Origin of the sequence: Mesorhizobium sp. CA7, assembly GCF_020165015.1 — a bacterium.
In the GTDB taxonomy this organism is placed as follows: domain Bacteria; phylum Pseudomonadota; class Alphaproteobacteria; order Rhizobiales; family Rhizobiaceae; genus Mesorhizobium.
In genome coordinates this window covers 226,805-339,420 of record NZ_JAIUHH010000001.1, presented here as the reverse complement: position 1 = coordinate 339,420, position 112,616 = coordinate 226,805, and the positions used below count along the sequence as shown (strand labels likewise).

Here is a 112,616-nt window from a genome sequence, read left to right as displayed (position 1 = left end):
CAGCCTGAACCAAGCCGTCAAAAGCAACATCGACACGTCCAGGGTGCAGTTCGAGCGTGGCTTTGCCGAGATCGACAAGGGCTCCGGCTATCTGAAACTGGCGAACGGCCTGCTGCGCGGCCCGCGCATCGGTACGACCTTCCAGGGCACGCTTTACGATCCAAACAACAACATGGACATGACCGGCACCTTCATGCCGGTCTACGGGCTCAACCGCATTTTCGGCGAACTGCCGCTGTTCGGGCCGCTGCTCGGCAACGGGCGCGACCGCGGACTGATCGGCGTCACCTACCGGCTGCGCGGCAACGCCAACAAGCCGACGCTCAACATCAATCCGCTATCGGTGGTGGCGCCGGGCATATTCCGCTCGATCTTCGAGTACAGGTGAGCGTTCAAGGCAAGCGAAGCAGCACGTGCTTTTTCCGTCCTACGGAAAGTTTGATTATTCCGTTGGACGTGAGATCGTTGAGCCCAACAATTCGCTTGTCATCCGTCACCAGCGTATCGTTTAGCTTAACTGCGCCCCCTTGAATGTGCCTTCGAGCATCTCCGTTCGAGCTAGCAAGGCCGGCGCTTACGAGTGAGACAAGGATACCCAAACCAGCCTCCAGATCCGCACGCCCAACGTATATTGTAGGAAGCTTTTCGGAGATCTCACCTTCCTCGAACGTCTTGCGGGCAGTCTCGGCTGCTTGCTCCGCCGCCGGACGACCGTGCAAAAGCATGCAGACCTCGGTCGCTAGCCGTTTTTTCGCTTCGTTGATTTCGGAGCCAGCAAGTCTTTCAAGACGCACGATCTCATCCAAAGGCAGAGTCGTATAGAGCCTCAGGAAGCGCCCGACATCGGCGTCCTCCGTGTTGCGCCAGTACTGCCAGAATTCGTAAGGCGAGAGCATGTCGCCATCGAGCCAGACCGCGCCCGAGGCGGACTTGCCCATCTTGGCGCCGGACGAGGTGGTGAGCAGCGGCGTGGTCATGGCGAAGAGCTGCACGCCCTCCATGCGGTGGCCGAGATCGATGCCGTTGACGATGTTGCCCCACTGGTCCGAACCGCCCATCTGCAGCCGGCAGCCGACGCGTTTGTAGAGCTCGACGAAGTCGTAGGCCTGCAGGATCATATAGTTGAATTCGAGGAAGGACAGCGACTGTTCGCGATCGAGTCTCAGCTTCACGCTATCGAAGGCAAGCATGCGGTTGACGGAGAAATGCCGGCCGACATCGCGCAGGAAATTGACGTAGTTGATCTGCATCAGCCAGTCGGCGTTGTTGACCATGACCGCGTCGCCCGGCCCGCTGCCGAATTTCAGGTAAGGCGCGAAATTGCGGCGGATGCCGACAAGATTGTCCTCGATGTCCTTAGGAGTGAGCAGCTTGCGCGCCTCGTCCTTGAAGGAAGGGTCGCCGATCATCGACGTGCCGCCGCCCATCAGCGCGATCGGCCGATGACCGGTCTGCTGCAACCAATGCAGCATCATGATCTGGATCAGCGATCCGGCATGCAGGCTCTTGGCGGTGGCGTCGAAACCGATATAGGCGCTGACCGTTTCCTTGGCGAAAAGCTGGTCGAGGGCGGATTCATCCGAAATCTGATGGATGAAGCCGCGCTCGCTCATGATGCGCAGGAAATCGGATTTGAAGGCGGACATTTTTTCTTCCTGGAGGTCGCCGGGCGCTTGGCCATGCTTGATATGAAGGCGCGCGTTTAGCATCCAAGCGCGATCAGTAAAAGTGGTTTCCGGTTTTGCGTCCGATCGCGCTTCAACCAACAGACACGCGATCAGCAAAAGTGGTTTCCGGTTTTGCTTGGAATCGCATACGGCGCGGCGCGTCCTTGCTTCGCCCTTTTTGCTGGCGTAATGAGGCGCCGCGCAAAGACACGGCGCCATGCACCGCGACGGGGCCATCCCGCAGTTTCAGATCGGAAAAGCTCCCGCGATGAACAGGAACACCCTCATCCTCTTTCTGTTCAGCATCGTCATGACCGTCAGCGGGCTGGCAAGCCTGCCGCCGGTCGACCGCGATGAATCCCGTTTCGTCCAGTCGACCAAGCAGATGGTCGAGACCGGCGACTATGTCGATATCCGCCTGCAGGATGTCACGCGCTACAAGAAGCCGATCGGCATCTACTGGCTGCAGTCGGCCGCCGTGGCGTTGAGCGGCGAGGGGGCTGCGGCGCCGATCTGGGTCTATCGCCTGGTCTCGATGCTGGGCCTCGCGCTCGCGGTCGTCGGCATCGGCTGGACCGGGACGAAACTCTTCGGCGCCAGTGCCGGGCTGGCCGCCGGCCTGATGATGGCGGCGATCTTCGCCACCGCCTTCGAGGGGCGCGACGCCAAGACCGATGCCATGCTTCTCGCCTGCTGCGTGATAGCGCAAGGCGCGCTGGCGCAGGTCTATTGGGCTTCGAAGCGCAACGAACCGGTTCCCGGGCATCTGCCGTGGATCTTCTGGATCGCGCAAGGCTTCGGCATCCTCATCAAGGGCCCGGTTTCACCGCTTTTGTCGCTGCTGACCGCCGCTGCCCTCTTTGCCTTCGACCGCGACTGGCGCTGGCTCCTCAAGATGAAGCTGGTGCGCGGCGTCCTGATCGTGCTGGCGATCGTGCTGCCGTGGCTGATCCTCATCACCTGGAAGAGCGGCGGGGCCTTCTTCCAGGAAGCGGTCGGCAAGGACATGCTGAACAAGGTGGCGCAGGGCGAGGAATCGCACGGCCTGCCGCCCGGCTTCTACATGCTGACTTATTCGCTGTTCATGTGGCCCTTCGGGCTGATCGCGGTCGGCGCCGGGCTCCAGGCTATCAACCGTCTTTGGGACGATCCGCGCCTGCGCTTCTGCCTGGCCTGGTACATCCCGTTCTGGCTGGTGTTCGAGGCGATCCCGACCAAGCTGCCGCATTATGTGATGCCGGCCTATCCGGGCATGGCGCTTCTGGTCGGCTGGCTGCTCACCTTGCCGGCGGACGAGGCCAACGCGCCACTGAAGCGCTGGCAGACATGGCTGTGGTGGGCGACGGCTTTCGGCCTTGCCGTGGTGGCGATCGGCCTTGCCGTGGTCTGCGTCGGCGCGCCGCTTTACCTCGCCAAGACCTTCTCCTGGTGGAGCATACCGGCGACGATCGCCGCTCTGGTCACCGGCTATCTTGCCTTCCCCAGGCAGTTGCAGGTGCCGCTGCCGCGGATCGCGGCCATCGCCGTCGGCGCCGGCATCACCTTCAGCTTGCTGTTCGGCGTGATCGCGCCGTCGCTGAAACCGATCTGGCTGAGCCCCGCCGTCAAGGCCGCTGTCGACGCCAACCGCCCTTGCGACACCACGGTGCTTGCCTCGGCGAAGTTCCAGGAGCCAAGCCTGGTCTTCCTGGTCGGCACCAAGACCGTGCTGACCGACATCGAGGGCGTGGGGCAACATCTGCTCGCCGATCCATCCTGCGCGCTTGGGCTGGCGCCGATCAAGGACGAGCAGAAGCTTACCGACGTGCTGACCGCTCAGGGCAAGTCGGCAACGCGACTGACCGAGATCGACGGCATCAACTATTCGTCGGGAGACAAGCTGTCGCTCGGGCTTTACCGGGTGGCGCCGTGATGAATAGCGTCGGGCATCGAATGTCCCTATAAGCGCCCAGCCATGTCCGACGCGCCGCCCCTTGCCCTCTACCGCCGCTCGCTCGGCAATTTCCGCGACACGATGTCGATCGTGAGGCGACGCTTTGCCGTGCGGCCGGCGCGCTATCCGAGAATTCTGTGGAGCGTCTGGCTCATAGCCTGGATATTGCTCACTGTTGCGACTTTCCTGCGCCTCGATATCAGCGCGGGCGAGATGCGCGGCCAATGGTCCTCCGGATTTGCGCGCTTCACCGATTTCTTCACGCAATTCGGCCTCGGCGGCTGGTATCTCATTCCAGCGGCGCTCTGCCTTGTTGCCGCCAATCTGACGGATTGGCGCGGCCTGTCCCGGCATGGCCGGATGATCGTCTACAACTGGACGTGTTTCGCGTTCCTGGTGCTATGTGCCGTCGGCCTGTCCGGTCTTGCGGTCAACGTGCTGAAATACGGAATCGGCCGCGCCCGGCCGCTTTATTTCGACAGCTTCGGCGTCCTGTCGCTGCATCCTTTCGCCATGGACGCGCGCTTTGCCGGTTTCCCGTCCGGCCATGCCACGACGATGGGCGCCGTCTTCGGCATCCTGCTGCTGTTGTTCCCGCGGCGCTGGTATATCGCGCTGGCGGTCACGGCCTGCATCGCTTCGACACGCATCTTCGTCGGCGCTCATTATCCCAGCGACACGGTCGCGGGCTTCGGGCTCGGGCTGGCGTTCGCGGTGCTATCGGGGCTGGTGTTTGCCCGGCTCGGCTTCATCTTCGGCCAGACCGGTTCGAAGCTGCCGGTGCGCAAGCGGACGTTCCGACTAGGACCGTTCCGCGCGCCGAGAGGCAGAATTTCGACGGCCGATCCGGTCGAGGCCGCCGTCGACCGAATTCAGACCCCTTAAGGCGCCTGGAGTGACGGCCCTCCGCGCTTAGCGCAGCCGCTTCGGTCTCGGATCGGCCAGCTCGCCCGCCAGGCGACGGTCGAGATAGTCGGCGCACTCCTGGATCAGCAGCTCGGAATCGTTGGCGAAGAAATGGTTGGCGCCTGGGATCGTCTTCTGCGTGATGGTGATGCCCTTTTGCGTGTGCAGCTTGTCGACCAGGCCCTGCACATCCTTCGGCGGCGCCACCTTATCGGCATCGCCATGGATGATGAGGCCGGACGACGGACAGGGCGCCAGGAACGAGAAGTCGTAGGTGTTGGGCTGCGGCGCGACCGAAATAAAACCCTCGATCTCGGGCCGGCGCATCAGGAGCTGCATGCCGATCCATGCGCCGAAGGAATAGCCGGCGACCCAGCAGCTCTTCGAATCCGGATGCAGCGACTGCACCCAGTCGAGCGCGGCGGCCGCGTCCGACAATTCGCCGGTGCCATGGTCGAATTCGCCCTGGCTGCGGCCGATGCCGCGGAAATTGAAACGCAGCGTGGTGAAATCGCGCTTCTGGAACATGTAGAAGAGGTCGTAGACGATTTTGTTGTTCATCGTGCCGCCGAATTGCGGGTGCGGATGCAGCACGATGGCGATCGGGGCGCTCTTTTCCTTCGAGGGCTGATAACGTCCCTCCAGGCGACCAGCCGGACCGGCGAAAATGACCTCAGGCATAAAATACTCCACATGGCATATGAATGCGCTCGCCCGGAACTTTCCTGATCCCGGCTCACTCGCGGCCCCACATCTTCTGTGGCCTTGACGCCGGGCGAGCGTGTTCCTAGAAGCTAGTTTAGAATTGTTCAAAACTGGGAGGCCGAAACCCGATGGTCCGGCCGCCCGCGCCGCAAGCCGGGTAAATAGGACGGCTTGCCTTGCAATTTCAAGGAAATAACGCGCTATCCTCGCGGGATAGTCGGCGGAAGGACGAACTGAGCGAAAATGGCCGCAATCCGCGCCTATCTCGACTACAACGCCAGCGCGCCGCTCATTGCGGAAGCGCGGGCAGCGATGGTCGCCGCGCTCGATGCCGCCAACCCGTCATCGGTCCACACGGAAGGGCGCGCCTCGCGCCGGCTGGTCGAGGACGCGCGCCGAGACGTGGCGCGGCTGGCCAACGCCAAGCCCGAGCATATCGTCTTCACGTCCGGCGCCACCGAAGCCGCCTCGACGCTGCTTACGCCCGACTGGCAGATGGGACGCGGATCGATCCGCATGAGCCATCTCTTCGTCTCCGAAGCCGACCATCCCTGCATACTGAATGGTGGACGCTTCGCGCCGGCGCAGGTGACGAAGATCGGCGTCGATCCGAACGGCATTGCCGATCTCGAGGCGTTGGCCGCCGCGCTCGGCGCGCATGACAAGGCCGCTGGCCTGCCGCTGGTGGCGATCCACGCCGCCAACAACGAGACCGGCGTTATCCAGCCGATCGGGCGCATCGGCGAGATCGTCAAGGCTGCCGGCGGGGTGCTGGTCGTCGACGCCGTGCAGGCTGCCGGGCGGATTCCGCTCGATATGTCAATTCCTTATGCCGATTATCTGATCCTGTCCTCGCACAAGATCGGCGGCCCGAAGGGCGTCGGCGCGATCGTGGCCGCATCCGACCTGATGATGCCGCGCCCGCTGATCAATGGCGGCGGCCAGGAGAAGAGCCACCGCGCCGGCACGGAAAACGTCGCCGGGATCACCGGTTTCGGCGCTGCGGCGCGTGCCGCGCTGGCCGGTCTCGCCGACATGGACGCCATCGCGAGCCGGCGCGACGAGGTCGAGGCGATCGTGCGCGACCTCGCGCCGGACGCGGAAATCTTCGGAAATGGCGCTCTCAGGCTTGCCAACACGACATTCTTCTCTATTCCCGGCGTCAAGGCCGAAACGGCGCAGATCGCTTTCGATCTCGCCGGCGTCGCGCTGTCTGCGGGTTCAGCCTGCTCGTCGGGAAAGGTCGGGCCAAGCCATGTGCTCAAGGCGATGTGCCATGGCGACAGCCTGGGCGCGCTGCGGGTCTCGATCGGTCGGGCCACCGGCACCGAGGATATCGCGGCGTTTCGGGCGGCACTGGCCGGCATCGTCGCCCGCCGCGCGGGCAAGGAAGAAGCCGCCTGACGCGGCTAAGCATCGGAGCGGGAACCAGCTTGCGGTTCCCTGATTTCCGCTGCTCGAAAACGAATTCAGGCTTTAGGGCCTGGTAGAGCCGTGCGTTTTGTCCTGGCCGGGTGAATTTCCGGCGGACACGCACTATATGAAACTTACTCCGCCGCGAGTCCCTCCCTGGGACGCGATTTCGGCGGTGCCATAGTTTGAAAACTGCCGGGCCTTGACCCCGGCGTGGATGGAGAACGCTTATGCCTGCTGTGCAGGAGACGATCGATCGGGTTCGAAAGATCGACGTCGACCAGTATAAATATGGATTCCAGACAGAGATCGAGATGGACAAGGCCCCCAAGGGCCTTAGCGAAGACATCATTCGCTTCATCTCGGCAAAGAAGGATGAGCCGGACTGGATGCTGGAATGGCGTCTGGGGGCGTATCGCCGCTGGCTGACGCTGGAAGAGCCGACCTGGGCGCGCGTCCACTATCCGAAGATCGACTTCCAGGACATCCACTACTACGCCGCGCCGAAGAGCACGCCGGGGCCGAAGTCGCTGAGCGACGTCGACCCCGAACTGCTCAAGGTCTATGAGAAGCTCGGCATTCCGCTCAAGGAGCAGGAAATCCTGGCCGGCGTGCAGAAGACCGATGCCTCGGAGCTCGAGGAAGCCAGCGACAACGTCTACAAATCGGGCCGCGTCGCGGTCGATGCCGTGTTCGATTCCGTTTCGGTGGTCACCACCTTCAAGAAGGAACTGGCGCAGGCGGGCGTCATCTTCTGCTCGATATCGGAAGCGATCCGCGAGCATCCGGAGCTGGTGAAGAAATATCTCGGCTCGGTCGTGCCGACCTCCGATAATTTCTACGCGACGCTGAATTCGGCAGTGTTCACCGACGGCTCGTTCGTCTTCGTGCCCAAGGGCGTTCGCTGCCCGATGGAGCTGTCGACCTATTTCCGCATCAACGAGAAGAACACCGGCCAGTTCGAGCGCACGCTGATCATCGCCGAGGAGGGGGCTTACGTCTCGTATCTCGAGGGCTGCACGGCGCCGCAGCGCGACGAGAACCAGCTGCACGCCGCGGTGGTCGAGCTGATCGCGCTCGACGATGCCGAGATCAAATATTCGACGGTGCAGAACTGGTACCCCGGCGACGCCGAGGGCAAGGGCGGCATCTACAATTTCGTCACCAAGCGCGGCGATTGCCGCGGCGATCGCTCGAAGATCTCGTGGACGCAGGTCGAGACCGGTTCGGCGATCACCTGGAAATATCCGAGCTGCATCCTGCGCGGCGACGATTCCAGCGGCGAATTCTATTCGATCGCAGTGTCGAACGGTTACCAGCAGGTCGATAGCGGCACCAAGATGATCCATCTCGGCAAGAACACGTCGAGCCGCATCATATCCAAGGGCATCGCCGCCGGCTTCTCGCAGAATACCTATCGCGGCCAGGTCTCGGCGCATCGCAAGGCGACCAACGCGCGCAACTTCACCAATTGCGATTCGCTGCTGATCGGCGACCAGTGCGGCGCGCACACCGTGCCTTACATGGAAGCCAAGAATTCGACGGCACAGTTCGAGCACGAGGCGACGACCTCGAAGATCTCCGAGGACCAGAAGTTCTACGTCATGCAGCGCGGCATCCCCGAGGAAGAGGCGATCGCGCTGATCGTCAACGGCTTCGTCAAGGACGTCATCCAGCAGCTGCCGATGGAGTTCGCCGTCGAGGCGCAGAAGCTGATCGGAATCAGCCTAGAGGGTTCGGTCGGCTGACCGCAAAAGACATTCAGGAAGAAATCATGCTTGAGATCAAGAATTTGCACGCCCGCATCGTCGATGACGGCACCGAGATCATCCGCGGGCTGAATCTCTCGGTGAAAGCCGGCGAGGTCGCCGCCATCATGGGGCCGAACGGCTCGGGCAAGTCGACGCTGTCCTATATTCTCGCCGGCCGCGAGGACTACGAGGTCACAGAAGGCGACATCCTCTACAACGGCCAGTCGATCCTCGAAATGGATCCGGCCGAGCGCGCTACCGCCGGCATCTTCCTCGCCTTCCAGTATCCGATGGAGATACCGGGCGTGGCGACCATGGAATTCCTGAAAGTGGCGATGAACGAGCAGCGCAAGGCGCGCGGCGAGGAGCCGTTGAAGATCCCGGAATTCCTGAAGCGCGTGAAGGACGCCGCCGCCTCGCTCAGCATGGATATGAACATGTTGAAGCGGCCGCTCAATGTCGGCTTCTCGGGCGGCGAGAAGAAGCGCGCCGAGATCCTGCAGATGAAGCTGCTCGAGCCAAAACTCTGCGTGCTCGACGAGACCGATTCCGGCCTCGACATCGACGCGCTGAAGATCGTCTCGGACGGCGTCAACGCGCTGCGTTCGCCGGACCGGGCCATCGTCGTCATCACCCACTACCAGCGCCTGCTCGAGCACATCGTGCCTGATACGGTGCACGTGCTCTACAGGGGCCAGGTCATCAAGTCGGGCGACAAGTCGCTGGCGCTCGATCTCGAGGCCAATGGCTATGCCGGCGTGATCGGGCAAGCCGCGTGACATGGGAGCGGTCGAGGCAAAAGTCATGAACATGCATGCACAGCCCCAGCGGACCTTGGCCGAGACGGCGCTGATCGACGCCTTCGGCGAACGGCTGTCGCTGCTGCCCGGCGACGGCGCGGTGATGGTCAAGCGCGACGATGCGATCGAGGCGATCAAGCACGGCCTGCCGACGCGCCGCGTCGAATCCTGGCATTATACGGACCTGCGCCGGCTACTGACGTCGGTGCCGGCTTTCGAGGCCGGCGCCGTCGTCAAGGCGCTTGCGCCGGTTCTTGAAGGCTCGGCCGTGCTGCCGGTGCTGAACGGCGTCTCGCAGACGAAACTGCCGGAGATCGACGGCCTCACGGTGCAGCGCCTGTCGGAAAAGCTCACCGACGGCAGCGTGGCTCCAGGACTGGATCCCTATGGCAGCGACGACGCGATCGGCGCGCTGAACACGGCTTTTGTCGCCGACGGCTATTTCGTCGAGATCGCCGACGGCGCCGAGCTAGAAAAGCCGATCGAATTGCAGAACCTGCAGGCCGGCGGCCAGTCGCATGTGCGGCTCTTGGCGCGTGTCGGCGCCGGCGCTAAGGCGATTGTCGTCGAGCGCCAGGCAGGCGAGGGCGACGAGGCGCTCGTCTCTTCGGTCAGCCAGCTCGTGGTCGGCGACGGTGCGGAAGTGACCTGGCTGATCGTGCAGGAACAGCCGGACACGGCCACGCATCTCGCCCAGTTCAAGGCGCATATTGGCAAGGACGCCAAGCTGACGCTGTTCGTGATGAACGCCGGCGGCAAGCTTATTCGCCAGGAGGTCGTCGTCAGGACGACAGGCGAGGGCGCCGACTTCAAATTGCGCGGCATCAATCTTCTCGCCGGCGACACCCACACCGACGTGACCATGGTGCTCGACCATGCCGTGCCGCACACCACGTCGACCGAAGTGATCCGCAACGTGGTGACCGGCAAGGCGCGCGGCGTCTTCCAGGGCCGCATCAATGTGCATCAATACGCCCAGAAGACCAACGCCAAGATGGCCTGCAACACGCTGCTTCTGTCGGATGACGGCGAGTTCTCGACCAAGCCGGAGCTGGAGATCTTCGCCGATGACGTCGTCTGCGGCCATGGCGCCACCGTCACCGAGATTGACCACGACCATCTGTTTTACCTGATGGCGCGCGGCATCGACGAGAAGTCGGCGCGGGGTCTTTTGGTGAAGGCATTCGTCGCCGAAGTGATCGAGGAACTGGACGACGAGGCGCTGGTCGAAGCGCTGGAAGCGCGGCTCGACGGCTGGTTTTCGACGCACGGCTAGCGCCTAACCTTCTCCCCTTGTGGGAGAAGGTGGATTGGCGCGAAGCGCCAAGACGGATGAGGGGTGTTGGAAGGATCGCGGCTTCGGCCGACAAGGACTTCGAGATGGACCAGAAGATCGAAACCACACCATACGACGTCGAGGCGATCCGCCGCGACTTCCCGATCCTGTCGCGCCAGATCTATGGCAAGCCGCTGGTCTATCTCGACAACGGCGCCTCGGCGCAGAAGCCGCAGGTGGTGCTCGACACCATCCAGCACGCCTATTCCCAGGAATACGCCAACGTGCATCGCGGCCTGCATTTCCTGTCGAACGCCGCGACGGATGCCTATGAGAATGCGCGCAAGTCGGTGCGGCGGTTTCTCAATGCGCCGAGCACCGATAACATCGTCTTCACCTCCAACACCACATCGGCGATCAACACCGTCGCCTATGGCTGGGGCATGCCGCGGATCGGCGAGGGCGACGAGATCGTGCTTTCGATCATGGAGCACCACTCCAACATCGTGCCCTGGCATTTCATCCGCGAGCGGCAGGGCGCGAAGCTGGTCTGGGTACCGGTCGACGATCTCGGCGCCTTCCACATCGAGGAATTCGAAAAGCGCCTGAGCGACCGCACCAAGCTGGTCGCCATCACCCATATGTCCAATGCGCTGGGCACGGTGACGCCGATCAAGGAGATCGTGCGCATCGCGCAGGCGCGCGGAATTCCTGTCCTCGTCGACGGCAGCCAGAGCGCCGTGCACATGCCGATCGACGTGCAGGATCTCGACTGCGATTTCTTCGTCTTTACTGGACACAAGGTCTATGGCCCGTCGGGCATCGGCGTGCTCTACGGCAAGAAGGACAGGCTGGAAGAGATGCGGCCTTTCATGGGCGGCGGCGAAATGATCGAGGAAGTGACGGAAGACATCGTCACCTACAACGAGCCGCCGCACCGCTTCGAGGCCGGCACGCCGCCGATCGTCCAGGCGATCGGCCTGGGCGCCGCGCTCGACTATATGGAGAAGGTCGGCCGTGAGCGGATCGCCGCGCACGAGGCGGACCTCAAGGCTTACGCGCATGAGCGGCTGCGGGCGATCAACTCGCTGCGCATCTTCGGCGACGCGCCCGGCAAGGGCGCCATCATCTCGTTCGAATTGCAGGGTATCCACGCGCATGATGTGTCGATGGTGATCGATCGGCAAGGTGTCGCGGTCCGGGCCGGAACGCATTGCGCCCAGCCGCTGTTGAAACGCTTCGGCGTCACCTCCACATGCAGGGCATCGTTCGGCATGTATAATACCAGGGCCGAAGTCGATGCTTTGGCCGAGGCCCTGGAAAAGGCGCGAAAGTTCTTCGGGTGATGATGATGGACGACGTGAGCACCACCGCGGAAAAAGCGCCGGAAACGGCCGCGAACGGCATCGTTTCGGCCTCGGCGATCCCCGCCGACGAGCTGGCGCGGCTGACCGACGACATCGTTTCGGCGCTGAAGACCGTCTACGACCCGGAAATTCCGGCCGACATCTATGAGCTCGGCCTCGTCTACAAGATCGACATCGAGGACGACCGTTCAGTCAAGATCGATATGACACTGACTGCGCCGGGCTGCCCGGTGGCCGGCGAGATGCCTGGCTGGGTCGAGAACGCCGTCGGCGCTGTCGAAGGCGTGTCCGGTGTCGAGGTCGCCATGGTGTTCGATCCGCCATGGACGCCCGACCGCATGTCGGAAGAAGCGCAGGTCGCGGTCGGGTGGTATTGAGGCCTATACCCTTGCGCCAGTTGTAAAACTTCACCATTTTAGGTGAAAATCATTCGGCAGGCCTTGAACCTGCATGGAATGGAGTAGGAAAAATATGGGACGCTTCGCCGTCATCACGATGACCGAAAAGGCCGCCGACCGCGTGCGCGAGATCGTGGCTGCGCGTGATAGCGCGCATGGTATCCGGCTCGGCATCAAGAAGGGCGGTTGCGCCGGCATGGAGTATACGGTCGATCTTGTGACCGAGCCGAATCCCAAGGACGACCATATTGAGCGCGACGGCGCGCATGTCTATGTCGCGCCGGAGGCGGCACTTTTCCTGTTCGGAACCGAGATGGATTTCGAGCAGACGACGCTGCGCACCGGCTTCACCTTCAAGAATCCGAACCAGAGCTCGGCCTGCGGCTGCGGCGAATCCGTCGAGCTGAAGCCGGCCGATCTCAAGGCGCTTGCCGAGGCACGCGCCTCGGCCTGACCAGGCCCGCCAGCGCTTCCGCTCAGTCCGGCAGCGCGGCGATGACCACAAGCTCGACGACGAGGTCAGGCTGCGCCAGGGCGGCGACACCGATCACCTCCGATGGCGGCGGGTTGTTGTAGCTGCAGTGCTTCGGGCAATGTTCGGCAAAGAATTCGTCCAGCACGTCCAGGCGGAAGTTTGGTGAGCTGAGGACGCCGCCGGACGGAAAAGGTCCTTTGACGTAGAACGTCACCTTGACCAAATGGTCAAGCGAGCTGCCAAGTTCCTCCAGATCCGACTTTATGTTGGCCAGGATTTCGCGCCACTGCGTTGCCGCGTCGCCGACAGCGCCGCCCTGGTGTTTCGAGGGATCGTAGTCGTCGACGGTGGCGGTGTTGCCGGACAGAAAAACATATCCCTTGGCGTCCGAGACGACCGTGCTCTTGCCCCAAGGCATCAAACGATCGCCTTTGAACTTCTTGTGCGTCGTGAGGTTCATTTCGGCCTCCTGTCGCTAATCCACCCACATCCCTGTCCGCTTGTGCCAGTCGGCGATCGATTCCTCCGGATAGACGTCGAATACCTTGTCGTTCTTGCCGACGACCGGCTCGACCCAGTTCGCCTTGTATTTCAGCATCAGATGCACCTTTTCCGGCGGTGCCGGCAGGTCGCTGTCGATCGCCGAGGCGAAGGGATGCACGAGCTCCGGCCAGGTCGGGTCGTAGAGCCAGAGTGCTGCGCCGCATTTCCTGCAGAAATTGCGCTCGCCGGTCGAGACCTCGCAATGCGGATGCTCGTCATCCTCGATTTCGGCGCGATAGACGCCGAGGCTGCGCTTGCCCCTGATATCAAGCGTCTCGTAGTCGGCGCCGAGATTGATGGCGAACCCGCCGCCGCCCTGCTGCTTGCGGCAGATCGAGCAGTAGCAGAGCATGAAGGGCACCGGGGTGTGGCTCTCCACCTCGAAGCGGACGGCGCCGCAGCGGCAGGAGCCTTTGAGCAGGACGGGCATGGCGGGAACTCCGTTTTCAGATTTCAACCTGTCAGCATGCTTTTGGTTGCGGCGATGACAAGGCCGGTGACGGATGAGATGATCGCAGCATGGACAATGCGCGTCTTGAAGAACTGTTCGAAAGCCTTGGACCGATCGCCATCCGAAAACTGTTCGGCGGCAAGGGCATCTATTGCGACGGCGTCATTGTCGCGGTCGTCGTGCGTGGCGAGCTGATGCTCAAGGCGGACGAGGAAACAATTCCCGACTTCGAAGCCGCCGGCTGCAAGCAATGGACCTATACCGGCTCGCGCCACGGCAAGGAGGTGGCGATGCCTTATTGGAGCATTCCCGACGAGGCCTTCGACGATCCGGACGAAATGGCAGTGTGGGCGCGGCGGGCTTATGAAGCGGACGAAGGGCGGGGAAGTGAAAGTTAGAAATGCTGGCGGGACAGCACCCCCTCTGTCCGGCAGGACAGAGAGGGGTGTGAACGAACTCGGCCATTGCGGTTGGCCGGGCTGCCGCAACTTGAACGTTCTATAGCGCCTTGGCGATCTCCGCCGCCAGCCGCGCATTGTTCTCGACCAGCGCGATGTTGGTCTTGAGGCTGCGACCGCCGGTCAGCTCCAGGATCTTCGACAGCAGGAACGGTGTCACCGCCTTGCCGGTGACGTTGAGCGCGTCGGCAGCCTTTTGCGCGGCCTGGATGTAGCCGTCCATCTCGGCGGCCGGGATTTCGTCATTCTGCGGCACCGGGTTGGCGACGAGGATGCCGCCGCCCAGGCCCAGCGCTTGGCGCGTTCTGTAGAAATGCGCGATGTCTTCCGGCGCATTGAGCGTTAACGGCGCGCGGAAGGGCGACTGCCTCGACCAGAAGGCGGGCATCGTCTCGCAGCCATGGCCGATAACCGGTACGCCGCGCGTTTCCAGCACTTCCAGCGTTTTCTCGATGTCGAGGATCGCCTTGGCGCCGGCCGAGACGACGATGACCGGCGTGCGCGCCAGCTCGTCGAGATCGGCCGAGATATCGAAGCTTTTCTCAGCGCCCTTGTGGACGCCGCCAATGCCGCCGGTGGCGAACACTTTTATGCCGGCCATATGCGCGGCGATCATGGTGGCGGCGACAGTGGTGCCGCCGGTGCGCGTTTGAGCGACCGCGAAACCGAGATCGGCGCGCGACAGCTTCATGGCGTCACCGGTCATGGCAAGCGATTCGCGCTCGCCGTCGGAGAGGCCGATCTTGATACGGCCCTCGACCACGGCGATCGTCGCGGGTACCGCGCCGCCATCGATGATGATCTGCTCGACCTTGGCGGCCATGGCGCCATTGTCGGGGTAGGGCATGCCGTGGGTGATGATGGTGCTTTCCAGCGCCACCACGGGCCGGCCGGCGGCAAGCGCCTCCGCCACCGGCGGATGGATATCGACGAAGGGGCGGGCGGTATCAGGCGTCATGGCTGTCTCCGATCCGAACGGATTGCTTCGGCAGTGGTGGCCCTATGCCACTTCCCGCGGCTCCGGCACAAGGGCAAGCGCCTGCGTGAAGTTGGCGATCGTGAAGGACGGCACGGCCTGCGGGCTCTCTATGGCGAGCATCGCCGCGGCAAGGCCTTCGCGTAGTGCTGCGCGCAGCGGCAGGCCGCGCAGCAAGGCGGCGACGGTTGCGCCGGTCAAGGCATCGCCGGCGCCGGTCACGTCGGCCACCTTGCGCGGCGCGGGCGGATCGATCTCGAAGATTCCGGTGTCGTCGAAGCCCAGCACCGGAGCGCTGCCGGACGTGACCACGCCGGCATTCAGGCCAACCCGCCTGAGCGCGTCGACAAGGGTCTTGCCGGATGGCTCGGCGCCGACCAGCGCGGCGGCTTCGCGACGGTTCATGAAGAGCAGCGACAGATCGTCGAGCAGCGGCGCCAGGCGGACGACCTTGGCCGGCGAGACGGCGATGGCAAAGACCGGCCGGCCGCCGGCAAACGCCAACAGACGCTCCAGCGCCACCGTCGGCAAGTTGGCGTCGCACAGGATAGCGTCGGCAGCGGCGATCGCCTCGCGCACCTTGGCGCGTCTTATTTGCTTGGGAAAGGCAAGATCGTAGAGCGCCATGTCGGCAAGCCCGACGATCAACTCGCCTTGGGCATCGATCAGCGCCGTGTAGCTCGGCGTCGTGCGGTCGAGGAACACCACCGAAAGGTCGGTTATCCCGGCGTTGTCGATCGCCGAGGCGACTGTGTCCGCCGCAGCGTCACCGCCACGCACCGAGATCAGCGAGGCCGACACGCCGCGCTTCACCACGCTGCGCAGCGCGTTGAAAACCACGCCGCCGACGTCCTCGCGCATGATGCCGGGATTCGAAGCCGCGGGCACATAGACGCCCGAGACCTGGCCGCGCCGGTCGATATGGGCGCCGCCAAGCGCCAGGATTGTTGGGGATGTCGGCATTTCGGGTCGGTGACTTTCGTTGATCGTGCGGCCGCGCACACTAGGTTTCTGCGCGTCGCCCCGCAATCGGGGTCGCGATTCGGACGGCCGGATATCGAAATCTCTTCTGGATCCGTGGTTGCACTCCGCACCAGCCCTGGTGAGACAAAAATAGAACAAATCCAGATATTGATTATTTTTCAGATATTTGTTGCCCCTTGCCAAATGAGAACAAAAAAGGTACAAAACAAGCAGGGATCACGGATTGTCCGGCCTTCATTGACGACCAAGGGGTGATGTATCATGGCTCAGAATTCTTTGCGGCTTGTAGAGGATAAGGCAGTGGACAAATCAAAGGCTCTGGACGCGGCGCTGTCGCAAATCGAGCGCGCGTTCGGCAAGGGCTCGATCATGCGGCTCGGCGCCAACGAGCAGGTGGTCGAGATCGAAACCGTGCCGACCGGCTCGCTCGGCCTCGACATCGCGCTCGGCGTCGGCGGCCTGCCGCGCGGCCGCATCATCGAGATCTACGGGCCGGAAAGCTCGGGCAAGACGACGCTGGCGCTGCACACGGTGGCGGAAGCCCAGAAGAAGGGCGGTATCTGCGCCTTCGTCGATGCCGAGCACGCGCTCGATCCGGTCTATGCCCGCAAGCTTGGCGTCGACCTCGAAAACCTTTTGATCTCGCAGCCCGACACCGGTGAGCAGGCGCTGGAGATCTGCGACACGCTGGTGCGTTCGGGCGCCATCGACGTGCTGGTCGTCGACTCGGTGGCGGCACTGACGCCGCGCGCTGAAATCGAAGGCGAGATGGGCGATTCGCTGCCCGGTCTTCAGGCTCGCCTGATGAGCCAGGCGCTGCGCAAGCTGACCGCCTCGATCTCGCGTTCCAACACCATGGTCATCTTCATCAATCAGATCCGCATGAAGATCGGCGTCATGTTCGGCTCGCCCGAGACGACCACCGGCGGCAACGCGCTGAAATTCTACGCCTCGGTGCGCCTCGACATCCGTCGCATCGGCTCGGTCAAGGACCGCGACGAGGTCGTCGGCAACCAGACCCGCGTCAAGGTGGTGAAGAACAAGCTGGCCCCGCCCTTCAAGGTGGTCGAGTTCGACATCATGTATGGCGAGGGCGTGTCGAAGACAGGCGAGCTGATCGATCTCGGCGTCAAGGCCGGCGTCATCGAGAAGTCGGGCGCCTGGTTCTCCTACAATTCCCAGCGCCTCGGCCAAGGTCGCGAGAACGCAAAGCTGTTCCTGCGCGACAATCCCGATACGGCGCGTGAGGTCGAGCTTGCGTTGCGCCAGAATGCCGGACTGATCGCCGAGAAATTCCTCGAGAATGGCGGCTCCGAAGGCGGCGACGACGGTTTCGAGGATGAAGCCGGCGCCCTGTAAAGTGCGTTTACCCTGGGATTTTGCGCTCCGGGGCGATCCAAAGGCGCCCGAGGATAGTTGGTTGGCTTAGCCGGAGTTCGGCCGCAATCCTGGTTTATCGCCTTATGCTTATGTAAGCGAGTTCTTGTATTGCGTAACCGAACCGCCGGCCTTCGTGCCGGCGGTTTTGCGTTTCGCAGGCAGCGCTGAGCCGCCGCTCGTCCGCCGATCGGCCCAAAGCGCGTCGCGCTGCAATGAATTCAGGCAATGCGCTTTGGTCCATGCTTGTGCCTGTCATTTTCCCAAAACCGCTTGCGCAGTTTTGAGCGACACGCCTGTTTTGCGTGTTTCTGGACAGGCACAAGAGCTATCGCTAAAAGGCCAATCTATCTTCTGAAACACCAAAGCCCATTTGCCGCCGGCCGGGCCGGCGGTTCTTGCGAAAAAGGCAGTATGCAATGAGTGGCGTGAACGACATCCGGTCGACATTCCTCGACTACTTCCGCAAGGAGGGCCACGAGATCGTCGCCTCCAGCCCGCTGGTGCCGCGCAACGATCCGACGCTGATGTTCACCAACGCCGGCATGGTGCAGTTCAAGAACGTCTTCACCGGCCTGGAGAAGCGTCCCTATACGCGGGCCTCTACGGCGCAAAAAAGCGTGCGCGCCGGCGGCAAGCATAACGACCTCGACAATGTCGGCTACACCGCGCGCCATCTGACCTTCTTCGAGATGCTCGGCAATTTCTCGTTCGGCGACTATTTCAAGGAGCGCGCGATCGAGCTTGCGTGGAACCTGATCACCAAGGGTTTCGGCCTCAAGAAGGACAAGCTGCTCGTCACCGTCTATCACACCGACGACGAGGCGGCGGCTTACTGGAAGAAGATCGCCGGCTTCTCGGACGATCGCATCATCCGCATCCCGACTTCGGACAATTTCTGGGCAATGGGCGATACCGGCCCCTGCGGCCCGTGCTCGGAAATCTTCATCGATCGCGGCGAGCACATTTGGGGCGGACCGCCCGGCAGCCCGGAAGAGGATGGCGACCGGTTCCTGGAATTCTGGAACCTGGTGTTCATGCAATACGAGCAGGTGACCAAGGAAGAGCGCATCGACCTGCCGCGTCCCTCGATCGACACCGGCATGGGCCTGGAGCGCATGGCCTCTATCCTGCAGGGCGTCGAAAGCGTCTTCGAGACCGACCTGTTCAAGCATCTGATCGACGCCGCGTCCTCCGCGCTCGGGCAGGGGCCAAGCCAGGAGAACGTAGCGTCGTACCGCGTCATCGCGGATCATCTGCGCTCAACCTCGTTCCTGGTGGCCGACGGGGTTCTGCCGTCCAATGAGGGGCGCGGCTATGTGCTGCGCCGCATCATGCGCCGCGCCATGCGCCATGCGCAGCTGCTGGGCGCCAAGGAGCCGCTGATGTGGCAGCTGGTGCCGGCCCTGGTGCGCGAGATGGGCCAGGCCTATCCCGAGCTCGTGCGCGGCGAGGCGCTGATCACCGAAACCTTGAAGCTTGAGGAAACACGCTTCCGCAAGACACTAGTGCGCGGCCTCGGCCTGCTTTCGGACGCGACCGAGACGCTGCACGCCGGCGACATGCTGGACGGCGAGACGGCCTTCAAGCTCTACGATACCTATGGCTTCCCGCTCGATCTGACGCAGGATGCGCTGCGCCAGCGCAGCATCTCGGTCGATATCGCCGGCTTCACCGACGCGATGGAGCGGCAGAAGGCCGAGGCGCGCGCGCATTGGGCTGGCTCGGGCGAAGCCGCGACCGAGACGGTGTGGTTTTCCGTGCGCGAAAAGACCGGCGCGACCGAATTCCTCGGCTATGAGACCGAGCAGGCGGAAGGCGTTGTCCAGGCCCTGGTCAAGGACGGCAAGACCATCGACAGCGCGAGCCAGGGCGATGCGGTCGCCGTGGTCGTCAACCAGACGCCGTTCTACGGCGAATCCGGCGGCCAGATGGGCGACACCGGCGTGATTTCCGGCGATGGTTTTTCAATCGAGGTGTCGGACACGCAGAAGAAGGCCGATGGTTTGTTCGTGCATCTCGGCAAGGTGGCTAAAGGCACGATCAAGACGGGTGATGCCGTCGAGCTGAAGGTCGATCATGCCCGCCGCTCGAGGCTGCGCGCCAACCACTCCGCGACGCATCTCATTCACGAGGCGCTGCGCGAGGTGCTGGGCACCCATGTCGCGCAGAAGGGCTCGCTGGTTGCGCCCGAAAGGCTGCGCTTCGATATCTCGCACAACAAGCCGATCTCGGCCGATGAGCTCGAGGAGGTCGAGCGCATGGCCAACGAGATCGTCGTGCAGAACAGCCCGGTGACGACGCGCCTGATGTCGGTCGACGACGCGATCGCCGAGGGCGCCATGGCACTGTTCGGCGAGAAATATGGCGACGAGGTGCGTGTCGTGTCGATGGGCACCGGCCTGCATGGCGCCAAGGCAAACCGGCCTTATTCCGTCGAGCTTTGCGGCGGCACGCATGTGAAATCGACCGGCGATATCGGCCTGGTGCGCATCCTGTCGGATAGCGCGGTGGCGGCCGGCGTGCGCCGCATCGAGGCCCTGACCGGCGAGGCGGCACGCAGGCATCTGGACGAGCAGGACAGGCGGCTGAAAGCCGCGGCGGCGACCTTGAAGATCGCGCCGGCCGATGTGCCGGCTCGCGTCGAAACATTGCTTGAGGAACGCAAGAAGCTCGAAAAGGAACTCAGCGAGGCGCGCAAGAAGCTGGCGCTTGGCGCCGGCCCGGCCGTATCCGATGCTCCGCCTACCAACGAGACCGTCGCCGGCGTCGGCTTCCTCGGCAAGGCGGTCAGCGGCGTGGCGCCGAAGGACCTGAAGCCGCTGGCGGATGCCGGCAAGAAGACGCTCGGCTCCGGCGTGGTCGTCTTTGTCGGCGCCGGCGAGGACAACAAGGCGAGCGTGGTCGTCGGCGTCACCGACGATTTGACCGGCCGCTTCAGCGCCGTCGATCTTGTGCGCGTCGCGTCCGCCGCGCTTGGCGGTCAAGGCGGCGGCGGTCGGCCCGACATGGCGCAGGCCGGCGGCCCCGACGCCTCCAGGGCCAACGACGCGATCGCAGCGGTGAAGGCCGCGCTGGAAGCGGCTTAAGGGAGCGAGACCGGCCCAGTTCGAGCCGGCTCCAGTCTGCCAAAGGCGGCGCTGCCCCTCATCTGCCTGCCGGCATCTTCTCCCCGTTGAACGGGGAGAAGGGCGCTGTCACATAGGCTTTCGCCAATCACCAACGGGCAGGAAAAGCGCCGGCGTCGCGACCAGCTTCTTTCTCCCCGTTTACGGGGAGAAATGCCCGGCAGGGCAATGAGGGGCGGCGCCAGCGCCAATAATTATCATCTACGAGGCCATCGCACGCCGAGATGACGAACGCCAGTCAACCGACCTTCTCAGTCCGCGCAAAGCTCGGACGAGCGGCGATGCGCTGATACCAATCGCGCATATCCGCAAACCGCGCCAACAAATCGCGTCCTTCCGCGACCTTTACGAAATAAGCGATGATCGGTGCCGCGTGCAGGTCGGCCAGTGTCAGCTGGTCGCCTAGCAGCCAAGGCCCTTTTGCCTTCAGCGATGTCAAAACCTTGACCACCGTCTCAGCTTGGCGGAACCCGCTGGCAATCAGCGCCTCATCCGGTGCCGCTTTCTCCAGCCGCTCCACCGCAACATCCCAGACCATGGCGTGATAGCCATAGGCGTCGAGCATGCCGGTGATCTGGCCCATCCTGGCGCGGCCACGCGCATCCGCCGGCTGTAGCGCTGGACTGTCGAAGGCTTCATCGACATAGCGCGTGATCGCACCGGTCTCGAACAGTCGAAACCGTCGTGCTCGAAGGCCGGGATGCGGCCGAAAGGGTGGTGTTCCAGATACCAGGCCGGGATGCCTTCGGCGGCGAAGATGTCGAGGGGCACCAGCTCGTAGTTGACGCCTTTCTCCTCCAGCGCCATGCGTGCGATGCGCACATAAACGCTGTAGTCAGCGCCGTAGAGAGTTGGCTTGGCCATCGATCAGCGCTCCCCTCCGCTCGTCGGAGTACCAAAAAAGAAGGCTCCTTCCGGAGCCTTCGGTATGCCGAATGTGGGTTTACCCCATCGCTTTCTGCAAATTCTCGTCGATCTTGTCGAGGAAGCCGGTGGTCGAGAGCCAGGGCTGGTCGGGACCGATCAGCAGCGACAGGTCCTTTGTCATGAAACCGCTCTCGACGGTCTGGATACAGACCTTTTCCAGCGTCTCGGCGAAGCGCTTCAGCTCGGCATTGTCGTCGAGCTTGGCGCGGTGGGCGAGGCCGCGCGTCCAGGCGAAGATCGAGGCGATCGAATTGGTCGAGGTTTCCTCGCCCTTCTGATGCTGCCGGTAGTGGCGCGTCACGGTGCCGTGCGCGGCTTCCGCCTCCACCGTCTTGCCGTCCGGCGTCATCAGCACCGAGGTCATCAGGCCGAGCGAGCCGAAGCCTTGCGCCACGGTATCGGACTGCACGTCGCCATCATAGTTCTTGCAGGCCCAGACATAGCCGCCCGACCATTTCAGGCTGGAAGCGACCATGTCGTCGATCAGGCGGTGCTCGTACCAGAGTTTCCTTGCCTTGAACTCGGCCTCGAACTCCTTCTCGTAGACCTCCTGGAAGATGTCCTTGAAGCGGCCGTCATAGGCTTTGAGGATGGTGTTCTTGGTCGACAGATAGACCGGGAAATTGCGCAGCAAGCCGTAGTTCAGCGAGGCGCGGGCAAACTCGCGGATCGACTCGTCGAGATTGTACATGGCCATGGCCACGCCCCCGCCCGGCGCGTCATAGACGTCATGCTCGATCACCTGGCCGTCCTCGCCGACGAACTTGATCGTCAGCTTGCCTTTGCCGGGGAAGCGGAAGTCGGTGGCGCGGTACTGGTCGCCGAAGGCATGACGTCCCACGACGATCGGCTTGGTCCAGCCCGGCACCAGGCGCGGCACGTTCTTCATGATGATCGGCTCGCGGAAGATGGTGCCGCCGAGAATGTTGCGGATGGTGCCGTTGGGCGACTTCCACATCTTCTTCAGCTTGAATTCCTCGACGCGCGCCTCGTCGGGGGTGATCGTCGCGCATTTCACGCCGACGCCCCATTTCTTGATGGCATTGGCGGAATCGATCGTCACCTGATCGTTGGTGGCGTCGCGGTGCTCGATGCCGAGATCGTAATATTCCAGCTTCAGGTCGAGATAGGGGTGGATCAGCTTGTCCTTGATGAACTGCCAGATGATGCGGGTCATCTCGTCGCCGTCGAGCTCGACGACCGGGTTCGCCACCTTGATCTTCGCCATGAAAAGAATGCCTCGTTGCTGGGGGATCTGAACGGCCTTGCCCACATGGCTTCGGCCGGGGATGCGGAGCGTATATCAAAGGCTTTTTCAGCGCGCAAACCGCGATCCGCGCCGGGCAGACGGGTGCCGCTGTTGTGAATGCTTCATTTTCCGGTCCGGATGTGGCAGGGGACGCCGAAACGCCGCAAACCCCGGTTACCCATAGCCATGCCAGCCACAGAAGACACAACCAAGACCGCTTCCGCCGGACCGGCGATCATCCTGGTCGAGCCGCAGCTCGGCGAGAATATCGGCATGGTCGCGCGGGCGATGGCGAATTTCGGCTTGTCCGAGCTCAGGCTGGTCAACCCGCGCGACGGCTGGCCGAGCGAGAAGGCGCGCGCGGCCGCCAGTCGCGCCGACCATGTCATCGACGCTACCAGGGTGTTCGACGATCTGCCCTCGGCGGTCGCCGACCTGAACTTCGTCTTCGCCACGACAGCGCGCGAGCGCGACGGCTTCAAGCCGGTGCGCGGTCCTGTGGAAGCAGGCAGGGCGCTAAGGGCGCGCAGCGAGGCCGGGCTGTGCACCGGTATCCTGTTCGGCCGCGAGCGTTTCGGCCTCTATAATGACGAGGTCGGCCTCGCCGACGAGATCGTCACCTTCCCGGTCGACCCCGGCTTCTCCTCGCTCAACATCGCCCAGGCGGTGCTCTTGATGTCCTATGAATGGATGAAGTCCGGCCTCGCCGACGAGACGCAGACCAACTTCTCCGGGCCGGAGCTGGCGCCGGCGCCCAAGGAGCAGCTGCACAGCCTGTTCGCCTACCTCGAGAACGCGCTGGAAGCGCGCGGCTATTTTCGCCCCGAAGAAAAGAAGCCGAAGATGGTCGACAATCTGCGCGCAGTGCTGACGCGCCCGGGCTTCGCCGAGCCCGAGCTCAAGGTGCTGCGCGGAATCATTTCCTCGCTCGACAGGTTTTCGCCGGCCATGCCGCGCGGCGACGGCTCGCCCGGGGACGATCCGAGACGATTGCCGGCCGGCGCGCGCAGTCGCGCCAAAGACGAAGAAAGTTAAGATCGGTAAGCTGTGAGCATTTGAAGTAACCGAATTTTATTCGGTTACGCATCATCCTTGCTGCAATAGTGGGGGTGGCACATGTTTACGTCCAATATTGGTCGACTGCGCTTTTTCCTTTACTCTCTCGGTCTCGCCGTAGCCGAAACCGTGGTGATCGTCATCTGCATTGTCAGCACGATCGGCTTCGAAGGGCTGCTCAATTCAGGACCCGGCCCGGCGCGCCAGAGCATGGCAGGCGCGGTCCTCATCGCCTCTCTCATCTTCGTCGCGCTTCGCGGCAACATCGCCTCGCGCCGCACCCGCGACGCCAACGGACGCCGCTGGATCCTGTGGGCCTACATCGCCCTTTCGGCTGTCTATGCCCTTCTGCAGGCAGGCGTGCTGCTGGTCGTCAAATTCGGCGACCCCGAGAGCATTCCTGGCGGGCTGAACCTGCTTGGGTTTTCGGTATTCGGCCTCTGGTGCACGATTTGGTGGGCGAAGCCCGTCGCGGGCAGCAACATCGATGAGTTGACCGATGTCTTCGACTTCGATGGCCCGCTGCCGGCATCGACGCGCGCTGCACGCGCCGCTGTGCCGGCCGCTCCACGCGCCGCGGTTGGCGCTTCAGCCGCACTCATCCCGCCCGCGCCGCAGCCTTTCGGCAGACCGCGCCCGGCCGGTTTCGGCAAGCGCGGCATATGAGTGATTTTAGAGATAGGGCATGATGTCGTCCGAAAGCCGCTTCACACTTTTCGGCATCATGTTCTAGCGACTGCGCAAAAGCTGCTCGCATTCGCCTCTTCAAGACCACGATCATTCGCGATAGAAGCGCGTCGGTCCAATTCCGGGCCTGTCGTTTCTCATAACCGGATGACAATGAGCGATCGATCAAGCCAGCGCCCGATCCTGATGTTCGATTCCGGCGTCGGCGGGCTGACCGTGCTGCGCGAGGCGCGCGTGCTGATGCCCGACCGCCGCTTCGTCTATGTCGCCGACGACGCGGCTTTTCCCTATGGCGCTTGGGAGGAACCGGCGCTCAAGGAACACATCCTTGCACTGTTCGGCAAATTGCTCGACCGGCTCCAGCCGGCGATTTCGGTCATTGCCTGCAATACAGCCTCGACGCTGGTGATCGATGCGCTGCGCGATAAATTCCCCGGCCATCCCTTTGTCGGCACCGTTCCGGCAATCAAGCCGGCGGCCGAACGCACCCGCTCCGGCCTGGTATCGGTGCTGGCGACGCCGGGCACGGTGAAGCGCCAGTACACGCGCGACCTGATCAGCAAATGGGCGCAGAAATGCCATGTGCGCCTGGTCGGCAGCGACCGGCTGGCGGGGCTCGCCGAGATCTATATGCGCCAGGGTTTCGTCGACGAAGAAGCCGTGCGCGCCGAAATTGCGCCCTGCTTCATCGAGCGCGACGGCAACCGCACCGACATCGTCGTGCTTGCCTGCACGCACTACCCGTTTCTCGCCAACCGCATGCGCAAGACCGCGCCTTGGCCGGTCGACTGGATCGATCCGGCCGAAGCGATCGCGCGGCGCGCCATGTCGCTGCTTGAACCCGTTGGGGACACATCCGGCGTAAGTGAGCCCGATCTTGCCGTCTTCACCTCGGGCAAGGTGGATTTCGCCACGAGGCGGCTCATCCAGGGCTTTGGACTGACCGCACCTTAGTGCTCAAGGCGGGGTGGCGGGCTCGAAGACGATGCTGCGTTGATCCGGATCGGCCGAAACCAGCCTTAGCGTCAGGCCGTCGCCTTGCCTGAGCCCGGAGGCTTTCACGCTGGCAACCACCGGCATGTCGGCAAGCTGCACGCGCACGCCACGGTCGACGAAGTCGGTGACGACGGCCTCGAACGTCTCGCCCTCATGTCCCTTGAGCATCACCGCCTCGGCAAGGTCGATTGCCGCGTGGCTGATCTGCGAGGCGCGGGCATCCGCGCGCCCCATCACCTTCGGCAATCTGGCGAAGGCGTCAGTGACGGCCTGCGGCACGGGCTGGCCATTGGCGATCGCCAGCGCGCAGCGCAGGACGTAGCGGTCGGCCAGCCGCCTGAGCGGCGCGGTGGCGTGGGCATAGGTCGCGGCCATCGCCTCATGCCAGGGGACGATGCCCTCCTGATAGGGTTGGTAGGACGCGCCGTTGCCTGCGCGGCGGATTTCCAGCATTAGCGCCGCCTGTTTCGGGTCGGCCGGATCGAGCGTGCGTTGATAGTCGCGCAAGCTGGTGGAGGCCGACCAGGACAGGCCGAGCGCCTGTGCCGCGTTGCGCAGCCGTTGCACCTTGGAGGCGTCCGGCCCCGACATCACCCGGAACAAGCCGGTCTTGTGGGCCAGCATGGCATCGGCAATCGCCATATTGGCGGCCAGCGAAAGTGCTGCATTGTCCTGCTCGGATTGCAGCAGCGGCCTGAACGAAAGCCGGAACGTGCCGTCGGCGAGCCTTTCCACCTCCTGCTCGGGCGGATCGACGCGCGAAGCGCCGCGGCGTTGTTCGTTTGCCGCCATACGCCGCGCCAGTTCCGCGAAGCCGGCCGGAACGTCGTCGGCCCGCACGCTGTCATAGGCGAGCTTGGCGCGGCTTTGGGTGATGGCGCGCTCCGCGCTGTCCAGCTTCACCGCACCGTCTCCGGCAACCCGGATCGTGAAGACGATCGCAGGACGCGGTCCATCGGGCAACAGGCTCGCCGCCGCCTCGGCGAGCACCGGCGGGTAGAGCCCGGCCTTGCCGTCCGGCAAGTAAAGCGTCTCGCCTCGGTTCCAGGCTTCGGTATCAATCGTATCGCCGTCCTCGACGAACCAGGCCACGTCGGCAATGGCATAGTGCAAGAGAAGATCGCCGCCGCTGGCTTCGATCGAGAAGGCCTGGTCGAGATCGGTGGAACTCGCCGGATCGAGCGTGACGAAGGGCATTGCCGTCCGGTCGGCATGCTGGTCGGGCACACGCTTTGCCGCCGCCTCAGCCGCGGCCATAACCGCAGGCGGAAATCCATCCGGCACGTGGAATTCTGCGCGGATTTTCGCAAGACCGGTGGAGAGCGCCTGTGAGGGATCGTTCAGGGATTTCATGCTGCCGTCCTACACTGACGTTCCGGACGCGGGAAGGCTTGCCAGGATACCGCCAAGGTCGGCCGCCCAATGGCCGGCTCAAGCAGACCGGCGAGCCGAGCCGCTACTGCTGGAACTGCCGCTTCAGCCCGGCGTTTCTCCCGCAGAAAAGGAGAAATCGCCATGCCCGCCAAATCGCAAGCCCAGCAAAAGGCCGCCGGCGCAGCGCTGTCCGCCAAGCGCGGGGAGACGAAGAAGAGCGAGCTCAAGGGCGCTTCGCGCGAAATGTATGAATCGATGAGCGAAAAGCAGCTCGAGGAGTTCGCCGAGACCAAGCGCAAAAGTCTTCCCAGCAAGAAGTCGTAGATCGAGTGAAAGGCCTGCGGCGTCGGCCGCAGGCCTCTGTCAACCCCTTTTGGCGCAAGATGAGCTAGCGGCGCCACCAGCAGCGTTTGGTCTTGTAACGGATGACGTGGCGATGGCCGTGGCGCCAGACCACTCTTTTCGTCACCACGACGCGGCATATCTGCCTGTGGCCGCTCCAATGCCTGGCCATGGCAGGTTCCGGGGTCATAACTGCCATAGATCCCGCCAATACAGCGGCCCCGGTCAGGGTAAGGAAGAACTTCTTCATGGGAATTCGGACTCCTCTGCTCCAGTCCCTTCATTAAGATGGCAGAGCAGGGCAACTCCTTGGAAGCACAAGCCGCTCTGCTGCCGACGGCCTTCGCCACAACCGGCACCGCACGCCACGCGGGAAATTATCGGGTTGCGACCCGCGCTGCCAGCCGTAAGCTTGACACCGGTTAAATCTCTGTTTAACAGGCCCACCAACACCGGGTGGCGACGCCCGGTGGTTTCTTTTGACGTGTCCCGTGGGTTTTCCGTCGCTTTGCGTGGAAAACCCTGTCAGGTCTCGAAAACGGAGGCCAGAGGAGGGCGCGTTTCCTTCGCCCGGAGCCATGGGGTTCCGGGTATATTGTTTTGAAAGGGAATGCGATGAGCAAGCGCGAATCCGCGAAATACAAGATCGACCGCCGTCTCGGCGAAAATATCTGGGGCCGCCCGAAGTCCCCGGTCAACAAGCGTGAATACGGCCCCGGCCAGCACGGCCAGCGCCGCAAGGGCAAGCTTTCCGACTTCGGCCTGCAGCTGCGCGCCAAGCAGAAGCTGAAGGGTCACTATGGCGACGTTTCGGAAAAGCAGTTCCGCAAGGTCTATGAAGAGGCCAACCGCCGCAAGGGCGACACCTCCGAGAACCTGATCGGCCTGCTCGAGTCGCGTCTCGACGCGGTGGTCTACCGCGCCAAGTTCGTGCCGACCATCTTCGCCGCCCGTCAGTTCGTCAACCACGGCCATGTCAACGTCAACGGCAAGCGCACGAACATCGGCTCGTATCGCTGCAAGCCGGGCGACGTCATCGAGGTGCGCGAGAAGTCGAAGCAACTCGTGATTGTGCTGGAATCGGTCGCTCTCGCCGAGCGCGACGTGCCGGACTACATCGAAGCCGACCACAACAAGATGACCGCGACCTTCGCTCGCGTTCCCGGCCTTTCGGACGTTCCGTTCGCCGTGCAGATGGAACCGAACCTGGTCGTCGAATTCTACTCGCGCTGATCGACATCAATCAGCCGGTGCATCCAAGGCCGCCTTTCGAGGCGGCCTTTTCTTTGGCGGTCAGGTCCGCTAAGCCGGGCGCCAAAAGAACCATGGGGCCGGCGCCATGAATATGCTGCCAGATGTCAAATCCCTCGAGGCGATCGACGATGAGACCGACGGCGGTTTCCACCCGCTGTTCCGCGACGTGCCGTCCTCGGTCGAGTTCAACAAGCTGCGCAAGCGGCTGTTGAGGCTCACCCGCCAGGCGATCGAGGATTTCGCCATGGTGAAGCCGGGCGAACGCTGGCTGGTGGCGCTGTCGGGCGGCAAGGATTCCTACGGCCTGCTGGCGCTTTTGCTCGACCTCAAATGGCGCGGCCTCCTGCCGGTCGAACTGCTTGCCTGCAATCTCGACCAGGGCCAGCCGAATTTCCCGAAGCACATCCTGCCCGACTATCTCAACGCCAACGGCATTGCCCACCGCATCGAATACCAGGACACCTATTCGGTGGTGACCGACAAGCTGCCACAGGGCAGCACCTATTGCTCGCTTTGCTCCCGGCTGCGGCGCGGCCATCTCTATCGCATCGCGCGCGAGGAAGGGTGCTCGGCGCTGGTGCTTGGCCATCACCGCGAGGATATTCTCGAGACCTTCTTCATGAACCTGTTCCATGGCGGGCGTCTCGCCGCCATGCCGCCCAAGCTCCTCAATGACGAAGGCGACGTCATGGTGCTGCGGCCGCTCGCCTATAGCGCCGAGGCCGACCTCGAAAAATTCGCCAACGCGATGAAATTCCCGATCATCCCGTGCGACCTCTGCGGCAGCCAGGAAGGGCTGCAGCGCAACGCCATGAAGGCGATGCTCGACGACATCGAGAAGCGCATGCCGGGCCGCAAGGACACGATGATCCGCGCCATGGCCAATGTAAGGCCCTCGCATCTCCTGGACAGGAAGCTGTTCGACTTCGCGGGCCTCGATGCAAACCCAGGACAAGACATTTCCGATGCGATTTGACGATAATGCGATCGACTGGCTGGCCGAGCTTCTCGCCGGTGCCGCAAACGCCGAAATCATGCCGCGCTTCCGCCGGCTGGGCGAGGGCGACGTGCGCCAGAAGACATCCGCCGCCGACCTCGTCACCGAGGCGGACGTCAACGCCGAGAGGCTGATCACCGCTAGGCTGCGCGAGCGCTTTCCCGACGCCATGGTGGTCGGCGAGGAAGCTTGCTCCGATAACCCGGCGCTGCTGTCTGGCCTTGGCGATGCTGCGCTTGCCTTCGTCATCGATCCGGTCGACGGCACTTTCAATTTCGCTTCCGGCGTGCCGCTGTTCGGTGTCATGGCCGGCGTCGTCGTCAATGGCGAGACCGTCGCCGGCATCATCCATGACCCGGTCGGCAAGGACTGGCTGATCGGGACCAAGGGCGCCGGCAGCCATATCCGCCATGCGCATGGCGCGCTGGAGAAGGTTCGCGTCGCGGCGCCGGTGCCGATGTCGCAGATGACCGGTTCCGTTTCCTGGCAGTTTCTTCACGAGCCCGAACGCTCGCGGCTCGCCCGCAACCAGACCAAGACGCTGTCGCAATTCGCCTATCGCTGCGCGGCGCATGAATACCGGCTTCTGGCCAGCGGCCACGCCCATTTCGTGCTCTACAACAAGCTGATGCCCTGGGATCATCTCGCCGGGGCGCTGATCCACCAGGAAGCCGGCGGCCATGTTGCGCGCGTCGACGGCAGCGCCTACCTTCCCTCGCATGTCGATGGCGGCCTGCTTGTGGCGCCGGACAAGCAAAGCTGGGACGAGTTGCGACGCGAGCTCTGGGCGGAATAGGGGCCGTGCCGGCTCTGGCCGGCAAAGCTGCCGGCCATACAGCTTTAATGCAGATCGGTGATGTGCCCCGAAACAGGGGGATTGTGAGGCTGGAACATCCTGCCCCGCTCGGCGATCAGGATCATCAGCAGAGCCGCGACCGAGACGGTGCAGAAGCCGGCGGCCAGAGGCGTCACCGTGCCGTTATAGGCCTGGCCGATCAGCGCGCCGATGATGGCGCCGAGGAAGGTCTGCATGAAGCCCAGGATGGACGCGGCGGTGCCGGCGAGCTCGCCGAGCGGCTCCATGGCCAAAGCGTTGAAATTCGCGCCAAGTCCGCCGAACGGCAGCATCGCGCCGGCAAAAAACGCGATGAAGAGCCAGAGCGGCATTTTCATTTCGAGCGAGACGACGAGCCAGGCAAGGCTGATGCACAGGAAGACAAGCAGCGCGCCTTGCGACAGGCGGCGCATGCCGATCTGTCCGACCAGCCGCGAATTCAGATAGTTCGAGAAAGCCAGCACGCCGGCGACGCCGGCAAAAATCAGCGGGAACAATTCGCCGACATGGAAGATGTCGATATAGATCTGCTGGGCCGAGCTGATGAAGCCGAACATGGCCGCGAAGATGAAGGTGCTGGCAAAGGCGTAGCAAAGCGTGAGCCGGTTAGTGAGCACGATGCGGAAGCCGCCGGCGACGGAGCTTACCGTCAGCGGCCGGCGATATTCCGGATGCAGCGTCTCGGGCAGGCGCAACAGCGCCCACGCCGACACGACCAGCGCACCGATGGCCATGGTGACGAAAATCCAATGCCAACTGGCAAACAGCATGACAAACTGGCCGATGCCGGGCGCGACCACCGGAATTGCCATGAACACCATGAAGATCAGGGACATCACCTCGGCCATGCGCCGCCCTTCGAACGTGTCGCGCACGATCGAGACGGCGATGACGCGGGTCGCCGCCGCGCCGAAGCCTTGTATCAGGCGGCAGGTCAGCAACAGGGCGAAACTCGGCGCGACGGCGGCGGCAGCCGCGGCGGCGACGTAGACGACCAGGCCGAAGACCAATGGCGCACGGCGCCCGAAGCGATCCGAAATGGGTCCGAAGAAAAGCTGTCCGCCGCCGAAGCCAAGCATATAGGCGGTGATGACATATTGGCGATGGTTCTCACTCTCGACGCCGAGCGAGGCGCCGATCTGCTGAAGCGCCGGCAGCATGATGTCGATGGCCAGGGAGTTGAGCGCCATGAGCGCCGCGCAGAGCGCGATGAATTCCCAGCGCGGAATGGGCAAGCTTGTTGCCGATTGCTGCGCTGCTGCCTGCTTGTCCACCGCGAAATCCGATTCTTCAAACGAACATGCGCCGGATTACCGGCGCATCCATTCGTCTCGTTCTCGAATCCGAGAACTACAATGCCGAGGTGGGGGCAGCCCCGGAAGCTAGTGTCCGCCGGCCGGTCGCCGACGCAATCCGATCAGGCGGCGCCTTTGACGCTGACGCCCTTTTCGACCAGAAAGTCCTGCAATTCACCGGCTTGGAACATCTCGCGCACGATGTCGCAACCGCCGACGAATTCGCCCTTCACATAGAGCTGCGGGATGGTCGGCCAGTTGGAATAATCCTTGATGCCCTGGCGCAATTCGGCCGAGTCGAGCACGTTGACGCCTTTGTAGTCGGCCCCGATATAATCGAGGATCTGCACCACCTGTCCGGAGAACCCGCATTGCGGGAAGCCGGGTGTGCCCTTCATGAAGAGCACGACGTCGTTGCTCTTCACTTCATTATCGATGTAGTCGTTGATGCCGGTCATGAACAATCCTTTCATGCCTGTGGGAGTCAGGCTCGAAGCATGTCCTTCAAATAAACCCATAGGTTGGCTGAAACAAGACGTTAGCCGTGACGCTGGCCCAATGGCGCAAAAGTCGGCGCGGTTTGGGCCAAACCGAGTGACGGTGGATTCGTAGTGATGAATCTGAGCTTGGTGCCCGATGCGGAAGACGTCTCCCGGCCCAGATCTGCCCCCTCGGAGCTATGACCCGTTGCGCATATCTTCACCAAGCGCGATGATCTCCACTGCGCCAAGCCGGCGTTCTGGGCATTTGGAGGCGAATGCGGCATGTCCGGTTTCGATATCGGCTTCGTGATCTTCCCTGGAATCACGCAACTCGACTTTACTGGCCCGTTTGACGTCTTGAGCCGGCTTGGAACGCCTGCCTCGATCTCTGCCGCCAGCAAGTTCCGTCAATCGAGAACCCACGTTGTCGCGAAGACCATGCTACCGGTTTCGAGCGACCGCGGTCTCGGCATCATGCCCACCTGCACGTTTCAGAGCTGTCCCCCGCTAGACCTGATTTGCCTGCCCGGTGGCGCAGGCGTTGTGGAAGCTCTCGCCGATTTCGAGACGGTCGACTTCATTCGCCGCCAGGGCGAGCAGGCAGAATATGTAACCTCCGTTTGCATGGGCGCCTTTCTTCTTGGTGCAGCCGGGTTGTTGAAGGGACGTAGGGCTGCGACACATTGGGCCTACGTCGATCTGCTCCCCTTGGTCGGCGCCAGTCACGAAAAGGGGCGGGTAGTGCGCGACGGCAATGTCTTCACCTCGGGCGGCGTCACTTCGGGGATTGACTTCGCATTCCGCATCGTCGCCGAACTTGCTGGACCGGAGGTCGCGCAAGCCATCCAACTCGGGATCGAGTACGACCCGTCTCCTCCCTTTGATTCAGGTCACCCTGACAAGGCATCTGAGGCGGCCATCGCGCTCATGGTTCAACGCAACGAAAAGGCCTACACGGGGATTCGCGAAGGACTCAAAAAATTGGTCATCCCCGGCAAATTTCCGCGCTAAGGGACCTACAACTCCAGTACCAGCCGTCAGATTTCAACCACTAGTCCGGAACGCTGGTCTGCAGCGCCAGAGCATGCAGGACACCGCCCATCTTGCCCTTCAGCGCGTCATAGACCATCTGGTGCTGCTGGACGCGGCTTTTGCCCCGGAAACTCTCGGCCACCACTTCGGCCGCATAATGATCGCCGTCGCCGGCCAGATCGCGGATGGTCACCTTGGCGTCGGGAATGCCTTCCTTGATCAGTTTTTCGATGTCGTGGGCATCCATTGCCATGGCAAAATCCTGTTTCAAGCGGGCAGGCTGTGTGGTGTGACTCGGGGTGAGCCTAAAACCTTTCCAGCCCGGATTGAAGCCGTTCCGTCGCAGGAGGAAGCCTAGGAATTATCCGGGCTCGGATGAACCACACCGTCCTCGCTGATGTCATCGCGCGTCGAATAGGCGCGGCCGAGGCTGAAGACCAGCACGTAGAGCGGGACGTTGATCAGCAGGCCGACGATGGGAAGATAGCTCGTCATCCGCCATGCAGTTGAGAAGAAGGCCTGACCGTAGCCGTCGCAGATCAAGGACGAGCCATAGTCCCAAACCGCCCCGACCGCGGCGGCAACGGCAAAGAGCTTGATGCAGGTCGCGATGTGCTTTGCCCGCGCCGGCTCCGGAGAGAGCCTGTTCCACAGCACGAGGCAGGCGATTGGAACCGCGTAGATCAGGCTCTGCACGATGAGCATCGGCAGCGTGCCGTTTGCCGCCGCCAGGAACTCGGCGCGGGGTTTCTAGCCGGAGGCAGACCTCGCTCGAGGTCGTCGACAGCAGGAACAGGGCGAACGGTCCGAGAAACCAGAAGAAGAACAGAGACGGCCAGAAGACGACTGCAATCAGCGCCCTGGCGGTTAAATCATGTCGCGTAAAAAAGGATTTATGCGACATGAATTAGGTCTTTTACCTTAAGCATGTCTTTTTCCCGAAACCGCTGCACACTTTCGGGAGACATGCTTCTGGTCAACTGGCCTGGTCCATGAAGCGCGGGAACCAGCCCTCATGGGCGGCGGTCAATTCACTGACCGGGATCGGCCGTGCGTCACCCAGCTTCAATTCACGTCCGCCGGTGGTGCCGATCCATGGCGCGAAGATGCCGAGCTTGCTCTGCTCCTCGCGGATCCTGTCCCATTCGCCGCTTTGCGGGTCGATCGATAGCGTCAATAGATAGCGGCCTTGGTCCTCGCCGAACCAGACCGGAATCGGGTCGGTGCCGGTGAGGCCGGGGATGGTGGCGCCGATGCCGGAGGCCATAGCCATTTCGGCCAGCGCTACCGCCAGGCCGCCGTCGGAGACATCGTGGGCCGATGTCACGATGCCGGAAGCGATCAGCGAGCGCACATGGTCGCCGACGCGCTTCTCATGCGCGAGGTCGACGGGCGGCGGCGGACCGTCGGCGCGGCTATGGATGTCACGCATATAGGCGGACTGGCCGAGATGGCTGCCCCATGTCGGTGGCGCGCCGACCAGCACGATCATCTGGCCCTCGGCGGCAAAGCCGATGCGCGCCATCTTCGACCAGTCGGCGATGAGGCCGACGCCGCCGATCGTCGGGGTCGGCAGGATGCCGCGGCCATTGGTTTCGTTGTAGAGCGAGACATTGCCCGACACGATCGGGAAGCCGAGCGCGCGGCAGGCATCGCCGATGCCTTTGATGGCGCCGACGAGTTGACCCATGATCTCCGGCCGCTCCGGATTGCCGAAATTGAGGTTGTCGGTGGCAGCAAGCGGCAGGGCGCCCGTTGCCGTCAGGTTGCGCCAGCATTCGGCCACGGCCTGCTTGCCGCCTTCGTAAGGATCGGCCTCGCAATAGCGCGGCGTGACGTCGGAGGAGAAGGCCAGCGCCTTGGTCGGGTGACCTTCGACGCGCACGACGCCGGCATCGCCGCCTGGAAGCTGTAGCGAATTGCCCTGGATCAGCGTGTCATACTGCTCCCACACCCAGCGGCGCGAGGAGAGATCCGGTCCCCCCAGCATCTTGAGCAGCGCGTCGGCGACGTCGGCCTTCGGCGCGTCGTTCGCGGCAAGCGGCGTGGGTTTCTTCGCCTCGATCCAGGGGCGGTCATATTCCGGCGCCTGGTCGCCGAGGTCCTTGATCGGCAGATTGGCGACCTCGTCACCCTGGTGGATGACGCGGAAGCGCAGGTCGTCGGTGGTCTTGCCGACGATGGCGAAGTCGAGACCCCATTTGCGGAAGATCGCCTCGGCTTCCTCTTCCTTCTCGGGGCGCAGCACCATGAGCATGCGCTCCTGGCTTTCCGACAGCATCATCTCATAGGCGCTCATGCGCTCCTCGCGCACCGGCACCTTGTCGAGGTCGAGCTCGATGCCGAGGTCGCCCTTGGCGCCCATCTCGACCGCCGAGCAGGTGAGGCCCGCGGCACCCATGTCCTGGATGGCGATGACGGCGCCCGACGCCATCAGCTCGAGACAGGCCTCCAGCAGGCATTTTTCGGTGAAGGGATCTCCGACCTGCACGGTCGGCCGCTTCTCCTCGATCTTGTCGTCGAATTCGGCCGAGGCCATGGTGGCGCCGCCGACGCCGTCGCGCCCGGTCTTGGCGCCGAGATAGACGACCGGTAGGCCGACGCCCTTGGCCTGCGACAGGAAGATGGCGTTGGTCTTGGCGAGACCCGCCGCGAAGGCGTTGACCAGGATATTGCCGTTGTAGCGAGCATCGAAATTGACTTCGCCGCCGACGGTCGGCACGCCGAAGGAATTGCCGTAGCCGCCGACGCCCGAAACCACGCCCGCGACAAGGTGCCGGGTCTTGGGATGATCCGGCGCGCCGAAGCGAAGCGCGTTCATTGCCGCCACCGGCCTGGCGCCCATTGTGAAGACGTCGCGCAGGATGCCGCCGACGCCGGTCGCGGCACCCTGATAAGGTTCGATGTAAGAGGGGTGGTTGTGGCTCTCCATCTTGAAGACGACGCAGTCACCGTCGCCGATGTCGACCACGCCGGCATTCTCGCCTGGACCCTGGATGACCTGCGGACCGCTGGTCGGCAGCGTGCGCAGCCATTTCTTGGAGGACTTGTAGGAGCAGTGCTCGTTCCACATCGCCGAGAAGATGCCGAGCTCGGTGAAGCTTGGCTCGCGGCCGACCAGATCGAGGATGCGCTGGTATTCGTCCGGCTTCAGCCCATGCGCGGCGACGAGCTCGGGAGTGATGGGCACGGAATTGGAAATGGTCATGAGCGGCGATTTTTGTCCGTGGAAGAGGGGAGTTCTTTGAGTCTCCTCTTATCGCAAGCTTTCGCGCGATACACCCCCACCGGATGACGAAAAAAGCCGGAAAACGGCCCCTGCCGGCGGAGGCCAGGGCCTAGAGCTCGCCAGCTTGATCAGGAAAAACTGTCGTAGCCGGCGCGGCCTTCGTCGAGCAGGCGGCGGATGACGGCGACGCCGCCGGCGACATCCTTGCTTTGCCGCGGCTGCGACACGCCAAAGCGCACGCCGTGAAAGACCTGCTCGGAGCGGCCGGCCTTGAACTCGTCCTCGTCGTCGATGAGCACGCCTTGCGCCAGGCAGGCGTTCTTGAAAGTGCCGGACAGCCACGGGTCCGGCAAGGTCAGCCAGACGAAGGGCACGTTGTCCCGCGCCTTGAAATCAAAACCCGCCAGCACTTCGCGCACGATGGCGAGGCGCGCCTGGATTTCGCCAATGCAGCGCTTGCGGATCTCGCCCGCCTGGCCCGACATCACCAGCCGCGTGCCGACCTCGGCCAGCAGGAAGGGCAGGCCGCCGGTCATCATCTTGTGGGCGACGCGGATGCGGTGGCGATAGGCCGGCGGGCAGGAAAGCCAGCCGCCGCGCACGCCTGCCGCGACCGACTTCGACAGGCCGCCGGCGACGATCGTGCGCTCGGGCGCATATTCGGCCAGCAGCGGTGTCGGGTCGTCGGTGAGCTCGCCGTAAAGATCGTCCTCGATCAGCGCAACATTGTACTCACGCGCGATCTTGGCGATCGCCTGCCGTCGCTCCGCCGACAACGTCACCAGCGTCGGGTTCTTCGCGGTCGGCATCAGGAACATCAGCTTTGGATGTTTCTGCGCGCAGACGCGCTCGAAATCATCCGGGTCGATACCGCCCTCATCAGTCAAAACCAGCGCCGTGCGGCGGCCGATCAGCCCTGCGCTCCGCGCGATCTGCGAATAGGTGAGGTGCTCGAAGACCACGTAGTCGCCGGGCATGGTCAGCGCCGCGATCGCCGCCATGACCGCAGCATGGGTGCCCAGCGTCGGCACGATCGAATCGAGCGAGGGGCGGAAGGCATTGCGTGCCAGCCAGCGGCTTCCGGCTTCGTACCAGCGTTCGGGAAAGTCCCGCGTGTAGCTCGAAATGTCGTGCGGATGCTCCTGCGCCGTGCGTGCCAGCATGTCGGCAATCACCGCGCCCTGGCCGACATCGGGCGCGGCGGTGCTGTCGAAGCGCAGCTTGCCGCTCGGCGCATCGATGGGACGCGTGCCCTGGATGGCAGGTTCCAAATCCGGCTTCGGGTCTGCGGCGCGCTGGCCTAGCACATAGGTGCCACGGCCGACCTCGCCGCTCACCAGGCCGCGCTCGCGCAGCAGCTGATAGGCCCTGCCGATGGTGCCGACGGTCGTGCCGATGTCATAGGCGAGGTCGCGCTGCGGCGGCAGTTTTGCACCGGCGTCGATGACGCCCTTGTCGATATCTGACTCAATGCTGTCAGCAAGACGCTGGTAGAGCGGACCGGAGCCAGAGGAAAGATCGGGGAGCCAATTTGTCATGGTGACAATTTTCTATATTGCACCGCGCGATGAGTCAATTCATATCGATCTCGCGATTGGGAAGGTACAATCGGAACAAGGCAGAATGACAATGGATACAATCGAGACAATTCGCTATGCTCGCCCGGTTTCTGGCGCGCAGGTCGATCCCTTGGCCCATCGTGGCTTCGTCGGCCGCACGGCGGTTGTGCTCCGTTCCCTCGTAAGGCAGATCGACCGGATGCTGGAGCGCAGGCGCGGCCGCCTCGCGCTCATGGAGATGACGGACGAGCAGCTCAAGGATATCGGCGTCTCGCGCTGCGACGCCCATCGCGAAGGCATCAGGCCATTTTGGGAATGATGGTCTATCTTCGGGTTGCGGGCTTTCTTCGCAACCGGCCGATACCGTGATCGACAAGCACGGCGAGCACGCTCAATGCGATGAACAGGGCCGTGACGCCAAGCGCCGAAACGGCAACGTTGGCGGCGCCGTTCTTGGCGACGTCGAGGAATGGGTAGGGTACTTCGCCGGCGAAGGGCGCGCGTACCAGCGCGTAGGCGAGATAGGCGACCGGATAGATCATCCACCAGGCGATGTCGCTCCACTGCCGCCTGCCATCGGCGCCCGCCACCAGCCACCACAGCACGAACAGCGCCGGCGTCACATAGTGCAAGAGGACGTCGCAGAGCAGGAACAAACCCCGCGGCTGCCAGAGCTTCGCCAGGACTGTGGTGTAGACGATGAAAACCAAAGTTATGGCCACGGCGACGCCAGTCCGCGTCCGCGGTCCGGCAAAGGCCGGGAACCAGGCATAGCCGGCGGGTGACAGCAGCGAGGCGTGCACCATCACAGCGGCGATGTTGGTCAGGACGGTGAAGAAGCTGAAATAGAAGACGACCGAGCTGAGCAGGCCGCGGCCTGCGGCCATCGATGCCGGGATAGTGATGGCGAATTGCAGAACAAGCGCAATCAGCCCGACAGCCAGTCCCGCGGGCTGCAGGAACCGGGCCATGACAACCTCAGGCGGCAGCCGCGCAGGACGGATTGCCGGCCTGCCACCGGGCGATGTCGGAACCGATGCGCGCGCCGAGCGGCTCGTTCATCAGCGGCCCGAACACGTCGACCCGGCGGGAATTTCCCTGCGCCTGCACGACCAGCAGCGGCTTGCCGCCATAATGCTTGGCGGGCACCAGCAGGAAGCGCGGCGTGCCGCTGTAGGAATTGAGCTCATTGGCCATCTGGTAGGGCTTGAAGGCCGGGTCCTTGCTGGCGATCCAGCATTTGTGCGCAGCGATGGCAACCTGTTCCATGGCGAGCAGCGAGGCGCTCTTGCCTGAGGGAACCGGCGTGGTCTTGGGGCTGGACTGGCAAGAAGCCAAGGCAAGCCCGGTGGCGGCCAGGAGAGCAAGGCGAGCAATCGTCAGTCTCATGGTCAGTCCGCCCCCGCGTTCCGATAGGATGTTAAAGGATCAGGCAGCGATGCCGAGCGCGCTTTGGAAAAGCGCCCGTCCGTCCTCGCCGCCATGCGCCGCCTCGATCAGGTTTTCCGGATGCGGCATCAGGCCGAGCACATTGCCCTTGTCGTTGACGATGCCGGCAATGTCGTTGATCGAGCCGTTGGGGTTGGTGTTTTCCGCATAGCGGAACACCACCTGGCCTTCGCCTTCGAGCCGGGCAAGCGTCTCGGCATCGGCGAAATAGTTGCCGTCATGATGCGCCACCGGCGAGCGGATCACCTGTCCGGGCTGGTAGCCGCGGGTGAACATGGTGTTGGCGTTGGCGATCTTGAGCTTCACCTGCCGGCAGACGAATTTCAGCGAGGCGTTGCGCATCAGGGCGCCGGGCAGCAATCCCGCCTCGACGAGAATCTGGAAGCCGTTGCAGACGCCGATAACGGTCACGCCCTTGGCCGCCTTTTCGGCGACCGCGCGCATCACCGGCATGCGCGCCGCGATGGCGCCGCAGCGCAGATAGTCGCCGAAGGAGAAGCCGCCCGGGATAGCGATCAGGTCGACATCGGGGATTTCAGTGTCGGTCTGCCAGACGGTCGCCGGCGCATGGCCGGAAATCTTGGTCAGCGCCGCGATCATGTCGCGGTCGCGGTTGAGGCCAGGCAGGAGGACGACGGCTGATTTCATTGTCAGGCGATCTCCACCGCGTAGTTCTCGATCACCGTGTTCGCCAGAAGCTTGTCGCACATGGCCTTGAGGTCGGCTTCGGCCTTGGCCTTGTCGGTTCCGGCGAGTTCGATGTCGAACACCTTGCCCTGCCGCACCTGGCCGACGCCGTCGAAGCCCAACCCGGAGAGCGCGTGCTCGATCGCCTTGCCCTGCGGGTCGAGGACGCCGTTCTTGAGGGTCACGGTGATACGGGCTTTCATCGATGCTCCTGGGCAGATCGTCAGTTAGGGAGGCCTGCCATTGTCCGGCAGGCCCGTCAATATTCAGTGCTTCAGGCCCTTAGGCGCCTCGGAAGAGGCGACGAGCACGGGGCCCGTGGGGCGCGGCGGTTCGTTCTCGTTGATGATGCCGAGACGGCGGGCAACTTCCTGATAGGCTTCGACCAGGCCGCCCATGTCGCGGCGGAAACGGTCCTTGTCGAGCTTGTCCTGGGTGGCGACGTCCCACAGTCTGCAGGAGTCCGGCGAGATCTCGTCGGCGACGACGATGCGCATCATGTCGCCCTCGAACAGGCGGCCGCATTCGATCTTGAAGTCGACCAGCTGGATGCCGACGCCGAGGAACAGGCCGGACAGGAAGTCGTTGACGCGGATGGCCAGGGCCATGATGTCGTCGATTTCCTGGGGGCTTGCCCAGCCGAAGGCGGTGATATGCTCTTCCGACACCATCGGGTCGTCGAGCGCGTCGGCCTTGTAGTAGAATTCGATGATCGAGCGCGGCAGCACGGTGCCTTCCTCGATGCCGAGGCGCTTGGATAGCGAGCCGGCAGCGACATTGCGAACCACCACCTCGAGCGGGATGATCTCGACTTCCTTGATCAACTGCTCGCGCATATTGAGCCGGCGGATGAAGTGGGTGGGGATGCCCATGCGGTTCAAGTGGTTGAAGATGTGCTCGGAAATGCGGTTGTTGAGCACGCCCTTGCCATCGACCACTTCATGCTTCTTCTTGTTGAAAGCGGTGGCATCGTCCTTGAAAAACTGGATCAGCGTCCCCGGCTCAGGGCCCTCATAGAGGATCTTGGCCTTGCCTTCGTAAATGCGGCGGCGATTTTTCATTTGATTTTTTCTCTGGATCTGCGGGCAAGCGGCGAGTGACCGGTTCCTGCCCGTCTGCCTAAATTAGTATGGCGAAGGCGGCGTTCAATGCCGGTGTTATCGCAATCGTCTTGTTTGCTCAATCCGCAAATCCCGCGAATCAACCGCTTTCGGGACTGAAATGCCGCAGCGCAGCATGCGACGAAGCATATTGACCGGCCCGCGGCCTTTTGGTTTGTGCTTGCCCACCACACATATTCACCGCCAAGCGAATCGGATTGATCGGAGGGACGTTATGAGCAGCATGAAAGACCGCGAAGAGGGTTTTGAGCGCAAATTCGCCTTCGACGAGGAGCTTCGCTTCAAGGCCGCGGCGCGCCGCAACAAGGCGCTTGGCCTGTGGGCCGCCGAGAAACTGGGCAAATCCGGCGCCGATGCCGAAGCCTATGCCAAGGAAGTGGTGGTCTCCGATATCGAGGAAGCGGGCGACCACGATGTTTTCCGCAAGATACGCACGGATTTTGACGCGGCCGGCGTCGCCCAGTCCGACCATCAGATCCGCCGCACCATGGACGAGCTGATGGCGCAGGCGATCGAGGAGATCAAGAACAGCTGAGGCTGTGCGGACATGATGTCGTCCGAGAACCGCTTTGCGCGTTTCGGCATCATCCCCTATCTCTTTGTTTTTACGCAATTCCGGACGGAAAACCGTTACACACTTTTCCTGGAATTGCCCTGACTGGACCAATCGACCGCCCGGCCAAGCCGGGCGGTTTTTCTTTGCCTTCGCGTCGTTTCCGGCCAAAACTGCGGATTGTTCACAAGGAAACTTTCGATGTCGCTCAAGTCCCGCCTGGCCGCCGACGAAACGCTGTTCACTGCCTGGTCGGGCGTGCCGGACGCGCTGACGGTCGAAATCATCGCCAAGCAGGGCTTTGACGCCGTCACCCTCGACATGCAGCATGGCGGCCATCATGAGGACAGCGTGCTGCGCGGCCTGGTGCCGGTGCTCGCCGCCAACAAGCCGGCGCTGGTGCGCATTCCGGTCGGACGCTTCGACATGGCAAGCCGCGCGCTCGATTTCGGCGCCGAGGCGGTGATCGCGCCGATGGTGAACTCCGTGGCCGATGCAAGGCAATTCGCCGCCGCGATGAAATATCCGCCGCTGGGCGAACGCTCCTGGGGCCCGACCTATGCTTTCCCGCGCCATGGCAAGGGCGACCATGCCGAATGGCTGCGCGACACGAACCAGCGCATCATGGCTTTCGCCATGGTCGAGACGCGGGCTGCCCTCGAGGCGCTGGACGGTATCTTGGATACGCCCGGCATCGACGGCATCTTCGTCGGTCCGTCGGATTTCTCGATCGCCTGGTCGAACGGCACCACCATCAACTCGACGCTGGAAAGCATGATGGAGACGGTCGCGTCGATCGCCGAGCGGACCCGCAAGGCCGGCAAGCATGCCGCGATCTATGTCATCGAACCGGCGATTGCCGGGCGCGTCGTGTCGATGGGTTTTCGGCTGCTCGCCATGGGCTCGGACCACACGCTGATCTCGCTCGGCGCGAAAACGCTGCTGAAGAGCATGCGGGATTCGATCGGCTCCTGAAGCCGGCGTTACGGCTCCTTCAACTCCGTCAGGAATTTGGCGAAAGTCATCGAACCCTCCGGCCACGGGCCGAAGCCGGCGTCGTGGTTGAGATGGCCGGCCTCGCCGGCATCGATGAAGAGCGATCCCCAGGCGGCGGCAATGTCCTCGGCGACTGCGAAGGCGCAGAATGGATCGTTGCGGCTGGCGATCACGATGGACGGAAAAGGCAGGGGATCGCGCGAATAGGGGCCGAAGGTCATCAGATGCCTTGGCCTGATTTCCGGATTGGAGACGTCGGGCGGCGCGACGAAGAAGGCGCCGGCGACCGGCTTCTTGAATTGCGGGATGGCCTGCACCGCCGCCGTCACGCCCAGCGAGTGCGCAACAAGCACCACCGGTCGCTCGGCCTCGTTGACGGCGTTCGCCACGCTCGCCGTCCAGTCCTCACGCACGGGTTTGGTCCATTCCGCCTGCTCGACCCGGCGCGCCGTCGACAGTTTCGACTGCCAGCGGGTCTGCCAATGCTCGGGGCCGGAATTGGTGTAGCCCGGCACGATCAGGATATCTGCGTCTTTGACTTTCATGGCGCGGATGTAGCGAGCGGCCTTCTTGGCTGCAACCCTGTCGGAAAATTCGGAGCAATCACAATTGTGAACAACTTGTTCGATTCTTGCTCTCTTGTGTGAACGATCGCAATCGACGATTTGGAGGGGAACAAGGAACAATGGCTGGCGGCCACGACAATCCCATGCTGGGATAAGCGCCGCCCGAACGGAGAGTTTGATGAGCGAACTGCCTTTTGCCGCGACCACCCCGGTCAGCGTGTCGCGTGTCGGGCTAAAGGCGCGCGATGCCGAAAGTCTGGCGGCCTATTATCGCGCCGTCGTCGGCCTGCAGGAACTGAGCCGCGCCGACGGCGCGATCACGCTCGGCGCAGCCAATCGGCCGTTGCTGGTGCTGGAGCAGGATTCTGCGGCCAAGCCGGACGATCCGCGCAGCGCCGGCCTTTTTCACACCGCTTTCCTTTTGCCGTCGCGCGCGGACCTTGGCCGTTGGATCAGCCACGCCGCCGCCAACCGTATCGGCATCGAGGGTGCGTCGGACCATCTGGTCAGCGAGGCGCTCTATCTCACCGACCCGGAGGGCAATGGCATCGAGATCTATGCCGATCGCCGCCCGCAGGACTGGAAATGGAATGGCGACCGTATCGCCATGGCGACCGAGCGGCTGAACCTGCCGGCGGTGGTGGGCAGCGTGCCGGCGGGCGATGCCGGCTGGCAGGGCGCGCCGGCCATGTGCATCTGCGCGTCGGTCGGCCGGAGGACGCGGAGGCCTGGTGGCATGACCAGTTCGGCTTCGACACCGTCGCCAAATATGGCGGCCAGGCGGTGTTCCTGTCGTCCGGCCATTACCACCACCATATCGGCGCCAATGCCTGGCAGAGCGCCGGCGCCGGCCGCCGCGATCCGTCGCGCTCGGGCCTCGCCTGGGTCGAGATGCGCTCGGACAATGTCAAGGATGAGACGAGCCGCGAGGACCCTTGGGGAACGGTGATCAGGACCGTGCCTGGGAAGGCTTGAGCCACGCCTGCGTCAAGCTGGAGCACCCCTCATCCGTCTCGGCGCTAGCGCGCCGATCCACCTTCTCCCACAAGGGGGAGAAGGGAAGACCGAGCCGGCGCCACTGCCAATCGCGGCATCGGTGATTAGCTGAGGCGCGGGCGCCAAATTCCCCCTTCTCCCCTTGTGGGAGAAGGTGGCTTGTCGCGGAGCGACAAGACGGATGAGGGGTGTTCCAGCCTGGCGCCAGCGCGCGCCTTTGTTCGGCCTCAAGCCTCTCCAAACACCCGCTTGAAGATCGTGTCGACATGCTTGGTATGATAGCCGAGGTCGAATTTCTCGCGGATATCGGCTTCGGGCAGCGCCGCCGTGACATCCTTGTCGGCAAGCAGTTCCTCGAGGAAATCGGCGCCGTGCTCCCACACTTTCATGGCGTTGCGCTGCACCAGGCGGTAGGCGTCCTCGCGTGACAGGCCGGCCTGGGTGAGCGCCAGAAGCACGCGCTGCGAATGCACCAGGCCGCGGAACTTGTTGAGGTTCTTTTCCATGTTCTCGGGGTAGACGAGCAGCTTGTCGACGACGCCGGTCAGACGCGACAGCGCGAAATCCAGCGTCACCGTCGCATCCGGTCCGATCATGCGCTCAACCGAGGAGTGCGAAATGTCGCGCTCATGCCAGAGCGCCACATCCTCCATCGCCGGCATGGCGTAGGCGCGCACCATGCGGGCGAGGCCGGTGAGATTTTCGGTCAGCACCGGGTTGCGCTTGTGCGGCATAGCCGACGAGCCCTTCTGGCCCGGCGAGAAATACTCTTCCGCCTCCAGCACCTCGGTGCGCTGCAGATGGCGGATTTCTATGGCGAGGCGTTCGACCGACGAGGCGATGACGCCAAGCGTGGCAAAAAACATGGCATGCCGGTCGCGCGGGATGACCTGGGTCGACACCGGCTCCGGCTGCAATCCAAGTTTTGCCGCAACGTGCTCTTCGACATAAGGCTCGATGTTGGCGAAAGTGCCGACCGCGCCGGAAATGGCGCAGGTGGCGATGTCTTCGCGCGCGTGCACCAGCCGTTCGCGGCAGCGCGAGAACTCGGCATAGGCCTGCGCCAGCTTGACGCCGAATGTGGTCGGCTCGGCATGGATGCCATGGCTGCGGCCGATGGTGACGGTGTCCTTGTGCTCGAAGGCGCGGCGCTTCAGCGCCGCAAGCAAGGCGTCGATATCGGCAAGCAGGATGTCGCTGGCCCGCGTCAATTGCACGGCAAGGCAGGTGTCGAGCACGTCCGACGAGGTCATGCCCTGGTGGATGAAGCGGGCATCCGGCCCGACGAATTCGGCGAGATGGGTCAGGAAAGCGATGACGTCATGCTTGGTCACGCGCTCGATCTCGTCGATCTTGGCGACGTCGAATTTGGCCGCGCCGCCCTTTTCCCAGATGGTCCTCGCCGCTTCCTTCGGAATGACGCCCAGCTCCGCCAGCGCGTCGCAGGCATGCGCCTCGATCTCGAACCAGATACGGAAGCGGGTTTCGGGCGACCAGATGGCGACCATTTCCGGCCGGGAATAGCGAGGGATCATCCGTTTTCTAAGTCCTGCCTGGGAGAAGCGTCGGCCGCGTCCTAACAGAGCCAGGCCCAATGCTCAACGCCGCTGCCGCGCAAACCAGGTACTGACCGCGACGAGCGCTGCAAAACGGTTTGTCATCTATCTCATCAGCGTCATGCTTACCACGCCATGGAACGAGACGCGCCGTGCGATGCATCCAATCCGGCGTTCATTTGTTATTGTCGGCCGTCTCGCATCCGAAAGGGCAAATCGCCATCCAGCGGAGAACCAGCATGAGCACCGACATCAGCAAGATACGCGGACACATGGAAGTGATCGGCGCCGACGGCGTCCATATCGGCACCGTCGACAAGGTCGAGGGTGACCGGATCAAGCTGACCAAGGCCGACAGCGGCATGGGCTCGCACAAGAACCATCACCACTGGTCGCGGAGATCGACGGCCAGAAGGTATGGCTTTCGGCCAATTCGGATGTCGCGGTCACCTTCGAGGAAGAAAAATCCGATCCGACCTGATTGGCCGTCAACGCGACGACCAAACCGGAAACAAATCGCCGTCGGCCGGCGTCGCGGCATGGACGCCGCGGCTGATCGCGCGTGCCATGGTGGCGCCGGCCGCCGCGAATAGGTCGATCGCGGCATCCGCGCCGAGCTCGATGCCGCTCCTGCCGGTCGCCAGGGCAAACACGAGATCGCCGTCCGCCGGCGTGTGCGTCGGCCAGATGGCACGTGCGAAGCCGTCATGCGCCGAAATCGCCAGTCGCTTGGCCGCGGCCTTGGTCAGGACGGCGTCCGTGGCGATGACGGCGATGGTGGTGCTGCCGCCTTCGGCCTCGCCGCCCATTTGCCTGTCGCGGTATTTCAGCAGGATCCTTCTGGCGTCTTCAGGCAGCGGGGCTGGGTAGCCGAGGCCGCCGAACTCGTCGCCGATCTCGAAGGGCGCCGCCCAGAAATGGCGGCTGCGGCCGACCGTCACCGAGCCGGTCGGATTGACGGCGGCGAGCGCGCCGACGGTGACGCCGCTGTCGAGCACGGTCGAGGCGGAGCCTAGCCCGCCTTTGAGGCCGGAGGTCAGGGCGCCGGTGCCGGCGCCAGCCGTGCCGATGGCGAAATCCAAGGTTGCCGCCTGAACAGACTCATAGCCGAGCTCGCGATAGGGCGGATAGCGGCCCCAATCCTTGTCGCCGCCGTTGCGCAGGTCGAACAGGATCGCGGCCGGCACGATCGGCACGCGGAAGCCGCCGACCTCGACACCGATGTTCTTTTCGCGCAATGCCGCCTGCACGCCCGAGGCGGCGTCGAGGCCGAAGGCGGAGCCGCCCGACAGAACGACGGCATGGATCGTCGCGATCGAGTTCTGCGGCTCGAGCAGGTCGGTCTCGCGCGTGCCCGGTGCGCCGCCCAGCACCTGGACGCCGGCCACGGCGGGCTCGTCGCACAGCACCACCGTGACGCCGGATTTGAGCCTGGCGTCGGCGGCATTGCCGACCCGAAGGCCGGCAACGTCGGTGATCAGATTGCGCGGACCGGTGCAGAACATCACTTGTCCTCCAGCGGCACGAAATGCATGCCGTCGAAGCGGAAGAGGCGGAACGGGTTCTGGCTGAGATCGCCCTTGTCGTCGAAGCGGACGGTGCCGATCGCGGTCGCAAAATCACGGCCGGTCAACGCTTCGCCGAGCGGCTGCCCTGTGCTTTCCGCACCGGCCAGCGCGGCATTGGCGACCTCGACCGCGGCATAGGCCGGAAGCGTGTAGCCGTCCGGCACGATGTTCTTCGCTGCGAAAGCCTGCACCACCTTGGGATCGGCGATCTCCGACCATTCCGGCGGGGCGATCATCAGCGTGCCGACGGCATAGGGCACATCGCCCGGCGGCGTGCGCAGGTTCTCGCCGCCGGCGAAGGCGATGCCGGCATCGAGCTGGGCGGCGTCGCGGCCCATGATGGCGATGTCGTCGCCGTCGCCGCCGGCGAACACCTTGGTCGCGCCGGCCTTTTTCAGCCGGCCGATCAGCCCGATCTGGTTGTCGAGCTGCGGCCGGAACGTGTCGACGAAGACCGGTTTCAGCGCCGCCTGCTCGGCTGCGGCGCGAAAGGTCTCGGCCATCTCGCGGCCATAGATGGTGCCGTCATCGACGATGGCGAACAGGTCGTCGCGCCAGAGCTGGATTAGCTTGGCGGCGACCGCATTGCGCTCATCGTCGCCGCGCGGGCCGAGCCGGTAGACCGGCCATCCGGTCTTGGCGCGCCGGTCGGTCAGGCTTTCGGTGCGCACGCCGACCGTGATGACCGGAATGTTGGCATCCTTCAGGATCGGCAGCGCCGCCTCGATAGCGTCGGTGCAGAGAAACCCCACCACGACATTGACCTTGGCGTCGACGAAATCGTTCGCCGCCGCGGCGCCGCCATCGGCAGTGCAGGCATCGTCCACGGCCTTGATCGCGATGCCGTTCGCCTCCGCCGCCAGGCCGGCGCCGGCCTCGATCTGCTTGCCGAGGATCGCCGATGGGCCGGAAAGCGGCGCAGCAATGCCGACCAGCGCTTGGGCGTCGGCGCTTGCGGCCAGCGACAACCAGAGCAGCACGGCTGATGTCGTCGTGAGAAGACGCATTCGGGCTAAGAGATCCTCCATGCCGGGAATACAGTCCCGACACTATTCCAGGAAATGCCTAAAGGCTGGCTAAGCGCCGCGCAACACGCGAATTTGCGGATTGCGGTCAAGCACTTCGCCCGTGCTATGCAACTTGTGGCGTGCAATATGCCGCCATATATAACGAACTGGTTTCGACAGGTGGACATCGGGTGCTGAAGATCAATGATATCGGGCCGCAGCATTATCGCGATGCGATGGCGCATTTTGCCGGCCATGTGCATGTGGTGACGACCGACGGGCCCGGCGGCAAAAGGGGCGCGACGGTGATCGCCGCCTGTTCGGTCTCGGACACCCCGCCGACGGTGCTGGTCTGCCTCAATCGCGAGAACGCCAAGAACGAGGCTTTCGTCAAGAACGGCAAGTTCGCGCTCAACACCCTCGCATCGGACCAGGAAGCCGTATCGGTCGCCTTTTCCGGCGTCACCGGCCTGCCGGTGGAGGAGCGCTTCGCGCTTGCCGAATGGGATGTGATCTCGACTGGCGCCCCGACGCTGAAAGGGGCGCTGGCCGTGTTCGACTGCGAGATCATCGATAGCAAAGACCTTGCCACCCACCGTGTGCTTTTTGGCAAGGTGACAGGCCTGCGCATCGGCGATAATTTGCGGCCGCTGATCTACCACAACCGCGGCTATCATTTTCTTTGAACGTGCAAGCGGGATCCACGGAGACAAGATGACCGCGCCGCGCCCCGCGCCGAAAACGATCGACGAAACGCTCGATCTTTTGACAGGCGCGGATTATGTCGCGGACCGTTCGCTGGCGACGGTGCTGTTTCTTTCACTGCGCATGAAGCGGCCCTTGTTCCTCGAAGGCGAGGCGGGCGTCGGCAAGACCGAGATCGCCAAGGTGCTGGCCGGTGCGCTCGGCCGCCGGCTGATCCGCCTGCAATGCTATGAAGGGCTCGACGTCTCCTCGGCCGTCTATGAGTGGAACTATGCCGCGCAGATGATCGAGATCCGCATGGAGGAAGCGGCGGGCAAGGTCGTCCGCTCCGATATGGAGCGTAACGTCTTTTCCGAGAAATACCTGATCCGCCGTCCGGTGCTCGACGCGCTGACCGGCAAGGCGGGTGCCGCGCCGGTGTTCCTGATCGACGAGCTCGATCGCACCGACGAAGCTTTCGAGGCGTTCCTGCTCGAGATTCTGTCGGACTTCCAGGTCACGGTTCCTGAACTTGGCACGATCAAGGCGGAAGAACCGCCGATCGTCATCATCACCACCAACCGGACGCGCGAGATCCACGACGCGCTGAAGCGTCGCTGTCTCTATCATTGGGTGGATTATCCGAATGCCGAGCGCGAGCTGGAGATCGTGCGGCGCAAGGTGCCGCAGGCGAATCGCCGGCTCTCGGCGGAGGTCGTGTCCTTCATCCAGAAGCTGCGCCAGGTCGAGCTGTTCAAGGCGCCCGGCGTTGCCGAGACTATCGATTGGGCCGGCGCCTTGACCGAGCTCGACAAGGTGGCGCTCGATCCGGAGACCGTGTCGGACACGATCGGCGTGCTTTTGAAATACCAAGACGATATCGCCCGTATCGGCGAGGGCGAGGGCCGGCGCATCCTCAATGAGGTGAAGGCCGAGCTGTCGGCGGCGGAGTAGGCGCGATGCCTGTGCCGCGTCCGGAACCCAAAGAGGCGCTCGCCGACGGGCGCATCGCCGACAACATCGTCTATTTCGCGCGGGCGCTGCGTAAGGCAGGCATGCGCGTCGGCCCGGCGTCGGTGAAGGACGCCATCGAGGCTGTGCTTGCCGCCGGCATCGGCTCGCGCGACGATTTCTACTGGACGCTGCATGCGGTGCTCGTCTCGCGGCACGAGGATCATCCGGTCTTCGACGAGGCCTTCCGCCTGTTCTGGAAATCGCGCGAGCTGATCGAGAAACTATTGGCGATGTTCTCGCCGGTCGCTCCGGACAACGCTGAGAAGCAGAAGCCGCGGGCTGCCGAAAACCGCGTCAGCCAGGCGATGTTCGAGGGCCATCAGAAAAACCAACCGATCCGGGAAGTGCCGGAAATCGAGGTCGATGCGCGCCTCACCTTTTCCGGCAATGAGGTGCTGCGGGGCAAGGATTTTGCCCAGATGGATGCGGCGGAGATGGCCGAAGCCAAAAAGGCGATTGCGGCCTTGCGGCTGCCCTTTGATCTGATCCGCACGCGGCGCTTCAGGGCGGACGCGCAAGGGGGCCGCATCGATCCGCGCGCCATGATGCGCTCGGCCGCGCGCGCCGGCGGCGAGCTTATCCTGCCAAAATTCCGGTCCCAGCGCGAAGCGCATCCGCCGCTGATCGTGCTGGCCGACATTTCCGGCTCGATGAGCCAGTATACGCGCATCTTCCTGCATTTCCTGCATGCCCTGACCGAGAAGCGCCGGCGCGTGCATGCCTTCGTCTTCGGCACGCGGCTGACCAACCTGACCCGCCAGATGCGCCATCGCGATCCCGACGAGGCGCTCGCCGAATGCTCGGCGGCGGTGAAGGACTGGTCGGGCGGCACCCGCATCGGCGACACGCTCGCCGAGTTCAACCGGCTGTGGTCGCGCCGCGTGCTGGGGCAGGGCGCGGTGGTGCTTCTCATCACCGACGGGCTGGAGCGCGACGACATCGCCGGCCTTTCGCAGGAGATGGAGCGGTTGCATAAATCCTGCCGGCGGCTGATCTGGCTCAATCCGCTGTTGCGCTTCGACGGTTTTGAGGCCCGCGCCCGTGGCGTGAAGGCGATGCTGCCCTATGTCGACGAGTTCCGGGCAGTGCACAATCTCGACGCGCTGGCCGATCTTTGCGCCTCGCTCGACCAGCGGCCGGCGGCGTCGGTCGACCCGCGCCGCTGGCGGCAAGCTGGCGGGAGGCAGGCCGCATAGCCATATGTTTCCTTGGCGGGAAACCAACGTTTACCGTAGGGACGACCAAGGTTTCCCTTGAAAACAGACTTTGCGAGAAGCGACGATGGATGAGAGCATTTATCTCGACGAGGCCCGCGATCCCCTGATCATCGCGGAAGGCTGGATGAAGGACGGCAAGGATGTCGCCATCGCGACCGTGGTCGAGACCTGGGGTTCGGCGCCTCGCCCGGTCGGCAGCCATCTGGTCATAGATGCCGAGGGGAATTTCCATGGCTCGGTCTCCGGCGGCTGTGTTGAGGGCGCCGTGGTGACCGAGGCGATGGACGTCATCGACAGTGGCAAGGCCAGGATGCTGGAATTCGGCGTCGCCGACAAGACCGCCTGGCAGGTAGGCCTTTCCTGCGGCGGCCGCATCAAGGTCTATGTCGAAAGGCTGGGCTGATCACAAATGGATCCCTACGTCCTGAAGACACTGAACGAAGAACGCCGCGCCCGCCGCGCCGCGGTGCTTGTCACCGACCTGGGCGACGGCCGCGACCGCATCGTGCGCGAGGGCGACCATGTTGCGGGCGATCTCGGCGCGGCGATCGCCAATGCGTTCCGCACCGGCAATTCACAATCGGTGGAGGCGGAAGGGCGGACCTTCTTTCTCAACGCGCATCTGCCGCGTCCGCGTCTGGTGGTGATCGGCGCCGTGCATATCAGCCAGGCGCTGGCGCCGATGGCCAGGATCGCCGGCTATCCGGTCGAGATCATCGACCCGCGCACCGCCTTCGCTACCCCGGACCGCTTTCCCGACGTCGCGCTGCATGCCGAATGGCCGCAGGATGTGCTGAAGCGTGCGCCGCTCGACAGCTATACCGCGCTTGCCGCCGTCACCCACGATCCGAAGATCGACGATTTCGCGCTGAAGGCGGCGCTCGACGCCCGGTGCTTCTATGTCGGGGCGCTGGGCAGCCGCAAAACCCACGCCAAGCGTGTCGAACGCTTGCTGGCGCTCGGCGCCGGTGCCGACCAGATCGCCCGCATCCACGCGCCGATCGGCCTCGATATCGGTGCCGCCAGTCCGGCCGAGATCGCCGTCGCGGTGCTTGCGCAGACGATCCACGCCTTCCGCTCGCGCGGTCTCGAAGCAAAAGGCGCCGTGGCGTGAAATTCGGACCGGTTCCGATCGGCGAGGCGGAAGGGGCGGTGCTGGCGCATGCGACCACCGCCGGCGAAAAACGCTTCCGCAAGGCGCACCGGCTGAGCCGCGAAGATATCGCGACGCTCAAGGCGGCGGGCGTCGGCGAAGTCGTCGCGGCGGTTCTTGCCGCGGACGATTTGGGCGAAGATGCCGCAGCCGCGAAGATCGCCGCCGCCATGCGTCACCGCAACATCGAGGTCAAGCCGGCCGCGACCGGGCGGGTGAACTTGCATGCGGAAGCCTCAGGCGTCTTTACCGTCGACGCCGCAATGATCGACGCCATCAACGCCGTCGATCCGGCCATCACCATCGCGACGCTGGCGCAGCACGCGCCGGTCGAGAAGGGCCAGATGGTGGCGACGGTGAAGATCATTCCCTTTGCCGTCGCCGCAAGCCTGGTAGACAGCGTGGTGAGGATCTGCGCCGGCCGCGAGATCTTTGCCGTCAATGCCTATCGCCCCATAACTGTCGGCGTCATCCAGACGATGCTTCCCGGCGTCAAGCCGAGCGTGCTCGACAAGACGCTGCGCGTCACCGAGGCCCGGCTGGCGCGTTTCGGCGGCCGACTGACCGCCGAACGGCGCACGCCGCACGACGTGGCGCCGGTCGCCGCGGCCGCAACCCAGCTGGCGCGCGACAATGACATGGTGGTGATCTTCGGCGCCTCGGCGATGAGCGACTTCGCCGATGTCGTGCCGGCCGCGATCGAGCGGGCAGGCGGTACCGTCGTCCGGGCGGGCATGCCGGTCGATCCTGGCAATCTGCTGGTGCTGGGGACGCTCGACGGCAAGCGCATCGTCGGCGCGCCCGGCTGCGCGCGCAGCCCGAAGGAGAATGGCTTCGACTGGGTGCTCGATCGCCTGGTTGCCGGGCTTGAAGTGACCGCGAGCGACATTGCCGGCATGGGCGTCGGCGGGCTTTTGATGGAAATCCCGACCAGGCCGCAGCCGCGCGAGCCGGCGCCGCAGCCGGCAAGGTCGGCGCTGAAAGTCGATATCGTGCTCCTGGCCGCCGGCCGCTCGAGCCGCATGGGCGGCCCAAACAAGCTTTTGGCGCTGTTCGACGGGGAGCCGCTGGTGCGCCGCACTGCCGGTCGTGCGCTGGGCTCGAAGGCTGCCGCCACCGTCGTCGTCACCGGCCATCAGCGCGAGCGCGTGCGCTCTGCGCTTGGCGGTCTTGGCGTGACATTCGCGGACAATCCGGATTTCGCCGATGGCCTCGCTTCGTCGTTGAAGGCGGGCATCGCGAAGGTCGCGCCCGATGCGGCCGGCGCCCTGATCGTGCTTGGCGACATGCCGGGCGTTTCGTCGGGGGACCTCGACAGCCTGATCGACGCGTTCCGCAGCTCCGACGGCCGCTCCGTGGTGCGCGCTTCGCACCAAGGCAAGCGCGGCAATCCGGTGCTTTTGCCGCGCTCGCTTTTCGCGGCCGTCGCGCAGCTCGAGGGCGATACCGGGGCGCGGCATCTGGTCGAGGCCGAGGGTCTCGACGTCATCGATGTCGAGATCGGGCAGGGCGCCTCGATCGATGTCGACACGCGCGAGGCGCTGGAAGGGGCGGGCGGCGTTCTGCAGGATTGACAAAGCGGAGCCGAATTTCGCATGCCTCTCGGCATGGCTTTGCGTTATCGACGTTTCTTCGCCCTGATCGCCGCGACGGCGCTGTCCCTCTCGGTCGCCGAGGGGCAAACGCTTTCGCTGAAATCGTTCAAGGACGATCTGTTCGCTTATCCGGCGACACTGTCGACGAGCGACAACGGCGCCTACACCGTCCTCGACTATCGCGAGATGCGCGACATAAATCAGCGCGACGAGGTGCCGGAAAAGCGCGTGCATGCGCAATACACCGATCCCGGGGTGCGCAAGGTGCAGCAGGACCTGATGCTGAAGACCGATGCCGGCGATATCAGACATGTCGCGGTCGGCAGGACGGAAGGCGCGTCCATCATTGTGCTCTATCTGCACGGGCAAGGCGGCAGCCGCAAGCAAGGCGTGGACGACTTCACCTTCGGCGGCAATTTCAATCGCATCAAGAACCTGATGGCCGCCAACAACGGGCTCTATCTTTCGCCCGATTTCCCCGATTTCGGCGACAAGGGCGCGGCGCAGGTCGCGGCGCTCATCGACCACTATGCCGAGACATCGCCGAGCGCGAAGATCTTCGTCGCCTGCGGCTCGATGGGCGGGATCATCTGCTGGAAGCTCGCCGTGCGCAAGGACACGGGCGGCCGCATCAATGGGCTGCTGTTGCTCGGATCGCTGTGGGACGACAGCTTTCTCACCAGCCCCGCCTTCAAGCGCCGCGTACCGGTGTTTTTCGGACAGGGCAGCCATGACGTGGTCTTCCCGGTGGAGAAGCAGGAAGCCTTCTTCCGCTCGATTCTGGCCAGGAAGGCTTATCCGACCCGCTTCGTGCGCTTCGAGACCGGCACGCACGGCACGCCGATCCGCATGGTCGACTGGCGCGGCACGCTGAACTGGATGCTGACGAAAGCGCCGTGATTGCGCTGCAGCGCCTCAAGGCGCCGTGTTGTAGTCGATGACCGTCTGCGGATTTTGCTCGCCGTCATAGGATGCATCGACGTCGTACTGGACGAGCGAGAAATCGCCGTTGCGGAAAAGGTAGGTTCCCGATGACGAGGCATCCCCCACGCCACGCCATTTGTTCGATGTGGTGATGGTTTTGGTGTTGTCGTCATAGTCCGAATTGGCCGCCCAGCCGCTGGTCTTGAACCCGATGATATGGATCGATTCGACCTTGCCCTCGCTGTTGTTGTTCTCGTAGCGGATGTCGAGGTCCGGCTCGGTGAACTGCAACTGTGAGACGCCATCGACGTCGTCGGTGATGTAGTAGACCGCCGTCTCGTTGTAGGCGGCCATCGAACAGAAGAAGCGGAACAGCCGCGTCTCGCGCTCCGGGTCGCTGGGCTGGGCGTCCTTGTCCTTATAGTGGATGGAATGAGCCTCTGGCTCGCCGATCGGCTTGCCGTCAGGATCCTGCTTGTCGCACTGGTCGCCATAGGTGGCGAGGAAGGCCTTCTTGGCCTGCTCCAGGGCCTCGTCCTTCTTCGGCGGCGGCGGGCCGTCGCCACAGCTTGCCGGCACGGCGCTGTCGAAATCCTCGGTCGACGGCTTCAACGCGCCCTTGTCGATGAAGATCGGCTGAAAGGGCGGCTCCTGGATCTGCGCATTGACCTGGCGGACCGTGTAGCAGCCGGCGAAAACCTTGGCGTCACCTTTTTTGTCGGTCGCCTGGATGGCGACCGGGACGCTGTAATAGATGCTGCCGGCAGCACCGTCCTCCGAGATGGCGCCAGTCTTGACTTCGACGCTGTCGGTGCCGTCGTAACCCTTGACGAAGGCATTGAAGTCCTTTGCCGGCTTCGTATCGCCGAAATAGCCCCAGGCGCGGGCGAATTCGTGACGGTTGATGGCGCTGTAAAGCGAGCGGACGACCGCATCGGCGCTTGATCGGTCATCGACATAGGGCGCATCCGCCGCGGACGCGGAATGCGTGAGGCCGGCCAATGAGAAAAAGACAGTCGCTGCGAAAGTGGCTCTTTTCATCGAATCCTCCGCTCGGTAACGAAAATACTACCACGGCGATTGCGGCGGCGCGGTGACGCCATGGGGAGGACCGCTTGAAGAATCGTGGCGGGAGGCGCTAGTTCACGGCCCGCGGCGCTGGGCCGCGTGGGGAGATTGCCCGTGACCATTTCCATGTACGACATATCGGTGGGCGTTTTTTCCGCCAGGCTGAAGGCGCTGGCCAGCGTCTTGACGGCGGCGGAGCAGAATGCCGGCGAACGCAAGATTGATCCGCAGGTGTTCCTCACGGCGCGGCTGGCGCCCGACATGTTCGCGCTGGCCAGGCAGATCCAGATCGCCACCGACCATGCCAAGGGCGCGCCGTCGCGGCTCGCCGGGCGCGAGGTGCCGAAATATGAGGACAATGAAGCGAGCTTTGCCGAGTTGCAGGCCCGGATCGCCAAGACGCTCGATTATCTGGCGACATTTGCGGCGGCCGATCTGGAAGGATCTGAGGACAGGACGGTCGAAGTGCGGCTCGGCGGCCGCGAAACCACGCTGCCTGGCCTGCAATATCTGCTGCACCTGGCGATGCCGAATTTCTATTTCCACGTCACCACAGCCTACGACATCCTGCGCCACAATGGCGTGCCGCTCAGCAAGCAGACTTTTCTCGGAAATCGTTGATGTTGAATGGCTTGGAGGTTTCCCAGGATTCCGGGAAACCTCTTTGGCTCAGCTCAGCGGATCGACATTTCGCGCGCGATGCGCGGAAAATCCACCGGCTTGACGCCGATATCGGCGCGGTCCGCATTGCTCATCGCGTTCAGAAGCGCAAGCGCCGAGCGGTAACGCTGGTGTTCCTGCGGCCTCGGCCGAGCGAACATTTCAGTGAAGAACCCCATGACTCAGTTGCCCCAGTTGGTCCTCCCGACCTCAGCATATAGGCGATTTGTTAAAATTGTGCAGTGCAGCATTTGCATGGCTGCCATGCCGCGACAATTTTTCCCGCCACAATCGATTTTCCGTGAAACTTTTCGGCAGGCTCGACCGTAGGCACCCGTGCCGGCACATGGCTGGCTTTTTCCTCGCCACTCCTGGCGACCTTGCCGGACTGCACGAATGAGCAGTCCGGCTTTTTATTGTCCGATGCCGTCTTGCCGGGCGGAAAAGCCGCCAATTGTCAATATCGCCAGAATTCATTCTTAACGAGAGCCCACTATGTTTGGCGGCATCACTGCATGCCGTCACGACAGGGAGGTTGAGATCGGCACCGGGAACAAGCTCGATTTCGCTTCGTTGCTCGACGACCTGATCGTCGCCTCGGAGAAAGGCGAGGACGAGGGCGCCCGACCGTCCATCCCGTTTGATTATCTGTCCGTGGCCGATGAACTGCATTCCGGCCGCATCAAGGTCGCCGGGGAGAGCGTCGCCGCCGAATATCGCGAGTCCGCCGCCGACCTCGCTGCCGAGTTCGCAGCACTTCTCGACCAGGCGAAACTGACGCTTGCCGGCGAAGAGCAGTGGCCGGAGGAGAAGCTGCCGCCGATCGATCCCGAAGCGATCGCCGGCGAGCTCGGCCTCGACCGTCCGGCCAAGAAGGCCGATTTCGGTCGCATCCGCCGTAACTTCGCCTTCGCCAACCATCCGGACCGGGTCGCGCCGCATCTGCGCCAGCGTGCCATGATCCGCATGCAGGTTGCCAACATGCTGATCGACGAGGCCAAGCGGCGGGCGCTGGCCGGGGCGAGGCGGTAGTTCCCTCCATCAGAGACTTCGCTATCGAAATTGGCTGGAGCCTCTCCAATATTCGTCATCCTTGGGCGTAGCGACGCGAAGCGGAGCGCAGACCCAAGGATCCATTCCGTGACCTTCAACGAAGAGTGCGACGGTGCAGAATTCTGTAATCGTTGCAACGCCTTAGGGTAACGGAATGGATCCTTGGGTCTGCGCGCGTCGCTTCGCTCCTTGCTCCGCCCTAGAATGACGAACTGACTGACACTTCGGCCAATCTCTCGAAACTGGGCGACTTTGCAAAACGCAAGCGTTTTGCTCTATGTTCAACCTCCTCCCCGCGCAGCCCGCGCAAAAACTCCCGCCGGAGACATTTCATGCACAAACGCCGCCTCGGTCGGACCGATCTCCTTGTTTCGCAAATCTGCCTCGGCTCGATGACCTGGGGTCAGCAGAACAGCGAGGCCGAGGGCCACGTGCAGATGGATCTGGCGTTCTCGCGCGGGGTGAATTTCATCGACACGGCCGAGCTTTACCCGATCCCGCCCAAGGCAGAGACGCAAGGGCGAACCGAGAGGATCATCGGCAGCTGGATGAAGGCCAATCGCAACCGCGACAAGGTCATCCTTGCCTCGAAGGTGGTCGGCCGCACGGCCAACGCATGGTTCCGCGGCGACCGTCCGTCGAAGCTGGTGCGCGCCGACATTTTCGACGCGGTCGAGAAATCGCTGGCCAAGCTCGGCACCGACTATATCGACCTCTACCAGATCCACTGGCCGGACCGGGACATTCCGTGGGGTTCGAACCCGACGCGGATCGGAGCGGTGGCGCGCCGGGCCGATGCCGCAGCCGCGCCCGCAGACGAAACACCGATTGCCGAGACGCTCGCCGTCTTCCAGGACCTGGTGAAAGCCGGCAAGATCCGCCATCTCGGCCTATCGAACGAAAGCTCCTGGGGTGTCATGCGCTTCGTCTTCGAAGCCGAGAAGGGCTCCGGGCCGCGCGTCGCCTCGCTGCAGAACGCCTACAACCTCGTCAACCGCACCTTCGAGGTGAACCTTGCGGAGGTCTGCGAGCGCGAGGAGATCGCGTTTCTTCCCTATTCGCCGTTGGCGCAGGGTTATCTCACCGGCAAATACGATCATGGCGCGCGACCGCAGGGCTCGCGCTCGCAGCTGTTCAATCGAGGCCAGCGCTACGAGACGCCGAACGCGGCGGAGGTGCTGCTTCAGTACAATGAGCTGGCACGTTCCTTCGGCATGGAGCCGGCGCTTTTCGCCAACGCCTATGTGGCGAGCCGGCCCTTCGTGACCGCGAACATCGTCGGCGCGACCACGATCGCGCAGCTCGGGACGGCGCTGTCCTCGGTCGATGTCGCTTGGACGGATGAGATGCAGAAAGCGGTCGACGCCATCCACCAACGTGTCGGCAATCCGTGCCCTTAAGCGAGAAAAAACAAAGGGATGGAGACGATGGCAGAATTTCCGATCGAAGCCGTACGCGGCAAGTTTCCGGCGCTTTCGCTGACCGATGACGGGCGTCGCCGCATCTATCTGGACAATCCCGCCGGCACACAGGTGCCACAAGCGGTGGCCGACGCAGTATCCCGCTGCCTGCTGACGACCAATGCCAATCTCGGTGGTTTCTTTGAAACGACGGTCGCGGCCCAAAAAGTGGTCGACGCTGCGCATGCCGCGATGGCCGATTTCCTGAACGCACCGAGCGTCGAGGAGATCGTCATCGGCGCCAACATGACGACGCTGACCTACCACATGTCGCGCACGCTTGGCCGGACGATGAAGCCTGGCGACGAGATCATCGTCACGCGCATGGACCATGAGGGCAATGTCTCGCCCTGGCTGCAGCTTGCCGAGGATCTCGGCCTTGTCGTGCGCTTCCTGCCGTTCGACGAGCGGAGCTGGCAGGTGGAGGAGACGGCGCTCAAGGGACTGCTTTCGGAAAAGACGCGGCTTGTCGCGCTGAACTATGCCTCCAATCTCACCGGCTCGATCAACAAGGTGAAGGCGCTGACGGCGGCAGCTAAACAGGCCGGCGCGCTGGTTTATGTCGATGCCGTGCAATTCGCGCCGCACGGGCTGGTCGACGTGCAGGCGCTCGGCTGCGATTTCCTGATCTGCTCGGCCTATAAATTCTTCGGGCCGCATATGGGCATATTGTGGGGCCGGCGCGACGTGATCGACGCGCTCCAGCCTTACAAATGCCGCTGCTCTTCGAATGTCCTGCCCGAGCGGTTCGAGCTTGGCACGCCGCAGATCGAGCTGATGGCCGGGTTGACGGCGGCAATCGACTATTTCGCCGATCTCGGCGCTGCCACCGGCGAGAGCGGGTCGCGCCGGCAACGGATCGCCAAGGCGTTCGAGGTCTCGATCGCTTACGAGAACAGGCTTGCCCGGCAACTGATCGAAGGCCTGTCCAGCATCGAGGGGCTCGTGATCCACGGCATCATCGATCCGGAACGCCTCGCCGAGCGGGTGCCGACCGTTTCCTTCACCGTCGAAGGCATCGCGCCGGAAACGATCGTGCGGCAGATGAACGCCGAGAACATCTTCGTCTGGTCAGGCCACAATTATGCGTGGGAGGTCGTCCGCCAGCTCGGCATACCCGCCGAGCAGGGCGTCGTGCGCATCGGCATTGCCCATTACAACACGGCCGCCGAGATCGAGGAGACGCTGGAGAGCGTGCACCGCGTGATCGCGATGCTGCGGCAGCAGCGCTCTTAAGGCCGCCTAACGCTTCCCGCCGAAGCCGGTGAGGAATGCGGTGAGGTTGTCGCCGAGCGCATCGCAGAGATAGCCGCCTTCCTGGACGATGACCGTCGGCAGGCCGAGCCCGGCGATCGCTTCGCCGATGCGCGAGAAGCCTTGCGTCGTCACCGACAGGCCGCCGAACGGGTCGCCCTCGAAAGCGTCGAGGCCGAGCGCCACGACCAGCGCTTCCGGCGCGAAGGCGCGGATGCGCTGGAAGGCCGTCGCCAGCGCTTCGAGAAAGGCCGCGTCGCCGGACTTGCGCGGCAGCGGCAGGTTGAGATTGTAGCCGAGGCCGGGACCTTCGCCGCGCTCGTCTGCATGCCCCCAGAAGAACGGATAGAAGCGCACCGGATCGGCGTGCAGCGAGACGGTCAGCACGTCGGGCCGGGCGTAGAAGATGCCTTGCGTGCCGTTGCCGTGGTGCAGGTCGACATCGAGGACGGCGACGCGGGCAGAACTCTTCCGCAGAACCTGCGCCGCGACGGCCGAATTGTTGATGAAGCAGAAGCCGCCGGCGACATCGGCGAAGGCGTGATGGCCGGGCGGTCGGCAGAGCGCATAGGCCGAAGGCGCCCCGGCCATCACCGCTTCGGCGGCTTCCACCGCGCTCCAGGCGCTCCACAGCGCGCTGTTCCAGGTTTCGGCCGAGATCGGGCAGGCGGTGTCGGCCATGTGGTAGCCGGCCTGGCCGACGGCGGAGGCCGGATAGGAGCCGGCGCGGGCGATCGGATGGATGTTTGGGATGACTTCCGCCGAGGCGCCTTCGATGCGCTGCCAGCGCGCAAAAATGTGCTCGAGAAAATCGAGATATTCAGGCGTATGCACCGCGGCGATCGGGCTAAGTCCATGATTGCCTGGACGTTCGATCGTCAAGCCGGCCAATCTTGCGCCGGCTAACAATCGTTCAATCCGCTCCGGCTTTTCCGGGTTGGGCTGCGGCGCGCCGCTGGAGAGGAAAGCTTTCGGGTCATGGCGCTTCTGCTCCTCGGCATAGAAGGCTTTCATCATCATTCCTCCGGCGTATCGGCAAAGGCGAAAAAGGCATCGCCGACGATTTTCTGCACCTGCTCATAGCTCGACCGGCCGATGCCCAGTCTTTCGTAGAAGGCCTTGGCCGTCTCATTGTCGGTATCGACGGACAGCCTCAGATAGCTACCGCCCGCCGCGCGGCACTCCTTCGCCACGCGCCGCAGCAACCTTTCGCCGACCCGGCGGCCGCGAAAACGATCCTCGACGTAAAGGTCCTGCACATAGACGCCGGGACGGCCCATCCAGGTCGAGAAAATCGGGAAATGCAGGCAAAGCCCGGCGAACTCGCCGTCGATCTCAGCGATCAGGGTCGAGAAGGCGGGTTTGGCGCCGAAGCCGTAGCGGCGCAGATCCTCGGGCGTCGAAGTGATTTCCTGATGCGCGCCGATATCGGTACCGAGGCGCAGCAGGGCGGCGTGGATGGTTTCGACATCATCAATGGTGCCGGGGCGGAGGGTGACGGCTTGCGAAGGGTTGCTCATTGAGAGTGCAGCGCCAAGGCACCCCCCTCTGTCCTGCCGGACATCTCCCCCGCAAGGGGGGAGATTGGCAGCTTTGGCCTTGCCGCCAATTCTGCAACGCTGAAAATTGGCGAAATCGAAAAACAGAGCTGATCTCCCCCCTTGCGGGGGAGATGGCCGGCAGGCCAGAGGGGGGTGCGAAGGATCGCAAGCATCTCAGATTGGCTTTGCCTCAAAACGCCACTATCCCTCCACCGGCAGGTCGAGCTCCGCGGCGAGCGCCTCCAGCGAATCTCCGATGATGGAAATCATCTCGCCGATCTGGTCTCTGGTGATGATCATCGGCGGCGCCACCATGAAATTGTCGCCGTCGACGCCGCCCTTGACCTTGCGGCCATAGATGATCAGGCCGCGCGCATAGGCGTGGTCGAGCAGGCGCTGCGTCGCCTTGCTGGCCGGATCGATGGGCTTCAGTGTCTCCGGATCGGCGACCATTTCGGCGCCGGTGAGCAGGCCCTTGCCGCGCACGTCGGCGATGAAGGGGAAGCGCTTTTGCAAGCCCTTCAACTCTGCCATCAGCACCTCGCCCATCGCGGCGGCGTTGGCGATGAGATCGAGCCGGTCCATCTCGCCGAGCACGGCGAGGCCGGCGGCGCAGGCCAGCGGATTGCCGGCATAGGTGTGGCCGTGCTGGAAACCGCCGGAGGCCAGCAGCGGCTCGACCAGGCGCATCGGCGCGGCGAGGGCGCCGAGTGGCGCGTAACCCGAGCCCAGCCCCTTCGAGAGGGCGACGATGTCGGGCCTGCAGTTCCAGTGGTCGCCGCCGAGGAACTTGCCTGTCCTGCCGGCGCCGCTCATCACTTCGTCATGAATCAGAAGAATGCCGTAGCGGTCGCAGATTTCGCGGATGCGCGGATAGTAGCTGTCGGGCGCGACAAGGGCTGCGGTCGCGGCACCGCCGACCGGCTCCATGATGAAGGCCAAAACGCTTTCCGGCCCTTCGGCGAGAATCTTCTCCTCCAGCATGTCGGCGTAGCGGATACCGCGATGTTCCAACGAAAGGTTGTCGCGGTCGCGCCAGGCCGTGGGCGCAGGCACTGTCGGCATCACCTTCATCATCGGCGTGAAGGTTTCGGCCAGCGCATCGTCGCCGGTGACGGAAAGCGAGCCCAGCGTGCCGCCATGATAGGAGGGGAAGCGGGTGATCACCTTCCAGCGCTTGGACTGGCCGGTAGCGACCGCCCATTGCCGGGCAAGCTTGATGCAGGATTCGGTCGCTTCCGAGCCGCCCGAAACGAAGAAGATGCGGTCCATGCCTTCGGGCAGCTTGCCGGCAAGCGCGCGCGCAAGCTCCTCGGCCGGCTCGTTCTCGAAATGCAGCCGGTAGGCGAAGGTGGTCTTGTCCATCTGCCGCTTCATGGCGTCGAGCACGTTGCGGTTGGAGTGGCCGATATTGGCGACCATCGGCCCGCTCGAGCCGTCGATGAAGCGGCGACCGTCCTTCGTCCAGAAATAGATGCCCTCGGCCCGGTCGACGAGCGGCCGGCGCAGGCTGGAGAGGTAGAACAGGTGCGACGGCGGCCGCGCTTCGGCCTCTGCTGCGGGCTGGACTTCCAGTTTCGACATGTCAGGACTTTCCGAGATAACGGTCGAGAACATTTTTGGTCACGCGTTCGACCATCGCGTCCTGCCTTAGCAGGCCGGCGACCCATTCGCAGCTTCCGGCGTGGAAGACCTCGCCTTTGCCGCGCGGGAAATTGACGATCATGCCGTTGCCGCGCTTGACCTTGTCGAGATTGGCGTCGCTCGCCTCGCCGAACAAGGTCTCGGCGGTGAAGCGGCCGTCCTCGTCGGTGAGGAACTGGTCCTCGATCGGGATGTCGGCGCTTTCCTCGACCTGGCTCGCCATGCCGACGGCCAGCACCTGCAAGCCGTCCGGCGCGCCGCTGGTCGCGGTCGGGTAGGGCAGGCCGCCACGGATCTCGAAATCGAGGCCGTCGACTTCATAGCCGTAGACATGGCTGTCGGCGCCGAGCAGGTCGCCGTAATAGACGCCGGTGCCGGCGAAGGCCCAGTGCTCGGGACGGTACACCGGAAAGCCGCGCACGCCGCGCGGCGCGCAGCCGCCCCAGCCGGCATAGACGCCTCGGGTAGCATTGAGGCCGAAGGTGGCGCTGCCGGGACGGCCGATCTCGGGCGCTTCCCAGGAATTGGTGGCGCGGCTGACGTCGCCGCCGCGATAGGCCGGGTCTTCCGCGCGCGCCTTGTATTTGTAGCAGACCTGGCGGCGGCCTTGGTTCTCCAGCCTCGTCTGCCACATGAAATTGCCGGCGAAGCGCGCCGCATGCCCGCCGCGCTCGACATAATTGTCGACGGCGTCGCGCATCTCCCAGGTCCAGTATTCGTCGTGGCCGACGAAGACGACGCAGTCGTAGCCGTCGAGGATTTCGGGCGAGAAATGGAGCTCGTGCTGGCTGGCGAGATCGACCTGATAGCCGGCGCGCTCGGCGAAGCGAAAGAAATGGCTGTCATAGCTCGCCCAGCCCGAAGAGGCATATTTCTTCGAATGTCCAGTGGCGAAGGCCCACTCCATATGCGGATAGCGTGGCACGGTCTTCGGCGGCACCGCGACTTCCAGCGGCACGCGCGGCGCGTCCTTAGGCAGTACCACGAAGCCGCGGCACCAGGGTCGCTGCGTCGAGACCGTCGTGGCGTATTGATCGCGGTTCGGGCCGGTTATGCCCTGATAGTGGTTCGAGCCACCCCAGGTGTTGTAGGCGAGCCAGGTACCGGTCGCGGCGACCTGCAGCAGGCGGCCGGGCTTGCGGCCGAGCAGGGGTGTGACGATGAAGAGATGATGGCTGTGGATTGGCGTCCCGTCGCGGCCTTCGGCCGAGAGCGTCACGCGATAGGCGCCGGACGGCCAGTCGACGCCGACGCGGAATTCGAACGAAGCCTCCCAGTTGCAGCCTTCGACCGAGCATTGGTCGGGCGTATCCTGCCAGCGCGCCGACAGGCCCGCTCCCTCGAAAACTTTTGTTTCGCTCTCGCCGTCGCGGATGACGGCAAGGCTGAATTGCGGCGCCGACGCGCTGACGAAGAGCGTTACCGTCTCGCCGGGACGATAGGAAAACCGGTCGCTGTAGGCCCAAATCTCGCCGCTCGAGCCATCCATTCCCGGCCATTCGTAATAATGGCCGCGCACCGCCTCGCGACGCTGCTCGGGCGTCAGCCCGAAATCGGGGAATTCACTGGGCAGTTGCGTCAAGGAACACCTGAGATCACGAGGCCGTCATTGAGACCGTTGGCCGGCCAAGCGTCAAATGGAAAGCATCGGGCCAGCGCGCTTGCGCTTGGCCGCCGCCGGCAAACCAACTATTCATGCCGAGGCGACATTCTCGCCGAGGAGCCGATATGCTGCGTGTGCAAAAGGTCAAGGTCGACGACATCTACGTGCCGACGGCGCGGCGCAAGACGCTGCATCCCGAGACGGTGCGCCATCTCGCCGAGGATATTCTCGAAAACGGCATGAAGACGCCGATACAGGTGCGGCACGACGGCAAGCGCCACATTCTGGTCGAGGGGCTGCATAGGCTCGAAGCCGCGAAGTGGCTCGGCGAGACCATGATCGACGCTTATCTCGTGCAGGCCAAGCGCCACTGATCCTTCTTCTTTGGAGTCGCCTGCCGAGGCGCTTCCACTCTCCCTCGAATTATTTAGCGAGCCATGTCGGCTTGGGTTCTCCCACCGCGTCCTTGAGGCAACGCAAGCGGAGAGGAGACTGAAATGCCCAAGACCCTGTTTTTCGCCATCCTTGCTTCGGCAATGACCCTCATAGCCTCGCCGAGCGCACAATCCGAGGAGACCAAGCCTGTCATGACCAGTGAAACCAAAGCTCTCTTGAAGCCGGAAAAATCCGGCCTGCTGCCGATCGACGGCGTGAACTACTACTACGCCGTCTACGGCAAGGGCGAGCCGCTGCTTCTTTTGCATGGCGGCCTGGGTTCGAGTGACATGTTCGCGCCGATCCTGCCGAAATTTGCCGAACATCGCACGGTGATCGCCGTCGACCTGCAGGGACATGGCCGCACCGCGCTCGGCGAACGGCCTTTCGGCCTTGAGGCGATGGGCGACGATATGGCGGCCATCGTCAAGGCGCTCGGCTACGACAAGGTCGACGTCATGGGCTATTCGCTTGGCGGCGGCGTCGCCTTCCGCATGGCCGTTCAGCATCCGGAGGCGGTGCGTCGGCTGGTCATGGTGTCGACCGGCTACGCCGCCAACGGCTTCTATGACGAGATGCGTCCGCAGCAGGCGCAGGTGAGCGCGGCGGCCGCCGAGTTCATGAAGGACACGCCGATGTACAAATCCTATGTCGCCGTGGCGCCAAAGCCCGAGGATTTCCCAAAACTGCTCGATGCGCTCGGCGCCTTCATGCGCAAGGACTATGATTTCTCGGCCGACGTGCCGAAGCTGAAGATGCCCGTCATGCTCGTCTACGGCGACAGCGACATGTACAAGCCCGAGCACGAGATCAAGTTCTTCCAGATGCTCGGCGGCGGATTGAGGGACGCCGGCTGGATGCGCGAGCACCTGTCGCAGAACCGGCTGGCGATCATCCCCAACCGCACGCATTACGACGTGTTCTTCGCGCCGGAACTGGTCGCCAGCACGCTGCCGTTCCTCGACGGTGTCACCAAGGTGAAGACCTGGGACGAGATCGTCAGCGAATGAATCCTGGCCGCTGGCCGCCTGACGCAGCCGGCCAGCGGCATCAGCTCAAGCGATCGTATCCCATCAATGTTTTTTGATTGACCCTGCCATGCCGGCCACTAGGGTGCCCGGCATTTCCTCGAGGCAGGTGTCTGGTGATGACCAAGTATGAGGGCGGATGCCTTTGCGGCGCGGTGCGCTACAGGGCCGAGGCCGAGCCGATCAACGAACGCATCTGCCATTGCCGCATCTGCCAGAGAGCGATCGGCGCCGCCTTCAATGCGCGACTTCTGTTTCGCATCGACGACGTGACCATCGAAGGACCGGTGGCGACGATCAATTCCACGCCAGACCTCAAGCGCGGCTTCTGTCCGGTTTGCGGCACGACTTTGTTCTCACGCCGTGATTCCAGGGGCATTCTCGGCATCACCTCCGGCTCGCTCGACGACCCGTCGCTGTTCAAGCCCGACATGCATTTCTGGACCGCGTCGAAGCAGCCCTGGGTGATGCTTGACGATGGCCTGCCTCAATATGAAGGCGCGCCGCCGGCGTAGCTTCTTCCTTCTCCCCTTGTGGGAGAAGGTGGCCGAGCGAAGCTCGGTCGGATGAGGGGTGTTCCAGAGAATACCAGCGTCTCACTCCGCTGGAATACCCCTCATCCGTCTCGGCGCTTGCGCGCCGATCCACCTTCTCCCACAAGGGGAGAAGGAAGAAGGCCTGCACAAAAATTTCATCTTCGATTCACGACATAGCCGGCAAAGCGTCATTGGCGGGCCATCTTTGGCTGCCTATCTACGCGCCATGCGGGAAGGCATCGAGGAGGCGACGGATGAGCGAGAGCATCAACACCCTGGACGAGCTTTTGAACGACCCGATGGTCCAACTGGTAATGGCGCGCGACCGCGTGCGCCCGGCCGAGCTTCGCCTGCTTCTGGAAAAGGCTCGCGAGAGGGCGAGTGATGATTCCCGCATCGACCAGGCTTCGGTGCCGCCCGCGCATGTCGTGGCAAGAAGCTGCCTGAAGCAGTGGCTCTACCGCTGAGGCGACCCGGGTCAGCTCGAATGAGCGGGCAGGTAGCTGTAATGATTGCGCAAATAGGCGAGCTTGAAGCCGAGCCGGTCGTAGTTGCGATAGGCCGGCCCGTCGCGGTCGGGGCGCGGCGCCTCGATATCGGCGACAAACAGTTTCGCGCCGGCGGCTATGCCGTCGCGGACCAGCCTTTCGCCAAGCATGGCGTCAAGATCGAAGCTCGGCGCCATGATGCCCGGTACCGGCGCGTCGATGCCGCTCCAGGCGGCCCCGTCTGAGATGAAGAGCGAGCGCACGGCGGCGACCGCGCCCCTGCGTTTCAGCATGTAATGATGCCAGCCCTTGCGATCGACAAGCGCCATCAGCCAGGGCGAGGTGGGGAGCCTGTATTTGGCATCGATGAAAGATGCCCACTCCGAAGCTGTCCTGGGCGTGACCTCCTCGATCACCAGATCGTCAACCGGGATCAGCGGGTCGCTCGGGAAAAGCGGTTCGTCCGCCAGCGGCGTCGCGTCGCGATAGATGCGCTCCCAGCCGCCTTGCTGCTGCATCCCGCGCGCTTCCAGCCAGCATCTCAGCCGCGACGGCTCAGTGTGTGGATTGGTATAGAACCACGGCCGCCTGATGCCGGCATCGCGGTAATGCGCGAGCAACGTGTCGACCTGTTCTTCCGTCGCCGGACCATCGACGCCGATATTCTTCACGCAGTTGAGATGGATGAACGGGATCGTCGTGCAGGTGGTCCAGACAAGATCGCCGTCCTTGTCAATCGTCAGCCCTTGCCGGGCCGCGAAATCCGCCGGCGCCGCCTCGTAGAGGTCGAGCCAGGCAGCGACCTCGGCGCGCTCGATGGCGCGGCTGGTATCACGCGACACCTCCTCGATCGTGATTTCTGCAGCATGCGTTTCCGGCGGCGTGACCGGCTCCAATTCCGAGAGGGCGGCGGTCGACATCGTGATGCTCCTCCGATTTGCCTTACAGTGTAAGATTAGCGGAGAATAATATGGCGGCGCCAGTTGTCAAGCAGGATTAGCCGCACCTTACAAATCCGTGAGTTGGAATCACGCTATCGTGAGGCTAAGCCTGTCCTCCAGGCTTTTCGAATGACGATTCACTTTTTGCCCCCAAGAACGATTGGGGCACGGGGAAAGGACCGGGATGACAGACGTCTGCACGCAAGGGTTGGATACCGGCTTTGTCGGCCTGGGTTATGCCAAGGTGGCATTTCTCGGCATCGTGCAAGGCATCACCGAATTGCTGCCGATTTCGTCCACGGCGCATATGCGCATCGTGCCGGCCGTGCTCGGCTGGCAGGACCCCGGCTCGGCCTTCTCGGCCGCTATGCAGCTGGCGGCGTTGGCGGCGGTGGTCAGCTATTTCTGGAGCGATGTCAGGGACGTGCTGTTCGGTTCGGTTGCGGCGATCTCGCGGCGCAATTTCGGCGACCGCTATTTCCGCCTGGCGATCAGCATCGTGCTTGCCACCGTCCCGATCGTCATTGTGGGCCTCGCGCTTTCCGGCGTGCTCAACGCCTGCAACTCGCCGCTGCGGGGGCTCGCCGTCATCGGCTGGGCCTGTATCGCCATGGCGATCCTTTTGGCGCTCGCCGAGATCTTCGCCAGCCACAAGCTGATGCTGCGCCAGGCATCGATCCTCGACGCGCTGCTTGTGGGCGTCGCCCAGGTCGGCGCGCTTATTCCCGGCGTTTCGCGCTCGGGCTCGACGCTGACGGCGGCGATGGGGCTGGGTTTCGCCCGGCCGGAGGCGGCGCGCCTTTCCTTCCTGCTCGGCCTGCCGGCCATCGCACTGGCCGGCCTCAAGGAGCTCTATGAACTGCACAAGGTGCATCTCGATGGGCATGGTTGGTCGATCCTGGCCGTCGGCCTTGTCGTCGCCTCGATCTCGGCTTTCTTCGCGATCTGGGGGCTGATGCGCGTGCTCGAGCGCTTCTCCGCCTGGCCGTTCGTCATCTATCGCGGCCTGCTCGGCGTGGTGCTGCTGATCGGCGTCGCGACCGGCTGGCTTATCTAGAGGTCTCGGCCCACTGCGCTATAGACGCCGACGCCCGGGTGCGCTGATGGATCTTGGGACTCTGCTGCAATCCGTGCCATTGCTTGCGACGCTGGTGAAATCGGCGGCGCCGGCGGCAATTGGCGCCGGCATAGGCCTCGGCCAATGGCTGGCGGCGCTGCCGCCCTGCCGCAACCAGGTTTTTGAGAGCGCGACCTATCTGGTCTGCGAAGCCGACCCGAAGCATTTTTCCATCGAGCTGTTCTGGAAGAACAAGGACGGCGATCTCTACCGATCGCTGCACAATCTGCGAAGCGCGCAGCAGGCGACGGGGCGCACCATGCTCTTCGGCATCAATGCCGGCATGTATCATCCCAACCTCGCGCCGGTCGGCCTCTATGTCGAGCGCGGCAAGCAGGTCACGCCAGCCAGGACCGGATCGGGCACCGGCAATTTCTCCATGCAGCCCAACGGCATCTTCTATATCAGCGCCGGCAAGGCCGGGGTTCGCGCGACCAAGGATTATCTGAAGCGCCCGCCGCTCGTCGACTACGCCACGCAATCCGGGCCGATGCTGGTCATCGACGGCAAGCTGCATCCGAAATTCCGTTACGACGGCACCTCGCGCAAGATCCGCGATGGCGTGGGCGTGCGCGCCGACGGGGTCGCGGTCTTCGCGATCTCGAATGATGTCGTGACTTTCCACGAATTCGCGCGGCTGTTCCGCGACCGGCTTGGCTGCCCGAACGCGCTCTTCCTCGATGGCTCGATCTCGAGCCTCTATGCGCCCGGGATCGGCCGCAACGACGATTTCTGGAATCTGGGGCCGATGATCGGCGTGTTCAGGCGCTAGCCAAGAAGCTCGCTTCGGCGCCATCCCGAATCATCCGCTCGCGCCAAAAGTAAATTTTGATTCAAACTTTGTTGGTAATTTCTCATTAGGAATGGCGTTTCCGGCGGCGCTGTTCCTGCCTTCGGTCTGTGTTGTTTTGCGTACAGGTCAAGATGCGGATTTTTGGCGTCGTCAGTTTCGTGCTCGCATCGCTTTGCCTCGCCGGCTGCTCGTCTACGTCCGGCGTCGATGCTTTGCAGATGCCGTCCAACGAGACGACGAGCTCGGTCGTGCGGCCAAGCGCGCCGGTGTCGAAGGGCGCGAGGACAGCCGTCGCCGAAAGAACCGTCGAGACCGCATCGATGTCGGGCGCCGCGCGCATCAAGCCGCCGGTGCCGTTGCTCGACGAAAACAATGTGATCCCCGACGACGAGAACGCTCGCCCCGGCGACGAGAACTCGCGCCCATTCGGCCTTGCCGAGGAGGAGACGGTGAACTTCCCGGCGGCCGATCTGCCGGAGAGTGTCGAGCCGCCGGTGCAGGAGGCAGCACTCGTCTCGCTGCCGAAGCGGCTGTCGCGCGCCGCGCCCGCGATGCTCGCCGGTCCGGTCACCCGCTATGCGTTCCGCGACGCCAAGCCGATCAATTTCGGCCGTTCCTCGCCGCGCCACCTTGCCGTTCACGGCGTCGACGTCTCGCGCTGGCAGGGCAACGTCAATTGGGGAAAGCTGCGCGCCCAGGGCGCCAACTTCGCCTATATCAAGGCGACCGATGGCGGCGACCATCTCGACCCGATGTTCATGAAGAACTGGCGCAACGCCGATGCCGCCGGGCTGAAGCGGGGCGCCTATCACTTCTTCTACTGGTGCCGCACCGCCGGCGAGCAGGCCGACTGGTTCATCCGCAACGTGCCGAAGGTCGACGGCGCGCTGCCGCCGGTCATCGACGTCGAGTGGAACGGCGAGTCTTCCTGCAAGCGGCGGCCTTCGCGTGAAAAGGTGCTGGAGAAAATGCAGGTGTTCATGGACAGGCTGGAGCGCCACTACGGCCAGCGGCCCATCATCTACACCAGCCCCGATTTCTATCGCGACAACCTGCGCGGCGCCTTCCAAGACTACCCATTCTGGCTGCGCGCCGTGGCCGCGCACCCGTCAAAGGTTTATCCGGGCCGCAGGTGGCTGTTCTGGCAGTATTCCGGCTCCGGCCTGTCGCATGGCGTCAGCGGCCGCATCGACCTCAACGTCTTCCACGGCGACGAGCGCCAATGGCGCGCCTGGCTGGGCGGCGGGCAGATGGTGGCCGACGCGGATTGAGGCGGAGTTTTCCCTTCTCCCCTTGCGGGAGAAGGTGGCCGCGAAGCGGCCGGATGAGGGTGCTCCAGCTTGATGCAGACCTTCGCAAACGACTGATGATCGCCAGCATCTCACTCCGCTGGAACCTCCTCATCCGTCTCGGCGCTGCGCGCCGACCCGCATTCTCCCATAAGGGGAGGAGGGGAAGCACCGGCGCCTCACGCGCGGGCGTCGGCCGGTGAGGTCGATGGCAATTTCGGCATTTCGCTAACCATGCGCTCACTCTGTCTCTTAGAGGTGCGGCAACAGGCTTCCGGTAATGTGTCCGTGATCGCATTTCGGAGAGGTTCGATGCGCAAACTGATTGTTACTGCCGCTTTGGTAGCCGCTGTCGGCTACGGATTTTTCAATTCGCACATGCAGGGCAGCGAGCCCAAGGACAATGTGGTCGCCTACTCCACCACCGACGCGGCGATGCAGGGCGCCAAGGCCAAGGGCCATTCGACGCTGCCGCGCTTCCATGAACTGATAGCCGCACGCACGCCTGGCACCTACACCGTGAAATTTCCGCTGACCCAGAACGGCGCCACCGAGCATATCTGGATGCAGCTTGTGGCTTTCAGCGACGGCCGCTTCGTCGGCCTGCTGGCCGACAAGCCGGTCAATGGCAACCAGTACAAGATGGGCGATCGCATGACGGTGGCCGAGGCCGACGTCGAGGACTGGATGATCCGCAACGGCGGCGACGTCTATGGCGGCTACACGGTGCGCCAGGCGCTGGCGGATATGCCGAAGGAACAGGCGGCGAAATACGGGATCGCGTTCAAGGATTGAGCGCTCTTCTCCTTCTCCCCCTGGGGGAGAAGGTGGCCGCGAAGCGGTCGGATGAGGGGTGTTCCAGCTTGATGGACACCTTGCCGGTTGGGGGCGCCGCAGCAAGATCGCCAGCCTCTCACTCCGCTGGAACACCCCTCATCCGTCTCGGCGCTGTCGCGCCGATCCACCTTCTCCCACAAGGGGAGAAGGAGAGGGCGCTCATGCCTCGGCCCCGCGCGGTCGTCATTCTCGGGCTTGACCCGAGAATCCATGCCGAGACCTCGGCGAAGTGTGCAAACGGAGCAGAATTCTGAACCGTTGCAACGCGTCGATGTAACGGAATGGATTCCAGGGTCTGCGCGCGTCGCTTCGCTCCTTGCTCCGCCCTGGAATGACGAAGTGGAGGGTTTGCCGCCACCTACCCCTCGTTGATCATCGCTTCGATGTTATAGCCGTCGGGATCGAGCACGAAGCAGGCGTAGTAATGCTCAGCATAATCCGGACGCGGCCCGGGCGCGCCGTTGTCCGCCGCGCCAGCATCGAGCGCCGCCCGATAGAACGCATCGACCTCTGCCTTGCTCTTCATCCGGAAGGCGACATGCAGATGGGTGAGCGGCGGCGTTTCGCCCGTGCTCTGGATCTCGAACAGGCTGCCATTGCCGACATCAAAGGCCCAGAACACGCCGTTTTTGCCGAAGGAGAGGCTGTAGCCCAACGGCGCAAAAGCCTTTTCGTAGAAGAGCTTGCTCTTGTCGAGGTTGCTGACTTCGATGGTGATGTGGTCGATCATGGTAGGGCGGAACACTCGGCGGTCATGGTGGCGGTCGGCCTGCGCCGCGGTTCGTCAGGGACGGTGCAGTCTCATCAATCTGCCTTGTAGCTCCATTGTGCGCGTCTCAAAGGCCTCAGGTTTTTCATAAAAAAAGTCGAATAATTCCTCGATCATTTCTAGACACCAATGAGCGTCTTCATATTCGACTTCGAAGGACCGAAGTCCGTTGCTCGTCATGAAAGGGTGTGCTGCAAGATTGCCAATGCACCTGATCATATCGGCATAGGCTGTATAAGTTCCCGCCATTCCCCCTGGGCGATCGGTTTTGGTAGCTGACCTAATCTGTTTGGCTAGACTTCTTTGGGTGTGACCAAGCGACAGCAATAGGTCTTCAAGGCAGCGTCTTGAAATGACAGCCGAGCCAGCTGGGCTGACAGGAAGAATCTTGCATGCGTCCTCATATGTGCGCCAAACGTCATGGGGGACATAGAGAAAATCTCTTGGGGTATATGAGTAATCCAAACTAAGATTGACCTTAAGGGTAAGCGAGCAAGGCCCCGATTTCCGAAAAGCTAATCTTGCCTGGCTTGTGGCATGTTATGCCTCTACCCTAATGCCGTGGCGCCAGACGCTACGCCTCTACATACTCCGCCAGGCTGACGCCTTTCGGCACATCCAGCCCGTCCGCACGTAAGCCTTCGATGTGGAAGCGGATCGCATCACGGATTTCGGTTTCCACCTCAGCTACCGTCGCTCCGGTGGCGATGCAGCCTGGCAGGTCGGGCACATATGCAGAAAAGTTATTTCCGGCTTTTTCGATCACCACGGCGTAGCGCATACCATCACTCCTTCAGGCCGGACTGCTTGAGGATGCTGTTCAACGTTCCTGGTGCAACCTCTTCAGACGGCTTGCCGGCCACGGTGACGCGGCCGGCTTTGGTCTTATGCTTATATTGGCGATGGCTGCCTTTGGTTGCAACCAAATACCAGCCGTCGGCCTCCAGCATGCGAATAACTTCGCGGACTGTAAGCCGAGGCGGCATCTAGCTTCTCAGCTGCATCCGCTCGTGCTTCCACACGTGTCGCACTTCTCGCAGGTGCCGTTCCGCACCATGGTGAAGTTGTGACACTCGGAGCATTCGTTGCCGGTGTAGCCCTGGAGCAGCGACTGCTGGCGCCTGGTCGCGGCGAGCTTTTTCGCCTCGGCCGCCTCATTGGCGGCAGCGTCGGTGAACAGCGCCTCGGCGCCGCCGGCGGCTTCGACCTCTTCTTCCACCATATCCTCGGCCAGTTCCCGGGCGCGCTCTTCATAGTCGCGCTTGTAGGCGATGGCCTCGTCGCTTGCCGGCTTCAGCGCCAGTACGTTGGAGCCTGAGAAGGCGGTGGGCGCCGCGCGGGCAGGGGCGGTCGACGGCCCCGAGCCGCCGAAACCCTTCGGGTCAGAACCAGCAGCGGACACCAGCTTCACCGGCGAGGCGCCGCGATAGAGGCCCTTGGAGAAGGGCGTCGCCTTGCCTTCGGTGATGCCGCGGCCGAGCGCGGTCTTGTCGAAGTCCGACTGGTCGACATGGGCGAGGTCGTGGCGGCCGAGATAGGAGACCGCGAGCTCGCGGAACACATAGTCGAGGATCGACGTCGCGTTCTTGATCGCATCGTTGCCCTGCACCATGCCGGCCGGCTCGAATTTGGTGAAGGTGAAGGCCTCGACATATTCGTCGAGCGGCACGCCGTATTGCAGGCCGAGCGAGATGGCGATGGCGAAGTTGTTCATCATCGCGCGGAAGGCGGCGCCCTCCTTGTGCATGTCGATGAAGATCTCGCCCAGGCGACCGTCGTCGAACTCGCCGGTCCTGAGATACACCTTGTGGCCGCCGACGACGGCCTTCTGGGTGTAGCCCTTGCGGCGGTTCGGCAGTTTCTCGCGGTCGCGGTAGAGCCGCTCGATGACGCGCTCGACGATCTTTTCCGTCACCTGCACGGCGCGTTGCGCGGCGGGCGCCGCGATCAGCTGCTCGACCGCCTCGTCCTCGTCCTCGTCGTCATCGACGAGCAGCGAGGCATTGAGCGGCTGCGACAGCTTCGAGCCGTCGCGGTAGAGCGCGTTGGCCTTCAGCGCCAGCTTCCAGGACAGCATGTAGGCGTTCTTGGCGTCCTCGACCGTCGCCTCGTTCGGCATGTTGATGGTCTTGGAGATGGCGCCCGAGATGAAGGGCTGCGCTGCCGCCATCATCAGGATGTGGCTGTTGATCGAGAGCGAGCGCTTGCCGATCTTGCCGCAGGGGCTGGCGCAATCGAACACCGGCAGATGCTCGGCCTTGAGGAAGGGCGCGCCTTCCAAGGTCATCGCACCGCAGACATGGATGTTGGCGGCGTCGATGTCCTTCTTCGAGAAGCCGAGAGCCGGCAGCATCTCGAAGGAGATGTCGCCGAGCTGCTCGTCGGTGAAGCCAAGCGTCTCCTTCACCCAGTCGGCGCCGAGCGTCCACTGGTTGAACACGAATTTGATGTCGAAGGCCGACTTCAGCGCCGCATTCAGCGCCGCGATCTTCTCATCGCTAAAACCCTTGGCCTTCAGCGAGGAGGGGTTGATGCCGGGCGCCTGGTTGAGGTTGCCGTGGCCGACCGCATAGGCCTCGATCTCGGCGATCTGGCTCTCGGAATAGCCCAGCGTGCGCAGCGCTTCCGGCACGGCGCGGTTGATGATCTTGAAATAGCCGCCGCCGGCGAGCTTCTTGAACTTCACCAGCGCGAAGTCGGGCTCGATGCCGGTTGTGTCGCAATCCATGACGAGGCCGATCGTGCCGGTCGGCGCGATGACGGTTGCCTGCGCATTGCGGTAGCCATGCTCCTCGCCGAGCTCGATGGCGCGGTCCCAGGCGGCGCGGGCATGCTCGGCCAGCGCCTGCTGCTTGAGGTCTGATGCGACCAGCGGCACCGGGTTGACGGCGAGCTTCTCGTAGCCGTCCTTGTCGCCGTAAGCGGCGCGGCGGTGATTGCGCATGACGCGCAGCATGTTCTGGGCGTTGCGGTCATAGTCCGGGAAGGCGCCGAGCTCGGCGGCCATTTCGGCCGAGGTCGAGTAGGCGACGCCGGTCATGATGGCGGTGAGCGCGGCGCAGATGGCGCGGCCCTCGTCGGAGTCGTAGGGAATGCCCGAGGTCATCAGCAGGCCGCCGATATTGGCGTAGCCGAGGCCGAGCGTGCGGTATTCGTAAGAGAGCTTGGCGATCTCCTTGGACGGGAACTGCGCCATCATCACCGAGATTTCGAGCACGATGGTCCACAGCCGAACGGTATGCTCGTAAGCGGCGATGTCGATCGTGCCGTCTTCGCGGCGGTAGGGCAAAAGGTTGATCGAGGCGAGATTGCAGGCCGTGTCGTCGAGGAACATGTATTCCGAGCACGGGTTGGAAGCCCGGATCGCACCGGCGGAGGCGCAGGTGTGCCAGTCGTTCATCGTCGTATTGAAGTGCAGGCCCGGATCGGCGGAAGCCCAGGCGGCGTAGCCGATCTTTTCCCACAGGTCGCGCGCCTTCAGCGTCTTCAGCACCTTGCCGTCCTTGCGGGCGGTGAGCTGCCAGTCGCCATCGGCCTCGACGGCGCGCAGGAAATTGTCCTTCAGCGACACCGAATTGTTGGAGTTCTGGCCGGAGACGGTGAGATAGGCGTCCGAATCCCAGTCGGTGTCGTAGGTCTTGAACGACATCGAGGTGTAGCCCTGGCGGGCGAACTGGATGACGCGGTAGATATAGTTCTCCGGCACGGCGTCCTTCTTGGCCGCCTTGATCTCGCGCTTCAGCGCGGTGTTCAGCGCGGGGTCGAAGCAGTCGTCGCCATGGCCTTCGCAATTGACGCAGGCCTTCATGATGGCTTCGAGATGCTTCTTGACGATCTTGGAACCGGTCACCAGCGAGGCGACCTTCTGCTCCTCATTGACCTTCCAGTCGATGAAGTCCTCGATATCCGGGTGGTCAGCGTCGACGATGACCATTTTCGCCGCGCGGCGCGTCGTGCCGCCCGACTTGATGGCGCCCGCCGCGCGGTCGCCGATCTTGAGGAAGCTCATCAGGCCGGACGAGCGACCGCCGCCGGAAAGTTTTTCGCCCTCACCGCGCAGCATCGAGAAGTTCGAGCCGGTGCCGGAGCCGTATTTGAAAAGGCGCGCCTCGCGCACCCACAGGTCCATGATGCCGCCCTCGTTGACGAGGTCGTCCTGCACGCCCTGGATGAAGCAGGCATGCGGCTGCGGGTGCTCGTAGGAGGACTTCGACTTGGTCAGCTTGCCGGTGAAGGGGTCGACATAGAAGTGGCCCTGGCTCGGGCCGTCAATGCCATAGGCCCAGTGCAGGCCGGTGTTGAACCATTGCGGCGAGTTCGGCGCGACGCGCTGGGTGGCGAGCATATAGGCGAGCTCGTCGCGGAAGGCGCGCGCGTCATCCTCGGATTTGAAGTAGCCGCCCTTGTATCCCCAATAGGTCCATGTGCCGGCGAGGCGATCGAAAACCTGGCGGGCGTCGGTTTCCGAACCATAGCGCTCGGCCTCGGGCAGCTTGGCGAGCTCGGCCTCGTCGGCAACCGAACGCCACAGAAAGGAGGGAACGTCATTCTCCTCGACCTTCTTCAGGCGCGCCGGCACGCCGGCCTTGCGGAAATACTTTTGGGCCAGGATGTCGGCTGCGACCTGGCTGAACTGCGCCGGCACATCGATGTTGTCGAGGCGGAACACCACCGAGCCGTCGGGATTCTTGATCTCCGACAAAGCCTTGCGGAATTCGATCTCCGCATAGGCGGACTGATCTGGCTTGGTGAAGCGACGCTCGATGCGCATTGGTCCCGTTCCTTTGTGTCTATATATAGCGCCTTTCCCAAGGGATTGCTGCCCCACATGGCGAAAAGCGCAGTCCGCCGTTTGCCGGCATCGCGGGCGACGCCGACACTCTCCTCGTCGCGGGCGCTGCCATGCAGACAAGCAAACGCCTTTCCAGGCGCTTACCCAGGTTGCCGGCCGACCCGCGGGTCCCTCGAACTGAAACTTTTGTCGATTCCCTCCGTGGAGGGAGGTTCACACTATCTAGCGTCGAGCCTGCCTGCAAACACTAAATATAGTGTTAACAGAACATTTTTTCCAGGCCGACAATTCTCCCTTTCGCCCACCCAAGCCCTAACGATCCCAACGCTTCCGCCGGCCTCGTGAACAGGCGGAAATCCGGGCAAAACGCACAAAATCCGGGAAAAAAGACCGGCCTCAGAACTCTCCGGTCGCGCCCGCTACAGGAGCGCATGGCCTATAAAAAGCGACTCGTTCCAACCCGTCAAGGATTCGTTTGCGTAGCTTTTATGACCCCAACATCTTGTGTGTCACATATGTGGATAACGGGGACATAAGAAGCCCGGCTTTGCAGGCGCTTGACGCGGCGACCGGCCAGGCCGGAAGCCGTGTCGGGCCGATGGCTTTTCATTTTAGCTGGCTTGCACTATCTGTTGCGTTCGCGCGGGGGCGCGCCTTGTCAACACCAAAAGCATCCGCTACGCCCCGCTCATGACAGTTACCGTACGTTTTGCCCCATCGCCGACCGGCCGCATCCATATCGGCAATGCGCGCACCGCGCTGTTCAACTGGCTTTTCGCCATGAACAACAAGGGTCGTTTCATACAGCGTTTCGACGACACCGACATTGCCCGCTCGACGCAGGAATACGCCGATTCCATCCTTTACGACCTGCATTGGCTGGGCATCTTCCCGGATGTCACCGAATACCAGTCGCGCCGCTTCGAGATTTATGACGCGGCGGTCGAGCGGCTGAAGGCGGCGCGGGTGCTTTATGCCTGCTACGAGACGCCGGAAGAGCTCGACCTGCGCCGCAAGGTGCGCCGCACGCGCGGCCTGCCGCCGGTCTATGGCCGCGAGGCGCTGACGCTGACGCCGGAGCAGGTGGCCGAGTACCAGTCGGATGGCCGCCGGCCGCATTGGCGCTTCCTGCTGCCCAATTACACCAACGACCCGCTGCAGCCGGAGCGCACCGAGGTGCGCTGGAACGACCTGGTGCGCGGCGAGGAGACGGTCGACCTCGCCTCGCTGTCGGATCCTGTCCTGGTGCGAGAGGACGGCACCTATCTCTACACGCTGCCCTCGGTGGTCGACGATATCGAGATGGGTGTGAGCCATGTCATCCGCGGCGACGACCATGTCACCAACACCGGCGTGCAGATCGCCATCTTCAAGGCGCTGGGCGCCGAGCCGCCGGTCTTCGGCCACCACAATTTGCTCACCACCGTGTCGGGCGAGGGGTTGTCGAAGCGCACCGGTGCGCTGTCGATCGAAAGCCTGCGCGAGGACGGCATCGAGCCGATGGCCGTCGCTTCGCTGGCGGTGCTTGTCGGCACGTCGGAAAATGTCACCGCCGCGCATGATCTCAACGAGCTCGCCGGCCATTTTGACCCGGCTGCGACGTCCAAGTCCGCCTCCAAATTCGACCCGGACGAGCTCTTCGTGCTCAACCGCACGCTGATGCATCGCATGTCGTTCGAGGAAGCGCGCGACCGGCTGATGGTGCTGGGCATTTCCGGCGACAAGGCCGAGCCGTTCTGGATGGCGGTGCGCGGCAATCTCGACCGCCTGTCGGACGCGGTCGCTTGGTGGCGTATCCTGAGCGAGGGTCCGCAGGAGCCGGCGGAATTTTCCGGCGAAGACCGCGATTTCCTCAATCAGGCGTTCGACGTTCTCCCCGAGGAGCCGTGGAACGGCACGGTGTGGAAGGACTGGACCGGCAAGATCAAGGAAGCCACCGGGCGCAAGGGCAAGCCGTTGTTCATGCCGCTGAGGCTGGCCCTTACCGGGCGGACTTCGGGGCCGGAGCTTTCAGATCTATTGCCGCTGATGGGTCGGGAAGGAACGCTGGCCCGACGACCCTGACCTTGCGCTGATCGGGCGGCAGCGCCGAGACCGGCGACACCGGCACTTTGGTGGTCAGCCGCCTGATCGCATCAAGGTCGAGCCCGCCTTCGGCATTGGCGAGCGTTTCCGGATCGGCGCCCGGATCGGGCTTGGACGCCGGCATCGGTATGAAGCGCGCTGCCTCGCCGTTCGGCTGCGATTGTTCAGGATCAGGCGGGTTGCCGCCGATGATCGTGAAATTGCCGGCCTGCGCATTGCAGCCGCAGGTGGGCGGGCGCGAGTAATTGGCCTGTTTATAGAGATAGGCGGTCGGCAGCTCGCTGTAGGGTTGACCTGTCGCCGACGAGGTCATCGAGCCAGAATCGTCGTCCATTCCGCGCGAATAGAAGACCTGCATCTCGGTACCTGGGCAGCTCGACTCGCAATTCTTCTGGTCGCGCTCGAAGTCACCGATGGAAGCGGCATTCGACATCGGGAAGAAATAGCCGTCGCAGGTGCGCACGCACATCGTATGGAACTCGCCGCCCAGCCGGGGCAGGTCCATGCCGTCCGGCTGGTTGATGACGCGGCGAATGTTGCGCACGCTCGGATCATCGGGCGGCACGTCCGCCGAGTCCGGCATACCGGGAGCATCGGGCGTTTCGAGCTGCTGGTCCTGGCGGCCGAAAAGCTGCTCGAATAGATTGCCGCCGCCATTGTCGCGGGCCGCCTCCCGCAGCGGGGCGCGACCCGGTGCGATCTCGTCGCCGCGGCAGCCATTGGTATCGAGCGCCGCGAGGATGCGGCTGCGGTCGCGCCGCGCGCCGCCGGCGGCCAGCCGTTCGCGCTTGGCCTGCAAGGTGTAGAGGTTGGCGTTCATGCGCTCTATCGAGGCATTGATCGCGGCGCATTGGCTGACATTGCGCGAAAACAGCGTGAAGCCGCAGCCGGCATCGCTTGCCCGGCTGCGGGCCTTGGCAAGCTGCTCGCGCTGCCTGGCGATCGCGTCGTCATATTTGCGGACGAGACCCGGCCCTCCGCCGCCACCGCGCGTCGCGGCGAGTTCGGCTTCGAGTTGCCGGCATATGCGAGAGGCCGCCTGGGATTCAGCGAAGGCTACAGCTGAGCCTGCAAGCGCTGAAAGCAGCGTCGCAAGATGCATCAGCTTCAGCCCCTTCATTCGCCTGGAATCCCGATTGCCCGTGCCGGAAGGCTACCGCGTTCGTGGTTAACTGTTCGCTATGCGTTTCACCGTTTCACGGAAACGGCGAAACGCCCTATTTCTTTGTTTTACGCAATTCCAGACGGAAAACCGCTCACACTTTTCCTGGAATTGCTCTGTCTGCAACCCGGCACAATTGCGCTTTGTCGCGTCACGTCAGTTCAAGTCGACGAGCGCCTGCGCCTTATGCGCCGCCTCGACTACCGCAAGCGCGGTCATGTTGACGACGCCGCGCGAGGTTACGGACGGCGTCAATATGTGCGCGGGCTTGTCGGTGCCGAGCAGGATCGGCCCGACATGCAGCGCGTCCATCATGGCGCGCAGCGCCGTCAGCGTGATGTTGGCCGAATCGAGGTTCGGGAAGACCAGCAGATTGGCTTCGCCTTTCAGCCGCGAATGCGGGTAGACGCGCTGGCGCAGATGTTCTGAAAGAGCGGAGTCGGCATGCATCTCGCCATCGCACTGGAGTTCCGGGGCGATGCGAGCCAGGATCGCCGCGGCCTGGCGCATCTTCAGCGCGCCGGGTGAATCGCGTGAGCCGAAATCCGAATGCGACAGAAGCGCTGCCTTCGGCTCGATGCCGAAGCGCTGGATTTCCTCGGCCGCGAGCACAGTCATTTCGGCGATTTCTTCCGCTGTGGGATCGACCGAGACATGCGTGTCGGTGAGGAAGATGATGCCGCGCTGCGAGATCAGCATCGACAATGTCGACAGGTCGCGGTCCTTGATGCCGGCGCGAGGCCCGATGATCAGCGTGACGTTGCGCAGATGCCGCTCGAAGCGGCCTTCGAGCCCGCAAATCATGGCATCCGCGTCGCCGCGCTTCAGCGCAAGAGCGGCGATCACCGTATTGTTGGTGCGCACCATGGTGCGGGCGGCTTCCGTCGTGATGCCGCGGCGGCCGGCAAGCTCGATCAGGAGGTCGACATAGTGGCGGTAACGCGGATCGTCTTCCGGGTTTATCAGGCCGAAATCGACGCCCGGACGGATTCGCAGGCCGTAACGCTTCAGCCGGACCTCCACGACATGCGGACGGCCGATCAGGATCGGCTCGGCAATACCTTCCTCCAGCACCACCTGCGCGGCGCGCAGCACGCGCTCGTCCTCGCCGTCGGCATAGATGACACGCTTGGCGCTCGAGGTTTTGGCGGAGGAGAACACCGGCTTCATTACCAGGCCGGAGCGGAAGACGAAGCGGTTGAGCTTGTCGATATAGGCGGCGAAATCGGCGATCGGCCGCGTCGCGACGCCGGTGTCGCAGGCAGCCTTCGCCACCGCCGGCGCAATGCGCAGGATCAGGCGCGGATCGAAGGGCGAGGGGATCAGGAAATCGGGGCCGAACATCGGCGTCTCGCCGGAATAGGCGCGCGCCGCGACATCGGAAGGCTCCTCGCGGGCAAGGGCGGCGATCGCCCGCACGGCGGCCATCTTCATCTCCTCGTTGATGGCGCTGGCGCCGCAATCGAGCGCGCCGCGGAAGATGTAAGGAAAGCACAGCACATTGTTGACTTGGTTGGGAAAATCCGAGCGGCCGGTGCAGATCATGGCGTCCGGCCGGGCGGCGCGCGCCACCTCCGGCATGATCTCGGGATTAGGGTTGGCCAAGGCCAGGATCAGCGGTTTCGGCGCCATGTGCTGCAAAAGCTCCGGCTTCAGCACGCCGGCGGCGGAAAGGCCGAGAAAGACGTCGGCGCCGGAGATGACGTCGGCCAGCGTGCGCGCCTCGGTGTCCTTCACATAGGGATCTTTCCAGCGATCCATCTCTTCGACGCGACCCTTATGGGCGACGCCGAAACGGTCGGTGACCCAGATGTTTTCCACCTTGGCGCCGAGCGAGACCAAAAGGTTGAGGCAGGCGAGTGCTGCCGCACCCGCGCCGGACGTGACGATCTTGATGTCGGAAATCGCCTTGCCGGCCAATTCGAGCCCGTTGAGCACCGCGGCGGCGACGATGATCGCGGTGCCGTGCTGGTCGTCGTGGAAGACCGGGATGCCCATGCGGGCTTTCAGCCGCTCTTCGACCTCGAAACATTCAGGCGCCTTGATGTCCTCGAGGTTGATGCCGCCGAAGGTCGGCTCGAGCGCCGCCACCGTCTCGACCATCCGCTCGATCTCGGGCGCGTCGATCTCGATATCGAAGACGTCGATGCCGGCGAACTTTTTGAACAGCACCGCCTTGCCTTCCATGACCGGCTTCGAGGCGAGCGGACCGATATTGCCCAGCCCCAGCACGGCGGAGCCGTTGGAGACGACGCCGACGAGGTTGGCGCGGCCGGTGTAGTCGGCGGCGGTGGCTGGATCGTCGCGGATCTCGAGGCAGGGCGCCGCCACGCCCGGCGAATAGGCAAGCGCCAGGTCGCGCTGGTTGCCGAGCGGCTTCGTCGCCTGGATCTCGAGCTTTCCCGGCGTCGGGTGCTTGTGGAAGAAGAGGGCGGCCTCGTCGAGGTCCGACCGGGCCGTTTTCTTGTTCTCGCCGTCCATTGCGGCCCCTCCCTGCGATACTGGTTTGGAGCCTTTTAGCATGCGTCGACGATTTCGCGACGCCAAAATCTCGGACTCCGGCCTTCACAATGCCGGAGCGTAAATAATCAAACGATTCCAGTCGGTTGGCATGAAAGTTTCGGGCGGATGAATAGCGGCTCGTCAGAACGCGCTGACGTAGAGGCCGCCGTCGACCGGGATGTTCTGGCCGGTGAGATAGCCGGCATGGACCGAGCACAGGAAGGCGCAGATCTGGCCGAATTCCTCCGGCGTGCCGAGACGTTTTGCCGGCACGTCGGCGCTTATGCGGGCCTTGCGCGCGGCCGCCGCGGCTGGGTCTTCCGGAGTGCCGGCCTCATGCGGGCCGCGCAGCCGGTCGGTGTCGAGCTTGCCGGGCAGCAGGCTGTTGATGGTGACGTTGCGGTCGATGACCGTGCGCGCCACGCCGGCGAGGAACGAGGTCAGGCCGGCGCGAGCGCCGGACGACAGGTCGAGACCGGGGATCGGAACATAGACCGACAGCGAGGTGATGTTGACGATGCGGCCGAAGCCGCGCTTGGCCATGCCGTCGATCACCGCCTGGATGAGCTCAATCGGCGTGACCATGTTCTGCGTCACACCCTCGAGGATCTTGGTGCGGTCGAGCTCGCGAAAATCGCGCAGCGGCGGGCCGCCATTGTTGTTGACCAGAATGTCGGGATCGGGGCAGGCGGCGAGCATCGCTTTCTGCACCTCGAGCTTCGACACGTCGCCGGCAACTTCGATGACATCGACGCCGAACCGGTCGCGGATCTCCTTGGCGGTCTTGGCCACGAGTTCGGCGTTGCGGCCGTTGACGACGAGATCGACGCCGGCTTCGGCAAGCGCCATGGCGCAGCCTCGCCCCAGTCCCTTGCTCGAGGCGCAGACGATGGCCTTCTTGCCGCGAATGCCGAGATCCATGACGTTTTTCTCCTGATTGTGTCGCGCGCAAGCTAGCGCCTGAGCTGGACCAACCGCAACCGTCATACGGTTGTTGCATGAATCGGGGCATAGGCACGCGAAAGCAAAGGGTAAAATCGTGATGTCAGACCCAGAGCCCCGCACTTTCCGCGCCCTGTTCATTTCCGACGTGCATCTCGGCTCGAAAGCGGCCAAGGCCGATTTCCTGATCGACTTCCTGCGTCATCACGACGCCGAAATCATCTATCTGGTCGGCGATATCGTCGACGGCTGGCGGCTGCGGCGCAACTGGCACTGGCCGCAGAGCCACAACGACGTGGTGCAGAAGCTGCTGCGCAAGGCGCGCAAGGGAGCCTCGATCACCTATATCGCCGGCAATCACGACGAATTCGCCCGCCAGTTCCAGGGCGTGCATTTCGGCGGCATCGTCGTCGCCGACCGCGCCATCCACGAGACCGCCGACGGCCGGCGCCTGCTGGTCATCCATGGCGACCAGTTCGACACGGTGGTGCACAACCAGCGCTGGCTGGCCTATCTCGGCGACTATGCCTATGACGCGGCAATGCTGGTCAACCGTGTCGTGACCAAGCTGCGCCACCTGCTCGGCCTGCCTTACTGGTCGTTCTCGTCATGGGCCAAGGTCAAGGTGAAGAAGGCGGTGAACTTCATCGGCTCGTTCCAGACCGTGCTTTCGGAAGAGGCGCGGCGCTCGCATGTCGACGGCGTGATCTGCGGCCACATCCATCACGCCGCAATCGAGAACTACGGCGATGTGCAGTACATCAACACCGGCGACTGGGTGGAAAGCTGCACGGCGGTGGTCGAGCATTTCGACGGCCGCATGGAAATCCTGACCTGGGCGCATGTGTTGCCCGAGGTCTCGACCGGCAATGAAGCGCTGGTGCCGGTCGATATCATCGACCTCAAGGGCAGGGCGGCTCAGGCGGCTTGAGCCCGGCCGCCTTTCCCCGGCTCAGCCTGCTGCCTTCGCGCTGGCGCAGCGCTCGCTCGAAGGCCTCGTCCTTCAACAGCCTAGCTCTCGATCGATTGGTCCAGCCGGTTCCGTCGCGCTTTGCCGCATGTTAGGGATCGAGACACGTTGCATGGGAGTCGAATGCAGCGAAATTGGATCGATTCATGTCGCTGCCGCCGCTATCGCCCGAACAGCTTGTCAAGCCGAGCCATTTCGAACTGCGCATGAGCCTGATCTTCGCGACCTTGTTCGTCTCGCAAGGCACGCATCTGCCTTACTTTCCGCTCTGGCTGCAGGCGAAAGGTTTTCATGCCGAGCAGATTGCGGTCATCCTGGCCGCGCCGATGTTCCTGCGCGTGTTGACGACGCCGATGCTGACCGCGCTTGCCGACCGGGCCCGGGATCGCGCCGATGTCTATATCGCGGTGGTTGCGGCCTCCATGGTCATCTCTGCCGGCTATTTCCTGCCGGCCACCTATGCCGTCGTGCTCGCCGTGTCGCTGCTTTTGACGATCGTCTGGACGCCGCATTCGCCGATGGCCGATTCGCTGGCGCTTTCGGGCGTGCGCCGTTTCGGCTCGAACTACACGGCAATGCGCAAATGGGGGTCGATCTCGTATCTGTGCGCCAATGTCGTGGGCGGGTTCATCCTGGCGGCCACGGGTCCGCAGGCGGTCCCGGTCATCATCTTCATCGCGCTCGGCGCGGCCCTGGTCGCGGCGCTGTTGTCGCCGCGCATGGGGCGGCCGCGCAAGGCCTCGCCGCTTTCGGCGACCGAGATCCAGCACAAGGCGCCGAGCCTGTTCAATGCCTATTTCCTCTATTTCACGCTTGGCGTCGGCATCATCACCGCCAGCCATGCCTTCCTCTACGGCTTCGTCTCGATCTACTGGAAATCGATCGGAATCGGCGATTCCGTCGTTGGCCTGCTATGGGCCTGGGGCGTGGTGTCGGAAGTCTGCATGTTTCTGTTTTTCAATCGTATTTTTGCTTCCATCTCGGTCGCCAGGGTGATGGTGATCGCCGGCATCGGTTCGATCGTGCGCTGGATCGCCTTTCCGCTGGTCTGGCCGCTCGGCCTGGGCGTCGCCGGCTTCTTCGGCGTCCAGACGCTGCATTCGGTATCGGTGGCGATGGTGTTGATCGGCCTGCAGAAGATGATCGGCGAAACGGTCTCCGAGGAGCGCACGGGCGCCGCGCAAGGCATCGCCTATTTCTTCAACGGCTTCTTCATGGCGGCGGTGACGCTTGCTTCAGGCCCGCTCTATGACCGTTTGGGCGTCGACGGTTTCTGGGCGATGATCCCGATCGCGGTCGTCGGCATGGTGCTGATAGGCCTAGCTTCCCGTTCAGCCCCAAAGCACCCTGTCGGGAGGTGAAACCAGCGATCCCCGGTAGACGAGACCGGGCTCGCGATCTCGTGCCAGCAGCAGCGGACCGTCGAGGTCGACGAAGTCGGCGTCCTGCGCGAGCAGCACCGCCGGGGCCATGGCGAGCGAGGTGCCGACCATGCAGCCCACCATGATGCCGAAGCCGAGTTCGCGCGCGCGGTCGCGCAACTTCAACGCCTCGGTCAGGCCGCCGGATTTGTCGAGCTTGATGTTGACGGCGTCATAGAGCCCGGCCAGCGCATCGAGGTCCTTTGCCGCATGTACGCTTTCGTCGGCGCAGATCGGCACCGGATGCGCAATCCGGCGCAGGATGTCGTCTTTGCCCGCCGGCAGCGGCTGCTCGACGAGCGCGACGCCGTGCTGCGCGGCGAAGCTGAGGTTCGCCTCGACATTTTCGTCGGTCCAGCCCTCGTTGGCATCGAGGATGATGCGGCTTTCGGGAGCGGCTTCCGTCACCGCGCGGATCCTTGCCATGTCGCCGTCGCCGCCGATCTTGACCTTGAGCAGGGGACGCGCGGCATTGGCGCGCGCTTGCGCCGCCATGGCCTCCGGCTCGGCGAGCGACAGCGTGTAGGCGGTTTCCAGCGGCTTGGTCGGAAGGCCCCCGATTGCCGCTGCCACCGGCGTCCCGGTCAGCTTGGCTTCCAGGTCCCAAAGGGCGCAGTCGATGGCGTTTCGTGCGGCGCCGGCCGGCATGGCTGAGAGCAAGGCGGTCCGGTCGATGCCGGAGACGACCGGATCGCGCATGGCCTCGATGGCCGCGCGCACCCCCTCCATGGTCTCGCCGTAGCGCCTGTACGGCACGCACTCGCCGCGCCCGGAACGTCCCCCGTCAGCGATCGTTACGGTGATGACTTCGGCCTCGGTTTTGGATCCGCGTGAGATGGTGAAGGTGCCGGCGATCGGGAATCGCTCCATTTCGACCGAAATGACACGCGCCATAATTTTCTTCTCCGGCTGTGCGACACCGGTCTGCCGGCAAATCGACACGCCAGTCCGGTCACGCTAAACAGGACGCCATGTTGACCATCCGCAAACGCGACGCAAGCGGCGAGGCCAAGGACGCCGAGCACCGGCCTCGCATTGCCGTGGGCGAGGAAGGGGGCGTGCTGGGCTGCGCCTTTTCCGGCGTGTGGACGACGCGCACCGTGGCGCTGGTCGATGCCGACATGCGCAAGATCGAGCAGAGAAGCGGCGCAAAACAGCTGATGCTCGACCTTTCCCACATCGAAAAGATGGACACCGCCGGCGCATGGCTTATCGACCGGTTGGCCAGCGCCTTCGAGAAGAAAGGCGTCGAGGTCCATTTGCAGGGGCAGAGCGAGATCGCTTCGATCCTGCTCGGCGCGGTCGGCGATGCGGTTCGCCGGGAGCCCGAATCGGGTCCGTCCGGGCCGCCCAACATCATCCTGCGCGCGCTGGAGCTGGTTGGCCGGCGTGTCTATGAGATGCGCGACGATTTCTTCGCCTCCATGAACATTCTCGGCGCCACGATCCGCGGCGCACAGATGAAGCTCGGCCGCGGCCACGCGGTCAACCCGGCCGCGATCTTCAACCAGATCGATCGCATGGGCGTCGGCGCGATACCGGTGGTGGTGCTGATGTCGGCCATTGTCGGCGCCATTGTCGCCCAGCAGGGCGCCTACCAGCTCAGCTATTTCGGCGCCAACATCTTCGTCGTGGACCTCGTCGGCGTGCTGATCCTGCGCGAGCTCGGCGTGCTGATGACGGCGATCATGCTCGCCGGCCGTTCGGGCAGCGCCATCACCGCCGAGATCGGCTCGATGAAAATGCGCGAGGAGGTCGACGCGCTGAAGGTGATCGGCCTCAATCCGATCGGCGTGCTGGTCTTTCCGCGGCTCGTCGCGCTGGTGATCGGGCTGCCATGCCTCACGATCATCGCCAATTTTGCAGCGCTTGGCGGCGGCATCGTTGCCGCCTGGCTCTATTCCGATATCCCGCCGGCCGCGTTTATCGACAGGCTGCGCGTCGCCATCGACCTCAGCACCATCTTTGCCGGCCTGATCAAGGCGCCGTTCATGGCCCTCATCATCGGCATCATCGCGTCGGTCGAGGGCATGAAGGTCGGCGGCAGCGCCGAATCGCTCGGCCTGCACGTGACCGCGTCGGTGGTGAAGTCGATCTTCGTCGTCATCATCCTCGACGGGCTTTTCGCCATGTTCTACGCAGCGATCGGATTCTGAGATGGCGAACGGCAACGGCGCCACGGCGGCGCAGGACACGAATGACGACGAGATCGTGCTTTCGGTTCGCGATGTCACCGTCGCCATCGGCGACAAGGTGATCCTCGACAAGCTCTCGCTCGATATCAAGCGCGGGGAAATTCTTGGCTTCGTCGGCGCTTCGGGCGCCGGCAAGTCGGTGCTGTTGCGCACCATATTGGGGCTGATGCCGAAGCAATCGGGGACGATCAGCCTGTTCGGCGTCGACGTCGACAAGGCCAGCGACGCCGATCGCCTGCGCATCGACATGCGGCTTGGCGTTCTTTTCCAGCATGGCGCGCTGTTTTCAGCGCTGACGGTGATGGAAAACGTGCAGGTGCCGATGCGCGAATATCTCGACCTGCCCAAGGCGCTGATGGACGAACTGGCCTTGCTCAAGATCGAGCTGGTCGGATTGCCGCCCGACGCCGCGCTGAAATTCCCGTCCGAGCTGTCCGGCGGCATGATCAAGCGCGCGGCGCTGGCGCGCGCCCTAGCGCTCGATCCCGACATCGTCTTTCTCGACGAGCCGACCTCGGGGCTCGACCCGATCAGCGCCGCCGAGTTCGACGAGCTTGTCGTCAAGCTGCGCGACACGATGGATCTGACCGTCTACATGGTTACGCACGATCTCGACACGCTGTTCACCGCTTGCGATCACGTCGCGGTGCTCGGCAAGAAGAAGGTGCTGGTCGAAGGCACGATCGACGACATGCTGAAGAGCGACGAGCCGTGGGTGAAATCCTATTTCCGCGGAAAACGCGCCCGGCAACTTGATCTTGCGGCGCGCGCATAGCCATAAGTGGGGCGATGGAAACAAGAGCCAACTACATAATTGTCGGCATCTTCACGCTTGGCGCGATCCTGGCGGCCTTTGCCTTCGTCTATTGGACGGCCGCCATCGGCGACAGGGGCGAAACGGCGATGCTGCGCGTGCGCATCCCGGGCTCGGCCTCCGGCCTCAGCCGCGGCAGCCTTGTGCTGTTCAACGGCGTCAGGGTGGGTGACGTGAAGAACGTTTATATCGACGGCGACGATCCGACCGTCGCCATCGCCGACACCGAAATCGCCCGTTGGACGCCGATCACCAAATCGACGCAGGCCGATATCGGACTGACCGGCCTCAGCGGCCAGGCCAATATCGAGCTCAAGGGCGCCGATCCGAAGGAGACCAGGCTGCTCGACGAAGCGGAGAAGGAAGGCAAGGTCGCCGAAATCGTCGCCAATCCGTCCGCGGTCACCAACCTTTTGCAGACGGCGCAGAACATCTTTACCCGCGCTGACAAGGTGCTTGGCGAGCTCGAAGGCTTCACCAAGGACGTTCGCGGTCCGCTGACGCAGACGGTCAAGAACGTCGAGACCTTCTCGGACGCGCTGGCCAAGAATTCCGACGGCATCGACAAGTTCCTGTCGGCGGTGAGCTCGCTTTCGGATCAGCTGAAGAATGTCTCGGGCCGGCTCGACAGCACGCTGACGGCCGCCGAAGGCCTGCTCAATTCCGTCGACAAGGACCAGATCAAGAGCATCGTGGCCAATGTCGACACGGTGACGACGAACCTGAAAGAGACCTCGAAGCAGTTCGATACCGTCATCGACAACGTCAACACGGCGGTCGGCTCGATCAACGATTTCGCCAAGCAGACGCAAGGGACATTGGCCAAGGTCAACAGCGTGCTCGACGGCATCGATCCCGCCGACGTCAAGGCCGCTTTGGCCAACATCCAGAAGGCCAGCGCCAACGCCGACAAGGCGGCGTCCGACATCGCCAAGGTCACCGACAAGATCGCCAACCGTTCCGACGACATCAACGAGACGATCAAGGACGCCCGCCAGCTCGCGCAGCGGCTCAACGACGCTTCGGTGCGCGTCGACGGCATCCTGGTCAAGGTCGACAAGCTCCTCGGCTCCGGCGAGGCCAACGGCGTCATGGCCGATGCCAGGGCGACATTGAAATCCTTCAAGCAGGTGGCCGACACGCTGAACTCCCGCCTCGGCACAATCGTCGACAACCTGTCGCGCTTCTCCGGCCAGGGCCTGCAGAACGTCGAGGGGCTGGTGCAGGACAGCCGGCGCTCGATCAACCGCATCGAGGAAGCGGTGACCGATCTCAGCCGTAACCCGCAGCGCATTCTGTCCGGCGGCGCCGGCGAGGTCCGGCAATTCGATGGAAGGGCACGGCGTTGACTTCGGCCGCCGTGACCGTCAAGAAATGAACCGCAAATGCGGGTTGATCGTAAGATCCGGGGACAGCGGGGATCACGCGTGAAGTCGATCGGGGTGGTTGCGGGTAGTTTGAGATCGTCCGCCGCAGCGTTGCTGGTGCTTGCGGTTGCCGGCTGCGCGGCACTGGGCGGCAAGCCGGCGCCGCTCGACACGTTTGAATTGTCCGCGCCGTCGCTCGATGTGCGTGCCCACAGCCGTCGCCAGATCCTGATCGCCCAGCCGTCGGCGCTCAAGGCGCTGGACAGCCAGAACATCGTCATCAGGCCTTCCGACCGGTCGATCCAGTTCCTCAAGGGCGCGCAATGGGCGGACCGGCTGCCGCTGATCGTGCAGGCGAGGCTGGCCGAAACCTTCCAGCGCTCCGGCAGCTTTGCCGGTGTCGGAAAGCCGGGCGAGGGACTGGCCATCGACTACCAGATCATCGTCGAGGTGCGCTCCTTCGAGGTGCGCGTCAATGGCGGCGAGCATGCCGATGTCGATCTGTTCGTGCGCATCCTGAACGACCGCAACGGCGAGGTGCGCGCCTCGAAGAACTTCACCGCGAGCGCCCCAGTCTCAGGCGGCGGAAATGCGGCTTACGTCGGCGCGCTGGACAGCGCCTTCGGCCAGGCGGCGGCAGACATCGTCCGCTGGACGGATTCGACGATCTGACAGCGGGCGCCAAGGCGCCGGGAAACCAATTCCATCGATCAACGGACAAAAGAAAAAGGCGGGCCGAGGCCCGCCTTTTTTGTCAGACTTGTCGGCCGCTCACTGTAGCCGGCCGCTGGCATGGGCCAGCATCGTGTAGACCTTGCCTGTGTCGGACGTCAGATAGGTCTGCGCCATGATGTTGTCGCGGTCGTTGCGCGAGACATCCTTGAGCAGCTTCTCGAAATCCTCGCAGTAACGGTCGACCGCGGCGCGGAATTCCGCCTCGGCCTGATACTTGCGGCGGATCTCGTCGAAGGTCTGCTGGCCCTTCAGCGTGTAGAGGCGACGGGTGAAGACGTCGCGCTCGCCCCGCCGGTAGCGGTTCCAGAGCTCGATCGAGGCGTCATGGTCGATGGCCCGCGCGATGTCGACGGAGAGCGAGTTGAGCGACTCCATGACATGCAGCGGCGAGCGCTGGGCAGGCGTCGCGCGCGGCGCTTCCGCCGGCGTTGCCGGCCGCAGCTCTTCCTCACGCGACGCATTGGTCAGGAGGTCGCGCACCCATCCGCCCTGCGCGGGCTTGCCGTTCGGATCGCGGCGCGGCGCCTCGGCGGGGCGTTCAAGATCGAGCGTGCCGCGCAGCGTGGTCTCCGCGAGCGGCGCCTGCGGAGCGCGGGCCGTTGGTTGCGATTGCTGCTGTGGCTGCGGGGCCGGGGGACGGCGCAGCGGCGGTTCGGCGGCTCGGGCCGGCGCCTGCGGAGCAGGGCGCAGGCCGCGTGGCTCGCCTTGTTCGCTGCTGCCGCTGCGACCGGATTTCGCAACGATATCCGACAGTTCCTTGAGCGCATTGATTTGCTCTGCGACAGCGCGACGAATGGCCGAGGTCGATTCCTTAGCCTCCTCCGGCATCTCGATCACGCCCTTCTTCAGCTCGGCGCGGGTAAGGTCGAGCTCGCTCTTGATCGAGCCTGCGGTGCGACGCATCTCTTCGGTCGCGTCAGCAAAGCGCCGTGTCGCCGAATCGACGACGTCGGCGATGGCGGCGCGGATCTTTTCCGCCGATTCCATCGTGCGGCCCTCCGCAGTCTGCATCGTCTGGCCGACGAGGTTTTCGAAGGAGCGCATCACCTTCTCGAGGTCTTCCGACTTCTTGACCAGGCCGACGGCGAGGTCTTCCAGCGAGGACTGACGCTCCAGCGTGTGCTCAAGATTGCTTTGCGCGGAGCTGAGCAAATTCGAGGCGCTGGAGAGCAACCGGCTGTGTTCGTCGAACTTGGTCGCGATCGAGGCCACCTCGCGCAGCGTCGCCGAGGACAGGTCGGTGAGCCGTGTCGTGTTGGAATCGACCAGACGCGCCGAACTGGCGAAAGTCTGGGCGGCCTTCTCCGTGGTCGTGGCGAAGCTCTGCGTGCTGCCGGAGAGCCGCTCCTCGACCTGGCCGAGATTGACGGCAGCCTGGTCGATCAATTGCCCGAGTTGCGCGCTGGAGGTCGTCATGCGGCCGATAAGATCGGCCACGCTGTCGGCAAGTGACGAGCGGGCGCCTTCGACGGCCGACAGCGTCTCGGCCGTGCGGCTGGCGAGAGCATTGACGAGGTTCGTGTTCTCGCTGCGCAGCTTCTCGGCCGCCCGTTCGGTGACCTCTTCCATGCTGCGCTGCAGCTCGGAGCCGCCCTGGGCGAAGCGCTCGACCAGTGGTTTGGCCGTCTCGTCGAGGATTTTCGCCATCTCTGCCGAACGCGCCGCGAGCATGGTGTTGAGCTCGCGGGTGTTGGCGCCGATCGTGCGCGCGGCCTCGTTGGTGCTCTGGCCGATATGCTGGCCGACCGCCGTGAAGGTCTCGGCGATGACATTGGCGCGCGAGATGAGCTGGGCCTCGGCGCTGGAGACCTGCTCGTTGAGCTTCTGGCCCATGGTCTCGGCGCTGTAGGCGAGGCGGTTTTCCACGCTCGCCACCTGGTCCTCAACACGTGCGGCCGCGGCCGAGGCGCTTGCGGCCAGCCGTTCGTCGGCTCCGGCCAGCGCCTGCTCGATCTCGCGGGCATGCACGGCAAGCTCCTGCCCGGTCTGGCGGGCACGGTCGGCGACGCGCTGTTCGGTCGCCGCGAAGGCGCCGACGATCGTGTCGGCATGCTCGCCGATGGTCGAGGTGCTCGAGGCGATACGCGACACCAGACGGCTGTCGGCGTCGTCGAAGATACGGGCAATTTCGGACGCCCGCGACGACAGTGCCTCCGAGCCCTCGGCAATACGCGAGATCAGATGCTGGTCGGCGCTGTCGAAGATGCGGCCGAGGTCCGAGGCGCGGGCGGCCAGCGCTTCGGCCGATTCGCTGATGCGCATCGAAAGCCGCTCGTCGGCGCCCTCGAAGTTGCGCAGGATGTCGCCAGCACGGGCGGCCAGCGACTGCGCCGTCTCGACGGCGCGGGCAACCAGCTTCTGGTCGGCTGCATCGAAGGTGTTGGCGATGTCGCCGGCGCGTGCGGCCAGCTTGTCGGCGGTTTCCTCGGCGCGGGCCATGAGCGAGTTGGATGCGTCGTCGGCGCGCGCCATCAGCATGTTGGACGTATCCTGGGCGCGCTCGTGCAGGCGGCGGTCCGCCGCCTCGAAAGCCTGCGCGATGTCCTCGGCTCTGGCAAGCAGCGCGGCGGACGTCTGCTCGGCGCGTTCGGCGATCTTGCGGTCGGCGTCGCTGAAAGCCGCACCGGCCTGCTCGTGCAGGGTGCTGGTGATCTCCATGACCTTGTCGCGCAGCGCGCCCGCCACGAACACAGCGGTCTTTTCCAGCACGCCGCGGACATTGTCGACGCCGGTCGACAGCGCACGCTCCATGGTGCCGGCGCGCTCCTCGATGACACCGGTCTGCCGGCTGAAGGCCTGCTCGATCTTCTCGACATCGGCGGCAATCGCCGCCGAGATATCGCTGCTTCGGGCAGCGATCTGGTCGATATGGCCGGAAACCGAACGGTCGACGTCCTTGCGCGCATCGGCAAGCTTGAGGAGATCGTCCTCGAGGGCCTTGGCCAGCATGTTGCGGCCCTCGGACAGCTTGCCGACATGGCCGGCGATGACGTCGTCGATCTCCGAGCGGCTTTCCGTCAGCTTCTGAAGGTCCGCTTCGAGGGCGCGCCTAAGGATATCGCGGCCTTCGGCGAGCTTCTCGACCTGGCCGGCGACCAGGCCGTCGATCGAGGAACGGCTTTCGGCGAGCTTGGCGAGGTCGGCTTCCAGCGCACGCTTGAGGATGTCGCGGCCTTCCGCGAGCTTCTCGACCTGGCCGGAGACCAGGCCGTCGATGCCGGCGCGGCTCTCGGCGAGCTTGGCAAGATCGTCCTCGATCGCCTTGGACAGCGTCGCCCGGTTCTGCGACAGTTGGTCGGCATGGGTCTGCATGAGGCCGCTGGCATTAGCCATATCGGTCTCCAGCGCACGCGAAAGCTCGGCGCGGTGATCGGTGATCTTCTGCGAATGATCGACGATCGCGCCCTGGATTGTGTTGAGGTCGGCCTCCAGCGCGCGCTTGAGGATGTCGCGGCCTTCGGCGAGCTTCTCGACCTGGCCGGCGACCAGCCCGTCGATGCTGGAGCGGCTCTCCGCCAGTTTGGCGAGATCGTCCTCCAGCGACTTCGACAGCACGGAACGGTCCTGAACGAGCCGGTTTTGATGGTCGGCGATGGCGCCGCTGACGGCCTGCAGGTCGGTTTCAAGCGCTTTCGAAAGCTGTGAGCGATCTTCCAGAACCTTGTCCGAATGTCCCGCGATGGCACCCTTGATGGCGTTGAGGTCGGCTTCCAGGGCACGCTTGAGGATGTCGCGGCCTTCGGCGAGCTTCTCGACCTGGCCGGCGACAAGGCCGTCGATCGAGGCGCGGCTTTCGGCGAGCTTGGCGAGGTCGGCTTCCAGCGTGTGCGACAGCAGGCTGCGGTCCTCGGCGAGCTTGCCGGCGTGGCTGTCGATCAGGCCGCGGATGCCGCTCAGATCGCTTTCAAGGGCGCGGCTGAGCTCGCCGCGGTCCTCGGCGAGCTTGGTCGAGTGGGTCTCGATCAGGCCACGGATGCCGATGATGTCGGTCTCGAGCGCTTTGGCGAGCACGGCGCGGCCCTCGGCGATCTTCTCGACCTGACCGGCGACAAGGCCGTCGATGGAGGCGCGGCTGTCCTGCAGCTTGTTGAGATCGGCCTCCAAGGCGCGCGCCAGGATGTTGCGGCCTTCGGCCAGCTTCCCGACATGGCCGGCGACCATTTCGTCAATCATTGTACGGGCTTGGACGAGCCTGCCGGAGTCTTCGTTCAAGACCTGGGACAGGCGGTTGCGGCCTTCTTCGAGCTGCTCCAGATGGCTGCCCAGCGACGCATCGATGGCAGCGCGCGACTCGTTGACCTTGCGCAGGTCTTCTTCCAGCGCGCGCGAGATCAGGCTGCGGCCTTCTGCCAGCTTCTGCACCTGGTTGGTGACGGCGGCATCGATAGCCACGCGGCCTTCGGCGAATTTCGCCAGGTCCTCCTGCATGGCGGCCGCCATGCGCTCGCGGCTCTCCGAAAGCGCGCGGCTGTGGTTCTCGACAGCTTCCTCGATGCCGACACGGGCATCGGCCAGCCGCTGGATGTCGGAATCGAATGAGCGCGACACGACATGCCTGGCCGCTTCCATGCGCCCGGCGAAGTCGGTGGCGCGGGCTTCGAGCATGGAGGAGGTCGACGAGATGATGTCCGCCATGTCGGCGCCGATCTGCGTCTTGCCCTGATCGATCATCGATGACAGCTGGTCCTTGCTCTCGGCGAAGGTGTGCGCGATCTCGCGGGCGCGCTCGACCAGCGTCTCGTTGATCTGGCGGGCGCGGGCTTCGAGGGCGGCGTTGAGTTTCTGCGTACCGGTGTCGAGCGCCTCGGCGCGGGTCTGGAATTCGCTGATCAGCGCCTGACCGCGCTCGGCCAGCGTCCGCTCGATGCCGCTGAGGCTCGTCTCGAACTCCGAACTCAAGGTACGCGCCGCGCCCCCGAGCAGCGAGACCATGCCGTTGGTGCGGTCGTCGAGCAGGTCGGTCAGCGAGCGTGTCAGGCCGTCCGTGGTGTCGGTGAGCTTGGCGATACGGGTGTCGAGCAGGCTCGCGAAGGCCTCACCGGAGGTCGAAAGACGGTCCGTGATGTTGTCAAGGCGCGATTCCACCGAATCGAAGATCGACGTCGAGCTTTCATTGATGCGGTCGATCAGCGTGTCGCCGGAATTGTTGATCGTCATCGACAGCTTGGTCGACGCGTTGAGGATCGAGTCGCGGATGATGTCGCTGGCCGAGCCGATCTCGTCGCGCAGCGTCTCGTGAGCGCTGGCGATGGAGGCGCGCACGCGCTCGGCATGGGTGACGACCGCCTCGCGCTCGCTGCCGAGACCGTCGACCAGCGAACGGATGCGGGCCTCGTTCTCGGAATAGGAGCGTTCGAGCTGGCTGACTTCGCCGTGGACGAGCGTTTCGAGCTCAACCGCGCGGGCCAGGGTGCGCTCGATGCCTTCGCCCATGGCCGCCACCTCGCGGCGAACGGCCTGGCCGATCATCATGACACGGTCCTGGGCGAGGTTTTCGGGCTCCGCCAGGCGGAAGGCGACCTCGGTCATGGATTGCGCGGCGAGGCGCATTTCCTGCGCGCGCCGGATCATGGCGGCGAACGCCCAGAACAGGATGACCGGAACGATCGCGGCAACCGCCAGGCCGATCAGCTCGGGACGGGCGAAGAACTGGTCGAAGGTACGGATCTTCCAGATGCCGGGACCGAACAACAGGTTGGCCAGGCCGCCGGCGCCGGCGATCCAGGCCAGCGAGATAAAGGCGATCACCCAGTAGACGGTGCTGGACGCACGGCGATTGAGGCTGTGCAGCAGCGTCTTGTAGTCCTTCTGGCGGTCATCATTGGCGGGCGTGAAGCCGGCGGGAGGCGTGAAGCCGGACGGCTGCCCATTGCGCGGCTCGACCGGGCGCAACTCGGCCGGCTTGGCAGCGGGCGCCCTCGGAGGCTGGGGGTTGGCAGGCTGGGGATTGTTTGCCGGCTCCGTCCTATGGCTGCGCCCTTCGCGCGCCAGCTCGTCGGCCGCCGCCGAAATCTGCGCTTCGAGATCCTCCATCGACGCCGCCATGTCGAGGCCGCCTTCGTCGCCGTTAAGGTCAAGGTCAAGCGCCTTTTCCAGTTCCGCGGCCACGTCATTCTCGAGAGACTTCGTCGTCGTTGGTTTCTTAGCCATGCCTTCGCTACCCTGTACTAGCTGCCGCGGGACTTATGATTTTGGCCTGATTCTGGCCCGATTCTGGCTTGTCTATCCCGCGCAGGAGGCTGAAAAATGGACCTTCGTATCGTAATGACACACAGGGGTAAAGAAAACATGCATTCCGGGCGATACGTAAAACTTTAAATATAAGGTTAACGGAGACGTGATCCGGCTGCCTCCGTGACAACATTTTCCCTGCAGTCGTTAACCCGTTGGCGACCGGGAGCGCCTATTTTCGTGGGCCCGTCTGCCCGCTTGATGGAGTTGCAGTGCGTATGCGTGGCGAAAGTGGTATTGCGTTTTCCATGCCGGGAGGCGACGCCTCCGGAACGGCTGGAGCCCGACCGGTGGATCTCGGCCATCTGGCACGCCAGACAATGGGCGACCGCGACCTCGAACGCGAGGTTCTGGCGCTGTTCGTGCACCAGTCGCTGTCGGTCCGTGACCAGATCGCGGATGCCGACGCGAGGCAAAGGGTGCTTCTGGCGCATGGCCTGAAGGGCTTGGCGCGCGGCATCGGCGCCTTTGCGGTGGCCGACTGTGCGGCGATCATCGAAACCCAGCCGGAAGACGTCCGGGCGCTCAAGCGGCTCAGCACGCTGATCGAGGAAGTGCGCGACTTCATCGCCGGCATCAGCCGCTAGTATCCCGCCTTTCTGAAAAACGTCATTTCGTGGCGCTTTCGCGCCGCAGTTGACTTGTCCGGCAGAGTGATTATCTCGGCTGCGACTCCTCAGGTGACTTAATGACCAAGCTGACTTACATCGCCCATGACGGGACCCGGTTTGACGTGGAAGCCGAAAACGGCTCGACGGTCATGGAAAACGCGATCCGCAATGCGGTTCCGGGCATCGAAGCCGAATGCGGCGGCGCCTGTGCCTGCGCGACCTGCCATGTCTATGTTGACGAAGCATGGACAGCGGAGGTCGGCGAGCCAGAGGCGATGGAGGAGGACATGCTGGACTTCGCCTACGAGGTCCAGCCGAACTCACGCCTCTCATGCCAGATCAAGGTGCGCGACGCGCTGGACGGGCTGGTGGTTCGGGTCCCCGCGCGCCAGGGTTAAGGCGCGTCGATATTCAGGTGAGGCCGGCCTGCAAATGGCGACTTCCTGCGCTTCCGGCCTTTGCCGGCCGAAGCACTCACGAATGGCGTGGCGGTTAAAATAAGCTACGGCCGGCGTAGGCCGGTTCTCGGACGTCACCAGTTTGGTCGCTTCGCGCCCGTCTTCGACTCCGACTCGGCCTGACCTGAATCTCGACACACCTTGGCTGCTTCCCAATATTCTTTCGCGCCGGCAGCTTGGCAGCGGCCGATAGCTCATGCAGTCTCGCCGCATTCCCAATCAGGGCGCAGCGCATGACCGATACCATCAAAACGGACGTTCTCATTGTCGGTGCAGGGCCGATCGGCCTGTTCGCCGTGTTCGAGCTCGGTCTGCTCGACATGAAATGCCATCTGATCGACATTCTCGATCGTCCCGGCGGCCAATGCGCCGAGCTCTATCCTGAAAAGCCGATCTACGACATTCCCGGCTGGCCGACGATCTCCGCGCAAGGCCTGGTCGACAAGCTCATGGAGCAGATCCATCCGTTCAAGCCGGACTTCACCTTCAACCGCATGGTGTCGAGCCTTGAAAAGCTGGAGGACGGCAGTTTCCGCGTCGCCACCGATGAAGGTGAATTGTTCGAGGCCAAGGTGGTGGTGATCGCCGCCGGCGGCGGCTCGTTCCAGCCCAAGCGTCCGCCCATTCCGGGCATTGAGGAGTACGAAGGCAAGAGCGTCTTCTATTCGGTCCGGCGCATGGAGGAATTTCGCGGCCACGATCTCGTCATCGTCGGCGGCGGCGATTCGGCGCTCGATTGGACACTCAACCTGCAGCCGATCGCCAAAAGCGTGACGCTGGTGCATCGCCGCCCGGAATTCCGGGCCGCGCCCGACAGCGTCAACAAAATGTATGCCATGCAGGAGATGAAGCAGCTCGAATTCCTGGTCGGCCAGGTCAGCGGCCTTGCCGGCGCCGACGGCCAGCTGTCATCGGCGATCATCAAGGGTGGTCCGGATGGCGACGTCGAGGTGCCGTGCACCCGCATGCTGCCGTTCTTCGGCCTCACCATGAAGCTCGGGCCGATAGCCGAATGGGGCCTTAACCTCAACGAGAACCTGATCCCGGTCGACACCGAGAAGTTCCAGACGTCGATCCCGGGCATCTTTGCCGTCGGCGACATCAACTGGTATCCGGGCAAGCTCAAGCTGATCCTGTCAGGCTTCCATGAGGTGGCGCTGATGGCGCAGGCCGCCAAGCGGATCGTCAGCCCGGGCGAGCGCATCGTCTTTCAGTACACGACCTCGTCGACCAGCCTGCAGAAGAAGCTCGGCGTGCATGATTAAGGCGTATTGATATTCAGGTGATGCCGGACTGCGAACGGCAACTTCCTGCGCTTCCGGTGCTCACGTACTTCAAGGACGCTCCGCTCCGGTTCTCGGAAACTGCCCTTCTCGACTCGGCCTGACCTGAATCTCAACACACCTTCAAGCGATCTACTCCGCAAGCGCGGGCGCGATTTGCTCGTCGTGGCCGCGCAGTTCCTTTTCGGGCATCAGGGCCAGCGTGATCAGGGCCAGAATGAGTGTTGCTCCGGCGGCGACGAAGATCATCACGAACGGCAACGCCGATGCCTGATGGATATGCGTGTGCGAGCCTTCTGAGGACAATGGCAGGCCGTAGCCGAGCGCGACGGCGCCGAGCATGGCCACGCCGAGCGCGCCGCCCAGCGTGCGCAGGAAGGTCAGAACGCCCGTCGCGACACCGAGATGCGCGCGATCGACGGCATTCTGGACCGAGACGGTGGCAACCGGGAATGTCGTTCCGCTGCCCAGGCCGATCAGAGTGGTCAGGATTTCCACCTCGAGCAGCGAGGCGTGTTCCGCAATGGCACTGAGCACGCCGATGCAGACGATGGCCAGGCCGACGCCGATCATCGCGATGCGCTTGTAGTGGACAAAGCGCGGGATCGTGCGGCCGCTGAAGGTCGCACCGGCGACCGTGCCGAGCAGGAGGCCGAGCATCGCGGTGCCGGATTCGCTGACCGAAAGTCCGACGACCGATTGCAGATAGACCGGCAGGTATACCGACGCGCCGATATTTGCGGCCTGCAGGAGGAACATCGACAGTGTGCCGGCGAGCACGATCGGGTTGCCCAAGACTTCGAGCGAGATCAAAGGCTCGGCCGCTTTGAGCAGCCTGAGCGCGAAGAAGGCCCAGAACACCACCGAACAGCCAACCAGCCCAAGGATTTCGCGGGAAAACCAGGGATAGGCACTGCCGCCCCAGCTGAGCGCCAGGAGCAGAAGCGTCGTGGCGATAACCAGCAGCACGGCGCCCAAGCCGTCGATGCGATGGTTCTTGGCCGCGACCGGCAGCTTCTTCAACGGGTTGTTGATGATGGCCATGGCCAGGAAGCCGATCGGCAGGTTGATCCAGAAGATCAGCGACCAGTGCAGATGCTCGGCAAACACGCCGCCGAGCAGCGGGCCGGCGACGCTGGCGACCGCCCATGTGCCTGCGATCCAGGCCGCATAGCGGGCGCGCTCGCGCGGCGGCACGAGGTCGCCGATGACCGTCTGGGCCAGCGCGAAGAGACCGCCGCCGCCGGCGCCCTGGATGGCGCGGCCGATGACCAGCACCAGCATGTTGGGAGCGAGCGCGCTGACCAGCGACCCGAGCAGGAAGACGAGGATGGCGGCGTAGATGACAGGGCGGCGCCCGTAGACATCGGAAATCTTGCCGTAGAGCGGCGCCATCGCGGTCGCGGTCAGAAGATAGCCGGTGACGATCCACGGCAGATATTCAGCATGGCCGAGCGCGCCGGCGATCGTCGGCAGGGCAGGGGCTACGATGGTCTGATCAAGGGCCGCCAGCAGCATCGATAACAGCACGCCGCCGATGATGGCATTCTTCTCGCTCTCGCTCATCATCGGCGCGGATTTCGGCGCCATCGCCTGGTTCTCGACGGTCTGGTCCATGCGTCATTCTTTCAAAGGCTGGTGCTTGGTGCGCCAAGACGGCTTTGGCCGGTCGCACGTGTCATTTCTCATCGTGGACCCGAGGCTTTGGCGCTTCGAACCCGCATTATGTCGTTCGATATAGGCCGATTTCGACCATCACTCGAAAGTTTTTCCGGTCTGGCACCATGCTTGGATGAAATTGGCCCCGGACAGGGCTCGGCTCTCAAGTCAAGGCGGCGGCAGCTGGCCGGCTTCGACACGCTCCATCCGGTAGCGCATCAGCCGAAGGATACGGCTTTCGAAATTGACGCTCTCGACGCGGTCGAAGCGGACCTGGTCCTGATCGTGCCTGGCGAGCTCGGCTGCCTGGACCGCGGCGGCGTTGAGCTTCGCCTGCTCGCAGGTCTTTTGCGGTGGGAGTGCCTTCAGCGCATCCTCGAGCAGGCGCGCATGGTTCTTGGCGATCTCGACATGGCGCTCCTCATGCCGTTTGATGTCGGCCGAGAGCGTATCCCAGACCAGCCTGACGCCGGGATCGGATTTGCGCGGGCGCCGCCATTCGGGGAGGATCACCTTGACCTTCAAGGTGACGGCCGCGTCGGCAATGCGGCAGGACCCGGCGCTCTGCGCGTAGCTGATGCGGGTGGTGAAGGCCATTTGGGTGGCGCCGGGATGCCGCGAGCCGGTGCTCTTCACCTCGGGGCCGTTTCTCGACAGCTGGTTCTGGATATCGTCGAGCGTGCGGCCGCCGACGCTGAAATAGCTGTAGGTCTTGACCAGACTGGCCGCGCCCGCCGGCAGGGCAGTGAGCGAGAGCATCAGGGCGCAGAGCAGGGAGCGGTTCATCATATTGCCTCTTCACGCACCTTGCTTTAGGGCCGTCGCCAGCGCAACGGAATTGATTTCGCGCGGATCACGCATGGTTGATGGACAATGACGACAAGGCGATGGCAGCTGGCGCATGGACGCTATCTCGACCTCGGTCCGAAGGCGGTCGTCGCCGGCATCCTCAACGTGACGCCCGACAGCTTTTCGGACGGCGGCCTGTTCATCGCGCCCGAGAAGGCGCTGGAGCAGGCGCACCGCATGGTGAAGCAGGGCGCGGCGATCATCGACGTCGGCGGGGAATCGACGCGGCCCGGTTTCGCCCCGATCTCCGCCGAGGAAGAACAGGCGCGCGTGCTGCCGGTCATCGCGGCGCTCGCCGCTTCCGGCGAGGCGCTGATCTCGGTCGACACCTATCGCGAGGACACCGCGCGGCTTGGCGTCGCCGCCGGCGCCCATATCGTCAACGACGTCTGGGGGCTGCAACGTGAGCCGGGCATCGCGCGCGTCGCGGCCGAGACAGGCGCCGGGCTCGTCATCATGCATACCGGGCGCGAACGGCAGAAGCTGCCCGACGTGATCGAGGACCAGTTCCTGTTCCTGCGCAAATCGCTGGAGATCGCGCGCGCCGGCAATGTCGCCGACAGCCAGATCGTGCTCGATGCCGGCTTCGGCTTCGCCAAGGAAACGGCGGAGGAAAACCTCGACCTGATGGCGCGTTTTTCCGAGCTTCAGGCGCTCGGCTACCCGTTGATGGCGGGGACGTCGCGCAAGCGCTTCATCGGCACTGCCACCGGGCGCGATCCCGCGGAACGGGCTGCCGGCACGGCGGCCACCAGTGTCATCCTGCGCTTGAAGGGAGCCGACCTGTTTCGCGTCCACGATGTCGCAATCAACGTGGATGCGCTGGCGGTCACCGATGCTATGCTTCAACGCGAAACCGAGCTTCCTCCCGGACACTGATCATGTACCTCATCCGCATGAAGAACTGCGCCTTCTTCGCCCGCCACGGCGTGCTGGACGAGGAGGAGACGCTTGGCCAGCGTTTCTACGTCGATGCCGAGCTGACGGTCGAGCCCAGCCGGCCGCTGACTGAGGATTCCATCGAAGACACCGTCAATTATGGCGTCGCCTTCTCGGTTATCGAAAAGATCGTGACCGGACATCGCCGCTTCCTGATCGAGGCGCTGGCGCTGGAGGTGGCGAAGGCGCTGACAGCGCGATTCTCGCAGATCAGGAAAGCCGCGATCACCGTGCGCAAGCCGAACGCCCCGGTGCCGGGCGTGCTCGATCATGTCGAGGTGACCGTTGTCTGGCCAGAATAGCGCCGTCTACCTCAGTCTCGGCGGCAATCTCGGCGAGCCGGCGAAGTCCATGGGCGCGGCATTGCGCATGCTGGACGGCGACGACGCGACGCGCGTCACCGCCGTCTCGTCGCTCTACCGCACGCCTCCTTGGGGCAAGCTCGACCAGCCCGATTTCCTCAATGCCGCCGCCGCGATCGAGACGGCGCTTTCGCCACGCGCGCTGCTTGAGCTTTGCCTCGATGTCGAGAAGCGGCTGAAGCGCGTGCGCGAGGAGCGCTGGGGGCCGCGCCTCATCGATATAGACATCCTGGTGTTCGGCGACCGGGTGATCCACGAGACCGGCCTCGAAGTGCCGCATCCGCGCATGCTGGAGCGCGCCTTCGTGCTGGCGCCGCTGGCCGAGATCGCGCCAGGGCTTTCCGTCGGCGGCAGAAGCGTATCGGAGCGGCTCGAAGCCGTCGATACGTCCGGCATCGAGCGGCTGCCTTCGGGCCGCGAATGGTGGCTCGCTTAGTTCAGCAGGCCGGTCAGCCGGAAAACCCGCCGCCGTCCAAAAATGCCTGCTCCTCGGCCGTCGTCGCGCGGCCGAGCATGCGGTTGCGGTGCGGAAAGCGACCGAAGCGCTGGATGATCTCCAGATGCTCATTGGCGTATTTAAGATAGTCCGGCGCTCGCTTGGCGGTGAGTTCCACCGACCGTTCCTGATCCGCCAGCAATTCGGAATGCTCGAAGGGCAAATAGAGGAAGACGCGAACCGGTTCTTCCAGCTTGAGGTCCTGACCGGCGGCGATTGCCCTGTCGGCGAAGTATCTGGCGAGCGGATCGGTCGCGTACATGTGGCCGGTGCCGCGGAAGCAGTTGCGCGGGAATTGATCGAGCAGGATCATCAACGCCAGCGACCCTTCGGCATGCGCATTCCAGTCGTCGCATTCGCGCCGCGCAGCGGCGTAATGCAGCTCGAGAAAGCGGCCGCGGAAATCGGCATCGAAGGCGTCGCTCTTTTCGAACCAGGTGTCCTCGCCGGCGTCGCGCCAGAATGCGATGACCGAAAGCGCTCGCGGATCAAGCTTTGCCATATTTGCCTCTCAGTTCTTGGTCTCTGCCTGGTTCAGCACCACGGCGGTTTCCTGGTTCAGCGCGCGGCCGGCGCGGCGTGGCTGCGTGAGCGGCGTCGGGATCGGCGTGCCGATATTGCCCTTGAGGAAACGCTGGCCGGCGCGCACGCCTTCGGCCAATTGCGTCTCGAAGCGCGCTTCGTCGCGGCGTCGCACATCCTCAATGACTTCGGCGACCTCCTCGGGATCGACGCCAAGCGCCTCCAGCGCGGAGCCGCCGAAGACCAGCGCCGATTCGAAGGTCTCGCGCAGCTGATAGTCGACGCCGGCGCGCACGAGCTGCAGCGCGGTGCCGCGGTCGAAGGCGCGCGCCAGGATGGTGACCAGTGGAAATTCGGCCTTGATAAGCTGCGCGATGCGCACGGCGGCGTCGGGCTTGTCGACGCAGATCAGCACCGCGCGGGCGCGCCCGGCGCCAGCCGCATGCAGGATGTCCAGCCTCGTGCCGTCGCCGTAATAGACTTTGAAGCCGAAATCGGCCGCCGCCTGGATCATCTCCACCTCGTTGTCGATGATCGAGACGTCCATCCCGCGCAGCAAAAGCGGCTGGCTGGCGATCTGGCCGAAGCGGCCGAAGCCGATGATCAGCACGCTGCCGGTGAGGTTGTCGGCGATGTCGACGCCGTCGAGGGACTGCTCGTCACGCGGGGTGAGGTAACGCAGCGCCAAGATCGCGAGCGGTGTCAGCACCATCGAGATGATGACGATGGCGGTCAGCGTGGCGTTGGCCTGGCCGTCGATGATGCCGACCGCGGCAGCGGACGAATAGAGCACGAACGCGAACTCGCCGCCCTGCGCCATGAAGACGGCGCGTTCGAGCGCCTCGCGATGACCGCTTTTCAGAATGCGCGCGACGACGTAGATGCCGAATGCCTTCATGACCATGTAGGCGACGACATAGATGGCGATGAGCCGCCAGTTCTGGGCTACGACGCCAAGGTCGAGCGACATGCCGACGGCGAGGAAGAACAGGCCGAGCAGGATGCCGCGGAACGGCTCGATATCGGCTTCGAGCTGGTGGCGGAAGGTCGATTCCGACAACAGCACGCCAGCGAGGAAGGCGCCCATCGCCATCGACAGGCCGGAGAGCTGCATGGCCAGGGCCGATCCCAGCACCACCAGCAGCGCCGCGGCGGTCATGACCTCGCGGGCGCGGGCATCGGCCAGGATGCGGAAGAGCGGATTGAGCAGGTAACGGCCGGCCACGACCAGTCCCACGATCGCGGCGATGCCGATCCCGACTTCGGTCAGCCGCTCCGAAAGGCTGGTTTCGGCGCCGCCGGGCGCAAGGAATGCGATAAGCGCGAGCAGCGGCACGATCATCAGGTCTTCGAGCAGCAGGATGGAGACGATGCGCTGGCCTTTCGGCGTGGCGATCTCGCCGCGCTCTTCGAGCAACTGCATGACGATCGCCGTCGAGGTCAGGACGAAGCCGGCGCCGGCGACGAAGGACTGCGCGATGGGAAAGCCGCCGGCCAGTCCGACGAGAGTGAGCAGGACTGCGCAGACGCCGACCTGCAGCGCGCCGAGTCCAAAGATCTCGCGACGCAGGCCCCAGAGCCGCGACGGCTGCATCTCCAGCCCGATGATGAACAGGAACATGACGACGCCGAGCTCGGCGACGTGGAGGATCGCATCCGATTCAGAAAAGATGCGCAGGCCGAACGGACCGATGACCACGCCGGCGGCGAGGTAGCCGAGGATCGAGCCCAGCCCCATGCGCTTGAAGATCGGCACGGCGACGACGCCCGCGGCGAGCAGCGCCACAACCTGCACCAGATCGCTGCTCGACGCTTCAACTGCCATGCCTGTCGTCCCGTTGCTCGAAGCACTCCTTGCATGTCCCGGGAGCGAGAGGCAAGGGCGGGCGGACTGACTTGAAGGTAGGGTGCCGTTGAAGCGGCCTCCGCTTGCCTGCCGGACGTTCGGCATATACAGTAGCCGAATGCCTGACTATTCGTCCCGCCCGCCTCTGCATATTCCGATGGATGCGCTCAGCGAAGTCCTACAGGACTTTCGCTTGAGTGGGGTCAACTATGGCCGCTGCGAGCTCCGGCATCCATGGAGCATCGCCTTTCCGCAACAGAAGCTGCTTCGCTTTCACTTTGTCGGCCAGGGTCCATGCTGGATTTATACCGAAGCGGAAGGCTGGCAGGAGTTGCGCGATGGCGATCTGGTGCTGTTGCCGCAAGGCATCGCCCATCGGCTGGCTAGTGCGCCGGACGTTGTCGACGACTCGCTCGAGAGTTGCCAGGTTACCAAGTTGGGGAGCAATGTCTGTGAGGTGGTGCGGGAAGGGACGGGCGCGACAAGTACCCTTTTCTGCGGCTCCATGGCCCTGGGCGTCTGTGCGCTCAATCCACTGATCACGTTGATGCCATCTATTATCAAGGGGTGCGATGTGGCCGGCAACGATCCGGTCGTCCGTCCTTTGCTGGCGGCTATGACGGCGGAGGCCGCGCAACCGCAGATGGGCAGCGCCACGATTCTGTCGCGCATGGCCGACTTGCTGACCGCCCGGCTTATCCGCTGCTGGGTCAATTGCACTGGAGCTTCGACCACCGGCTGGCTTGCAGCCATCCGCGACCCCCATATCGGCCGCGCTCTGGCAGCCATGCATCGAGACCCCGGCCATAACTGGACCCTGGAAAGCCTTGCCACCCTGGCAGGCCAATCGCGCTCGATTTTCGCCGAGCGCTTCAGCGCTGTGTTAGGGGAGGGCGCTGCCCACTATCTCGCCCGTCTGCGGATGCAGCTTGCCCGCGAGTTGCTCGGGCAAAACGGCCTGTCGGTTGCCGAGGTCGCTACCCGTTTGGGCTATGATAGCGAAGCATCCTTCGCGCGCGCGTTCAAACGCATCACCAATGTCTCGCCAGGCGTTGTGCGCCGCACAATTCCCGGACGAACGGACATGAATTTCGGATTATAAGGTACATATCATCCGAGAAGACTCGTCTATTGAAGACCTCCAGACCTTGGAGATCTTTCAGTGACAGACACAACATTACAGCTTGAAGACGCGGCGATAGACCTCGATGACGCCGCGCCAGCCCCGTGGAACGCAGCCACCTGGTTTGCGGTCATTTCATTGGCGGCCACCAGCTTTGCCCTGGTATCAGCCGAATTCCTGCCGGCAGGCCTGCTGACGCCGATGGCGCGGGACCTCGGCATCAGCGAAGGAACCGCCGGACAGGTCGTCACCGCCACGGCTTCGGTCGGCGCCGTGACGGCCATGTTGAGCAATGTTCTCATCGGACGATTGAACCGTAAGACGGTGTTGGTTGGCCTCAGCGCCTTGGCGGTCGGTTCCAACCTCCTTGCCGCGCTAGCGCCCGATTTCTGGCTGTTGCTGCTGGGCAGGGCCGGGCTCGGAATCGCTCTCAGTGCGTTCTGGGCACTCTCGGTTGCCGTCGTGGCCAGGCTGGTCGGCGCCAATGCGACAGGTCGGGGCATGGGCATCGTCACCCTCGGCGTCTCGCTCGCCACCATCGCCGCCCCGTCAATGGGGGCGTTGATCAGCGACTGGCTGGGATGGCGCAGCGCCATGGCCTTGACGGCGGGGTTGGCAGTGATTGCCATGCTGCTGCAGTTGGTTAGCCTGCCGACCCTGCCTGCCACGGCCAGCAATAGTCTTGCGGATGTATTTCGGCTGACACGGCGGCGTGGCGTTCAACTCGGCATGCTTGCCATTCTTTTGCTGATGACAGGGCATTTTGCCGGCTCGGTCTATGTACGACCTTTCCTCGAACACGTGACGCTCCTCGCCACCGGGCCAATTGCACTGGCCCTGCTCGGATTTGGCATCGCGGCTGTGATCGGCAACGTCGCCGGCGGCCGTATGGCCGACGCCAATATCCGCATGGCGCTCGCGGGCAACGCCGCATTGATGGCATTTGCGGCGCTGGCATTGGTGCTTTGGGGCGTGCACATTGGCGTCGCGTTCACATTCGTCACGCTTTGGGGCTTGGCCTTCGGCATGGCGCCGGTCGTGCTGCCGACCAATCTGTCCCGCGCGGCACCTGATGCGCTGGAAGCTGCGGGTAGCCTGATGGTCGTCTCCTTCCAGGTTGCCATCACCATCGGCGCGGTTGTCGGCGGCTATGTCGTGGATACCCATGGCGCCACGGGACCTTTGACCCTTACCGCCGTCCTTGCCGCATTGACCGTCGTGCTGGCGCTGCTACAGCCTCGCGGGTGAACTTTGCTCCAGCTGACATGGAGCGTCTCATCGTTTCACGAAAACGGTGAGACGCACTATCTTTTTGTTTTCGGGGCTGAAAACCGTTTCGCACATTTCCTGGGATTGCTCTAAAGCCGTCGCGTCTGAATGGCCTCGTACGACGCGCTTTAGCTTGTTGCTTTACGCCTGTCGTCGACCCAAAACCGCTGCGCGCTTTGGGCGATATGCATCGGGCGGCCTCAACACGGACGCCGCGACGTTGCAGCCTGATTACACAAGTTTATGCGGTCCGGTCGTTGCTTCACGCCACAATCGGAGGTTATGGCACGTTCGGCTTCGGCCAGTGGAGGCAGCGGCGATGGGCGGCTGCCTTTTTTGAGGAGATGATTGACATGAAGAAGTTTTTGCTCGTTGCCGTCGGTGTTGCGGCGTTGGCCGGGTCGGCTTGCTCCAAGGGCCCGGGATGCACGCAGGAAATCGCCGCCAAGAAGGCGCAGGACATGGCTACCGCCCTCCAGGAAGCCGTCACCAAGGATCCTAGCAAGGCGGCTGATTTGACCGCCAAGGTGCAGGCTGTGACGACGAAGTATCAGGGCGCCACGACGCTCGACGAAGCCTGCAAGGCCTATGACGAGCTGACCGCCACCATCAAGGGTTGAGCCCAGCCGTCGACAATGCGAAGGCGGTGGCCGGTCGGTCGCCGCCTTTTTCTTGCGCGGCGCTTCGGACAAGACGCGCTACGAGATACCCATCGTGCGCTTATGGTCGGCGATCTCGGCGAGCAGCCAATCCTGGAACAGGCCGGTGCCTGGCTTGTTTCCGATGCTGCGGCGCTGGTGCAGGTAGATTCCGGCGGGATAGGTGTGGCGGGCGCTGAACGGGGCGACAAGTTTGCCTTGCTGCAAAAGGTCCTGCGCCATCATGGTGTCGGCCAAAGCGATCCCCGCGCCGTTTATCACCTCGCGCATGATCAAGGTGCAGTCATCGAGCGTCGTGCTGGATTTCGGCGTGGCGTCCAGAACGCCTTCCTGTTCCAGCCAGCGCCGCCAGCGCATGCTCTCGCATTCGTGGATGAGGTGATGATTGACCAGATCGGCGGGCGTTCTGAGCGGCACCGGTCCCTCAAGCAGCGACGGCGCGCAGACCGGCGTCAGAACGAGCGGGATCAGCAGCGTCAGGGCCGGGCCGGCCTTGTAGACGAACTCGTCGACAATGGCCAAATCGAAGTTGGCGCGCTTGCCCGACGTCGAGATCTCCAGGTTCACGGACGGATGCAGCTTGCGGAAATTCGGCAGCCGGTCCGCCAGCCAAAGGTTCAAAACCGCCGGCACGCAGAGAACCCTGACCCGCTGGGTCCTGCCGTGACCATGGACGAAGCTGACATCGTCGGTGGCGCGCCAGATAGCCTCGAATGCTTCGGAGAGGCCGCGCGCATAATATGAGCCCCTGATGGTCGGTGTGATCTGGCGAAAGCCGCGCTCGAACAACTCCTGGCCAAGGTTCTTCTCGAGCGCGCGGATGTGGCGGCTGACGGCCGAGGGCGTCAAATGCAGCTCTTCCGCTGCATCCTTGATGCTGCCGAGACGCGCGGCGGCCTCGAAAGCGCGCATGCCATTGAGTGAGGGCAGGGCCATTGGCCGATCATGAAATGTCAGTTGAGTTTTTGTCAATCGACTTGGGCAAAATTGGCGTTTGATCGCCTGGCCGGTTCGGGGATACCCAAAAGGCAAGAGCGACCAAGTCGCCATCCGAAAACGATTGTTTGGGCACTCCGATGCCATTCCACCAACGGCGGAAACCGGCATGGCCGGCTTTCACCGGTGACCGGCGAAGCTTTGCGTTAGACGCCAGCTGAGCCTCGGCGGAGGACCTCAGAATGGGAGAACGAGCTTTTGCCTCAATCGCCGGCGCCGGTCTTCGAAGCGGCTGACGAGATTTCCGCGGAAACCTCGGTCGTCGTCATCCTGCAAACCGCTCAAACCGGTTTTGGTCCCCGGGCAGGGGCTCTCGACGCTGAAATGGACGGGATCTTGTCCCGCGCGTGTTCCGAGCCGGCCGCGCTTGAGGAGTCCGGCGCCTGCGTCGATGTCATCGCGCCGAAGGCGATGTCGACCCGCCGCGTGGTGGTGCTGGCCTTGGGCAAGGCCGAGGCCGTAACCCAGCTTTCGCTGGCGCGGGCCGGCGGTTTGCTTGCGGCGCATCTGGAAGGCAAGGGCGAATGCGCGGCCACCCTGATGCTGGACCCGCTCGCAGGTGTCGACCTGCCCGCAGCGGAAATCCTGGCGCGGGTCGCGCTCGGCATGCGGCTGCGGCGCTATCGTTTCGACCTGCGCAACCGGCGTCAGGGAGCAGGCGCCGACCGCACTTTGCGGGTGCAATTGATCGGCGCGGCCGGTCCGGAGCTGAAGGCGGCGCTGATACGGGTCAATGCCATCGCGGACGGCGTCGAATATGCGCGCACGCTGGTCAACTTGCCGCCGAACCACCTCCATCCCGAC

Annotated in this window: 106 protein-coding genes and 5 pseudogenes (2 of these 111 running past the window's edge); 63 read left to right on the top strand and 48 right to left on the bottom strand. The window is 63.7% G+C overall.

The genetic code is table 11. The features are described 5' to 3' along the window. Nucleotides 1-388: the end of a DUF3971 domain-containing protein gene (locus tag LB552_RS01625; RefSeq protein ID WP_224601447.1), read on the top strand. It extends 3,011 nt beyond the left edge of the window; the window shows 388 of its 3,399 coding nt (coding positions 3,012-3,399); its start codon lies beyond the left edge, outside the window; the stop codon is at nt 386-388. A gap of 4 nt (nt 389-392) precedes the next feature. On the opposite strand, the gene tyrS is transcribed toward LB552_RS01625, so the two are convergent. Further along, nucleotides 393-1,646, bottom strand: a complete 1,254-nt coding sequence (tyrS, locus tag LB552_RS01620) for a tyrosine--tRNA ligase (protein WP_224601446.1) — start codon at nt 1,644-1,646, stop codon at nt 393-395. 289 nt (nt 1,647-1,935) lie between these two features. Between tyrS and LB552_RS01615 the strand changes: the two genes are divergently transcribed. Beyond that, on the top strand, nt 1,936-3,579 hold the full coding sequence (locus LB552_RS01615) for an ArnT family glycosyltransferase (RefSeq protein ID WP_224601443.1): 1,644 nt from the start codon (nt 1,936-1,938) through the stop codon (nt 3,577-3,579). Nucleotides 3,580-3,621: 42 nt separating this feature from the next. Further along, nucleotides 3,622-4,485: a phosphatase PAP2 family protein gene (locus LB552_RS01610; protein ID WP_224601441.1), complete on the top strand. Its 864-nt coding sequence runs from the start codon at nt 3,622-3,624 to the stop codon at nt 4,483-4,485. Between the two features lie 27 nt (nt 4,486-4,512). On the opposite strand, the gene LB552_RS01605 is transcribed toward LB552_RS01610, so the two are convergent. Beyond that, the gene (locus LB552_RS01605; RefSeq protein ID WP_095765174.1) at nt 4,513-5,187 is read right to left on the bottom strand and encodes an alpha/beta hydrolase; all 675 of its coding nucleotides are present in this window, start codon (nt 5,185-5,187) and stop codon (nt 4,513-4,515) included. 267 nt (nt 5,188-5,454) lie between these two features. Here LB552_RS01605 and LB552_RS01600 point away from each other — a divergent pair, with 267 nt between their 5' ends. From LB552_RS01600 to sufA, 7 genes are all read left to right on the top strand, one after another. Next, on the top strand, nt 5,455-6,615 hold the full coding sequence (locus LB552_RS01600; protein ID WP_224601439.1) for a cysteine desulfurase family protein: 1,161 nt from the start codon (nt 5,455-5,457) through the stop codon (nt 6,613-6,615). 239 nt (nt 6,616-6,854) lie between these two features. Further along, entirely contained in the window at nt 6,855-8,372 is a 1,518-nt protein-coding gene (gene sufB, locus LB552_RS01595; RefSeq protein WP_224601437.1) for a Fe-S cluster assembly protein SufB, read from the top strand. A 26-nt stretch (nt 8,373-8,398) separates the two neighbouring features. Further along, nucleotides 8,399-9,154, top strand: coding sequence for a Fe-S cluster assembly ATPase SufC (gene sufC, locus LB552_RS01590; protein ID WP_224601435.1), 756 nt, complete (start codon nt 8,399-8,401; stop codon nt 9,152-9,154). A 25-nt stretch (nt 9,155-9,179) separates the two neighbouring features. Then, the gene (sufD, locus tag LB552_RS01585; RefSeq protein WP_224601433.1) at nt 9,180-10,451 is read left to right on the top strand and encodes a Fe-S cluster assembly protein SufD; all 1,272 of its coding nucleotides are present in this window, start codon (nt 9,180-9,182) and stop codon (nt 10,449-10,451) included. 104 nt (nt 10,452-10,555) lie between these two features. Then, nucleotides 10,556-11,797, top strand: a complete 1,242-nt coding sequence (locus tag LB552_RS01580) for a cysteine desulfurase (protein ID WP_224601431.1) — start codon at nt 10,556-10,558, stop codon at nt 11,795-11,797. 5 nt (nt 11,798-11,802) lie between these two features. Further along, the gene (locus tag LB552_RS01575; protein WP_095765178.1) at nt 11,803-12,195 is read left to right on the top strand and encodes an SUF system Fe-S cluster assembly protein; all 393 of its coding nucleotides are present in this window, start codon (nt 11,803-11,805) and stop codon (nt 12,193-12,195) included. 94 nt (nt 12,196-12,289) lie between these two features. Further along, nucleotides 12,290-12,670, top strand: coding sequence for a Fe-S cluster assembly scaffold SufA (sufA, locus tag LB552_RS01570; RefSeq protein WP_140840198.1), 381 nt, complete (start codon nt 12,290-12,292; stop codon nt 12,668-12,670). 22 nt (nt 12,671-12,692) lie between these two features. On the opposite strand, the gene LB552_RS01565 is transcribed toward sufA, so the two are convergent. Beyond that, entirely contained in the window at nt 12,693-13,151 is a 459-nt protein-coding gene (locus LB552_RS01565; RefSeq protein WP_224601429.1) for a RidA family protein, read from the bottom strand. A gap of 15 nt (nt 13,152-13,166) precedes the next feature. Further along, a complete protein-coding gene (locus tag LB552_RS01560) occupies nt 13,167-13,664 on the bottom strand; it encodes a GFA family protein (protein WP_140840196.1) in 498 nt (165 codons plus the stop codon). Nucleotides 13,665-13,753: 89 nt separating this feature from the next. Between LB552_RS01560 and LB552_RS01555 the strand changes: the two genes are divergently transcribed. Beyond that, nucleotides 13,754-14,083, top strand: coding sequence for a TfoX/Sxy family protein (locus LB552_RS01555; protein WP_224601427.1), 330 nt, complete (start codon nt 13,754-13,756; stop codon nt 14,081-14,083). Nucleotides 14,084-14,183: 100 nt separating this feature from the next. Here LB552_RS01555 and LB552_RS01550 read toward each other — a convergent pair whose 3' ends face one another. Beyond that, nucleotides 14,184-15,101 (bottom strand): pseudouridine-5'-phosphate glycosidase, encoded by a 918-nt coding sequence (locus tag LB552_RS01550; RefSeq protein WP_224601425.1) that lies wholly within the window; start codon nt 15,099-15,101, stop codon nt 14,184-14,186. 42 nt (nt 15,102-15,143) lie between these two features. After that, nucleotides 15,144-16,082, bottom strand: a complete 939-nt coding sequence (locus tag LB552_RS01545; protein WP_224601424.1) for a carbohydrate kinase family protein — start codon at nt 16,080-16,082, stop codon at nt 15,144-15,146. 282 nt (nt 16,083-16,364) lie between these two features. On the opposite strand from LB552_RS01545, the gene recA reads away from it, so the two are divergent. After that, the gene (gene recA / locus LB552_RS01540; RefSeq protein ID WP_095765184.1) at nt 16,365-17,462 is read left to right on the top strand and encodes a recombinase RecA; all 1,098 of its coding nucleotides are present in this window, start codon (nt 16,365-16,367) and stop codon (nt 17,460-17,462) included. Between the two features lie 437 nt (nt 17,463-17,899). Further along, complete coding sequence (gene alaS / locus LB552_RS01535; protein WP_224601422.1) at nt 17,900-20,569, top strand: alanine--tRNA ligase; 2,670 nt, start codon at nt 17,900-17,902, stop codon at nt 20,567-20,569. A gap of 277 nt (nt 20,570-20,846) precedes the next feature. Here alaS and LB552_RS01530 read toward each other — a convergent pair. Beyond that, nucleotides 20,847-21,472: pseudogene (locus LB552_RS01530) on the bottom strand (glutathione S-transferase family protein). 79 nt (nt 21,473-21,551) lie between these two features. Continuing rightward, entirely contained in the window at nt 21,552-22,763 is a 1,212-nt protein-coding gene (locus LB552_RS01525) for an NADP-dependent isocitrate dehydrogenase (protein WP_095765188.1), read from the bottom strand. A gap of 207 nt (nt 22,764-22,970) precedes the next feature. Between LB552_RS01525 and LB552_RS01520 the strand changes: the two genes are divergently transcribed. The 3 genes from LB552_RS01520 to murI all read left to right on the top strand — a co-directional run bounded on the left by LB552_RS01520 (nt 22,971) and on the right by murI (nt 25,481). Then, complete coding sequence (locus tag LB552_RS01520) at nt 22,971-23,819, top strand: RNA methyltransferase (RefSeq protein ID WP_224601420.1); 849 nt, start codon at nt 22,971-22,973, stop codon at nt 23,817-23,819. 81 nt (nt 23,820-23,900) lie between these two features. Continuing rightward, nucleotides 23,901-24,506: a hypothetical protein gene (locus LB552_RS01515; RefSeq protein ID WP_224601418.1), complete on the top strand. Its 606-nt coding sequence runs from the start codon at nt 23,901-23,903 to the stop codon at nt 24,504-24,506. Nucleotides 24,507-24,680: 174 nt separating this feature from the next. Then, nucleotides 24,681-25,481 (top strand): glutamate racemase, encoded by an 801-nt coding sequence (gene murI / locus LB552_RS01510; protein WP_224601415.1) that lies wholly within the window; start codon nt 24,681-24,683, stop codon nt 25,479-25,481. Nucleotides 25,482-25,484: 3 nt separating this feature from the next. Here the strand turns inward: murI and LB552_RS01505 are convergent, their stop codons facing one another. After that, nucleotides 25,485-26,876 (bottom strand): RNB domain-containing ribonuclease, encoded by a 1,392-nt coding sequence (locus tag LB552_RS01505; protein ID WP_224601413.1) that lies wholly within the window; start codon nt 26,874-26,876, stop codon nt 25,485-25,487. 162 nt (nt 26,877-27,038) lie between these two features. Between LB552_RS01505 and LB552_RS01500 the strand changes: the two genes are divergently transcribed. Next, a complete protein-coding gene (locus tag LB552_RS01500) occupies nt 27,039-27,221 on the top strand; it encodes a DUF3008 family protein (RefSeq protein WP_095765193.1) in 183 nt (60 codons plus the stop codon). 64 nt (nt 27,222-27,285) lie between these two features. Here the strand turns inward: LB552_RS01500 and LB552_RS01495 are convergent, their stop codons facing one another. Beyond that, nucleotides 27,286-27,438 (bottom strand): hypothetical protein, encoded by a 153-nt coding sequence (locus LB552_RS01495; RefSeq protein ID WP_224525634.1) that lies wholly within the window; start codon nt 27,436-27,438, stop codon nt 27,286-27,288. A gap of 416 nt (nt 27,439-27,854) precedes the next feature. Here LB552_RS01495 and rpsD point away from each other — a divergent pair, with 416 nt between their 5' ends. The 3 genes from rpsD to LB552_RS01480 all read left to right on the top strand — a co-directional run bounded on the left by rpsD (nt 27,855) and on the right by LB552_RS01480 (nt 30,286). Beyond that, nucleotides 27,855-28,472, top strand: coding sequence for a 30S ribosomal protein S4 (rpsD, locus tag LB552_RS01490; protein WP_140840172.1), 618 nt, complete (start codon nt 27,855-27,857; stop codon nt 28,470-28,472). A gap of 112 nt (nt 28,473-28,584) precedes the next feature. After that, the gene (gene ttcA / locus LB552_RS01485) at nt 28,585-29,469 is read left to right on the top strand and encodes a tRNA 2-thiocytidine(32) synthetase TtcA (protein ID WP_224525720.1); all 885 of its coding nucleotides are present in this window, start codon (nt 28,585-28,587) and stop codon (nt 29,467-29,469) included. After that, complete coding sequence (locus LB552_RS01480) at nt 29,459-30,286, top strand: inositol monophosphatase family protein (RefSeq protein WP_224601412.1); 828 nt, start codon at nt 29,459-29,461, stop codon at nt 30,284-30,286. Before ttcA ends, LB552_RS01480 begins: the two co-directional genes overlap by 11 nt. Nucleotides 30,287-30,330: 44 nt before the next feature. Here LB552_RS01480 and LB552_RS01475 read toward each other — a convergent pair whose 3' ends face one another. Both LB552_RS01475 and grxD read right to left on the bottom strand, forming a co-directional pair. Beyond that, nucleotides 30,331-31,599 carry a multidrug effflux MFS transporter gene (locus tag LB552_RS01475; protein ID WP_224601410.1) on the bottom strand — a complete coding sequence of 423 codons (1,269 nt, stop codon included), beginning with the start codon at nt 31,597-31,599 and terminating at the stop codon, nt 30,331-30,333. A 143-nt stretch (nt 31,600-31,742) separates the two neighbouring features. Then, entirely contained in the window at nt 31,743-32,078 is a 336-nt protein-coding gene (gene grxD, locus LB552_RS01470; protein ID WP_059185116.1) for a Grx4 family monothiol glutaredoxin, read from the bottom strand. 306 nt (nt 32,079-32,384) lie between these two features. Here grxD and LB552_RS01465 point away from each other — a divergent pair, with 306 nt between their 5' ends. Next, nucleotides 32,385-33,113 (top strand): DJ-1/PfpI family protein, encoded by a 729-nt coding sequence (locus LB552_RS01465; protein WP_224601408.1) that lies wholly within the window; start codon nt 32,385-32,387, stop codon nt 33,111-33,113. Between the two features lie 40 nt (nt 33,114-33,153). On the opposite strand, the gene LB552_RS01460 is transcribed toward LB552_RS01465, so the two are convergent. From LB552_RS01460 to LB552_RS01445, 4 genes are all read right to left on the bottom strand, one after another. Beyond that, nucleotides 33,154-33,387 (bottom strand): BolA/IbaG family iron-sulfur metabolism protein, encoded by a 234-nt coding sequence (locus tag LB552_RS01460; RefSeq protein WP_040995401.1) that lies wholly within the window; start codon nt 33,385-33,387, stop codon nt 33,154-33,156. Between the two features lie 101 nt (nt 33,388-33,488). Continuing rightward, the gene (locus LB552_RS29735) at nt 33,489-33,839 is read right to left on the bottom strand and encodes a hypothetical protein (protein WP_318012006.1); all 351 of its coding nucleotides are present in this window, start codon (nt 33,837-33,839) and stop codon (nt 33,489-33,491) included. 271 nt (nt 33,840-34,110) lie between these two features. After that, entirely contained in the window at nt 34,111-36,342 is a 2,232-nt protein-coding gene (gene purL / locus LB552_RS01450) for a phosphoribosylformylglycinamidine synthase subunit PurL (protein ID WP_224601405.1), read from the bottom strand. A gap of 149 nt (nt 36,343-36,491) precedes the next feature. After that, a complete protein-coding gene (locus tag LB552_RS01445) occupies nt 36,492-37,901 on the bottom strand; it encodes a PLP-dependent aminotransferase family protein (protein ID WP_224601404.1) in 1,410 nt (469 codons plus the stop codon). Here LB552_RS01445 and LB552_RS01440 point away from each other — a divergent pair. Continuing rightward, nucleotides 37,900-38,241, top strand: a complete 342-nt coding sequence (locus LB552_RS01440; protein WP_411965330.1) for a DUF1127 domain-containing protein — start codon at nt 37,900-37,902, stop codon at nt 38,239-38,241. The genes LB552_RS01445 and LB552_RS01440 overlap by 2 nt on opposite strands. 4 nt (nt 38,242-38,245) lie before the next feature. On the opposite strand, the gene LB552_RS01435 is transcribed toward LB552_RS01440, so the two are convergent. From LB552_RS01435 to purC, 5 genes are all read right to left on the bottom strand, one after another. Further along, entirely contained in the window at nt 38,246-38,893 is a 648-nt protein-coding gene (locus tag LB552_RS01435) for a Pr6Pr family membrane protein (protein ID WP_224601402.1), read from the bottom strand. A gap of 7 nt (nt 38,894-38,900) precedes the next feature. After that, nucleotides 38,901-39,311, bottom strand: coding sequence for a hypothetical protein (locus LB552_RS01430; RefSeq protein ID WP_224601400.1), 411 nt, complete (start codon nt 39,309-39,311; stop codon nt 38,901-38,903). Between the two features lie 39 nt (nt 39,312-39,350). Continuing rightward, the gene (gene purQ / locus LB552_RS01425; protein ID WP_224601398.1) at nt 39,351-40,019 is read right to left on the bottom strand and encodes a phosphoribosylformylglycinamidine synthase subunit PurQ; all 669 of its coding nucleotides are present in this window, start codon (nt 40,017-40,019) and stop codon (nt 39,351-39,353) included. A gap of 2 nt (nt 40,020-40,021) precedes the next feature. Next, entirely contained in the window at nt 40,022-40,261 is a 240-nt protein-coding gene (purS, locus tag LB552_RS01420; RefSeq protein WP_095765207.1) for a phosphoribosylformylglycinamidine synthase subunit PurS, read from the bottom strand. 63 nt (nt 40,262-40,324) lie between these two features. Further along, on the bottom strand, nt 40,325-41,119 hold the full coding sequence (gene purC, locus LB552_RS01415; protein WP_040995384.1) for a phosphoribosylaminoimidazolesuccinocarboxamide synthase: 795 nt from the start codon (nt 41,117-41,119) through the stop codon (nt 40,325-40,327). Between the two features lie 274 nt (nt 41,120-41,393). Between purC and LB552_RS01410 the strand changes: the two genes are divergently transcribed. Beyond that, on the top strand, nt 41,394-41,714 hold the full coding sequence (locus LB552_RS01410) for a DUF1476 domain-containing protein (protein ID WP_095765208.1): 321 nt from the start codon (nt 41,394-41,396) through the stop codon (nt 41,712-41,714). 219 nt (nt 41,715-41,933) lie between these two features. Further along, nucleotides 41,934-42,707: an HpcH/HpaI aldolase family protein gene (locus LB552_RS01405; RefSeq protein ID WP_224543856.1), complete on the top strand. Its 774-nt coding sequence runs from the start codon at nt 41,934-41,936 to the stop codon at nt 42,705-42,707. Between the two features lie 8 nt (nt 42,708-42,715). On the opposite strand, the gene LB552_RS01400 is transcribed toward LB552_RS01405, so the two are convergent. After that, nucleotides 42,716-43,273: an RBBP9/YdeN family alpha/beta hydrolase gene (locus tag LB552_RS01400; protein ID WP_224601396.1), complete on the bottom strand. Its 558-nt coding sequence runs from the start codon at nt 43,271-43,273 to the stop codon at nt 42,716-42,718. Between the two features lie 199 nt (nt 43,274-43,472). Here LB552_RS01400 and LB552_RS01395 point away from each other — a divergent pair. Beyond that, a pseudogene (locus tag LB552_RS01395) lies at nt 43,473-44,269 on the top strand (VOC family protein). A 248-nt stretch (nt 44,270-44,517) separates the two neighbouring features. Here LB552_RS01395 and purB read toward each other — a convergent pair. Continuing rightward, complete coding sequence (gene purB, locus LB552_RS01390) at nt 44,518-45,825, bottom strand: adenylosuccinate lyase (protein WP_224601394.1); 1,308 nt, start codon at nt 45,823-45,825, stop codon at nt 44,518-44,520. A 260-nt stretch (nt 45,826-46,085) separates the two neighbouring features. Between purB and LB552_RS01385 the strand changes: the two are divergent. Then, nucleotides 46,086-46,327, top strand: a pseudogene (locus tag LB552_RS01385) (DUF2171 domain-containing protein). A 7-nt stretch (nt 46,328-46,334) separates the two neighbouring features. Here LB552_RS01385 and LB552_RS01380 read toward each other — a convergent pair. Beyond that, nucleotides 46,335-47,351, bottom strand: coding sequence for a P1 family peptidase (locus LB552_RS01380; RefSeq protein WP_224601392.1), 1,017 nt, complete (start codon nt 47,349-47,351; stop codon nt 46,335-46,337). Further along, nucleotides 47,351-48,421 carry a branched-chain amino acid ABC transporter substrate-binding protein gene (locus tag LB552_RS01375; RefSeq protein WP_224601390.1) on the bottom strand — a complete coding sequence of 357 codons (1,071 nt, stop codon included), beginning with the start codon at nt 48,419-48,421 and terminating at the stop codon, nt 47,351-47,353. Before LB552_RS01375 ends, LB552_RS01380 begins: the two co-directional genes overlap by 1 nt. Nucleotides 48,422-48,612: 191 nt before the next feature. On the opposite strand from LB552_RS01375, the gene LB552_RS01370 reads away from it, so the two are divergent. From LB552_RS01370 to LB552_RS01340, 7 genes are all read left to right on the top strand, one after another. Continuing rightward, nucleotides 48,613-49,107, top strand: coding sequence for a flavin reductase (locus LB552_RS01370; RefSeq protein WP_140546892.1), 495 nt, complete (start codon nt 48,613-48,615; stop codon nt 49,105-49,107). A gap of 28 nt (nt 49,108-49,135) precedes the next feature. Next, nucleotides 49,136-50,059, top strand: coding sequence for an AAA family ATPase (locus tag LB552_RS01365; protein WP_140840139.1), 924 nt, complete (start codon nt 49,136-49,138; stop codon nt 50,057-50,059). Between the two features lie 5 nt (nt 50,060-50,064). Beyond that, the gene (locus tag LB552_RS01360) at nt 50,065-51,315 is read left to right on the top strand and encodes a vWA domain-containing protein (protein ID WP_224601388.1); all 1,251 of its coding nucleotides are present in this window, start codon (nt 50,065-50,067) and stop codon (nt 51,313-51,315) included. Nucleotides 51,316-51,400: 85 nt separating this feature from the next. Continuing rightward, complete coding sequence (locus LB552_RS01355) at nt 51,401-51,739, top strand: XdhC family protein (protein WP_224601386.1); 339 nt, start codon at nt 51,401-51,403, stop codon at nt 51,737-51,739. A gap of 6 nt (nt 51,740-51,745) precedes the next feature. After that, nucleotides 51,746-52,450 (top strand): XdhC family protein, encoded by a 705-nt coding sequence (locus LB552_RS01350; protein WP_224601384.1) that lies wholly within the window; start codon nt 51,746-51,748, stop codon nt 52,448-52,450. Further along, nucleotides 52,447-54,063: an NTP transferase domain-containing protein gene (locus LB552_RS01345; RefSeq protein ID WP_224601382.1), complete on the top strand. Its 1,617-nt coding sequence runs from the start codon at nt 52,447-52,449 to the stop codon at nt 54,061-54,063. Before LB552_RS01350 ends, LB552_RS01345 begins: the two co-directional genes overlap by 4 nt. 33 nt (nt 54,064-54,096) lie before the next feature. Further along, nucleotides 54,097-54,984 (top strand): alpha/beta hydrolase family protein, encoded by an 888-nt coding sequence (locus LB552_RS01340; RefSeq protein WP_411965498.1) that lies wholly within the window; start codon nt 54,097-54,099, stop codon nt 54,982-54,984. 15 nt (nt 54,985-54,999) lie between these two features. Here the strand turns inward: LB552_RS01340 and LB552_RS01335 are convergent, their stop codons facing one another. After that, on the bottom strand, nt 55,000-56,049 hold the full coding sequence (locus LB552_RS01335) for a DUF1176 domain-containing protein (protein ID WP_224601379.1): 1,050 nt from the start codon (nt 56,047-56,049) through the stop codon (nt 55,000-55,002). A gap of 141 nt (nt 56,050-56,190) precedes the next feature. On the opposite strand from LB552_RS01335, the gene LB552_RS01330 reads away from it, so the two are divergent. Continuing rightward, nucleotides 56,191-56,697, top strand: a complete 507-nt coding sequence (locus tag LB552_RS01330) for a DUF1993 family protein (protein ID WP_140840129.1) — start codon at nt 56,191-56,193, stop codon at nt 56,695-56,697. A gap of 53 nt (nt 56,698-56,750) precedes the next feature. Here the strand turns inward: LB552_RS01330 and LB552_RS01325 are convergent, their stop codons facing one another. Both LB552_RS01325 and LB552_RS01320 read right to left on the bottom strand, forming a co-directional pair. Beyond that, nucleotides 56,751-56,915 carry a hypothetical protein gene (locus tag LB552_RS01325; RefSeq protein WP_224601377.1) on the bottom strand — a complete coding sequence of 55 codons (165 nt, stop codon included), beginning with the start codon at nt 56,913-56,915 and terminating at the stop codon, nt 56,751-56,753. Between the two features lie 50 nt (nt 56,916-56,965). Continuing rightward, nucleotides 56,966-57,190: a hypothetical protein gene (locus LB552_RS01320; RefSeq protein ID WP_224601375.1), complete on the bottom strand. Its 225-nt coding sequence runs from the start codon at nt 57,188-57,190 to the stop codon at nt 56,966-56,968. 41 nt (nt 57,191-57,231) lie between these two features. Between LB552_RS01320 and LB552_RS01315 the strand changes: the two genes are divergently transcribed. The 3 genes from LB552_RS01315 (at nt 57,232) to LB552_RS01305 (ending at nt 60,485) form a co-directional block, all read left to right on the top strand. Next, nucleotides 57,232-57,768: a hypothetical protein gene (locus tag LB552_RS01315; protein WP_411965323.1), complete on the top strand. Its 537-nt coding sequence runs from the start codon at nt 57,232-57,234 to the stop codon at nt 57,766-57,768. A 353-nt stretch (nt 57,769-58,121) separates the two neighbouring features. Next, nucleotides 58,122-59,189, top strand: a complete 1,068-nt coding sequence (locus LB552_RS01310) for an aldo/keto reductase (RefSeq protein WP_224601373.1) — start codon at nt 58,122-58,124, stop codon at nt 59,187-59,189. A gap of 27 nt (nt 59,190-59,216) precedes the next feature. Then, on the top strand, nt 59,217-60,485 hold the full coding sequence (locus LB552_RS01305) for a cysteine desulfurase-like protein (RefSeq protein ID WP_224601372.1): 1,269 nt from the start codon (nt 59,217-59,219) through the stop codon (nt 60,483-60,485). Between the two features lie 6 nt (nt 60,486-60,491). On the opposite strand, the gene LB552_RS01300 is transcribed toward LB552_RS01305, so the two are convergent. The 4 genes from LB552_RS01300 to LB552_RS01285 all read right to left on the bottom strand — a co-directional run bounded on the left by LB552_RS01300 (nt 60,492) and on the right by LB552_RS01285 (nt 65,270). Beyond that, nucleotides 60,492-61,517, bottom strand: coding sequence for a histone deacetylase family protein (locus LB552_RS01300; protein ID WP_224602236.1), 1,026 nt, complete (start codon nt 61,515-61,517; stop codon nt 60,492-60,494). A 2-nt stretch (nt 61,518-61,519) separates the two neighbouring features. Beyond that, entirely contained in the window at nt 61,520-62,023 is a 504-nt protein-coding gene (locus LB552_RS01295) for a GNAT family N-acetyltransferase (RefSeq protein WP_224601369.1), read from the bottom strand. Nucleotides 62,024-62,245: 222 nt separating this feature from the next. Further along, nucleotides 62,246-63,628: an aspartate aminotransferase family protein gene (locus tag LB552_RS01290; RefSeq protein WP_224601367.1), complete on the bottom strand. Its 1,383-nt coding sequence runs from the start codon at nt 63,626-63,628 to the stop codon at nt 62,246-62,248. A gap of 1 nt (nt 63,629) precedes the next feature. After that, entirely contained in the window at nt 63,630-65,270 is a 1,641-nt protein-coding gene (locus LB552_RS01285; RefSeq protein ID WP_224601365.1) for a N,N-dimethylformamidase beta subunit family domain-containing protein, read from the bottom strand. 146 nt (nt 65,271-65,416) lie between these two features. On the opposite strand from LB552_RS01285, the gene LB552_RS01280 reads away from it, so the two are divergent. The 4 genes from LB552_RS01280 (at nt 65,417) to LB552_RS01265 (ending at nt 67,757) form a co-directional block, all read left to right on the top strand. After that, entirely contained in the window at nt 65,417-65,665 is a 249-nt protein-coding gene (locus LB552_RS01280; RefSeq protein WP_042644583.1) for a ParB N-terminal domain-containing protein, read from the top strand. Nucleotides 65,666-65,788: 123 nt separating this feature from the next. Next, nucleotides 65,789-66,736, top strand: a complete 948-nt coding sequence (locus tag LB552_RS01275) for an alpha/beta fold hydrolase (protein ID WP_224601363.1) — start codon at nt 65,789-65,791, stop codon at nt 66,734-66,736. A gap of 137 nt (nt 66,737-66,873) precedes the next feature. Next, nucleotides 66,874-67,269, top strand: coding sequence for a GFA family protein (locus LB552_RS01270; RefSeq protein WP_095765229.1), 396 nt, complete (start codon nt 66,874-66,876; stop codon nt 67,267-67,269). Nucleotides 67,270-67,544: 275 nt separating this feature from the next. Beyond that, on the top strand, nt 67,545-67,757 hold the full coding sequence (locus tag LB552_RS01265; RefSeq protein ID WP_140848002.1) for a hypothetical protein: 213 nt from the start codon (nt 67,545-67,547) through the stop codon (nt 67,755-67,757). Between the two features lie 11 nt (nt 67,758-67,768). On the opposite strand, the gene LB552_RS01260 is transcribed toward LB552_RS01265, so the two are convergent. Next, a complete protein-coding gene (locus LB552_RS01260; protein WP_224601361.1) occupies nt 67,769-68,698 on the bottom strand; it encodes a hypothetical protein in 930 nt (309 codons plus the stop codon). Between the two features lie 205 nt (nt 68,699-68,903). On the opposite strand from LB552_RS01260, the gene LB552_RS01255 reads away from it, so the two are divergent. From LB552_RS01255 to LB552_RS01240, 5 genes and pseudogenes are all read left to right on the top strand, one after another. After that, the gene (locus tag LB552_RS01255) at nt 68,904-69,776 is read left to right on the top strand and encodes an undecaprenyl-diphosphate phosphatase (protein ID WP_095765232.1); all 873 of its coding nucleotides are present in this window, start codon (nt 68,904-68,906) and stop codon (nt 69,774-69,776) included. 46 nt (nt 69,777-69,822) lie between these two features. Then, nucleotides 69,823-70,608, top strand: coding sequence for a phosphodiester glycosidase family protein (locus LB552_RS01250; RefSeq protein ID WP_224601359.1), 786 nt, complete (start codon nt 69,823-69,825; stop codon nt 70,606-70,608). A gap of 152 nt (nt 70,609-70,760) precedes the next feature. Beyond that, nucleotides 70,761-70,899, top strand: a pseudogene (locus tag LB552_RS29820) (muramidase); the annotation flags it as partial. 131 nt (nt 70,900-71,030) lie between these two features. After that, a pseudogene (locus tag LB552_RS01245) lies at nt 71,031-71,900 on the top strand (GH25 family lysozyme); the annotation flags it as partial. Nucleotides 71,901-72,230: 330 nt separating this feature from the next. Beyond that, entirely contained in the window at nt 72,231-72,713 is a 483-nt protein-coding gene (locus LB552_RS01240) for a DUF2314 domain-containing protein (protein WP_224601355.1), read from the top strand. Between the two features lie 400 nt (nt 72,714-73,113). Here LB552_RS01240 and LB552_RS01235 read toward each other — a convergent pair whose 3' ends face one another. From LB552_RS01235 to LB552_RS01215, 5 genes are all read right to left on the bottom strand, one after another. Then, nucleotides 73,114-73,485: a VOC family protein gene (locus LB552_RS01235; protein WP_224601354.1), complete on the bottom strand. Its 372-nt coding sequence runs from the start codon at nt 73,483-73,485 to the stop codon at nt 73,114-73,116. 54 nt (nt 73,486-73,539) lie between these two features. Next, complete coding sequence (locus LB552_RS29815) at nt 73,540-73,989, bottom strand: DUF4145 domain-containing protein (RefSeq protein WP_095765236.1); 450 nt, start codon at nt 73,987-73,989, stop codon at nt 73,540-73,542. A 109-nt stretch (nt 73,990-74,098) separates the two neighbouring features. Next, on the bottom strand, nt 74,099-74,305 hold the full coding sequence (locus tag LB552_RS01225; protein ID WP_013532022.1) for a type II toxin-antitoxin system HicB family antitoxin: 207 nt from the start codon (nt 74,303-74,305) through the stop codon (nt 74,099-74,101). Nucleotides 74,306-74,309: 4 nt separating this feature from the next. Then, nucleotides 74,310-74,510, bottom strand: coding sequence for a type II toxin-antitoxin system HicA family toxin (locus LB552_RS01220; RefSeq protein WP_127863793.1), 201 nt, complete (start codon nt 74,508-74,510; stop codon nt 74,310-74,312). A gap of 8 nt (nt 74,511-74,518) precedes the next feature. After that, nucleotides 74,519-78,295: a vitamin B12-dependent ribonucleotide reductase gene (locus LB552_RS01215; RefSeq protein ID WP_224601352.1), complete on the bottom strand. Its 3,777-nt coding sequence runs from the start codon at nt 78,293-78,295 to the stop codon at nt 74,519-74,521. A gap of 711 nt (nt 78,296-79,006) precedes the next feature. On the opposite strand from LB552_RS01215, the gene gltX reads away from it, so the two are divergent. Continuing rightward, nucleotides 79,007-80,380 carry a glutamate--tRNA ligase gene (gene gltX, locus LB552_RS01210; RefSeq protein ID WP_140841098.1) on the top strand — a complete coding sequence of 458 codons (1,374 nt, stop codon included), beginning with the start codon at nt 79,007-79,009 and terminating at the stop codon, nt 80,378-80,380. On the opposite strand, the gene LB552_RS01205 is transcribed toward gltX, so the two are convergent. From LB552_RS01205 to LB552_RS01195, 3 genes are all read right to left on the bottom strand, one after another. Beyond that, complete coding sequence (locus LB552_RS01205; RefSeq protein WP_411965316.1) at nt 80,298-81,521, bottom strand: DUF2865 domain-containing protein; 1,224 nt, start codon at nt 81,519-81,521, stop codon at nt 80,298-80,300. The genes gltX and LB552_RS01205 overlap by 83 nt on opposite strands. A 198-nt stretch (nt 81,522-81,719) precedes the next feature. Further along, a complete protein-coding gene (locus LB552_RS01200) occupies nt 81,720-84,044 on the bottom strand; it encodes an NADP-dependent malic enzyme (RefSeq protein WP_224601350.1) in 2,325 nt (774 codons plus the stop codon). Nucleotides 84,045-84,206: 162 nt separating this feature from the next. Next, nucleotides 84,207-84,986: an SDR family oxidoreductase gene (locus LB552_RS01195; protein ID WP_224601349.1), complete on the bottom strand. Its 780-nt coding sequence runs from the start codon at nt 84,984-84,986 to the stop codon at nt 84,207-84,209. A gap of 121 nt (nt 84,987-85,107) precedes the next feature. Here LB552_RS01195 and LB552_RS01190 point away from each other — a divergent pair, with 121 nt between their 5' ends. Both LB552_RS01190 and LB552_RS01185 read left to right on the top strand, forming a co-directional pair. Continuing rightward, nucleotides 85,108-85,938: a UDP-2,3-diacylglucosamine diphosphatase gene (locus LB552_RS01190; RefSeq protein ID WP_095765242.1), complete on the top strand. Its 831-nt coding sequence runs from the start codon at nt 85,108-85,110 to the stop codon at nt 85,936-85,938. 185 nt (nt 85,939-86,123) lie between these two features. Continuing rightward, nucleotides 86,124-87,338: an MFS transporter gene (locus LB552_RS01185; protein ID WP_140627659.1), complete on the top strand. Its 1,215-nt coding sequence runs from the start codon at nt 86,124-86,126 to the stop codon at nt 87,336-87,338. Here LB552_RS01185 and dgcA read toward each other — a convergent pair. After that, on the bottom strand, nt 87,309-88,292 hold the full coding sequence (gene dgcA, locus LB552_RS01180) for an N-acetyl-D-Glu racemase DgcA (protein ID WP_224601347.1): 984 nt from the start codon (nt 88,290-88,292) through the stop codon (nt 87,309-87,311). The genes LB552_RS01185 and dgcA overlap by 30 nt on opposite strands. A 77-nt stretch (nt 88,293-88,369) precedes the next feature. On the opposite strand from dgcA, the gene LB552_RS01175 reads away from it, so the two are divergent. From LB552_RS01175 to LB552_RS01160, 4 genes are read left to right on the top strand one after another with little or no spacing between them, the layout of a single operon-like run. Continuing rightward, complete coding sequence (locus LB552_RS01175) at nt 88,370-89,554, top strand: ABC transporter permease (RefSeq protein WP_224532047.1); 1,185 nt, start codon at nt 88,370-88,372, stop codon at nt 89,552-89,554. 1 nt (nt 89,555) lies between these two features. Continuing rightward, complete coding sequence (locus tag LB552_RS01170) at nt 89,556-90,368, top strand: ABC transporter ATP-binding protein (RefSeq protein WP_140694926.1); 813 nt, start codon at nt 89,556-89,558, stop codon at nt 90,366-90,368. A 14-nt stretch (nt 90,369-90,382) separates the two neighbouring features. After that, nucleotides 90,383-91,756: an MCE family protein gene (locus LB552_RS01165; protein ID WP_224601345.1), complete on the top strand. Its 1,374-nt coding sequence runs from the start codon at nt 90,383-90,385 to the stop codon at nt 91,754-91,756. A gap of 36 nt (nt 91,757-91,792) precedes the next feature. Beyond that, nucleotides 91,793-92,446 carry an ABC-type transport auxiliary lipoprotein family protein gene (locus tag LB552_RS01160; RefSeq protein ID WP_224532044.1) on the top strand — a complete coding sequence of 218 codons (654 nt, stop codon included), beginning with the start codon at nt 91,793-91,795 and terminating at the stop codon, nt 92,444-92,446. 99 nt (nt 92,447-92,545) lie between these two features. Here the strand turns inward: LB552_RS01160 and LB552_RS01155 are convergent, their stop codons facing one another. Beyond that, nucleotides 92,546-98,659 carry a kinesin gene (locus LB552_RS01155; protein ID WP_224601343.1) on the bottom strand — a complete coding sequence of 2,038 codons (6,114 nt, stop codon included), beginning with the start codon at nt 98,657-98,659 and terminating at the stop codon, nt 92,546-92,548. A 299-nt stretch (nt 98,660-98,958) separates the two neighbouring features. On the opposite strand from LB552_RS01155, the gene LB552_RS01150 reads away from it, so the two are divergent. The 3 genes from LB552_RS01150 (at nt 98,959) to LB552_RS01140 (ending at nt 101,074) form a co-directional block, all read left to right on the top strand. Beyond that, nucleotides 98,959-99,327, top strand: a complete 369-nt coding sequence (locus LB552_RS01150) for an Hpt domain-containing protein (protein WP_224601341.1) — start codon at nt 98,959-98,961, stop codon at nt 99,325-99,327. Between the two features lie 101 nt (nt 99,328-99,428). Further along, the gene (locus tag LB552_RS01145; RefSeq protein ID WP_095765250.1) at nt 99,429-99,749 is read left to right on the top strand and encodes a 2Fe-2S iron-sulfur cluster-binding protein; all 321 of its coding nucleotides are present in this window, start codon (nt 99,429-99,431) and stop codon (nt 99,747-99,749) included. Between the two features lie 293 nt (nt 99,750-100,042). Next, nucleotides 100,043-101,074 (top strand): NAD(P)/FAD-dependent oxidoreductase, encoded by a 1,032-nt coding sequence (locus tag LB552_RS01140; RefSeq protein ID WP_224601339.1) that lies wholly within the window; start codon nt 100,043-100,045, stop codon nt 101,072-101,074. Between the two features lie 150 nt (nt 101,075-101,224). Here the strand turns inward: LB552_RS01140 and LB552_RS01135 are convergent, their stop codons facing one another. Both LB552_RS01135 and LB552_RS01130 read right to left on the bottom strand, forming a co-directional pair. Then, the gene (locus LB552_RS01135) at nt 101,225-102,709 is read right to left on the bottom strand and encodes an MDR family MFS transporter (RefSeq protein WP_224601337.1); all 1,485 of its coding nucleotides are present in this window, start codon (nt 102,707-102,709) and stop codon (nt 101,225-101,227) included. A 210-nt stretch (nt 102,710-102,919) separates the two neighbouring features. After that, nucleotides 102,920-103,540 (bottom strand): DUF922 domain-containing Zn-dependent protease, encoded by a 621-nt coding sequence (locus LB552_RS01130; RefSeq protein WP_095765253.1) that lies wholly within the window; start codon nt 103,538-103,540, stop codon nt 102,920-102,922. A gap of 84 nt (nt 103,541-103,624) precedes the next feature. Between LB552_RS01130 and folP the strand changes: the two genes are divergently transcribed. The 3 genes from folP to folK are packed head-to-tail and all read left to right on the top strand — an operon-like array spanning nt 103,625 to nt 105,337. After that, nucleotides 103,625-104,479: a dihydropteroate synthase gene (gene folP, locus LB552_RS01125; protein ID WP_224532040.1), complete on the top strand. Its 855-nt coding sequence runs from the start codon at nt 103,625-103,627 to the stop codon at nt 104,477-104,479. A 2-nt stretch (nt 104,480-104,481) separates the two neighbouring features. Next, nucleotides 104,482-104,841 carry a dihydroneopterin aldolase gene (gene folB, locus LB552_RS01120; RefSeq protein WP_095765255.1) on the top strand — a complete coding sequence of 120 codons (360 nt, stop codon included), beginning with the start codon at nt 104,482-104,484 and terminating at the stop codon, nt 104,839-104,841. After that, the gene (gene folK, locus LB552_RS01115) at nt 104,825-105,337 is read left to right on the top strand and encodes a 2-amino-4-hydroxy-6-hydroxymethyldihydropteridine diphosphokinase (protein WP_140841127.1); all 513 of its coding nucleotides are present in this window, start codon (nt 104,825-104,827) and stop codon (nt 105,335-105,337) included. Before folB ends, folK begins: the two co-directional genes overlap by 17 nt. A gap of 13 nt (nt 105,338-105,350) precedes the next feature. On the opposite strand, the gene LB552_RS01110 is transcribed toward folK, so the two are convergent. Together LB552_RS01110 and LB552_RS01105 are read right to left on the bottom strand one after the other, a co-directional pair. Beyond that, nucleotides 105,351-105,899, bottom strand: coding sequence for a DUF924 family protein (locus LB552_RS01110; RefSeq protein ID WP_224601335.1), 549 nt, complete (start codon nt 105,897-105,899; stop codon nt 105,351-105,353). Between the two features lie 9 nt (nt 105,900-105,908). After that, nucleotides 105,909-107,744 carry a monovalent cation:proton antiporter-2 (CPA2) family protein gene (locus tag LB552_RS01105; RefSeq protein WP_224601333.1) on the bottom strand — a complete coding sequence of 612 codons (1,836 nt, stop codon included), beginning with the start codon at nt 107,742-107,744 and terminating at the stop codon, nt 105,909-105,911. 139 nt (nt 107,745-107,883) lie between these two features. Here LB552_RS01105 and LB552_RS01100 point away from each other — a divergent pair, with 139 nt between their 5' ends. The 3 genes from LB552_RS01100 to LB552_RS01090 all read left to right on the top strand — a co-directional run bounded on the left by LB552_RS01100 (nt 107,884) and on the right by LB552_RS01090 (nt 110,777). Continuing rightward, nucleotides 107,884-108,867: an AraC family transcriptional regulator gene (locus LB552_RS01100; RefSeq protein ID WP_224601331.1), complete on the top strand. Its 984-nt coding sequence runs from the start codon at nt 107,884-107,886 to the stop codon at nt 108,865-108,867. Nucleotides 108,868-108,927: 60 nt separating this feature from the next. After that, entirely contained in the window at nt 108,928-110,136 is a 1,209-nt protein-coding gene (locus LB552_RS01095; protein WP_224601329.1) for an MFS transporter, read from the top strand. A gap of 374 nt (nt 110,137-110,510) precedes the next feature. Then, nucleotides 110,511-110,777 (top strand): hypothetical protein, encoded by a 267-nt coding sequence (locus LB552_RS01090; RefSeq protein ID WP_224601327.1) that lies wholly within the window; start codon nt 110,511-110,513, stop codon nt 110,775-110,777. A gap of 78 nt (nt 110,778-110,855) precedes the next feature. Here LB552_RS01090 and LB552_RS01085 read toward each other — a convergent pair whose 3' ends face one another. After that, nucleotides 110,856-111,752 carry a LysR substrate-binding domain-containing protein gene (locus LB552_RS01085; RefSeq protein WP_224532034.1) on the bottom strand — a complete coding sequence of 299 codons (897 nt, stop codon included), beginning with the start codon at nt 111,750-111,752 and terminating at the stop codon, nt 110,856-110,858. 258 nt (nt 111,753-112,010) lie between these two features. On the opposite strand from LB552_RS01085, the gene LB552_RS01080 reads away from it, so the two are divergent. Continuing rightward, nucleotides 112,011-112,616, top strand: the 5' portion of a protein-coding gene (locus LB552_RS01080) for a leucyl aminopeptidase (RefSeq protein ID WP_224601324.1). The gene runs 909 nt beyond the window's last position; 606 of the gene's 1,515 nt are visible here — the first part of the coding sequence; its start codon is at nt 112,011-112,013; its stop codon lies beyond the right edge, outside the window.

Coding starts and splice junctions, on each gene's coding strand:
- tyrS (WP_224601446.1), bottom strand. CDS start 1,646: ATGTCCGCCTTCAAATCCGATTTCCTGCGCATCATGAGCGAGCGCGGC.
- LB552_RS01615 (WP_224601443.1), top strand. CDS start 1,936: ATGAACAGGAACACCCTCATCCTCTTTCTGTTCAGCATCGTCATGACC.
- LB552_RS01610 (WP_224601441.1), top strand. CDS start 3,622: ATGTCCGACGCGCCGCCCCTTGCCCTCTACCGCCGCTCGCTCGGCAAT.
- LB552_RS01605 (WP_095765174.1), bottom strand. CDS start 5,187: ATGCCTGAGGTCATTTTCGCCGGTCCGGCTGGTCGCCTGGAGGGACGT.
- LB552_RS01600 (WP_224601439.1), top strand. CDS start 5,455: ATGGCCGCAATCCGCGCCTATCTCGACTACAACGCCAGCGCGCCGCTC.
- sufB (WP_224601437.1), top strand. CDS start 6,855: ATGCCTGCTGTGCAGGAGACGATCGATCGGGTTCGAAAGATCGACGTC.
- sufC (WP_224601435.1), top strand. CDS start 8,399: ATGCTTGAGATCAAGAATTTGCACGCCCGCATCGTCGATGACGGCACC.
- sufD (WP_224601433.1), top strand. CDS start 9,180: ATGAACATGCATGCACAGCCCCAGCGGACCTTGGCCGAGACGGCGCTG.
- LB552_RS01580 (WP_224601431.1), top strand. CDS start 10,556: ATGGACCAGAAGATCGAAACCACACCATACGACGTCGAGGCGATCCGC.
- LB552_RS01575 (WP_095765178.1), top strand. CDS start 11,803: ATGGACGACGTGAGCACCACCGCGGAAAAAGCGCCGGAAACGGCCGCG.
- sufA (WP_140840198.1), top strand. CDS start 12,290: ATGGGACGCTTCGCCGTCATCACGATGACCGAAAAGGCCGCCGACCGC.
- LB552_RS01565 (WP_224601429.1), bottom strand. CDS start 13,151: ATGAACCTCACGACGCACAAGAAGTTCAAAGGCGATCGTTTGATGCCT.
- LB552_RS01560 (WP_140840196.1), bottom strand. CDS start 13,664: ATGCCCGTCCTGCTCAAAGGCTCCTGCCGCTGCGGCGCCGTCCGCTTC.
- LB552_RS01555 (WP_224601427.1), top strand. CDS start 13,754: ATGGACAATGCGCGTCTTGAAGAACTGTTCGAAAGCCTTGGACCGATC.
- LB552_RS01550 (WP_224601425.1), bottom strand. CDS start 15,101: ATGACGCCTGATACCGCCCGCCCCTTCGTCGATATCCATCCGCCGGTG.
- LB552_RS01545 (WP_224601424.1), bottom strand. CDS start 16,082: ATGCCGACATCCCCAACAATCCTGGCGCTTGGCGGCGCCCATATCGAC.
- recA (WP_095765184.1), top strand. CDS start 16,365: ATGGCTCAGAATTCTTTGCGGCTTGTAGAGGATAAGGCAGTGGACAAA.
- alaS (WP_224601422.1), top strand. CDS start 17,900: ATGAGTGGCGTGAACGACATCCGGTCGACATTCCTCGACTACTTCCGC.
- LB552_RS01525 (WP_095765188.1), bottom strand. CDS start 22,763: ATGGCGAAGATCAAGGTGGCGAACCCGGTCGTCGAGCTCGACGGCGAC.
- LB552_RS01520 (WP_224601420.1), top strand. CDS start 22,971: ATGCCAGCCACAGAAGACACAACCAAGACCGCTTCCGCCGGACCGGCG.
- LB552_RS01515 (WP_224601418.1), top strand. CDS start 23,901: ATGTTTACGTCCAATATTGGTCGACTGCGCTTTTTCCTTTACTCTCTC.
- murI (WP_224601415.1), top strand. CDS start 24,681: ATGAGCGATCGATCAAGCCAGCGCCCGATCCTGATGTTCGATTCCGGC.
- LB552_RS01505 (WP_224601413.1), bottom strand. CDS start 26,876: ATGAAATCCCTGAACGATCCCTCACAGGCGCTCTCCACCGGTCTTGCG.
- LB552_RS01500 (WP_095765193.1), top strand. CDS start 27,039: ATGCCCGCCAAATCGCAAGCCCAGCAAAAGGCCGCCGGCGCAGCGCTG.
- LB552_RS01495 (WP_224525634.1), bottom strand. CDS start 27,438: ATGGCAGTTATGACCCCGGAACCTGCCATGGCCAGGCATTGGAGCGGC.
- rpsD (WP_140840172.1), top strand. CDS start 27,855: ATGAGCAAGCGCGAATCCGCGAAATACAAGATCGACCGCCGTCTCGGC.
- ttcA (WP_224525720.1), top strand. CDS start 28,585: ATGCTGCCAGATGTCAAATCCCTCGAGGCGATCGACGATGAGACCGAC.
- LB552_RS01480 (WP_224601412.1), top strand. CDS start 29,459: ATGCGATTTGACGATAATGCGATCGACTGGCTGGCCGAGCTTCTCGCC.
- grxD (WP_059185116.1), bottom strand. CDS start 32,078: ATGACCGGCATCAACGACTACATCGATAATGAAGTGAAGAGCAACGAC.
- LB552_RS01465 (WP_224601408.1), top strand. CDS start 32,385: ATGTCCGGTTTCGATATCGGCTTCGTGATCTTCCCTGGAATCACGCAA.
- LB552_RS01460 (WP_040995401.1), bottom strand. CDS start 33,387: ATGGCAATGGATGCCCACGACATCGAAAAACTGATCAAGGAAGGCATT.
- LB552_RS29735 (WP_318012006.1), bottom strand. CDS start 33,839: ATGCTCATCGTGCAGAGCCTGATCTACGCGGTTCCAATCGCCTGCCTC.
- purL (WP_224601405.1), bottom strand. CDS start 36,342: ATGACCATTTCCAATTCCGTGCCCATCACTCCCGAGCTCGTCGCCGCG.
- LB552_RS01440 (WP_411965330.1), top strand. CDS start 37,900: ATGGTGACAATTTTCTATATTGCACCGCGCGATGAGTCAATTCATATC.
- LB552_RS01445 (WP_224601404.1), bottom strand. CDS start 37,901: ATGACAAATTGGCTCCCCGATCTTTCCTCTGGCTCCGGTCCGCTCTAC.
- LB552_RS01435 (WP_224601402.1), bottom strand. CDS start 38,893: ATGGCCCGGTTCCTGCAGCCCGCGGGACTGGCTGTCGGGCTGATTGCG.
- LB552_RS01430 (WP_224601400.1), bottom strand. CDS start 39,311: ATGAGACTGACGATTGCTCGCCTTGCTCTCCTGGCCGCCACCGGGCTT.
- purQ (WP_224601398.1), bottom strand. CDS start 40,019: ATGAAATCAGCCGTCGTCCTCCTGCCTGGCCTCAACCGCGACCGCGAC.
- purS (WP_095765207.1), bottom strand. CDS start 40,261: ATGAAAGCCCGTATCACCGTGACCCTCAAGAACGGCGTCCTCGACCCG.
- purC (WP_040995384.1), bottom strand. CDS start 41,119: ATGAAAAATCGCCGCCGCATTTACGAAGGCAAGGCCAAGATCCTCTAT.
- LB552_RS01410 (WP_095765208.1), top strand. CDS start 41,394: ATGAGCAGCATGAAAGACCGCGAAGAGGGTTTTGAGCGCAAATTCGCC.
- LB552_RS01405 (WP_224543856.1), top strand. CDS start 41,934: ATGTCGCTCAAGTCCCGCCTGGCCGCCGACGAAACGCTGTTCACTGCC.
- LB552_RS01400 (WP_224601396.1), bottom strand. CDS start 43,273: ATGAAAGTCAAAGACGCAGATATCCTGATCGTGCCGGGCTACACCAAT.
- purB (WP_224601394.1), bottom strand. CDS start 45,825: ATGATCCCTCGCTATTCCCGGCCGGAAATGGTCGCCATCTGGTCGCCC.
- LB552_RS01380 (WP_224601392.1), bottom strand. CDS start 47,351: ATGTTCTGCACCGGTCCGCGCAATCTGATCACCGACGTTGCCGGCCTT.
- LB552_RS01375 (WP_224601390.1), bottom strand. CDS start 48,421: ATGCGTCTTCTCACGACGACATCAGCCGTGCTGCTCTGGTTGTCGCTG.
- LB552_RS01365 (WP_140840139.1), top strand. CDS start 49,136: ATGACCGCGCCGCGCCCCGCGCCGAAAACGATCGACGAAACGCTCGAT.
- LB552_RS01360 (WP_224601388.1), top strand. CDS start 50,065: ATGCCTGTGCCGCGTCCGGAACCCAAAGAGGCGCTCGCCGACGGGCGC.
- LB552_RS01355 (WP_224601386.1), top strand. CDS start 51,401: ATGGATGAGAGCATTTATCTCGACGAGGCCCGCGATCCCCTGATCATC.
- LB552_RS01350 (WP_224601384.1), top strand. CDS start 51,746: ATGGATCCCTACGTCCTGAAGACACTGAACGAAGAACGCCGCGCCCGC.
- LB552_RS01340 (WP_411965498.1), top strand. CDS start 54,097: ATGGCTTTGCGTTATCGACGTTTCTTCGCCCTGATCGCCGCGACGGCG.
- LB552_RS01335 (WP_224601379.1), bottom strand. CDS start 56,049: ATGAAAAGAGCCACTTTCGCAGCGACTGTCTTTTTCTCATTGGCCGGC.
- LB552_RS01325 (WP_224601377.1), bottom strand. CDS start 56,915: ATGGGGTTCTTCACTGAAATGTTCGCTCGGCCGAGGCCGCAGGAACAC.
- LB552_RS01315 (WP_411965323.1), top strand. CDS start 57,232: ATGTTTGGCGGCATCACTGCATGCCGTCACGACAGGGAGGTTGAGATC.
- LB552_RS01310 (WP_224601373.1), top strand. CDS start 58,122: ATGCACAAACGCCGCCTCGGTCGGACCGATCTCCTTGTTTCGCAAATC.
- LB552_RS01305 (WP_224601372.1), top strand. CDS start 59,217: ATGGCAGAATTTCCGATCGAAGCCGTACGCGGCAAGTTTCCGGCGCTT.
- LB552_RS01300 (WP_224602236.1), bottom strand. CDS start 61,517: ATGAAAGCCTTCTATGCCGAGGAGCAGAAGCGCCATGACCCGAAAGCT.
- LB552_RS01295 (WP_224601369.1), bottom strand. CDS start 62,023: ATGAGCAACCCTTCGCAAGCCGTCACCCTCCGCCCCGGCACCATTGAT.
- LB552_RS01290 (WP_224601367.1), bottom strand. CDS start 63,628: ATGTCGAAACTGGAAGTCCAGCCCGCAGCAGAGGCCGAAGCGCGGCCG.
- LB552_RS01280 (WP_042644583.1), top strand. CDS start 65,417: ATGCTGCGTGTGCAAAAGGTCAAGGTCGACGACATCTACGTGCCGACG.
- LB552_RS01275 (WP_224601363.1), top strand. CDS start 65,789: ATGCCCAAGACCCTGTTTTTCGCCATCCTTGCTTCGGCAATGACCCTC.
- LB552_RS01270 (WP_095765229.1), top strand. CDS start 66,874: ATGACCAAGTATGAGGGCGGATGCCTTTGCGGCGCGGTGCGCTACAGG.
- LB552_RS01265 (WP_140848002.1), top strand. CDS start 67,545: ATGAGCGAGAGCATCAACACCCTGGACGAGCTTTTGAACGACCCGATG.
- LB552_RS01260 (WP_224601361.1), bottom strand. CDS start 68,698: ATGTCGACCGCCGCCCTCTCGGAATTGGAGCCGGTCACGCCGCCGGAA.
- LB552_RS01255 (WP_095765232.1), top strand. CDS start 68,904: ATGACAGACGTCTGCACGCAAGGGTTGGATACCGGCTTTGTCGGCCTG.
- LB552_RS01250 (WP_224601359.1), top strand. CDS start 69,823: ATGGATCTTGGGACTCTGCTGCAATCCGTGCCATTGCTTGCGACGCTG.
- LB552_RS01240 (WP_224601355.1), top strand. CDS start 72,231: ATGCGCAAACTGATTGTTACTGCCGCTTTGGTAGCCGCTGTCGGCTAC.
- LB552_RS01235 (WP_224601354.1), bottom strand. CDS start 73,485: ATGATCGACCACATCACCATCGAAGTCAGCAACCTCGACAAGAGCAAG.
- LB552_RS01225 (WP_013532022.1), bottom strand. CDS start 74,305: ATGCGCTACGCCGTGGTGATCGAAAAAGCCGGAAATAACTTTTCTGCA.
- LB552_RS01220 (WP_127863793.1), bottom strand. CDS start 74,510: ATGCCGCCTCGGCTTACAGTCCGCGAAGTTATTCGCATGCTGGAGGCC.
- LB552_RS01215 (WP_224601352.1), bottom strand. CDS start 78,295: ATGCGCATCGAGCGTCGCTTCACCAAGCCAGATCAGTCCGCCTATGCG.
- gltX (WP_140841098.1), top strand. CDS start 79,007: ATGACAGTTACCGTACGTTTTGCCCCATCGCCGACCGGCCGCATCCAT.
- LB552_RS01205 (WP_411965316.1), bottom strand. CDS start 81,521: ATGAAGGGGCTGAAGCTGATGCATCTTGCGACGCTGCTTTCAGCGCTT.
- LB552_RS01200 (WP_224601350.1), bottom strand. CDS start 84,044: ATGGACGGCGAGAACAAGAAAACGGCCCGGTCGGACCTCGACGAGGCC.
- LB552_RS01195 (WP_224601349.1), bottom strand. CDS start 84,986: ATGGATCTCGGCATTCGCGGCAAGAAGGCCATCGTCTGCGCCTCGAGC.
- LB552_RS01190 (WP_095765242.1), top strand. CDS start 85,108: ATGTCAGACCCAGAGCCCCGCACTTTCCGCGCCCTGTTCATTTCCGAC.
- LB552_RS01185 (WP_140627659.1), top strand. CDS start 86,124: ATGTCGCTGCCGCCGCTATCGCCCGAACAGCTTGTCAAGCCGAGCCAT.
- dgcA (WP_224601347.1), bottom strand. CDS start 88,292: ATGGCGCGTGTCATTTCGGTCGAAATGGAGCGATTCCCGATCGCCGGC.
- LB552_RS01175 (WP_224532047.1), top strand. CDS start 88,370: ATGTTGACCATCCGCAAACGCGACGCAAGCGGCGAGGCCAAGGACGCC.
- LB552_RS01170 (WP_140694926.1), top strand. CDS start 89,556: ATGGCGAACGGCAACGGCGCCACGGCGGCGCAGGACACGAATGACGAC.
- LB552_RS01165 (WP_224601345.1), top strand. CDS start 90,383: ATGGAAACAAGAGCCAACTACATAATTGTCGGCATCTTCACGCTTGGC.
- LB552_RS01160 (WP_224532044.1), top strand. CDS start 91,793: ATGCGGGTTGATCGTAAGATCCGGGGACAGCGGGGATCACGCGTGAAG.
- LB552_RS01155 (WP_224601343.1), bottom strand. CDS start 98,659: ATGGCTAAGAAACCAACGACGACGAAGTCTCTCGAGAATGACGTGGCC.
- LB552_RS01150 (WP_224601341.1), top strand. CDS start 98,959: ATGCGTGGCGAAAGTGGTATTGCGTTTTCCATGCCGGGAGGCGACGCC.
- LB552_RS01145 (WP_095765250.1), top strand. CDS start 99,429: ATGACCAAGCTGACTTACATCGCCCATGACGGGACCCGGTTTGACGTG.
- LB552_RS01140 (WP_224601339.1), top strand. CDS start 100,043: ATGACCGATACCATCAAAACGGACGTTCTCATTGTCGGTGCAGGGCCG.
- LB552_RS01135 (WP_224601337.1), bottom strand. CDS start 102,709: ATGGACCAGACCGTCGAGAACCAGGCGATGGCGCCGAAATCCGCGCCG.
- LB552_RS01130 (WP_095765253.1), bottom strand. CDS start 103,540: ATGATGAACCGCTCCCTGCTCTGCGCCCTGATGCTCTCGCTCACTGCC.
- folP (WP_224532040.1), top strand. CDS start 103,625: ATGACGACAAGGCGATGGCAGCTGGCGCATGGACGCTATCTCGACCTC.
- folB (WP_095765255.1), top strand. CDS start 104,482: ATGTACCTCATCCGCATGAAGAACTGCGCCTTCTTCGCCCGCCACGGC.
- LB552_RS01110 (WP_224601335.1), bottom strand. CDS start 105,899: ATGGCAAAGCTTGATCCGCGAGCGCTTTCGGTCATCGCATTCTGGCGC.
- LB552_RS01105 (WP_224601333.1), bottom strand. CDS start 107,744: ATGGCAGTTGAAGCGTCGAGCAGCGATCTGGTGCAGGTTGTGGCGCTG.
- LB552_RS01100 (WP_224601331.1), top strand. CDS start 107,884: ATGCCTGACTATTCGTCCCGCCCGCCTCTGCATATTCCGATGGATGCG.
- LB552_RS01090 (WP_224601327.1), top strand. CDS start 110,511: ATGAAGAAGTTTTTGCTCGTTGCCGTCGGTGTTGCGGCGTTGGCCGGG.
- LB552_RS01085 (WP_224532034.1), bottom strand. CDS start 111,752: ATGGCCCTGCCCTCACTCAATGGCATGCGCGCTTTCGAGGCCGCCGCG.